Genomic DNA, 115,343 nt, shown 5'->3' with positions numbered 1-115,343 from the left:
GGTAAAACTCGAGGGTGTAGAATATAAAAATGGCCAGCTTGCCTTATTACTTTCTGGCATAGACTTACTCGATGGCACGCCGATTGTCGATATCAAGCCTTACTTACCCTACTCTGACGCCATGTTAGATGCCAGCGCTGGGTTTGCAGACACACGTCCAGAAACGCATATGACAGTCGATTTTAGCGAGCAGGCTGAAAACTTTGTCACGAAGCAAAAACAATATCCTAATCTGAAAGAGTTTATTAGCAACGTACTCAAACAAGATCCACGCCCAGCCTATAAAAAGCAACGCGAAGATACACAATTTTATGGCATGAGCTTATATGAATTTAATATTCGCTGGCAGGTGGACGGACAACACAACCATGTGATTGAAATAACCCACGAATAAAGGCTTTGTCTCGGCGCGTAGCACTGATAAACTACGCGTTATTATTACGAAGAACAACTAGATTACGAACGGAACCATTCATGCGTACCAGTCAATATATTTTGGCGACTCTAAAAGAAACGCCATCCGATGCTGAAATTATCAGTCACCAGTTAATGCTACGTGCGGGTATGATCCGCAAACTTGCCTCAGGTTTATACACTTGGCTGCCATCTGGATTAAAAGTGCTACGCAAAGTAGAACAAGTTGTACGTGAAGAAATGGATAAGGCAGGTGCAATTGAAATGCTAATGCCTGTGATCCAACCTGCCGACTTATGGCAAGAATCTGGCCGTTGGGAACAATTTGGCCCAGAGTTACTTCGCATTAACGACAGACACAACCGCCCGTTCGCACTTGGTCCAACTCACGAAGAAGTGATCACAGATTTTGTACGTAAAGAGATCAGCAGCTATAAACAACTGCCTTTAACTTTGTACCAAGTACAAACTAAGGTGCGTGACGAAGTTCGTCCACGTTTTGGTGTTATGCGAGCTCGTGAATTTACCATGAAAGATGCCTACTCTTTTCACTTGACTGAAGAGTGCTTAGCTGAAACATACCAGCGCATGCATAAAGCGTATTGCAATGTGTTTGAGCGCTTAGGGCTTGATTACCGTCCAGTTATCGCTGATACAGGTTCAATTGGTGGTAGTGTATCCCATGAATTCCACGTATTAGCTGAATCTGGTGAAGATGCTATCGCATTCAGTACTGAAAGTGATTACGCTGCAAACATCGAAAAAGCGGAGGCACTCGCCCCTACTGAAGCGCGTCCAGCGCCAAGCAAAGAACTTAATACTTTTGCAACGCCAGAAGCAAAAACAATCGCTGACTTAAAAGCAAAACACGGCGTTAAGCCTCATCGTGGTGTCAAAACACTTATCGTTTACGGCGCTCCTGATGAGAACGAACAACGTGGCTTAGTTGCGCTTATTCTGCGTGGCGATCACGAACTTAACGAGCTGAAGGCGGAAAAACATCCTCTGGTTGATTCTCCGCTTGAAATGGCCAAAGAAGAAGACATTTTCGCTGCAATTGGTGCACATCCTGGCTCATTGGGCCCTGTTGGCTTGAACATGCCAGTTATCGTTGACCGCAGTGCGGCTGTGATGGCTGACTTTGTCGCCGGTGCGAACAAAGATGGCCAACACTACAGCGGTATCAACTGGGACAGAGATGTTGCCGAGTATGAAGTATTTGATCTTCGTAATGTTGTTGAAGGCGACCCAAGCCCTTGTGGTAAAGGCACATTGCAAATCAAACGTGGTATTGAAGTTGGCCATATCTTCCAACTTGGCACTAAGTATTCACAAGCGATGAACGCGGGTGTACTAGGTGAAAACGGTAAAAACCAAGTAATGACCATGGGTTGTTACGGTATCGGCGTGTCACGTATTGTTGCTGCTGCGATTGAGCAAAACAATGATGATTATGGCATCAAGTGGACGACGGCGCTTGCACCGTTTAAGCTTGCTATTGTGCCAATGAACATGCACAAGTCTCATCGTATTCCTGAAATCGCAGAGCGTTTATACAGTGAATTCAAAGCAGCGGGTATAGACGTCTTATTCGATGATCGCAAAGAACGTCCGGGTGTGATGTTTAACGATATGGAATTACTGGGTGTACCTTACACATTAGTAATTGGTGAACGTAACCTAGATAACAACCAAGTTGAGCTTAAAAACCGTCGTACAGGTGAAAAATTAATGCTTGATATTGATCAAGCGGTTGCGGCTATTACAGCTCAGGTCAAAAGTTAACTCTTTGTGATACATTAATCTGTAAAAGAGCAGTAACTTATTACTCAGTTTGATGATAAACCCCACATTTTTAATGTGGGGTTTATTTTTTCCAGTTTTTCGCTAAGCATATATCTTACTATTATTTCGTTTTATCGCGTATAGAGTGACATTCACACCTAACTAGATAAATATGTCACTATCTAAAATTATAATAAGGAGGCAATCTATGCCTTTTTCACTCAAACGCGCTATGCCGTTTTCATTACTCGCATTGTCAACGTTGTCAGCATTTACACAAGCCAACACAGGCTTACAAGCAGAAGATATCTTTGAACTTGAATATGCCAGCGATCCTCAGATCTCACCTAGTGGTGAACAGATCATTTATGTTCGTAACAGCAATGATGTGATGAAAGACACCAAGAGGCAAAATTTATGGCTTGTAGAGGCCAAGTCAGGGAAGCAGTCGCCGCTCTTCTCTGATGAAAACCGTTACAATCAGCCAAGGTGGTCTCCCAAAGGAGATAAAATAGCCTTCGTCAGTAATGTATCGGGTAGCACGCAAATCCATGTTCATTACTTAGAGAAAAATCGCACTGCATTACTTACTCAGTTGCAAGGTTCGGTAAGCGATCTAACATGGTCTCCTGATGGGAAATGGCTTGCATTTAGTCAACTAGTAAAACAAAAACCATCAGTGTTGGCTAAAATGCCTGCCAAACCAAAAGGTGCAACATGGTCTGATCCAGCCATTATTATTGATAAAGCCTATTACCAAGCAGATGGACGTGGTTTAGTAAAACCCGGATACAGACAAATTTTTGTATTACCCAGCGAGGGCGGTACCCCACGTCAACTTACATCGGGTGAGTATCATCACAACGGCAAGTTAGCTTGGCGTTCAGACTCTAAAGCCCTTGTTTTTTCGGCAAACCGTATACCTGACTGGGAATACAAAGCACTAGAAGGTGACTTATTCGAGGTAAACTTTGAAGGCCAGATCACGCAGTTAACCTCTGCACCAGGTCGAGAGCACTCACCAAGCTTTTCACAAAATGGTAAACAATTAGCTTACCTAAGCGCATCGGGTGAGCTTAACCCCTACCGCAATCACAAGCTGAACATAATGGATTGGCAAACTAAAAAAAGCCAACTAATTGCTGAAGACTTTGATCGTTCAATACAAAACCCAGTGTGGATAGGCAAAACAAAACTCGCTATGTCATACGATGATCACGGCATGAAAAAGCTTGCAACGGTAACCACAAAGGGAAACATAACCGACCTAACAGACAACCTTTCTGGTACCACATTAGGTCGCCCATATTTAAGTGGCCAGTTTAGTGCTAACCATGATGGCGATATCGCATTTACTAAAGGCAGTAGTCTGCGCCCTGCCGATGTTGCTCTGACCAACAGTAAGGGCAAAGTGAGGCAGCTTACAAAGTTAAATGAAGATCTTCTGGCTCACAAGCAATTGGGTAAAGTACACGAAATTAACTATACCTCTTCTTTCGATGGCGAAAAAATTCAGGGCTGGTACATCACTCCGCCAGATTTTGACCCAGCGAAGAAATACCCCCTATTGCTTGAGATCCATGGTGGTCCACATCTAGCCTATGGCCCACACTTCTCTGCCGAACTACAGCGTTATGCGTCTCAAGGTTACGTGGTATTTTATGATAACCACAGGGGAAGTAGTTCCTATGGTGAGCGTTTTGCTATGTTATTGAAGTATAAATATAGCTCTAAGGAAGACTTTGCCGATCACAACTCTGGTGTGGACGCGATGTTGAAAAAAGGCTTTATCGACGAAAACAACTTATTTATTGCCGGTGGTTCGGCTGGCGGAATAGCCACAGCGTATGCGATTGGCTTAACAAACCGTTTCAATGCAGCGGTTGTCGTTAAGCCTGTTATTAATTGGCTAAGTAAAGTACTCACCGCCGATAGCGGATTAGTGCAGATCCCAACGCAATTCCCCGGTATGCCTTGGGAGCACGTAGACCATTACTGGCAGCGTTCACCGCTGTCACTGGTTGGTAATGTCACTACCCCTACCATGCTCATGACAGGTGAAGAAGACTTGCGCACCCCAATGGCAGAAACAGAGCAGTTTTATCAAGCGTTAAAGCATCGTAAAATTGACACCGTGCTGGTCAAAATTCCTGGTGCCCCACATGGTATTGCGGGGCGACCCTCACGTATGATCAGTAAAATCGAACACACATTGGCATGGTTGGAAAAATATAAAAAATAGCCGAAATCACCTGCAAAAAGCCGCCTTATGCGGCTTTTTCATAACTTTCCATGATTGATGAAAGGTGTCTAATCACGCATAAACTCACTTTCAATCAATGCCACGCAGCCCAAAAAAATCAAGCATTATCTGTTTAGAGAAATAACCCTACTGCATAGGCTGTAATCTTGCGTAATTGTTAAAGCTACGTTTATCGTTCATTCTTTTTGTGAAACTAATCACAAGTTCTTAAGCCCTTACAAGTTACGAATTCAAACCAATAAAGATTCGCGATGGCGAGTTTATTGAGGGCAGCAGCGCTAGCAAATAAGGAACATATCATGTCTAAAAGCACAGAAAAATCATCTGTAAGACCCTACCCAGAGTGGCAAGAACATGAACCTACCGATGCTCAATTTGGTGTTTTGAAAAAACTTCACGGTACTTGGGTAAACTGGAAAGGTGGTCCAACCGGATTACACACCACCTGTATGCCCTCACCTGGTACCTCATCAGAGACCATTTTCGGCGTATTTCACTTTAAATCGCAAGAATATCGTGAGCAACTCACTTTCACTCAGGTTAACGCCCCAATTCGAAACCGTGCAGGTTCAAACGAGCAATTTAATGGCCCTGTTAAATATGAAACAGCGATTATAGATAATGACGGCGAACTACAACACTTTGAAAATGGTATGTATCTTTGGCTTGGTGACAACACCATGCCGTGGAAAGATAATGGGCAGTACCAAAACCCGCATACTATGTTTAAACACCCTTCGAGTGTGAGCTCCGTAGAGGAAGACGGCGGCGCACCTGTCATTGGCCCAGGTGAGCTAGGTCCACAATTTGTACCACCGCATTCAATCTCTCGTTCAGGTGTGATCCCCCATGGGACAACTATTCACATAACTGGAGGCGTGACGGAAAGTAACACGGAACAAAGAGCGCCACAAATCGCTGAGCTTTGGGAACCACAATACCTTTCGATATCTCCGACGATGGGGCTAAACCCACAAAGAGATTTCAAGAATGCAACGCTGGAAAAAAAACCTGCGTGGACAAATGAAACACGCGAAGAACTTGGCCTCAATAGCGCCCAAGCCTATTTTTTGCGCATATTTAACTATAATAAGTTCGGTGCACAATACCCTTACACTGTGCAACCCAACCTAAAGCTAAGTGAGTTTAACAAAACCGTTAATTTTAAGTCGTACGACCTAATTGAATTAGATTCACGCCATGAAACTGGCGTTCAAGGCGCTACTGTCAACAACGTAATGATTGAGCGCTACTGCCGAGTAGTAAGAATGCGTTATCGTATGTGGCTTGAAGAAGTTGAAATCGACGATTGGGAAAAGGAAGGTAAGACCAAAACCATACAACAGTTACAGTATGAACAAATTGTCGACTTTGAATTTATGTTCGGCTCAAGTGGCGAAACGACGCTTTGGCCTCATATTCAGGTAAATACACTACGTCGCCTTGAAGATATAAAACCTGATGAGCGTCTTCCTGCAATTAAACTACCTGAAGAACCAGACAAAAAAGTCTCTGATAAGCCTAAGCCGAAAGTGTATAAAATGAATCATAAACGGGATTAACCCAATACTCATAATATAATGCCAGTCTCGGGGCGTCTTACAGACTGGCATTATATTGCTTTGTAAGTTCCGTATTATCTACACCGGAATAACTACAATCACACTTGCTCAATTGAAGTACTTAATTTAGCACTTGATACGCGGCTTTGCTTGCCGATATACCAAATACTATTTTGTTCGCCATAATATGCGCGTTGTTTCGTTTTATTTGCCATATGCCAAAAAACGATACCGATCATTAATGCAGCTGCCTCCAATACCCAAGAAGAAAACTCATTGGCTGGCCATATTGATAAACTTGGTAGGCATAATGCGAGTAAAGAAGTGATTGGTAAAGAGAAACACAACATTGCTATAAGTCGTTGTGATACTATGGCCGTTTGACTCATCCCGACCACAAATGAAGCGAACAGAGTCAAAATAAAGCAGCTATAGTACACCCACATATATACTTGGTTGACATTGAACTCGGTAAGCATAATCCACTTAGTGACCGCAAATGAGGTAGCAACCCCTAACACCGATCCCAAAGCAACACCAATGGTAAGTTTACCCATAAAGTGGCTTGATTTAGACTGCACTGGCAACTTTTTCTTACGACGTTTTTCAATCCAAATCAGGTTACCTGTATAAAACAACACAGCGCCCATAACCCCCATAATGAAATACGCCCAACGACCGAGCTCGCCACCGTAGCTACCAAAATGCAAACCAAATATAGTCGTGACTATATCAGCCCAGATCCCCTGATCCCCATTGGTGATACTACTTGTTGATACTTCAAACGTATACGGATTCATAAACAAGAAGTCTGATTTAGGACCTCGCATCATATGGTCATTGCTAACAAGCTGGATAGATGCCGAAGGCATTTTACTGTTCAATCGGCTTAGGCTAATCTCTTTAATTTGATGATCGGGTGCGTAAACCTTTGCTTTAGCCATGATCTCACTTAGGCTTGGCAAGTTCTCTACTTTAAATTCAATGGCAGCAGGTGCTTGTCTGGCAAACAGGGGCTTATCGCCATAGATTTTACTTAAGCCATCATAAAAAGCATCATGAAACGCAAATACAATGACGGTCACAGAAATGATAATGTGAAATGGCAGACTAGTTATACCAATTAGATTATGGGTATCAAGCCAAAACCGTGAAATCCCTTTGTTAGTTCTAAGCGCAAAAAAGCTCTTAACCAAACTTGGAAGTAAAAAAATCAACCCCGACACTAATGCTAGAAAATAAAGAACAGCAGCTACACCCAATACGTATACACCGACATGATCATGACCAATTTCACCTATCAAGCCAGCACTTCGGTGTAGGTAATCCACCAAAGACGATAGCTCATTAATCCCACTCGTGTGAGTGAGCAGTTCACCAGAACTATTAAAGCTAGCATGCCATAGCTGATCATCTAAGCGAAGACCTCGTGGGTTTCCTTGCTGATACCAAGTGACAGGGGATTCTCCCTGTTCAAAACTGATCTTAATACCATTTTGAGACTCTGGATATGCTGAAAATACGGCGTTGGTTAAAGCATCGTACTGTTCAATTTGCACTTGCGGTAGATTAACAGTTGGCGGCGTTGCCCATCTATCAATATAAGGAGCAAACATGGTGATAGCGCCGGCAAAAAAACCGATAAATAATAATAAGCCAGCTGTGATCCCGGTCCACGTATGAATGGTTTGATAAATTCTTAGTATGTCTGATCTAATTTTCATGCCATTCCCCTTATGATGATGAGCGCGATAAAAACGAATACATTTGCACCACCTAACCATAATGTCGCGCGTTTGGCACTACCGAACATGTATACAAAGCTAAAGATCAGTAACCAAATTGGCGTGATCATCCACATGCTAAACTGAGTCCGCCATAATAAACGCTCATCGCTCAACGGTTGGTTTAAACTATCAGCACCGAGCCATGAAAAAATGCCAACAAGTCCAAAACTGAGCGCTAAACCAAACACCACACCAATTATCGTTTTGCCCAACCAATCAGGCTTTATTTGCTGTTGCTTAACACTATCATTCATTGTGATTTACCAAACAGAAATAACATAGTGAACGGAACCAAAGCGGTTATTACCATTACAGATACTAACCACGAAAAGACTATCGCAGAGCCAATAAATAGTTTGAAGGCGCATACTGCCGCGAGTAACAGTAATGCGTAACCAACGCGATTAGCGCGTTTGGGTAAAGGCTTACTGAGTAAATACTGATGTTTGCTGGTGCAGTACAAAATCGTAATTGCTGCAACCAAGAAAATAATAAATAGCGACGCTAACACGGTAAAAACTCCATTTCTCAATAAACTACTGATTAAATATGCACTCACGATTATAACGAATGTTTTTCTTAGAGCAACATAAAACGAAACTTATACGAGAATCATTATCATTTATAAAACTTTTCTACACTGAAATAAACACACTGTTTAACTGACACATTTACCTTCTAAAAACATCTCAAATCTGTCGTATTTATGTCATGGCTTGGTCATTTTTTATCACTATTGTGGTTTTTATTACGCTTGAGACCATGGACTATGACTGCAACGTACTACCCTAGCATCTGGATCTCAGATGTTCACCTTGGCTATAAGGATTGTAAAGCCGAATATTTACTCGACTTTTTAAACAGTACCCGCTGTGATGTACTTTATTTAGTGGGCGATATTGTTGACCTATGGTCAATGAAGCGTCAGTTTTATTGGCACCCAACTCATTATCAAGTACTTGAATGTATTCAAGCTAAAGCGGAATCAGGTACTCGAGTTGTATATATCCCAGGGAACCACGATGAAACATTCCGTAGTTACGTGGGGAATAGCCTTTTTAACGTAGAAGTACATAAGACCTTTATTCACACCACCTCTCTTGGCAAGCGCTTTTTGTTACTGCATGGTGATGATTTCGATTCAGCAACACGTTACAACAAACTCATCAGTATTGTCGGTGATGCCGCGTATGATTTCTTATTGTTTTTAAATCGTTGGACTAACCGAATTCGCCGCATGTATGGAGGCCACTACTGGTCTTTGGCATCTTGGCTTAAAAACCGAGTTCACAAAGCACGCGAGGCAATTGAAGCATTTGAATCAGCCGCCATTCATGAAGCCAAAAAGCATGGTGTAGATGGCATTATTTGTGGTCATATCCACCAGCCAGCTATCAAAGTACAAGAAGGCATTGTGTATTGTAACGACGGTGACTGGATTGAAAACTGCACGGCGTTGGTTGAGGGTGAGAATGGCCGCATTGAGTTATTACATTGGTCAGACATTCAACATGTTATGAATGTAGTGGAACTGCAAGAAGTGAAAGAAACGAGTATTAAGGCGGCCTAAAAAACAAAGCGATGTAAATTACATCGCTTTGTCCTACACCGTTCTTACCTAAATAGTACTTCTTCTTTTGAGAACCATTTAACACAAAAGCCTAAAAGCACAGCGGCAAGTGCAGCTGAGGTCATCACTATCATAGTAAGTAATGAGAAGTCGACAGTACCTTTAACAATTTCTTTGATTGCCAGAGCAACGTTAGTAACTGGGATCATGGCCGTTTTGGTATTGAGTTCCATGTTTGGCATCAATGACACCACAATCGGTAAAAATACACCCATACTCAAAGGCGCCATATAATTTTGCGCTTCTTTGAATGTGCGTGCATAAATCGAGATCGCTAACACCAAAGATGAAAATATTGCCGCGATTGGTACAAGTAATAAAAAAATAAGCAAAAAGTCGAAACCGTTCACACTAGAAAAGGCTGACTTAATGGTATCTAGCTCCACGAAACTGGTCGCAATTGAAATCCAAATGGCCATACTCAGTACCGTTACCGTTGCACAAGCCAATGAACTTAATAGCACGGTAGCGAATTTTCCTAGTACAAGCTGAGTGCGTGTAACAGGGGTTAATAGCAAGGTTTCTAACGTGCCACGTTCTTTTTCACCCGCGCCTAAGTCAATGGCGGGATAGCTTGCCCCCATTAGAACAAGTGGGATCAACAAATAGGGAATAAATGCCCCGAGCTTTTCACCTAGGTTCTCTCGTTTATCCGCAGTATCAACTTTACTCACCTTAATCGGTTGTAACAGCGCTTGCTGCTTGTCTTCATCAACACCCAAAGATAACAGCGTTTGCGTTCTAATTTTGTTCGCGTAGTCACTGGCCAATTCGCGTAGTCTGTCATATATAAAATTGATACTACGTGCATCATTAAAAACCATCTGCCACTGTGCTTGTTCACCGGTTTTTATTGACGTTTCTGGGTCCTTATCAAGGTAAATGCCAACATCAATTTTCCCCGCTTTTACTGCCGCTTTTAGTTGCACAACGTCAGGGAATACCTCTTCACCTTCGTATTTCTTAAAACTCTTATGATAAAAAACCTGTTCAGAAAACTCAGGTGCCAGCTGCTCATTAGCAATATAATAAGTATGTACTTCCTGCTCCGCTTTTAGCGCTGCTTGAGAGCCTAAAAAAGCAACAAGTGCCATGATCACTGGGAAAATAAGTATGGGTAATGCTAGTACAAAAAACAGTGTTTTTTTGTCTCTTACCAGTTCGAGGAGTTCTTTCTTAAAAACTTCAAACACATTCTGCTCCTTGTAAAATATTTAAAAACGCTTGGTTTAGTTCTTCACTATTCCCCTGTTCTTTAAACGCATTTACAGTGTCATCAAAACAACTCATGCCTTTATCAATAACACAAATTCGATCACACAACAGCGCGACTTCATCTAAGTGATGTGTGGAGAAAATAACAGGCGTGCCCTGCTCTTTTAAGTCGCGAATAAAACGGATCACAGTTTGTGTTGTCATGATATCTAACCCCGTTGTTGGTTCATCAAGCACCACAACATCAGGTTTGTGAACCACGGCTCTGGCAATATTAGTTTTTTGCTTCATACCCGTAGACAAGTGCTCAGCACGTTTATCTAAAAATTCATCCATTTCCAGAAGAGCAAACAACTCATCACAACGCGCTTTTAAAGCTTTGCCTTTAAGCCCATGTAAACGCGCAAAATACTCAACATTCTCTTTCGCGCTTAAGCGGCCGTATAATCCAGTAGAGCCGGACAAAAACCCGATTGATTGACGTCCAACGATTGGTTTTTTTATTACATCTTGACCGTTGATGGTAATGTTGCCACTGTCGGGCTTCAACGCAGTCGACAACATTCTCAACGTGGTGGTTTTGCCTGCGCCGTTGGGGCCCAATAGCCCTAAAACTTCACCTTGCTTACAAGAAAAACTAACATCTCGCACGGAGTGAAAGTATCCGTCATGTTCTCTCACATCAATTGACTTTGCTTTTTGTTGATGTGCTTTGGTCAATTTAAAGCGCTTTTGTAGCGCCTTGACTTCTATCATGTGTGTTCCTTCGCTTCGGTCTAAAATAATTTGTGTTGTTATAAAATTCAGGGTCTTGGTTTGCTTCATACCACGACGGCACACCAAGTAAAGGTAAAGGTGAAAGCTGGGTGTTATCATTAAGCACACCTTGATGCTCGATCAGTTCCACCAACTTAGCGTCCAAATAGGCGTACTGTGCCTCTAATGTCATCGTGTAAAAGCTTTGCTCCACATGAATACACAGCGCCTTACCAGTTAATCCGATAAATGGGTGTGTTAGCATTTCATAATTAGCATGTCCGAAAATAAATGGTTTAATCTCACTCCCCCAGCACGCCCTTTTATCAACAAATACATCATGCCATTGGTGTGCCTTTAATTGTTCTGCAAACATCGGATCTGAAATCGCTAATACCACGCCACATTCATCAAATAATGTAAGCGCATTACGGTGTTTACTTCGCTGCTTAAGCCCATGTAACTCAATTTCATCAATATGGCGTTTATTTAACAAGGACTTAGTTTTTGGAAACAAACACCAAATTAAGGCGCCAAACAAGTCATGCCAGTTTTCTTCGCGCGTTGGTACTTGACCCGTTTCGAAAATAATTTGTTCGTAATAGCGAGTTTCGTCTTGTAGCAGAGCGTCCGGTTCAAACCGAATATTTTTATTGTCATAATTACGCGCATTAACATGGCTATTCAACCACGTAAAGCTCGGCCAATTTACTTGTTTATGTAAGCTCAAGCACACATTGAGATGCTCAAATGCACCTTGAGTAACTAGTTTCGGGTCAAATTGTTCTGGTGGCGTAAACTTTTTCATCAACTACTACTTTTTACAATGATTGTTGCAGTTTACCCCAACTCACTCCAAGCGCCAACGGCCGTAACCTGCTGTCGAGCGCACTCACTCGAAAATTAACGAATTTTATGTTTATACTTACGCGTCTTAAGTAATAATAAAGAATCATCATGAAACTAAAAATGACACTAAGTGCGTTAGCTATTGCGGTTATAAGCGGTTGTGCAACAACGGCAAGTAACACACAAGCAGACGTACGAAGCGCTTACAACAGCATTAATGCGAAACAGCTCGCTGAACACGTTAAAACATTGGCCTCTGACGAGTTTGGTGGGCGAGCTCCGTCATCAAAAGGTGAAGAATTAACTCTCGCTTATTTGACCAAGCAATTTAAAGCGCTGGGTTATGCTCCAGGTAATGGAGATAGCTTTTTACAAGAAGTCCCGCTGGTCTCAATTGAAGCGGACTCAAATATGACACTTGATATTGGTGGAAAATCTTACCAATACAAAAAAGATATGGTGATGGGCACAAGCCGTATCAGCCCATTTGAATCGATTAAAGACTCGGAATTGGTATTCGTCGGTTATGGTGTAAACGCGCCAGAATACGGCTGGAACGACTACGAAGGACTAGATGTTAAGGGCAAGACAGTAGTAATGCTCGTCAACGATCCAGGCTACGCAACCAAAGACAAATCCATGTTTACTGGTGAAGCGATGACGTATTATGGTCGCTGGACATATAAATATGAAGAAGCAAGCCGTCAAGGTGCAGCCGGTGCTATTATCATTCATGAAACAGCGCCAGCTTCTTACCCTTGGAGTGTCGTTGAAAACTCATGGAGCGGTGAGCAATTTGGCTTCCAAAAAGCGAATAACAATATGGACAGAGTTGCTGTTGAAGGTTGGGTAACCGTTGATGTGGCAAAAGAGCTGTTTGAAAAAGCGGGTCTTGATTTTGATACAGCAAAGGCCAATGCAGCCAAAGGCGCATATCATGTGGATATGGGTGATTTAACTGCGTCTGTTTCAATAAAGAGCAAAATAAAAACATCGACTTCTTACAACTTCATAGCCACATTGCCTGGTAGCAAAACACCTGATGAACATATCATCTACTCAGCACACTGGGATCACCTTGGCACAGACAAAAACCGTAAAGGCGATCAAATATACAACGGCGCACATGACAATGCGACTGGTACAGGCGGTATGATAGAAGTTGCCGAAGCGTTTGCAACTTTGCCTAACCGTCCTGACCGCTCTATCACCTTCTTAGCTGTAACCGCTGAAGAACAAGGCTTACTTGGTTCTAAATTTTACGCAGCTAACCCAGTCATTTCAGCCAACAAATCAGTTGCAAATATCAATATGGATAGCTTAAATCTTTTAGGTAAGGTTAAAGACATCAGCGTGGTTGGTATTGGAAAATCCTCTCTTGATGACATGCTAGCAAACGCAGCCAAGCAACAAGGCCGAACCGTTTCAGGTGATCCGAAACCTGCATCAGGTGGCTACTACCGCTCTGATCACTTCGCGTTTGCCAATATGGGTGTACCAGCAATGTATGCTGGTGGCGGTACCCAAGCGCTTGATGAAGAAACTGCGAACTATCGTAAGCGCATGAGCTTAGTGTTACGAGGCTGCTACCATCAACCTTGCGATCGCTTCCGCGATGAATGGGACCTAAGTGGTGCAGTACAAGATTTACAGCTGTTTTATCAAGTTGGTTATGATATTTCACAGCAATCAGATTGGCCAACTTGGAATGCAACGTCCGAGTTTCAGCGCAAATGATATTGATTATCATTTAGATTGATATATAGTGTGACTAAGTTTTTTAAATTTGGTCACACTTATGTTGCAGCTCGAGCGCTTAACTACATTTGGGCTTAATTCCCAAACACGCATCTCGTTTAACAGTAAACGATTAATTTTCCCTCTTCTACTCTGTTTGGCGTTAATGAGTGACTCGCTTGGAGCGTTAACTCGAGTGACATTAGCCGACGCATATTTTCAAGTGACCGTTTTTGTTGCAAGTACACTGTATGTCTATTTTATTTTTTCTAAAAAGTTTCCTAATTTTGAGCTGTCTCATATAAAACAAAAATCTCCTCTACTAGAAATGTGCTATGCGGCAGTTTTAGGTGCTCTTCCTGGCTGCGGTGGGGCAATTATCATTGTTACTCAATATACGAAACAACAAGCTAGCTTCGGCGCACTCGTCGCTGTGCTGACTGCCACCATGGGCGATGCCGCGTTTTTGTTACTGGCCAAACAACCCTTAACAGCTATCGCGATTATCGCCATTGGGGTTGTCGTTGGTATTTTAAGTGGCTTAATAGCCAATGCATTACCAACAAAATTTCAACCCACATTGTTTATAAAACGAGCTAACAATCCAATTGAAAGTGTTATTCAGGACAAAACCCCCTTCACTATTCGGTTTTCCCAATACTTGTTGTTGCCAAGTTTAATGATCGCCCTACTCATCGCATTCAACGTTGAGTTTGGACAATGGAGCATGTTGATTGAATATATCGGCTGTGCTTTTGCACTACTGGTGGTTTTCTCTTGGGCTGTGAACCCTACCAAACAAAAACTGAAAGCTGATTTAACTGCTCAATGCAATTACTTAGAGTGTGTAATAAAAGACACTCAGTTTGTGAGTGTTTGGGTTATTGCAAGCTTTATGCTCTATGAGGTAAGCGTGAGTATCTTTAAATTAGATATATCACTGTTATTCGGCCAAATTGGTCCATTTGCACCTTTGATTGCCATTCTCATCGGCTTTATTCCAGGCTGCGGACCTCAAATCGTTGTAACCAGCCTTTATCTTCAGGGCAGTATTCCATTTAGTGCATTAGTGGGGAATGCAATTTCTAACGATGGTGATGCGCTATTTCCAGCGATAGCCATTGCTCCATCTGCAGCTTTGATTGCTACTGCATATTCTGCCATCCCAGCTTTAATTGTCGCCTATATGTTTCATATATTGGTATAAAGGTGTAATGCTATGTAATTCACATTTACTCACTAGATGACTACATTTTGTTTGTCTTGGTGTGGCAAACCATCTTCAAAACAAAAAGGTGTGTAGTGTTTATCACAAACAGACAAAGATGAATGAACAAGTTACAAAGGAATATAATTATGTCTACACAAACAGTTGGCCTTTCAAGCCCAGTTTATCAATTTCAACGTGTCTTAGCATATACATTGGGTCAATCTGCATCAGTAATGGTTTCAGATTTAGACAGCTCAACAAACACGGTGAATGTTATTGCAAGCTCAGCAGCAACTGCGCAAGCCTTAGCACAAATCGTTAAACCAGAGCAAAGCTTTGGCAATCTAAAAGTGGCGATTACTGTCAAAGACATTAATGGCAACACGTATCAAGCTACACAGTCAAACAGCACAACCGACATGCTTGTTGAGTCTGCTAAAACAGCGCTTATCAACAACCCACTTATTTTTGATGTGCGTTCAGTATCCGATTTCAGCGGCAAGCTTGTTGCAGGGATCTCCGTGGTGCCAACAGCCATTCAATTTTGGAATGACAATTTGGCAAACCCATCTTCGTTTACAACATTACTCGCAGAAAGTGGATTTGAGCAGGTATTAGTAGAACAATTTAAAGTGTTCAGCGAAGGGAAGCATATTGGCAACAACTAAAACGGACTTGAATGCGTAACTAAAAAAACACATTCAAGATGCGACTTAGCACAAGGAGAGTACTTATGTGCTCTCCTATTACCATTCAAATATATACGCCATTTTACTAATTGTTTTAAGGGCAACACCATGAGTGTTACGTTTTGCGTAGAGATGTTGTAAGGACTTATCTTTCACTTCTCCTACAATCACCTCCTTAACCTGATAGCCCATTGCAACAGCGGCCGCACTATAAGCCACAAACTCCCATTTTTTTATATTCGTATTGTCTACAATGACTAAGGGAATACCTTCAGCTAAACCGTTAATAAAACGAGCAAGGTTTAAATTATGGTACTGAGGCAATTTGAATTTTTCAAAGTGATACTCACCCGCATCATTGTAAAAATAGTCATCCGTTGAGCAGATCAAACTTTGCGTTTCATCACCCGCAACCAACTCATCTACCAATGTTTGCGCATAGTGTGTTTTGCCACATCCTGGCAACCCTCGTAATATAAAAACCTGTTTCATCGACAATTAAAGTTACCTAAACCGTATGTATAAATTTATATCCAAACGCTTATGATGCCATATTTTTGAAATTTAATCATGAAATACGCATGTTTATTGTGTACTTTAAGCACTTTGGCTAGGTCAAAAGTAGTCATTCGCTCACATATCGATTAATAAAGCACATTAAGTTGTAAAAGAGTTGCAATTGAGTGTTTTTTTATTGGCGTATGAGAGGTAAGATACGGCCTACGTGTCTGTAAATATGTTACAGGTACATCGAATAATTATTAGGTAACTTATATCATTGGAGTGAAAATGAGCCACATAGCGATAACGGAGCTACTAAAGGGCACCGTTGCGGTAGACAGCCAGGTAACAGTTAAAGGTTGGATCCGTACACGCCGCGATTCAAAAGCAGGTATTTCTTTCTTAGCCGTTCATGACGGTTCTTGTTTTGACCCTATCCAAGCAGTTGTTCCTAATTCGCTCAATAATTATGAAGAAGTTACCCGCTTAACGGCTGGTTGCTCTGTAAAAGTAACAGGCGTGTTAGTTAAATCTGAAGGCCAAGGTCAAGCTTTTGAAATTCAAGCAAACTCAGTAGAAGTACTTGGTTGGGTAGAAAACCCAGACACCTACCCTATGGCGGCAAAACGCCACAGTATTGAATATTTACGTGAACACGCTCACCTACGTCCTCGTACCAACGTGATTGGCGCTGTAACGCGTGTTCGTAACTGTTTGTCACAAGCGATCCACCGCTTTTTCCACGAGCAGGGCTACATGTGGATCAGCACACCAATCATCACAGCCAGTGACTGTGAAGGTGCTGGTGAAATGTTCCGCGTGTCGACGCTAGATATGAACAACCTGCCACGCACAGATAAAGGTGACGTTGATTACTCTGAAGACTTTTTTGGTAAAGAGGCATTCTTAACAGTATCAGGCCAGTTAAATGGTGAGACATACGCAAGCGCCATGTCAAAAATTTACACATTTGGCCCTACTTTCCGTGCAGAGAACTCAAATACCTCTCGTCACTTAGCTGAATTTTGGATGGTAGAGCCTGAGGTCGCATTTGCGGACTTAGAAGACATCGCAAGCTTAGCCGAAAATATGCTTAAGTATGTATTCAAAGCGGTGTTAACTGAACGTCGTGACGATATGGAGTTCTTTGCACAGCGCATTGAAAAAACAGCAATTTCACGACTAGAAGAATTTGTTGAAAAAGATTTTGCACAAGTTGATTACACAGATGCAATCGAAATCTTGAAAGCGTGTGATAAGCAATTCGAATTTCCTGTTGAATGGGGTGTAGACTTGCAGTCTGAACATGAGCGTTATTTAGCTGAAGAGCACTTTAAAGCGCCAGTTGTAATTAAAAACTACCCTCGCGATATTAAAGCATTCTACATGCGCCAAAATGAAGATGGTAAAACTGTCGCTGCGATGGACGTTGTAGCACCAGGTATCGGTGAAATCATCGGTGGTTCACAACGTGAAGAGCGTTTAGACGTACTTGATCAACGTCTAGAAGAAATGGGCTTAAACAAAGAAGATTATAGCTGGTATAGAGATTTACGTCGTTACGGTACGGTACCACATTCTGGTTTTGGTCTCGGTTTTGAGCGTTTAGTAGCTTATGTTACAGGTATGGGCAACGTACGTGATGTAATTGCTTTCCCTCGTACAAAAGGCAGCGCTACTTACTGATTTTCATAAGTGATGAATTTAAAACCCAGCCGTTTGGCTGGGTTTTTGTTTCTAGAATTTAAAATCTAGCGGCTAAACTCAGGCCAAGTTTTAGATTTTTGATCTTATTCGTATCTATTGAATCGGAAGCGACATTTATCTTAAACCAATTTGATTCTATCTTTAATTCGGGTGTTTGGTGTAAAAAGTCATATGCACCTTCAAGCTTGAGATACCCAAAGTCGTATAACACACCTAAACTGGAGAACACTTCATCAGCCCTCTTACTCACGCTAGCTACAACGCCCCACTTTTCAGGCTGGTATCTAATTTCAGTGTTCAAATAGGCCGGTAAGTACACCGTTTCGTCAAAAGAGGTTTCCTTTCCTTTGAGTAGCGGCCTAAATGACTCAAAACCGTCGTTGTCAATAAAGCTTCCTTTTGTATCTATATTGGTTTCTGTATAGCCTACTTGCTTAATTGTGAAACGGTTGAATAGATCCGCAAGTTCAACTTCCATTGAAAAAGCATCATCTATTTTATATTGGAACGAAACATTTAGTGACAAACCTGTTCCTTGAGTTTGCCAATTGCCATTATATGGTCGCTTAAGGAAATTCTTTCCCGTATAGCTCTCAGTTAAGTCTAACTGACCCAACAGCTTATTTTTATCACCACCAATTACTTGACCGTTTAGTCTAGACTCTCTCATTGATTCTACTTGCCAAACAAACAGATCAAACTGCGCCGTAATATCACCCATATTTGTATCATAACCGAATGCCAGCCCCTTACTTTCAAGCTGTTGAAACTTCAGTTTAATGTCATAGGCAGAGTCATTCAAAAGCGCTTTTTTTTTGGAATTCTGATAATAGGCTAACGCTGTATCAGGATTAGAATCTATTACATAATCCAGCCTATATAAAGCTGAGATTCTGTAATTGTTAGCTTGGTAACTAACACCAGCGATTGATTGTGAGAATGCTTTATCTGCTGTTTTATTTGGAGCGCTGAGCCAATTATCGTCTATAACTTGCTTGATTGGAGCAAGACTACTGTAAGAATGGCTATACAAAAAAGGTTTTATCGAATGCTCATTAGCATACGCCGAAGCACTAGCAGCTAATGCAGTCATATATATAAATTTACACATGCGTTACTACGAAAATTAGAAGTGAAATTGCCGGGTATAAAGCTACCCGGCAGGATGGTATTACAATGTCTCTACGCTACCATCGTTGTATTTGATAAACGTTAGATTATCTCGCTTGACAATCTTGGCTTGTTCTTGCTCATTTATTCTGAGCACGCCTAACGTAACTTCGTTATTTAAACTTTGTGGCTTTTCAAACAACTCAAGCCATACGCCTTCCTCATTCACTGAAATTATGGAACCTGTTTTTGGATTATGTTGAATATCCAAAGTTCGCTTCGTCCCCAGTTGTGCGAGCTTATAAACTAACGCTAGGTAGTACGACTCTGTGTTGTTATTAAGCCTATCATGGTACAAAGCTATATCAATACTGTTGTTAGATATCATATAAGACAAATTCAAAATGGCGCTTAGATAAGCTAAACCCTGCTCATTACTCATCGTTGTAGTTAATAGTGCTTGAGTAGAACTACCTTCAGAGTCAGTAAAACGGCCATTTAAGATTAAGTTTTGAGGTACCAGTGAAACCTCCTGCTCGCCTATTAACTGAGCAAAATAAAGGCGTAGTGTTTCGTCTCCCTGAACCAACTTAGTCTCGATCTTTCCATCAAACTTAAGCTCACTTTCCAAAGTACTTTGCATCGATACTACTAAGTTCAATTCACCAGAGGTAATTGAATTATCATCGCTCTGTTCTAGGTTGGCATAACTGCCACTAGTTATTTCTAAACTTGTTTTTGCAGTTGCTAATTTACCTACTAAGGTAAGCTTATAGTTACTTGTTCCAGCATGCTGTTGCAGTGCAGCTGTTACTTGAATCACATGAGTACCAACTGCAGCATTGATGATAAATGTTCCGTTCAATTTATCCAGTTGCACTGTCCCAGTAATTCCATTCAAATTACTATAATGTGAGATGTTAAATAGTGTATTAGTTGAAATACCATTATTTATATCTGAATTGATACGAGATACGACAGAAGTAACTTCACTCAACAAAATAAAGTTGCTCATCTCTTCATTCACCAGCTCTGATGAACGCTCTAACAAGTTAATAAACTTTTTGCTTTGAGTATCTTGCTCAGACTGTTCTATCAGCCCAAAAAAGTTGGCGAACATACGAAAATCATTAACCATCGCTTTGGCTTTCTCGATATCAATGCCTGAAGTTTTCTCGCTCGCGACAGGTTCAATTCTCAACTCTTCTGATGATGCTAACTTTACTTGAAGGTCGTTATTTAGCTCGTTGGAGATTACATTTAGATGATTGCGCTTATGCGGCGTTACGTTTTCCGCTAAGTATTTTGCAGCCTCTAGTGCTTCGCCATATGTAGACTGAGCATTAAGTTCAAATTGCTCATCGCCATCATCTAAAGCCAGCATATGCCCATCAAAATTTGCTAAATCGTTCATAGCAAGTGTTAACTTGTCAGAAGGTAGTAGCTGATCATTTTGGACTTTATAAACATTGTTCATAATTCCCGTGTTTACTAGCGCATATTTAAGGGTCTGGGTGTCAGTCACAGACTCTAATTCAGATTTATCATGTATAGCGGTTGGTTTAATCGTAGTAATATCTGGATCTAATGAAAACAAGCTGGCTACTTTACTTGTAACTTCAAAAATAGATTCTTCATCAAATGCCCCTTTACTTTCAACTAACCCAGAAGCTAGGTAAGTAACTGGTGTAATGTTGGCACGAATCTCATTTTGTCCTTGACCTATATAAACAAAACTAGAAAGTGACAAATCTTTGTCCAGCTCAGCTAATTGTAGCTGTTCTGAAAAGTCGTATTCACCACATCCTACGGTTGCATCACAAATGGCAATCGTATCGTTGTCAGCAGTAACCTGGACTTTGAGCGCACCTTCATAATCTTTAATTGTGAACTCAAAATATCCATTTTCGTCAGTTTTTATATTAGTAACATTGAGTTTATCTGGGGCTACCTTAGCTATTGCTCCATTGTTTACACTAAATACATTGACATTTGCATTATAAAAGCTTCCATTGCCAGCGTACCCACTCACTTTTGTTTCGCTAACGGGTTCACTCGTACCACTTGAAGTTTCTCCACCGTTCAAGTTTTGTTCTTCATTATTAACTTGTTCACTCGAACCACCGCAAGCCGCAAGAGCGCCAGATAGCGCTAATATCAGTGCTGTTTTTTTAAATTCCATTAAAATTTTCCAAATCACAATTACCTAAAACTCCGCCATTGTACAAGTAAATCGTACAAATAGGTACATCCACTCGATTTGAATTATGGGAGTCTTTACAAGTTTTGGCTCAATAGCAAAAAGCCCGGTTAATTAACCGGGCTTTTATGATCACGCAGACATAATTAACTCATTGCCATCATCATTTTGGCAGAGTTTTCAAGGTACGCTTTCCATAGGTTATTGAATCGCGCAATGGTCCCTCCATCAATCACTCGGTGGTCACCTGACCAGCTCACCTGCATGATTGCTCGTGATACAACGTTCCCTTTATCATCAAAACGCGGCAAGTGTTGCAGCTTGCCTAACGCAACGATCGCAACTTCAGGTTTGTTGATGATAGGTGTCGCTGTGGTGCCTCCTATCGCGCCAATGTTAGAAATTGAAATTGTTCCGCCTTTTAAATCATCTGGCGATACGCGTCCCTCTCTAGCAGCCTCAGTCAAGCGTGTAACTTCGTTTGCCACTTCTACAATTGACTTGGTTTGGCACCCTTTAATATTGGGTACCAATAAACCAAGTTTTGAATCCACGGCCATGCCAATGTTATGGTCATCAAAATAAGTGATTTCTGTACAGTCGTCATTTACTTGTGAATTAACAATTGGATACTCTTTAATTGCTAGAGACAGCGCTTTTATAAAGAACGGCATCATTGTTAGCTTAATGCCCTCTTTTGCATATTGCTCTTTGAGTTCTTTACGCAAAGCAATTATCTCGGTCAGATCAATTTCATCACTAAAGGTAAAGTGTGGAATTGTCGACACAGACGCAACCATTTGCTTTGCCATCGCCGCTTTCATGCCACGAATGGGCTCTGTACGCTTACCAGCGCTAACCACCTGTGTGGTAGTGCTCGCTGAGGACACATTTGATGCCGATGCCACAGGTTGAGCTTGACCACCACCTTCAACAAAGCGCGTGATGTCTTCTTTGTAAATTCGACCATTTTTTCCTGAGCCCGGTACTTCATTAATATCAATATCGTGCTCACGCGCTAGTCGACGAACAGCTGGAGATGCTATTGCTTTAACATTGGCTGGCAGCTGAGTCTTTGGTTGTTGGCTTTTTGCAGCTTTGACTGTTTGTGCTGCCGCTTTCACTTCAACTTTTGCTTCTACTGGCGCATCATTTGCACCAGCCAAACGCATTTGGAAAAGCGCACTATGTACTTTTGCAATTTCACCTTTTTGATAATAAAGCTTCTCTACGATACCATCATGTTTCGCAGGAATTTGTACGAGGGCTTTATCGGTCATCACGTCACAAACAGCTTGGTCTTCTTTGATCTCATCACCTTCAGAAACAAGCCATTCTACAATTTCACACTCAACAATTCCCTCACCGATATCCGGCAAGATGAAGTCCTCTAATTGAGAACTTGCGCAAGCTTTATTGGACGAGTCAGCTACCGCACCGTCATTTGCTGGTGTCGCACCTGCTACTTCCATTGCAAAAAGCGGTTCATGGACTTTGGCAATTTCACCCTTTTCATAGTGTAATGTTGTGATCACGCCATCATGTACAGCCGGGATCTGAACCAGTGCTTTATCGGTCATTACGTCACAAATTGGCTGATCTTCTTTTACTTCATCACCAACAGCCACTAACCATTCAACGATTTCGCACTCTACAATGCCTTCGCCAATATCTGGTAAGATAAATTCTTTAGCCATGACTAATCCTTAAAACTCAACTGATTTCTTAATAGCCGCAAACACTTTTAATGCATCTGGCACATATTCTTTTTCTAGCGCTAAAGGATATGGAGTATCTAAACCACACACTCGCATAATGGGAGATTCAAGGTGCAAGAAACACTCTTGTTGAATAGTCGCCGCAATTTCAGCCCCAAAGCCATTGGTGATTGGGGCCTCATGGCTGATAATCAAACGACCCGTTTTCACTACCGATTTGGCAACCGTTTCCATATCCCAAGGTAAAATACTGCGCAAGTCAATCACTTCACAGCTCACGCCCGCCTCTTCTGCTTTCACGGCTGCTTGCTCAATGATCTCCATTTGTGCACCCCAAGCTAGTAATGTGACATCAGAGCCTTCTTTAACCACTTCCGCTTTACCTAGCTCAATGGTGTAATCCTCTTCGGGCACTTCGCCTACAGATGCACGATATAAGCGCTTGGGCTCAAAGAAAATAACCGGGTTATCGTCTTTGATACAAGCTCGTAATAGACCTTTTGCTTGATAAGGATTACGTGGCACAACCAACTTCAAACCTGGTGTGTGCGCGAAGTACGCTTCTGGTGATTGAGAGTGATATAAGCCGCCAGCAATTCCCCCACCGTATGGTGTACGGATGGTTAAATTACCCACGTTAAACTCATTACCACTGCGGTAACGGAATTTGGCAGACTCATTCACGATTTGGTCAAATGCTGGAAAAATATAATCAGCAAATTGGATCTCAGCCAACGCGGGCGCTCCAAATGCTGCAAGACCATTAGCAAACCCCAGAATACCTTGTTCCGTTAAAGGCGTGTTAAATACACGGTGCTTACCATACTTTTCTTGCAAACCAGATGTTGCGCGAAAAACACCACCAAAATACCCAACATCTTCTCCAAAAATACAAGCCTGTGGATGTTCGTTCATGGTAATGTCTAATGCCGAGTTAATGGCATGGAGCATATTCATTTTAGCCATTATTTTAATCTCCCTGCTGTCACTGGGTATGCGTCTGGGTGGCGCTTAATATGTTCTTTCAATTCTTCGTATTGTTTTTGCAAAGACGGGATCGGCGTGTCATATACATCCGAAACAAGCTCTTCAAGCGCTGGCTTTTGTACTTTTTCTGCCACTTTTACTGCCGCTAAAATATCTTCTCGGATCTTATCTTTGGCTTCTTCATCTTCTTTTTCGTCAAGCCAACCTTGCTTTAACATCCACTTTCTGAAGCGCTCTATTGGGCAGCTTGCTTTAAATTGTGCTTCTTCTTCTTTACTACGGTAGCCAGAAGGATCGTCAGATGTTGAGTGTGCACCTAAACGATAAGCGATTGACTCAATTAACACAGGCTCCCCACTTTTTGCGGCGATTTTACGCGCAGCCTGTGTTGCAGCGTATACAGCCAGCGCATCGGCACCATCTACACGAATTGTTTTAATTCCATAGCCCACACCGCGTGATGCGATACCATCTCCTTTGAATTGTTCGTCCGCAGGAGTTGAAATAGCGTAACCATTATTGCGAGCAAAGAAAATTACTGGCGCTTCATGAACTGCTGCCATATTTAGACCCGCATGGAAATCACCTTCAGACGCTGCTCCTTCCCCGAAATAACAAATAGTCACATTTTCAATTTCTGAAGACAGCTTGCCGCTTTCTTTATCAATGTGTTTGAGCTTTTGACCGTATGCATAACCTGTCGCTTGAGGAATTTGCGTACCGAGAGGAGAAGAGATTGTCATGTAATGCAATTCGCTTGAACCGTAATGAACGGGCATTTGTCTGCCTTTTCCTAAATCCTGCTCATTAGAAAACAACTGGTTCATAAACTGCTCAAGCGTAAAACCACGGTATGCTATGGCTGCTTGCTCGCGATACTGAGCCATGATCATATCATCTTGCTTTAACGCCGCTGTACTCGCTGTAATTGCCGCTTCTTCACCCAAACATTGCATGTAAAAGCTAACTCGCCCTTGACGTTGAGCGGCTTGCATTCGTTCATCTAATAAACGAATAAAGCGCATTGTCGAGTACAAACGTTGTGCGGTGTCTTTATCTATATCAGGCGCAGTCGCACCGTCCAATATTTCACCGTTATCACCTAAAATAGTGAGTGTTGGAATATCTAAGACATGGCTATCAGTAAACTTCAACGCATGGCTGATATTTAACGATATGTTATTGGGGTTAGTCATAACCTACCTTCTCTTGTTGTCATAACACATTTGCAGCACTTTTTTGCTTACACATAAAAGTTGTCGACACAGCGCCAATCTAATTGAATTTTTTAATTATTAATTAGCAGTAGTTTGTAAAAATAATCTGTTCGACAAATGCAAATTGATTAAATTAAAACTTGTGTCACTTTACGTTAACGTAAAGGGTTATTCAACTAATCCTAGGTGAATAACCCTAAATTTGCATAATTATGCTTGGAAAGATTTCGATACGGCAGGGTAAAATGTTTTAAAACAGTGATTTAGACAAACCTTTCATCCACTTCCATCGGAATAACTGTGAGTAAAGCACGCTGACCAATGGCAACATTGGCATTTGGAAAAATAATCGCCTCTCCCTCTACTTCCGCCAAGTACTGGGTTTCTCCGTCAGTTGCAAGCAACTCCCCTTTAGAAAAACCAGTAAAGTTTTCCGCACTTTCAGGAAACGGAAATGTAAAGTTTTCTTGAGTACGATTGATGGTTCTGTGCACTTGAAACAACTCAAACTGAGAAGAATTAAAATCACCAAAATTCAACTCATCTTGGCTAATTAATGCAGAAAGCGTGTATTTCGTTTTAGCAAATCGTGACATGTCATTTTCACCGAATGGCTTAACCTGACCTAATTCTACGGTGAATGAATCCGCATCAAATTGTTTCGATGAAAAATAACTAAATGTGGTCGCAGCTGAACGCATCATTAGCACGGTATTTACGCCGCACGCCAGTAAAAATTGTAACTGCTGCTTTTTCCAAGGCTTGCCGTGCAAGAACGGATAGACTGCAAACTTTTCATTTTTTGAGCCTCGAATAGCTGTGTGTAAATCATAGTGGCAACGATAACGACCTTCTTCAACTTGCGTAAAAAATTCCGTCACATAGTGCTCGAGATTCGCAGCGCGCTCACGTTCCTTATTAACCGTACCACCCTGTGCATGAGTACCATTAAATAAACGATTGAGGTTTTCTTCCACAAAACGCTCACCAATATTTATCGACTTAGGGTTACCAAAAATAAACAGAACACGATGTTTGAGCTCTAGTTCTCCCGTAATAATCGCTTTTATCAACTCATCACATATTTCGATTGGCGCGGTTTCGTTACCATGTACCGCACTTGAAAGCACAATATCTTTTCCACCGTAATTTTTTGGTGTGAACTGGATCACTCCGGTATCTTTCACGTCAGCTACCGTGCCATTGTCCAATACAAATTGTGAAGCAGTTAAATGAAATTCATTGTTACGAGTCAGGGTTAGAAAATCCCCAGATTTCTTGAGTTCTTCAAGATACATACGGTCACCTAGTGTTTGTGTGAGAGTCAGCACCTATAATTAATAGATGCAAAAAAGCCATGCAAATGCATGGCTTCAATCATAGTTACTAATCTAACTTATTACTGAATCAACTAGCTCTTTCGCCTCTTGCTCAAGTTGAGCAAGGTGCGCTTCGCCTTTAAATGATTCAAGATAAATCTTATAAATATCTTCTGTGCCCGAAGGTCTTGCTGCAAACCAGCCATTCTCAGTAACCACTTTCAAGCCGCCAATATCCGCATTATTGCCCGGCGCTTTGGTTAGTATTTGAGTGATTTTATCCCCAGCGAGTTCATCTGCTTTTACATCTTCGGCACTCAGCGCTTTTAAGCGCGACTTTTGCTCAGTTGTTGCTGGTGCATCAATACGTTTGTACATCGGCGCACCAAACTGAGCTTCAAGTTCTTTATAGCGTTCTGACGGAGTTTTTCCCGTAACAGCCAAGATCTCAGCGGCAAGCAAGCCTAAAATAAAACCATCTTTGTCGGTATTCCACACATCGCCATTCTTGCGCAGAAATGACGCGCCCGCACTTTCTTCGCCACCAAATGCAAGCCATTGCTTGTTTAAGCCTTTGACAAACCATTTAAATCCGACTGGCACTTCATATACTTCGTGATTATTTGCATTAACTACTTTATCAATCATAGCTGACGAAACCAGTGTTTTGCCGATTTTTACATCACTTGGCCATTGGCGATGATTCAATAAGTAGTCAATTGCAACTGCTAAAAAGTGATTTGGATTCATTAATCCGTCTCTTGTCACTATGCCGTGGCGGTCATAGTCAGGATCATTACCAATACCAATATCATAATCATCTTTCAGCGCGATTAAATTCGCCATCGCATAGGGTGATGAACAGTCCATGCGGATTTTTCCGTCTTTATCTAACGGCATGAATGCAAAACGAGGATCGACTTCGTTATTGACGACAGTCAAATTTAGGTTGTGCATCTTAGCAATGACCGGCCAAAAGTTAATACCTGAACCACCAAGAGGATCGACGCCAATTGATACGCCTGCTTTGGCTATTGCCTGTAAGTCAATAATATTTGTTAAGTCTTCGACATATGGCGTAATTAAATCTTCGTATTTAATAAAACCAGATCGGCTTGCCTTGGCAAATGGAAACAACTCCACCTCTACTAGGTCTTCTAGTAGTAGCTGATTTGCTCTGTCTTCTATCCACTTTGTAATGTCAGTATCTGCTGGGCCACCATTCGGCGGATTATACTTGAAGCCACCATCTTCAGGCGGATTATGTGAAGGCGTTACGACTATGCCATCAGCTAACTCATTCGGATTACGCTTATTGTGGCAAACTATCGCATGACTAATAACTGGCGTTGGTGTGTAATCATCGTTTTCTTGCGTAATAACTTGAACTTCGTTTGCGACTAACACTTCAATCGCAGAATTAAATGCGGCTTCCGATAGAGCATGTGTATCTTTACCTAAAAATAAAGGTCCAAAGATATCATTCGCTTTTCGATAATCACAAATTGCCTGAGTGATAGCTAAAATATGTGATTCATTAAACTTTACATTATATGAGCAACCTCGGTGTCCAGACGTGCCAAACGCCACGCACTGCTCTGGATTTTGTTCCAAATCGGGCTCGTTAAGATAATAGGCAGATACAAGTTTTGGTATGTTCGCCAATTGCGACTGCGCGGCTTTTTTACCTGCGCCAGGATGGAGTGCCATACGATGTCCTTATAGGTAGTCTCGGATAGTTTCAGCTTGCGCTTCAGTGTAGCCTAAGCATAATGCTACTTCATGAAGCATCATTTTTTTACGAGTCGTATTTGAGTTGGTCATAACCCAATATTCGCTATCTAGAATATTCTTTGGGTTCATACTACTACCACTTTCAAGTAACGCTTCTTTACTTTTTGCAAAATAAATTCGGTCTCTGCCCTTAATATCGAGCACTTTGTGAAAAGACTTTTTATGCGTTCTGTGTAAGGCACACAGAATAAACAAAAAGCGCCCTACCACACCTTTTTGCATCGCTAGCTCTTCTTTATTTAGTATGTTGAACACATTTTCATGAGTTTGCGTTGCAGTTTTTGTAGTCGGCTGCTGTTGTTCTTGTTCTGCTGTTTTGGCACTTTCATCACTTATTGGTGCTTGTGACGTACTGCTGTCAGTAGAAAGGTTTAATAAACGACGCAATATTTGTGAGGCACTTTCGCCAATACTTTGTGTATTGCTAGCGATGTATTGATAAAGTTCGTCATCTATTTCTATTTTCTTCATGCTTTTCCTGTCATTACTGAAATTTCGTGCATCTATTTTCGATTATATCGTGATTTGCTCTATTACTCTACGGCTTTGAATTTTCGCCCAACACTGGCACAATTGCGTTCATATATTTAGGAGAAAGCATGTTACTTAACTATTCCCAAACGGGCTCAGGCCCTCATGTTATCTTAATTCACGGTCTGTTTGGCTCTTTAGATAATCTCAACATTATTGCAAAAGCCTTATCTGAGCACTTCACTGTAACCAACGTAGATTTACGCAATCATGGCCAATCATTCCACGATAAAATCATGGACTACCCTACGATGGCCATCGATGTACTGTCACTCATGGATACGCTCAATATAGAGAAAGCTCACTTGGTAGGTCATTCTATGGGTGGAAAAGTTGCAATGCAACTGGCAATGGACGCACAAGTACGGATAGATCGTCTTGTCGTTCTTGATATCGCGCCGGTTAACTATCACTCAAGACACGATGAGATCATTAACGGGCTGAAGTCTGTTGCACAAAGCACAGTAACTAATCGCTCTGAGGCAGATAAATTGCTGGCAGCTTTTATCGACGAGTTAGGGGTTCGCCAGTTTTTACTTAAAAGTTTAGTTAAAAATGAATCAGGTACCTACTCTTGGCGCTTCAACCTACCCGATATATGTCACAACTATATAAAAATCATCTCAAATATAAATGCATCTCATTCTTGTTTGTGCGATACTCTGTTCGTTAAAGGAAACGACTCAGACTACATACTACCGGAACATAGAGAAGCCATCATGGCGCTTTTCCCAAATGCGAAAGCAAAAGTGATTCATGGTGCAGGTCATTGGCTACATGCACAAAAACCTGAATCGGTAAATCGCTCGATTCTAGATTTTCTTCAATAATCGAGCTGTTTTTAACGTGGAACTTAATTTATCTCAATTGATTATGTTATAGTACGCGCCGTTTGAGTTTTTAGTAGAGCGCACATGGTCAGTCAGTTTATAAATGAATTCGAAACTTTGGGGCTATATTTCGCGTTAGCTGGCATTCTCTTTTTTATTGGCATGGCAATTCAGGATGTACTAAAAAAAGGGGACGTACCAAAGTTTGGTAGATATATAGTCTGGTTAGTCTTATTTTTAGGCTGCTCAGGATTCATAGCAAAAGGGTTAATTCAAGTGTTCTGGCAAGGTGCAGGTGTTGGTTAACCATGGCAAAGTCTGAGGCAGATAGAACTACAATCGACTTATTTGATAATGAAAAACGCCCGGGACGACCTAAAACAAACCCACTTCCTCGCGAGGTTCAATTAAAGGTCAACAAGCGTAATCAAATAAAGCGAGACAAAGCACGCGGCTTAAAACGCGTAGAATTTAAAGTCTCTTCAGAGCTATATCAAGCTTTGAGTGACATGGCAGATGCTCAAAACATAAGCCGAAGCGCATTGATTGAGACCATCTTGCAAGAGAAATTAGCGAATAATAGATAGAAGGTAAGCACTAAATGGCAAGCGTAGGTATTTTTTTCGGTAGCGATACAGGCAACACAGAACACGTTGCCAAAATGATACAAAAAGAGTTAGGTAAAAAACTTGTCGATGTTAAGGATATTGCTAAAAGTAGCAAAGAAGAAATCGCTGAGTTTGACCTAATTTTATTCGGTATCCCAACGTGGTACTACGGTGAAGCGCAGTGCGATTGGGATGACTTCTTTCCCGAATTGGAAGAAGTTGATTTTGAAGGTAAGTTAGTTGCGATATTTGGCTGCGGCGACCAAGAAGACTATGCTGAGTATTTCTTAGACGCTATGGGTATGATCAATGATATCGTTACCGAACGTGGCGCAATCGTAGTTGGCCACTGGTCTACTGAAGGCTATGAGTTTGAAGCGTCTAAAGCGCTTGTTGATGATACTCATTTTGTGGGCCTTGGTATTGATGAAGACCGCCAACCAGAGCTAACTGAACAGCGCGTAAAAGCATGGTCCGCGCAAGTTTACGATGAAATGTGCTTAGCCGAATTAGAAGACTAAATTATTTCACGCTTTGCACTTAATTGCTTAGCACGTTATTCTTAAGTTTAGCGTCGTCGTGCATATGACTTAAGATAAATACACAAGACAGATTGAGACAGATTTAATGACTGATCACAACTTAGAACTAAAAAAAGCCGGTTTAAAGGTTACTTTGCCAAGAATTAAGATTCTTGAGATCCTACAATCACCCGACAACCAACACATTAGTGCAGAAGACGTGTATAAAATCTTATTAGACTTGGGTGAAGAGATTGGCTTAGCAACTGTCTATCGCGTTTTAAACCAGTTTGATGACGCTGGTATCGTTTCGCGTCACCATTTCGAAGGTGGTAAGTCAGTATTTGAGCTATCTGGTAGTACACACCATGATCACTTAGTTTGCTTGAAATGTGGCAAAGTTGTTGAGTTTGAAGACGAGGTTATCGAAAGCAGACAGGAAGAAATCGCTAAAGAAAATGGTATTCGTTTAACCAACCACTCGCTTTATCTTTATGGCGAATGTAGCGACACTGAAGCGTGTAAAAAGTACGCTGAAGAGAACGGTGGTTAATTCTAACCTTTCTCGTAACCGGCTTAGGCCGGTTTTTTTATGTCTGGCTTTCAACCATTTGAGCACTCCACCATCAAAACACTGGATATTTGTACAATAAAATATAGAATGTATTTCTTGCAGTTAAAGGATGAATAAGATGTATAAAATTTTCGAGCGTTTTACACAACCGTTTCCAGAATCAGATATCACTCAACCTCCCAATACGCTATACGCATTTTGCCGCTTTTATACCAAAGGTATGGAATGGCCATTGTTTTTTATGTCACTCAGTGCCGCAGTATTAGCCGTATTAGAAGTCACTTTATTTAGCTTTATGGGTGATCTCGTAGATTGGCTTTCACACTACACCCCACAAACACTGTTTAAAGAAAAATATGATGACTTACTTTATATGGGGGTAGTTACACTTTTCGTGCTGCCCATATTGGTGTTCTTCCATTCTACCGTGTTACATCAAAGCTTACTGGGTAACTATCCCATGTCTATTCGCTGGCAGGCTCATCGCTATTTACTAAAACAAAGCATGAGTTTCTACCAAGACGAATTCGCTGGGCGTATTGCAACCAAAGTAATGCAAACAGCGTTGGCAGTTAGGGAAAGTGTAATGAAACTGCTAGATGTATTGGTCTATATATTAGTCTATTTTGGTGCCATGCTCGCTCTGGTAGCACAAGCAGATATTAGACTCATGTTACCTATGTTAGCATGGCTAGCTCTGTATGTAAGTGTACAAGTTTATTTTGTGCCAAAGTTAAAACATGTTTCTGCAGCGCAAGCAGACGCCCGCTCCCAGATGACAGGCCGTATTGTGGATAGTTATGCAAATATTTCAACGGTGAAGCTATTTTCCTATACACAACGTGAAGAGCAATACGCCAAAGAAAGTATGGAATTATTCATTGATCCGGTTTACAAACAAATGCGCCTAGCGACAAGCCTCAATATCAGCGTGCAAGCTCTTAATTATCTCCTGGTATTTTCAGTTGCGGCATTATCACTCTATTTATGGTCATTTAGCGCAATAACCGCAGGGGCTATCGCTATCACGGTAAGCCTTGCGCTGCGTTTAAACGGTATGTCGCAATGGATCATGTGGGAAATAAGTGGATTATTTGAAAACATTGGTACAGTCAGTGACGGCATGGCTACTTTATCAAAAGCTATAGATATTAAGGACAGACCAGACGCGAACACATTTGACTTCAAAACGGGTTCTATCGAGTTTAAACACGTTAACTTCGCCTACAAGCGCCTTGATAAAAACACGCACAACAATGTGCTTAACGATCTTTGTTTATCGATTCAAGCCGGGCAAAAGATTGGCGTGGTTGGACGATCAGGTGCAGGCAAATCAACACTGGTTAATTTGTTACTAAGGTTTTATGACCTTGATTCTGGCAGTATTTGCATTGACGACACCGATATATCAAGCATCACTCAAGAGAGCTTGCGCCAACACATTGCCATGGTGACTCAAGACACTTCCCTATTACATCGCAGTGTACGAGATAATATTCTTTACGGACGACCGAACGCAACTGAAGAAGAACTCATTAATGCCACCAAAAAAGCGCAAGCTTATGAGTTTATACATACCCTCGAAGATAACGAAGGAAACACTGGATTTGACGCGCAAGTTGGTGAGCGTGGTGTTAAACTTTCTGGTGGTCAAAGACAACGTATAGCTATTGCACGTGTACTGCTAAAAGATGCGCCTATTCTGATATTAGATGAAGCGACATCAGCCCTAGACTCGGAAGTAGAAAGCGCTATCCAAGACAGTCTCGACTCACTTATGGCGGGGAAAACAGTCATCGCCATCGCGCATCGCTTGTCAACGATTGCTCAAATGGACAAATTAATTGTCATGGAAGAAGGACAGATTATCGAGCAAGGTACACACACAGATTTACTTTCTTTAGGTGGTGTTTACGCCAAACTGTGGGCACATCAAACAGGTGGCTTTATTGGCGTGGAATAACACCTAAACAAAACAGGTTACATACTTGCTCTATGAGCACATCAAGCGCTTCTTCATCTAGAGGCGCTTGCCATTTTATAGCTTGTTCCCAAAACGTAATTTTTTTGAGCCCTCCCCAAAAAAACGCAGCAGCGAAATTAGCATTAAATTGGCCTAGACAATTGGCTTTTTCAGCATCTTCAAACCATTGAAGCATCGCTTTTTCGCAGTTCATAAAGCGCTCATTTAAACTATCAGCCTGCTCTTTTGAGCGCATTGACTCTATCATAACGATTCGAGATAAGGTGAGATAGTCTTCATCATTAAGTAGCGCAACGGCACTCATTGCGAGGTGGCGTAGTTGAGTTTTAAAATCAAAGTTGGGAATAAATTGAATTGCAGTAAGTGGCGTTATACGACTGATCAACAAGTCGACAACTACGTCAAATAAAGCGTCTTTCGTAGCAAAATGCTTATATAGCGTACGCTTAGATACATTTGCAGTAGTGGCTACTTGCTCCATTGTCATAGCAGAAAGGCCATACTGCGCAAACAAGTCGATAGCAGCGCGGAGAATATCACTCTGCTTTTGGGAATACTGCGTCATAATTAGTTACATTGCTAATCAAATTAACGCTATTTTAACGAATATTTGAGAAATTAAAAGTACACGATATCGTTTACCCCCTAATAAAAAAAGTATACACTACCGTTTACCTGTTTAATTAACGCGCCATGAAAGTCAACTTTGGTATATGCTGTATAAAAACAGGCTGCTTTCGAGCCCTACTCGGTCGATAACGTTCACCACAACTCAAGGACCATTAGAGTGCTCATATTTTATTGCATCGATCGATGCTCGTTGGAATTGGAGTAAACATGAACCCACAAGTCGTCAGTCGCTTACTAACGTATACCGCTATTTCGAGTATGCTCGTATTGCTCTTTGGTTGTGAACAGGGAGAATCACAAAATAGCGCTCATGCCATGCCACCGGCTAGTGTTGAAACACTTGCCGTCATGCGAACAAGTGTCCCAATTACTATTGAGTTACCTGCAACATTAGCAGGTAATAAAGAAGTAGAAATTAGAGCCCGAGTTTCAGGAATTGTTGAATCGAGAAATTTTGAGGAAGGTCAGAAAATCGCAGCTGGTCACTCATTGTTCACCCTTGATTTAGAACCGTTTCAACTTGACCTTGCGCAAGCTCAGGCGCAATTAAATGCAGCCAAAGCAACTGTCGAGCAAAGCAAGCGAGAAAGGGACCGCTTAGAAGCGCTCAAAAACGAACGCTCAGTATCCAAACGCGACTTTGATAACGCAGCCTCTAACTATGATATCGCTTTAGCAAATTTGGAATCAGCCAAAGTTGCCCTACAAGAAGCCGAACTTAATTTAGAATATGCTCATGTTAAAGCTCCGGTATCAGGGATTATTGGTCGAGAATTGGTATCAGAAGGAAGTTATGTATCCGGTCCCGAGGTATTGCTCACTCAGTTAACGGAAACGAATACCATGCGTGTTCGTTTTGGTTTTTCCGAAAGAGAGCAGCTTAAGATGCGTCAAGACGTTGAAAGCGGAGGTTTAACTCTGCCCAAAAATAATGAATTTGATGTTAAGTTAATTCTTCAAGACGGTAGTACATACCCTCAAACAGGCCGAGTCGACTTTAGCGATGTTAGGGTTAATCGCTATACAGGAACCAGTGAACTTCAGGCCAAAGTAGCAAATCCTTCCTCACAGTTACGTCCTGGGCAGTTTGTTCGGGTGATACTTAATGGCGCAATTCGACACAATGCAATATTGCTTCCACAGCGCGCGGTCTTAGATAATGGCACGGGTAAATTTGTATACGTTTCCACCAAAAATGAGCAAGGAGCGTTGGTCGCGCTACCAGCTCCAGTCAAAGTTGGAGAGTGGGTTAAACAAGATGGTCAAAATCTTTGGATTATCCGCGAAGGCTTAAATGATGGACAAGAAGTAGTCGTTGAGGGAATGGCAAAAATATTCTTCCCTGGAATGCCTATTCAAAAAGTGCAACAAGGGAGCTAATTTATAATGTTTTCTCGTTATTTTATTGATAGACCAATATTTGCCTTTGTTGTGTCTATTGTCATAGTACTTGCAGGCCTTGCTGCAATGCGAAGCTTGCCCATTGCACAATACCCTGAGATTTCCCCTCCAGTAGTTCAAGTCACTGCTGTTTATCCTGGGGCTTCAGCTCAAGTAATGGAACAAACTGTCGCAGCACCTATCGAAAACGCCATCACAGGCGTTGAAGGCATGATGTACATGAGTTCCACCAGTAATAGCTCCGGTGTAACTACCATTGCTGTTACTTTCGAAATAGGTACCGATGTCGACCAAGCTGCAGTTAACGTCAATAACCGTGTTAAGCAAGTTGAGGCGCGCTTACCAGAAGAAACGCGCCGACAAGGTGTGGTCGTTGCGAAGGGGTCCTCGAGTTTTTTGCAGGTCCATGCTTTTTATTCTCCAGATAATTCTCGGACAAGTTTGTGGACATCAAACTATGTAACAATGAACGTACTGGATAGGATCAAACGCATTCCCGGTACCACCAATGTACAAATATTTGGTGCTAAAGACTACGCAATGAGGGTTTGGTTACGCCCTGACGTGATGAGTCAACTTGGTGTTACCGTAGAAGAAGTCTCTTCTGCGATTCGCGAGCAAAATTCACAATACGCAGCAGGACAAATCGGTGCAACGCCTACTTCAAGCTCTACGCAAGAATTAGTATACAGCGTAAGCGCGCAAGGACGTTTATCAACAGCAGAAGAATTTGAGAATATTCTAATTCGCGTTAACCCTGATGGTTCAAATCTAAGGTTAAAAGATATTGCGCGCGTTGAATTAGGTTCAAAAGATTACAACTTCGCAGGTACTGTAAACGGTAAACAAGCCGTGTTATTGGGTGTTTTCTTGCAGCCTGGTGCAAATGCGTTGGACGTCGCAGCTCAAGTCAATGCAACAATTGATGAACTAAAAGTTCAGTTCCCTATCGGGTTATCGCATTTGACCTCATATGACACAACTAGGTTTGTTGAGGTGTCTATAAGAGAGGTCTTGAAAACGCTTATTGAAGCCATGGTGCTCGTGTTTTTAGTCGTGTATCTATTTTTGCAAAACTGGCGCGCAACATTGATCCCAACGCTTGCTGTACCTGTGTCATTACTCGGTACGTTTGCTGGTATGTACATGTTAGGTTATTCGATTAACACTTTAACATTATTTGGCATGGTCTTGTCGATCGGCATCGTGGTCGATGACGCCATTGTTGTGCTTGAAAACGTTGAACGTATCATGCACGAAAAACACCTAAGTGCTCGAGAAGCGGCCATCCAAGCCATGCAAGAAGTAAGTGGTCCCGTTGTTGCGATTGTGCTAGTCCTATGTTCGGTGTTCGTCCCTATTGCCTTCTTGGGTGGACTTACCGGAGAACTGTTTAGACAATTTGCCATTACGATTTCTATTGCAGTGACATTATCAGGCGTAGTTGCATTGACCATGACACCCGCTCTGTGTGTGCTCATTTTAAAGCATGAACATAAGCAAACCGCAAAGTTTTTTGTGTGGTTTAATGATTTCTTTACGCGTATCACTGGTCGTTATGTGGGTGCGGTGAGCTTTATGGTCCGCCGCGGCCTATTAGGCTTAGTGCTGGTATCAGCGATGATTTTTGTGACTGGTTCGCTTTGGAAAAGTACGCCAAGCTCGCTCGTACCGGACGAAGATCAAGGTTACTACATTTCCGCCATATTCTTACCCGATGGCTCATCTTTAGAGCGCACCAGTAAGGTGGTAGACGAAGTGATCGACATTATCCGTTCAAACCCCGCGAACGAAAATGTGGTTGCGTTTACCGGTTTTGATTTCATTGGTAACGGCTATAAGAACAGTGCAGCAACCTTGTTTGTCACACAAAAACATTGGGATGAAAGAGAGATTGATGTTAAATCACTCGTTGGCGAGTTATACATGAAAACAGCGCATATCAATGAGGCCCTTGTGCTGGCATTTAACCCACCCCCAATTATGGGACTCGGTAACACCGGTGGTTTTGAAGTATACCTTCAAAACAAAGGCGCTGGAGGTCACGAGAAATTAAAACATGGTATGCAACTATTGATGGCTGAAGCACAAAAGAGCCCTATTTTAGCTAGTTTGCAAACACTATGGCGTCCGGATGCGCCGCAACTAAAAGTGCATATGGACCGTGAACAAGCTCGTGCAATGGGTGTAAATATAAACAGTGCGTTCAATGCGCTAGCAGCTAATTTGGGTACTTACTATGTTAATGACTTCAATAAATTTGGTCGTGCTTGGCAAGTACTTCTATCGGCTGAAGCCGAATTTAGAATGACACCAGAGGACGTAGGCCGTATTTATGTAAAAAATAATCAAGGCGAAATGGTACCAATTTCTGCATTTACAGACATTGAGTACAGCCGAGGCCCAGAGAGTTTAGAGCGTTACAACAACCTATCTGCAGTTAAACTATTAGGAGAAGCCGCTCCTGGTTACAGTTCTGGGCAAGCAATCGCAGAAATGGAAAGAATCGCACGCAGTGTATTGCCGCCAGATATGAGCTATGACTGGACAGGCTCAGCGTATCAAGAAAAGCAAAGTTCAGGAACAACCGGACTTGCTTTAGGGCTAGCAGTTGTATTGGTGTTCTTGGTGCTTGCTGCATTGTATGAGCGTTGGTCGTTACCAATATCTGTATTGTTGGCATTGCCGTTTGGGACATTCGGCGCGTTAGTATCAGTTTGGATTTTTGGCCTAACTAATGATGTTTACTTTCAAATCGGCTTAGTTACCTTGCTTGGATTAGCAAGCAAAAATGCCATTTTGATCGTAGAGTATGCGCTGATGAAACACCAACAAGGCTGGAGCGCAAGTGCTGCCGCATTAGAAGCGGCAAGATTGAGATTTAGGCCAATCATTATGACGTCGCTTGCATTTATTCTTGGTGTTGTGCCCTTGGTACTAAGTTCAGGTGCAGGCGCAGGTGCAAGACACAGTGTGGGTACTGGTGTAATGGGCGGGATGATGGCTGCTACTTTCCTCGCTGTATTTTTTGTTCCTCTATTTTTCTTCTGGTTAACTAATAGACGCTTAACAGAAAAACGTTCAAGACAAGAGCTAGCGAACGAAATATCAGAGCAGCATAGAAAGGAACATGTAGACACACAAGAGGGACTGGTGTAGTCATTTTATAAACTAAAAAAGGCGACACACTGTCGCCTTTTTTAGGTCTGTAAAATCTAAACGTTGAGATTAAGGTTGTACAACTGTTACATACGGGTCCCAGTTGATTTCTTTGATAAGCTCAGTACCTTTATATACTTTAACGTAGAAAGTATAAGCTTCAATTTGTGAAGTACCAGGATTTGGACGACCTGGTAATGTAGCATTAGCTTGTACAAATGGTTGATAAGCTGTTTGACAGCTCAATACCTACACATTGGTCTTGTCTCATTGGAATTGCGTCTCGCTCATAAACAAATACAGGTGCATTACCTTGATATGCTGTCCAGTCTTTTAACAAGGTGTTATTGTTCCAATCGTGTTCCGCATCAATGATCACAGAGTAGTTCTCAGTACTGCCCTCTGGTTGTACAACTTTAGCGAATGCACTCCATCTAATAATGTCATCGTTATCAACGCGAATAATTAGTTCAAAAGAACCTTGAGAATTGCTTAGTTACAATATCTTGTGACGCATACATGTTAACTGCACGGCTACCCGGTGCACCATTTTCAACGGCTTCACAATCAACAATAACTTCCACGCGATGTATAGTCACCTTATTATCCTTAAAATTCTAACATTCAAATTTACACAGATAGTAATCGCAGCATTAAGATAAAATGCCAAATTACAATCCGATATATTAGCTAATACCAAATAAAATATTCATTTGACAATACAGGTGATATACCAAACAACTTGCATGGCAACATTTTTTAAACATTGGGATTTACATCACAAAAGCTAAAAGGTTGACGTAAATCATTTAAAATCAAAAACCCTATTAACTTCAATACCATAGCAAACTTCTGCAAAAGGGAATTTATTCATCGTCATACCTAGCGCACTATCCAATTGAACCGCGCCGTGCTTTTCATAAAATCGCCTTGCTCGCGTGTTTTTTGCATAAATCCAAGTATATGCTCGCAGATAGCCTTGTTCGTATAGTTTCAGTAAGCGCATTTTTAACATGGCCTGCCCAAGACCTAAATTTTGATACTTGGGTAATACGTACCCTCGGTATAACTCACCCGCTTTATATAGCGCAACTTGATCACTATGTGGATTGTGCTCTCCCCGATATCCACCTGATGCACCGCAAGCTACGATAGAACTCCCTTTCACTATTACTTGAGACACGTGTTTTGTACGATCTTTTAGTATCGCGCGCCAAAGTTCTTCGAAGAATGCCTGTGTGCCTCTTTGCAGCACTTCATTAGGTAAAAAAGGAGCAAACGCCAACTGCCAGCTCTGCCTAGTGACACTGGCCATTTGCTCCAGGTCACTCAAAGTTGCTGTGCGTATTTTTAAGCCCTTTGGTAGGGATAAGGCTCTGGAAACCAAGTCTCCTTCACACTCTAGTACATCCATATGATTTTCCGTTAAAATATTAAATATTAGTAACAATTAGTTCATTATTGTTACAAATTGCAGTTTCCTCAAATCTTTATTTTTGCGAGTCAACCATGTAACTCTTTCTCCATATGGCATTTTTTAACGTAACCCGTTAATATTAAATAAAACGTCGTGTGGAAATTGGTAATGAGAAATGAGCTACAAGAAAACTTCAAACGTTACTTTCAAGTAGACGATGCAAATCAGGTTAATTTGAAAGAAGTTGATAAAAACGCTGTCCCGCAATCAGTAGCTGAACTTGAAACAAAAATTCCGGCGCTATTCAAGCTTGCTAATGAGATGAAAGAGCTGGATCACAAGATGCTCAGCCCACTGCGCAATCTTGGCGATTTAGCATCTGATCTCGCTGCGTTTTTACAAGCTCAGTCAAGAAAAATTGACCTTATAATGAGCCATATTTTGGCGACCGAGCAGCCCGATGAAGACAACATTTACTGTGATTCGTATGGCGGCGGTGGACTTAAATTTACTTCTCATATCGAACATCCATTGGGAACATGCTTCAGAACTAAACTATTTTTACGCCAAGAAGCTGCCGCTATTTATTGTTATAGCGAAGTCATAGGCACAGCACGACTATCTGACGAGAAGTATCAACATACCCTCGCCTTCATCAATATAAGAGATGAAGACCAAGAATTAGTCGTTCGAGCAAGTTTACATGCGCAAACACGCCAGCTAAAAAAACGTCAATCAGAGCAGAATAAAGAACAAAATAGCTGACAGCGACCAACACAATGATAAACTAACGGCTTAGTTATTTATTAGTGTTTAATCATGAGTTTTAGACTTTTACCTGAATGGGCGCCACAAGATGCAGTCATGCTGACGTGGCCGCATAAAAATACCGATTGGGCAGACATATTAAGCGACGTAGAACCCGTCTATGTTACACTTTGCAACGAGATAACAAAGCAACAAAGTGTTGTTATCGTTGCACACGATGAGCAACTAAAAGCACATATATCAACGTTGTTAATCAACGCCAATATTGCTCTTGATAAAATCCACTTTGTCATTGCACCTTGCAATGACACCTGGGCAAGAGACCACGGACCATTAACGACCACAGACGCAAATGGCAAAATTTGCATCAAAGATTTTATCTTCAATGGATGGGGCAATAAGTTTGAAGCACAGCTTGATAATCAAATTAACAAAGCACTCGTTGATTGCATTGCAAACAATAACAACCAGTATCGTGCCTTGGATTTTGTGCTTGAAGGCGGTGGTATTGAAATTAACGAACACGGTACGCTACTGACAACTTCAGAGTGTTTGCTCAATCCAAATCGTAATCCAACAATGAGCAAGTCAGATATTGAATCCGTGCTCAAGCAAGAGCTAGGCGCACAAGATTTTCTATGGGTTGACCATGGGTATTTAGCTGGTGATGATACGGATAGCCACATTGATACGCTGGTACGCTTTGCACCAGATAATACGCTAGTTTACGTTCAGTGCAACGATGAAAACGACGAACATTACCACGCGTTGACAGCCATGGAAGCACAGCTACAGCAGTTTAAAACAGGCGATGGTGATAAATATAATTTGCTGCCACTACCTTGGCCAAAAGCAGTATTTAATGATGAAGGCGACAGACTACCTGCAACATATGCTAACTACCTCATCATAAACTCGGCGGTACTAGTCCCTGTTTACAATGACGTGCAGGATGATAAAGCGCTTGAGCAAATAGCAAAAGCTTATCCTGAACATACCGTAATAGGCATAAACTGCCTTCCAATCATCCATCAGTTTGGAAGCTTGCACTGCATTACAATGCAGCTTCCACGTGGTTTTTTAAAATAGGATCCAATGATGAGCCCACAGCTTTTAAAAGTAGGACTTGTTCAACATGCCAATAGTGACAATATTGCGGATAACATAGAGCGCACTGAACAAGGAATTAGAGAGGCAGCCAAACAAGGTGCAAAACTCGTCGTATTACAGGAGCTACACCGCAGTTTGTATTTTTGCCAAGTAGAAGATACCGATTTGTTTGACTTAGCGGAACCAATTCCAGGCCCAAGCACTGACTCTTACGGTAAACTTGCCAAAGAGCTAGGCATAGTGATCGTCACTTCTCTTTTTGAAAAACGCGCAACTGGCCTGTATCACAATACCGCAGTGGTTATTGAATCTGACGGCTCCATTGCTGGCAAATACCGAAAAATGCATATTCCTGATGATCCAGGCTTTTACGAAAAGTTTTATTTTACCCCTGGCGATCTTGGTTTCGAGCCAATTCAAACATCAGTGGGCAAATTAGGCGTGCTCGTATGTTGGGATCAATGGTTTCCAGAGGCCGCTCGTTTAATGGCGATGGCGGGCGCCGAACTTCTGATTTACCCAACGGCTATCGGGTGGGACCCTCGTGATGATAAAGATGAACAAGTTCGTCAGCGAGATGCCTGGATAATTTCTCAGCGCGCTCACGCTGTGGCAAATGGTGTGCCTGTGATCAGTGTAAATCGTGTTGGCCACGAACAAGATCCAAGTGGTCAAAGCGAAGGGATTCAATTCTGGGGTAACTCTTTTGTCGCGGGTCCTCAAGGTGAAATGCTTATCCATGGTAGTGAAACAGAAGAGCAAACGCTCGTCGTTGATATTGATCAAGCGCGTAGCGAGTCCGTTCGTCGCATTTGGCCATACCTAAGAGATCGTCGAATCGACCATTATGACGACCTTTGCAAAATATATAGAGACTAAATAATAACAAAACAGGAGTGATCAATGGCATCTGCGCATTGGAGCGAATTACCGTGGGTTAAAGGCCCTACTGACAAAATTCATTGGGGCCAGTTAAGCGGTAGTGGCTTAAGTGTAGCGATAAGCACGGGCATATCACAACATGATGAACTGGTTGTCATCGTCACTCCAGATACTCCGTCTGCGCTACGTTTAGAGACAGAGTTAGAATACTTATTACCGCATCACTCGGTGATGGTGTTTCCAGATTGGGAGACACTGCCTTATGATCATTTCTCACCACACCAAGACATCATTTCTCAACGTTTAGCGACGCTCAATGCGCTCAAGCAACAGAGTCAAAGCGTATTAATCGTGCCAGTTTCGACCTTAATGCTCAGAACTGCACCACCAGCATTTATTTATGGTAATGCGCTCAAGTATAAAGTTGGTGACACTATAGATGCACAGCGTTTAAAAACCGCACTCAGTGAGTCTGGCTACCGTCATGTACAGCAAGTCATGGAGCACGGTGAATTTGCAGTAAGAGGCTCAATTGTCGATTTATATCCGATGGGCAGTAATACTCCATACCGATTTGATTTTTTCGATGATGAGTTAGATAGCATTCGCTTGTTTGATATCGAAACGCAGCGCTCTAGCGATAAAATTGAGGCGATTGATCTACTCCCTGCGCATGAATTTCCAACCAATGACGAAGACATTGAACGTTTCCGAGTTGCTTATAGGCAAGTGTTCGGTGCAAGCGCCGAGCAAGACTCAATTTACATGCAAGTCTCACGAGGTAACTGGCCAGCTGGTATCGAGTATTATCTACCACTGTTTTATGAATCATTAGCGACAATATTTGACTATTTACCAGAAAATGCAACCTTAATGCACCTTGGCGACATTGAGCATGCAGCTCATGATTTTTGGCAAGATGTTGAAAAAAGATATGAAAATAGGCGTGTTGATCCACTTCGACCACTACTAGAGCCAGCTAAGCTGTACCAACCGATTGAAGAGCTTTTTGCAAACTTTAATCGTTATGCTCGGATCAGACTAAGTCAGGCAAAGCTTGGCACTAAGGCAGGGCAAACAAACTTAGCTGCAAATGAGTTGCACGACATTCGTATTGACCATAAGCAAAGCAAGCCATACGCTAAATTACTCGACTATATAGCAGAGCAAAAAAAGCAAAAAGCGCGAGTACTTTTTAGTGTTGAGTCGGATGGACGTCGCGAATCATTACTCACTCTACTTAAACCAACTGGACTGAAACTTAAGGAATTCGATAACCTAAATGATTTTCTTACGCATAAGTCAGATGTGGGGTTAATTGTTAGCCCACTTGAGCAAAGTGTTTATTTAGCTGGTAAAACTCCACTGAGCATTGTAACTGAGCAAGAGTTGCTCGGCGTCAAGGTTTCACAACGTCGAAGACGCAAGCATAAATATGAGCAAGGCCAAGATGCCCTGATCAGAAACCTGGCAGAACTAAAAGAAGGACAGCCCATCGTACACCTTGATCATGGTGTTGGACGATATCTTGGGCTGCAAACAATCGACGCAGCGGGTGTGGCTACTGAGTTTGTGACCATCACCTATGCAAATGATGCCAAATTGTATGTGCCAGTTTCTGCTTTACACATGCTCAGTCGCTATTCCGGTGGTGAAGAAGCATCTGCACCACTGCACAAATTAGGTTCAGATGTTTGGGAAAAAGCCAAACGTCGAGCTGCTGAAAAAGTACGCGATGTTGCCGCTGAACTACTCGATATATACGCAAAGCGGCAAAGTAAGCCAGGTCATGGTTTTAAACTAGATGGCGCGTCATATCGTGACTTTTCTGCGAGCTTCCCATTTGAAGAAACCGATGACCAAAGAAATGCCATTGAGGCAGTGCTGGCTGATATGCAATCAAATCAGGCCATGGATAGATTAGTGTGTGGCGATGTTGGCTTTGGTAAAACGGAAGTCGCAATGCGCGCAGCGTTTGTTGCGATTAACGATAGCAAACAAGTCGCGGTGCTCGTGCCAACCACCCTGCTCGCTCAACAGCATTATGAAAACTTCAAAGATCGATTCGCCGACTTCCCGGTAGAAGTTGGCGTATTGTCACGTTTCAATAGTGCTAAAGAGCAAAAAGACACCTTAGATAAACTACAAAATGGCGCAATTGACATCGTCATTGGTACGCATAAGCTCATCCAAGAAAACATCAAGTTTGCAGATTTAGGGCTATTGATTGTCGATGAAGAACATCGCTTTGGTGTTAGGCAAAAAGAGAAAATAAAACAATTAAGAGCCAACGTAGACATATTAACCCTTACCGCGACACCTATCCCTCGGACTCTTAATATGGCAATGAGTGGCATGCGTGATTTATCAATTATTGCCACGCCACCTGCAAAACGCCTTGCGGTAAAAACCTTTGTAAAAGAACGTAACGATGAGCTTATACGAGAAGCTATCCTACGTGAAATAAAGCGTGGTGGTCAGGTTTATTTCTTACACAACGCTGTCGAGACTATCGATAAAACCGCTGCGGATATCGCAGCGTTGGTGCCAGAAGCAAACATCGCCATTGCGCACGGACAAATGCGAGAGCGAGAGCTCGAACAACTAATGAGTGATTTTTACCACCAAAAGCACAATGTGTTGGTATGTACCACAATTATTGAGACAGGTATTGATATTCCAACCGCTAATACCATTTTGATGGATAGAGCTGACAAACTTGGTCTCGCACAAATGCACCAATTACGTGGACGTGTTGGCCGAAGCCATCACCAAGCATATGCTTATTTACTCACTCGCAACGCAGCTTCTCTCACAAAGGATGCGGTTAAACGATTACAAGCCATCGAATCTTTGGAAGACCTTGGTGCAGGTTTTGCGCTCGCAACACACGATTTAGAGATCAGAGGGGCTGGTGAGCTCTTGGGCGATGATCAAAGTGGTCAAATCCAATCTGTTGGTTTCAATTTGTATATGGAAATGCTCGATCAAGCGGTTCAAGCACTCAAAGATGGTAAAGAGCCAACGCTTGAGAACTTGTTACAACAGCATAGTGATGTCGATCTGAAGCTCCCAGCGCTGTTACCTGATGACTACATTCCCGATGTTAATATGCGTCTTAGCATGTATAAACGCATCGCCAGCGCCAAGGATAATCAAGAGCTTGATGAGTTACAGGTTGAACTCATTGACCGCTTTGGCCTGCTGCCAGATGCGGCAAAAAACCTCTTTACTGTACAGCTACTTAAGCTCAAGGCAAGTGTCTTGGGTATCAGTAAAGTGGAAGCCAATATTAAAGGGGGGTATTTCGAGTTTAATGCCTCGACAAAAGTTAACCCAACGTTCATCATCGGTTTGATACAAAGTAACCCTTCAATCTACAAAATGGAAGGTGCGAACAAACTGCGTTTCGCCATCGAAGAAAAAAATGGCCAAGAGCGTTTGAAACTAATTAATGCCATGATGGAAGACTTTGAGAAAAAGGCTGTTGCATGAAGCACCATTTAACATCATTACTACTTGCACTCACCACGTTGACTTATTCCAATAGTGCGCTCGCGGTACGCTGGTTCGAGATCGAAATAATTGCTTTTGAACAACAGACTGCACCGCTGCTACGCGAAGACTTTACCTTAGAACATGAGGACATAGAGGGGAAAAATCAGTTAGATTTACTCACTAAAGGATTTAATGAGCAAGGACAACAATATTGTTTGCAAGGTGACTCAGATTTCGATTTTCGTACTCTTAGTGAGAAATTGAGTGATGTTGGCTCATCACGAGCTTGCCGACCTGATGAAGACTACATTAGCCGCTTTGATAGATTGCCTTTGTCTCCCTATGCCGAGCCTCAAGAGCATATGGAGCACATCTATCTACTGGCCAAAGAGCAGTATCAATTTGATAATGTGCTAAAAAAACTCAACCGTTTAGGATTAAGACCAATACTGCATACTGGATGGCGCTTTCCAGAACAAAGCAAACGTAGAGCGCCTTTTATTAAAATATTTGCAGGAAAAAAATATTCATCACCTGTAAGCCAAAGACTGTCAAACACGATACAAAGCGCGGGATATTCAGGACTTCTGTTTCAACCATTTGAGACAATCAAGGAGGCAGAGCCCGACCATTGGCAATTAGAAGGATTAATAAAGATCCATGTTAAACACTATTTATACGTGACAACAAATTTAGATATACGTTATGACAGCGAAGATACACAAATAAACAAAGCTCGTATGTCACAATTTACACGTGTATATAGTGGAGATATTCATTATCTAGATCACCCCAAATTCGGGATTATCTTCCAAATTAGAAAATACAAACACTAAGAACGGGCATATTATGAAAAAACTATTATTAGCTACTGCAATACTGACGTTAGCTGGTTGTTCTAAAGTTAACATGGAAAACTACAATAAAGTAAAAGTGGGTATGGATAAAGCAGAGATAGAAGCAATTTTAGGCTCTGCTGATCAATGCGAGGAAAAAACTTTACATACCAACTGCACTTGGGGTGACGAAGACAAACATATCAAGGTGACTTTGGTTTCAGATAAAGTGACGCTTTATACCAAGAAAGGTCTTGAATAAACCCTCACAAAAAAGAGCGCTAATTAGCGCTCTTTTCTATCATTTAACTCGTGATTAATGTGGTTCAGGGCACGTATGGCCTCTACCACATGTGAATGCCCAAAAGTCGGTCAAACGATTTGCTGTGCCACCGCCAACAGCCGGTGTTAGTTGCTGAGAAATTGCTTTGTCTTCCGATAACTGCTTCATGCTCTTTTTTTGTACTTTTAGTTTTAATTTCATGTCTAATCCTTATATTTGAATATTAAAGCTTATAATCTATAAGCAAATTCATCCTAACTGAATAATTAGCACTTCTCAAACAAAATCATCAAATATAGCAAAACATTATTTCAAATAAATTTAAATTACATAATTAATATATAAATTATATTAATATATTAATATTCTCGTTTGTGTTTTCTAACATGATTATTGAGAACACGCATGGTAATAATAACCAAAAATAACAAATTTTAATAATTTGGAATGATTAATTCTGACGTTTTATATGCTAAAAACTTTTCATTTATAACCACTAAATAACGAAGTTTTTGCCTTACCTATATGAATGTAGGTGCCTTGGAGATGGCAAGGCACGGTAGCGTTGCACCCGACATAGTTTGCTCACTTCAAAATAGGCCAATGAGTTGAGATGATAAGTATTAGAACAGAAAGGCTGCTTTACTTTTTGATCGTTGAATTATTTATAAAAGAAGATATGCTGTATAAACTTCAAATCTACCACTTTTTCTCGAAAAAAACGCCATTCAAATTAATGAATGACGTTCACTCTTTATAATATCAGATGATATTATTTAGTATATGCTTTGGGCATTTTAGAGTCTGTAGTGTAACGCTCACGTAACTTGTCGTGACGTGACTCAGTAGACACTTCTTCCCCGTTGATCCACATCTTGTTAACGTGTGTACTCAACTCAAATGGGTCTGAACTCCAAAGCACTAGATCAGCTCGCTCTCCAACAGCAATTTTACCGCCTTCAATACCAAACGCTTCAGCAACATTGCTGGTGACAGCTTTAATTGCGTAGTCGTGATCTAAACCATTTGAAACGGCAATACCTGCATCAAAGCGTAACTGATATAAGTTATGGCTTGCATCGCCAAATACGGATAGGATTACCTTCACGCCCGCTTTTTCAAGTTTGCCGGCATTTTCTAAACTCGCATGCATTGCATCGAAGTCTGAAGGCAAGTTAGCCACAGCACTGACGATCACTGGGATCTCTGCCTTAGCCAATTCATCCGCTAGCAGCACCGCATCAGAACCACCAAACATGATCACGTTAAGACCAAACTTCTCTTTCAATTTGATCACATTGAGAATATCCGAACCACGGTAAGTCTCAATCACAACAGGCATCTCACCTTTAAGCACAGACATAAGTACACGCTCTTCGCCACTTGGCTTTTCAGCGTCTTTTTTATCTTTGTCAGACTTTTTGTTCAGCTTAGCTTTTTGACCTTCCAGCTTTTCTATAAATTGTTGAAAGCTCAATGCTCTAGAACCTTTGCTCTTAGAGCCCAGTGACACAACCAACGCAGTGTGCTTATCAGTTACGCTATCAAAATCGCCACTTAAGTCCGCTGTAAACGCTAAACCGCTAAAGATACTTTCATAATTTACTGGTGCTGAGATATTTTGCGTTATACCGCCTTTTCTCGCATAAGGAATAAGTGAGCTGCGAGGATTAAAAGCATAACTAGGATCAAAGTCTAATCCAGCTTTATCGTCGGCCATATCACGAGAAGCGGCCACCGCCCCTACTTCGACTAAACCAAGTTGATTAATCGTGCCAATAAAGCCTGGCGTTAAGATAGCGCCATTTGCGTCAACTGTAACATCAGCAGTCACATTATTTGGGTTAATCGCTTTGACCTTACCATCTTCGATAACGACGGTTGCATTAGTTAAAACGCCTTGCTCAGTTGCCGTATGTACAGTCGCACCTGTAATCGCAGTAACTTGAGCAAATGTAGCCGAACTTGCAAGCAAAGCACCGGTGATAATAGATAATTTAAATTTCATCATGGGGTACTCTCCTTATCGTTGGCCTAACATGAAATCACTAACTGCTTGGTATTTCTCATCTGTACGGTCGTATACTTTCGCACCATCGATATAAACACGCTCGGCTTTGGCATAAACGCTAAATGGGTTTTGATCCCAAATAACAACATCAGCCTGCTTACCTTGCTCAATTGAGCCTGTTTTATCTTGTACACCAAGAGATTTCGCAGCATTAAATGTGATCCATTTAATGGCGTCTTGCTCTTTTAGGTTAAAGCCTTTTTGATTTGCTGTGTACATGATTTTGCCAGCTTCTTGGTTTAAACGCTGAATTGTGGTATCTGAATCTGAGTGAACAACAGCACAAGAGTTTTTAACCGCGTCGACGATAGCAACATTTTCTTGCACCATGTCGTACGCTTCCATCTTGAAGCCCCACCAATCGGGCCAAAGTGCCGCGCAGTTATTGTTTTGCGCAAGCAAGTCAGCAACCTTGTATGCCTCTATACCGTGATGGAAAGTACCTGAGTGATAATTAAACTCTTTACCCAAATCAATCATCATCGCCATTTCTTCTGCTTTATAGCAGTGGTTATGGATTAAGATTTCGCCATCTAGCACCCCTCGCAGAGTATCTAGCTTAATGTCTCGCTCAGGTGCATCAGGGTTCATGCCTGCAGCATATTCTTGCTCATAACGCTCCCAAGCACGCTTATATTCTGTCGCTTCTGCCCAGGCTTGGCGATAGCCAGCCATATTACCCATACGCGTGTAAGGCGCTTCACCTTTGGAGCCATAGACGCGTTTAGGGTTTTCGCCACAGGCCATTTTTAAGCCATATGGTGCTTGGGGGAATTTCATGCCTTGCATAGTATGCGCAGGTACGTTTTTAAGCGTGACGCTACGACCACCAAACAAGTTTGCCGAACCAGGTAAGATTTGAAGTGTAGTAATACCCCCCTCACGAGCTCGGTTAAAGCCTGGATCTTGTGGCCATACTGAGTGCTCTACCCAAACTTGCGCAGTATTGGGGCTGATCATTTCATTACCATCTTGGTGGGATTCCACTTGAGGGCTCGGGTAAGCACCTAAATGAGAGTGCACATCAATGATACCCGGTGTGATCCATTTACCTTGTGCATCAACCGTGTTGTCGGCAGACACGCTTAAGTCTTTACCTACTTGGCTAATTTTGCCATCAACGATAAACACATCCGCATCATTAATACGCTCACCTGTACCAGTGAGCACCGTAGCGTTTGTGATCAGGGTAGATCCTGACTTCATCGGTTGATATGTGCTTGGATAGGGATTCTTGTTTATTGTTACTTTCTCTTTTTGCGGGCCCTTATCTTGGCAACCCGTTAGCGCAGCAGCCATTGCCAGCACCAATATGGAGGGAGCAAATTTTTGCATTGTTTTATCTCTATTGTTTTTATTTCACATTAACTGTATCGAAACTTACCACATATTGCGATGTAAAACGTCAAAATCGCAATTATATACGATGAATCTCTCACACTATATCTCATGCTCATCTTTCGATGTAATCCCGATATAGCTTAGCAAGTGCGCCGTCTATGTCTAACTTTGCATCTCGTTTCATGAGACTTTCGGTCGCACGGGCCACGAAGTCAGAGTTCTGCTTGTGCTCTTTAGCAAACAGAAGGATTTTGTTCTTCGCAACATCCAAGGTCTTTGGTTTACTGTGGCGATGATGATACTGACTCAATGCCTTATCAAAATCACCATTGCATTCTTGAACTAATAAATCGTAAAAGTCGCTTTTGTTAAGCTGAAACTCCTCTACGCTATAAGCCAATGCCGTCTGAAATGACGAAAACTCAATATTATTCACATAAAAGCGAGTTTGACGAACAGGCTGGGATAACTGTGCATCGTCACATTCAAGTGTGAACGGCACATGAGCTAGCCTTTGGCTCGCTTCCTCTCCTAATCTCATACCAGCCTCAATACTTTGCCTAAACTCAGGGCTCATTTCATCAAGCTCATCATCCCGCCACATATGAAACACCTTAAGTGCCTTAGCATATTTTTTTGCAAGCTTTTGTTTGAGCTTTGCCACTCTGTCTTGCAAAAGCAAAGTGCGCTCGTTATGAATCAGTGCAAAACACTCATAACAACAGGGGACGGATATAAAGTCAGTTGTCTCGTTCAGCTCTAATACAAGCTCTGCACTATCTAATGGCGGGCAATAATCTGTATGGGTTGCTTCGCAGCCACAGTAATAGCAACTTTTTGCGTCTGCCCAGTGCTTTGCAACGCCACTTTTATAATAATGCTTCAATTTTGTGTTTTTGATTGTCATTTCACTCTTTCAATTGTTCAGCATAAGTAATTGTTGATAACTGTGCTTTGCAGCTGTGATACGAACTTGTAAACAGACGATTTTGATGAAAATTTATTCTGAAAACTGTGTCAAAAAATCTATTCATTTTTTATATTTTTCATAAGCTTAGATAATCAATGTTACACTCACATACTTGCTTACATTCTTGCTGCGTTGCTTTACAACTTCAATTTTTATTTGGGCAATACTTACTCTCGACCCCTAACAAAAGTAACGGAGAAATATCATGAACAAGTTAACAATGTTATGTGCAGCATCAATTTTAACTGGTCTAAGCGCTGTTCCAGCTCATGCAACTGAGTTTATCGCAGCAGACAATTCGATAGAAACTACATTATGCATGGCTGTTGCCAACGATCGTTCTTTAAATTTAAGAAAGACAATGGCAAAAAACCGCATCACACATAAAGTAATGAACGATGTACTTGAATGTAATGGCCATACAGTCGCCGAGTTTGTTTCAATCTACAAACTAAACAATACAGCCGGCTTGTTAGGTATTGACGTTAATGCCCATACCCATATCCGCGATTTATCCGCACAAGTTGATAATGACACTACTACTTTGGTTGTTTCAGGCTCTAAATAATGGTTGCTATAAACGAACACTGGTCAAACTCTAGGAGTAGTCCAGTGTTTTTTATTTTGCGCTAATTCAAAAGTGCAGCAACAAGTCCAAATAAACCACCAAATACTCCGCCCCAAACCACTAACCAGCCTAAGTGGGTTTTAATCATGTTTTGCACTATATCCTTGACCATATCTGGCGTTAATTCCTCAAGGCGATGCTCAACCGCTTTTTCTATCGTGCTGAAGACAACATCCGCACTGTGACCACTGCTCAATTCATCTTTGAGTAGCTGCTTAAATTTTTCTTCCTCAGTGATATCGATAAGTGCATCCTGCATTTTGTCTACAAAAGAGTCTTTCATTGGCACCAGCGCTTCATTGCCACCAAACATCGCTAGCATTGGGCCAAATTGTGAAGATTCAATAACATGTATCAACTTGTCAAAGGCTGGAGACAAATCGACTTTTTTTATCACAGGCGTTAAATTTATTGAGTTTTGCTGCTTTTCCAAAAGCTTTGCTACCTTTTCTTGGCTAAAAAACTCTTGCAAAATAAGCACACTGATCGACTCCTTAAACTCTTTAAACTTTAATTTGATCACGCCTGAACCATATAAAAATGGTACCTTTTCAAAAAGCATATGAATCGCAAGTAAGTTCGTCATTGCACCAGATAAAGCGAAGATCCCAACTGAAAAGACAATTGGCAACGATGCGAAGTAGCCAACTAAAACGGCGACAAGTGCCAACGAATTCGTTATGAAACTTTTATTCACTCCAACCTCCTAAAAAATTCAATGGCGCATTTTATACTTTAAGTTTTGCTAAATATAGCGTTGTGTATTGCAAAACAGGCGCAAATAGCAAATATATTGAATGCTTTAGTTGAGATCCCTGATTTTTGAACCATAGTTTGAATTAGGTTTCGATTGTCTAGGGTTTTCACAATGTGGAATGTCGTCAACCAGTACATTTCTGATGCGTTACATCAACCATTCTCTTTTAACTACAAAGAGCAATTACGTAGCAGTGATACAGAAAAACGCTTTCATATTGCCAACGATGAACATCAATACCTAGTGAAAGTTGATTTGCTTGGCTCGCTAGAGAGATTTGAAACAGAGTCACATGCTCGTGACCTACTTATCAGAGATAGCGACTTTTTAGTTGCTGATACCATCACGATTGGCACCACACTAGAGTTTAGCTTTATAGTGCTAGAGTGTATTCCCCATACACAAGGGATTGAAAATTGGCAAGATTGCGCACGCTTACTTGCCAAAATGCATCATCGATTTGAACAAGAGATGTTTGGGTTAGAAGAAGATGGCTACATACAACATCTTATTCAACCAAATCAATGGCATAAAAAATGGGAGACGTTCTTTGCTGAAGAGCGAATTGGCTGGCAGCTACAGTTGCTCAAAGAAAAAGGCATTGAGCTGGTCAACATCGACGATTTCGTGATCACCATCAAGTCACTATTGTCTCATCCATGTCGCCCTTCCTTACTGCATGGCAATTTTTGGAAAGGCAATATCTATTTCAATGAGGGTAAGCCCTGTTTAGATAACCCTGCATGCTATTATGGAGATCGTGAAGTTGATATCGCGATGAGCGAGCTATTCGCCCCTCTCCCCACAACTTTTTACGATACCTATAGCGCTGAGCTTGAACTTCATACAGGTTACGAGCTAAGAAAGTCTATCTATCAGCTCTATCCCATTTTGCTATATGCAAATCTATATGCTGGAGACTATCTCAATCAAGCACAAAAAAGGGTTAATGAAATATTAAAGTAGTTGTAATACAGCTTTCATAATTGCAGATACTGCTATAATAAAGTAAGTGCAATCGCTAAGGGTGTTGGCCCTTTTGGAGAGCAATATGAAAGCGCTGTATGATCAAAGAATTACATGCCCTCATTGTGGACATCATATTTACGTAAGCCTAGATGCAAGCGAAGGTGATCAAGACTTTTATGAGGACTGCGCTGCTTGTTGTAACGCCATTCATTTCAATATGCATATAGACCAGGCTAGGAATAAACTTGAGCTTCATATTGATAGCGACGACGAGCAGATCTTTTAGTTGGTGAGCTTGCAACATTTGCAAGCTCACCGAGTTTTATTAACTGTGATTTTGTTTTCTTAGGTAATTTTCAACGGTATTGATGATTGTATAAGTTTGCTGATCAACTTCGATATTAATCCAATCACCTTCTTGCAACCTACCAATGTTGGTTATGTTCAATGTTTCAGGGATAAGGTGAAGCCAAAACCCGCCTTGCTCAATTTGACCAACTGTTAAGCTCGCGCCATTAACGCAAATAAACCCTTTATACATAACAAACTTGAGCCAATATTCAGGTAGTTTGATATGAATTCGACAGTTGTCTTCTTCTTTGATTATGGTTGTAACTTGGGCTGCGCAATGAATATGACCTGAAACAATATGCCCACCCAATTCAGTACCAATTGTTACAGATCGTTCAAAGTTGACTTTGCTTCCTCGCACCAACAAGCCTAGGTTAGTTAGCTGTAGTGTTTCGTCTATTACATCAAAATAAACTTGACCAACAACATCATGACGATTAACTTCATACTTAACCACCGTTAAGCAACAACCGTTGATTGCAATACTAGCACCAATATCAAGGTGGTTTAAATACTCAATTCCGACCGATATACCCAGTCGAAGTACACCATCAACTTGTGAAACGCCTATCACCGTCGCTTGGGTTTGAACAATTCCAGTAAACATGGTTTCCCTTTACAGTTTTAACTAGGCGCATCATACAACAAACTTGTTCACGTCAGAAGTCTCGTTAGTATGACTTTATGATTTGTTTTTGGGTTGAGCTTTTACTCGCTATCATGGTCAGACCTCGGTTATAATTGTCTTTTTTATCAGGCGTTAGCAGTATGAAATTTAGTCACTGGGAAGCAAAGCGTCTGCTGCAACTTGCAACCCCTGTTTTCTTTGCGCAAATAACATTAGTACTTATGTCAGTGGTTGATACCATTATGGCAGGCCAAGTCAGTGCGAATGATCTAGCCGCTCTATCCATTGCTACGGGACTTTGGAACCCACTTGTTTTTTCACTACAAGGTATATTACTCGCTCTAACTGGCATTGTGGCACATTGCCATGGAGCAAAAGACAACATCAATATTCGTTACTACTTCCAGCAAAGCCTCTATCTGGCGCTTGTGTTAACCCTAGTTAGTTTAATGCTTGCTATGTTAACTCCGTTCGTTTTTGAACGGCTCGGTACAACAAAGCAAATCACTTCACTCTCTTATCAATACATCGACTTTGTTAAATGGGGCGTGCTTGGTTTTTTACTATTTTCCATATTTAGGAATGTGACTGAGGGTGTAGGCCTGACTAAACCTGCCTTTTATATCAGTTTAATTGGCCTTATCGTTAACGTGGTAGCAAACTATGTTTTTATTTATGGCAAATTAGGGGTACCCGCATATGGTAGCGCTGGCTGTGGATTAGCCACCGCACTGGTATTTTGGGCTATGGCAATCGCACAATGGGTTTACTGCTCCAAAAGTAAAATCATGCGCTCATTCAATCTCATGTCGGGTTTTGTAAAACCGCAATTTTCAGGAATAATCTACGTCGCTAAACTTGGCCTGCCCATTTGCTTAGCCACATTTTTTGAGGTAACGCTTTTTGCGTGCATTCCTTTATTTATTGCTGATCTTGGCCCGATTGCTGTTTCAGGTCACCAAGTCGCAGCAAGTGTAACCACGATTTTGTTTATGATGCCTCTGAGCTTATCGATGGCTATTGCTATTCGAATAGGCAACCTGTCTGGGCAAGCCGCTTATGACCAGTTAAAGACCGCTATCTCAACCAGCTTTTACTTAGCGGCTTTAATCGCACTGTTTGTTGCATTCATCACATTTTTAGGAAGAAATAGCATAGCTTGGCTTTACACAAACAACGCCGAAGTAGCTGCTCTCGCATCGAGTATTATTGTATTAGCTTGTATATATCAACTTCCCGACGCATTGCAAGTCGCCGCAAACGGCGTTTTACGAGGATTAAAATATACTAAGCCAATTTCCTACATAACTTTTTTATCATATTGGGTGATTGGTTTTACCTTAGGCTTTATACTGGCAAAAACAAACTTAATTGTTAGCGCACTTGGACCCACAGGTTTTTGGATAGGCATCATTGTTGGCCTCTCATGCGCAGCAATTATGCTTTTATTAAGCGTGAGGTCTCGTCTTGAGGTTATGTTATCTTCTACTTCTAATTAGCGCCCTCATTGTATTGAGCGGCTGCAGCCCCGCACCAAGCGATGTGTATATCGACTATCAGCATCGCTTGGCAAATGTATTAGACAGCGAAAATATCAACTTTGTGCAGCCCAGCCCATTAACGCTTTACAATGCCCAGAAACCAACTTCAACTGTCTCTATTTCTGTATTAGAGCTGGCAAGCTTAGAACACTGCGCTCTGATGAACACAGTTGCCAACAACAATAATCAGCTTGGCAAGGTAAGAAAGCCCAGTGAGCAGCTCAAATACGCGCTTTACTTTATCAAACACGCTTCACTTTGTATTCATCACCCAGCAACCGATAACGAAACGGTTCGCACTAAGCTCGCACTCGCTTTAAAAGAAAAACACAGCAACTTAGACAAATACTTTGAGTACATGGTATTTAACGAACGAGAGCTGGCCAAAATGTCCCGCCTTTCCAGTCAAGAAGTACAACTTGAAGATCACAAAGAAGGCGAAAACCGCGCCTTAGAAGCACTTCAGCAGCTAGCACAAGTATATCAAAGTATTAACCAACAACATGGTGACAGTATCGACCCTGCGCTCATCACGCCGTCTCTTGAAAAACTCAATAAAAACCACTTCGTCGCCAGCCTGATCACTTCAGCTCGAAAGCAGATAACGTTAAACAAGCAAACAACACAATGGTTAAACACGCTCAGTGTCAGTAAAGATATTTGTAAACCCAATGAAAATAAACAACGGGCCGAGTTTCTAAGTAATATTTTCCAGCGCTTTTATTTAGAGCAATTACAAGCCTATCAATCAAAATTAGTGGTTATGTTACAACGAGTCTCTCCATTACTTGCTGAGCTATGGCAAACTCAAAGTGAATTAAGCGGCAAGTTTAATATAGAAAGCCACGATTCTTATTATCAGCAATTAAAACAAAGTGCTGTTGAGCACGTAACATGGTGGCAAGGCTTTTATAAAACGTGCAAAATACGACCTTGATGTGCAAAAAAACTGCAAACAAACAAAAATTTAGCAAACTCGCTTGATCCATACCGCGACTCGCTATATATTGTCCGCCGTTGCCAAGCAACATTGTACGACCGTAGCTCAGTTGGTTAGAGCACCACCTTGACATGGTGGGGGTCGGTGGTTCGAATCCACTCGGTCGTACCAAATTTTAAAAAACCTCAATACAACCGTAGCTCAGTTGGTTAGAGCACTACCTTGACATGGTAGGGGTCGGTGGTTCGAATCCACTCGGTTGTACCAAAACTCGCATTTTAAGAAAGCGTATGAAGAATGTATTAGCACCCTTCACACGCAACTATCTAGATTACTTATTCATTGTTAAACGATAATCACCAGCGCCTGAATACGAATACACAATCACACGATAATAACCACTAGCTGCATTGTAAGTGATTGATTCGTTAGATGTGGGAGACTCAGAAATAGCAACTTGAGTCCAACTGCCGTTCCATTTTTCCAATTTTAAGTCAAAGTCAGCATTTGTGGGGCCTTCCAACACCAGTTTGATTGTACCGCCATTGTACTGGAACCAACTGCCATCGGGCTCAGTCGCTTGTTGTCCATTTGATAGGTAACCCGTATAAACATCACCTGGATCCGGTGGCGTTACATCGCCCGAGACTGTAAATGACATGGTTTGAGCCGGATCGCTAATATTGCTGATTGATAAACCTGAATCGCTACCATTCCACCAAAGCGCGTTAGTACCACGGCTACTTAAACTATTGGGTAAAGTCGCGGAGAATTCGCCTGCAACATCGTATAAATCCGATGCATCTCCCCTATTCACTTTGTTTTCTGGGTCGCGATTGCCATCGGCATGTTCCATTTGAATGTACGGGTGCCATTCGTCGGAATTGTTACCAGCATTGTCCACGTGCCAAATTGCTAAACCTTGATCAAGTTGCTCTGAGTTTTGCCCCGACTTGTGAATCGCCTCAATATAGAAAGCCTCATTACGATTACTTGGGTTGGTCCACTTATATGACGTGTTTGAGCCCGACGTGTGCGTTAGTTTACCTTTGGGTGCATTGGCGTTTACTGCGGGGTTGAGCTCGGTAACAGTATCCCAACCGGCAATATTTCTAAAGTGCGCAACGGGCGGTGTTGGTTTGTATTTGTTTGTCTGTCCTATCGCGCCAAAGCCCATAACACCAAAACTTGCTACAGAACCTTGCGAGCTGCCATCGTAGTCATATAAATCGGGCCAATTGGTGATCAAGTGCCCAGATTCATGTACAAACGTACCGATGGCTAAGCTTTCACGCATATCCGTGATCTGGTATCTGTCTGTACACACACCATCTGCGCAAAAACGCGGGCTCAAACCCGCCATATGCGGCCAAAGCCCTTTAGACCAACTGCTATCTGAATTTCCTGCATAAAAAATATTTAGGCCTTTAATTTGACGGTTTGAATTCACAGATAGAGACGAAAAATCAAAGCCCTGCTCATATTCGAGCCAGTTTAATGCTTCTTTAATTAACTCTTGAGAGCGCACCGTTGCGCTATATCTGTCATCGGCATAATACGCTTTATTATTCTTTGCCGTGTAATAGGCGGTAACAGTATTTGTGTAATCAAGTTTGCCAGCTGACACACTTCGGAAATAGCCTCGCACGGATTGTGCGTTACCAAACTCATTATAATTAAGATCATTCAAAAACGATTCAACTTGCGATTTTGTGATGGTGCCATGCTCATCAGGGAAATCGATAATAATCGTTAAGCCTTTAATTTGCCCAACACTTTGAGTATCAATGTCACTTTGAATCGTTGCTTGCCTATTCATTTGCAATATAGTCGATTGCTCACCCAACATTCTGCGCTTTGCCTGTGCTACCTTGTTGGCAATTGCTTCTTGAGATAGGGTTCTAGCAGCTTTCTTTAAACGCACTCTACTTTGTTGACGATTACTCGCCAAAACACCCGTAGACACAAAGTCGCTGCCATCTTCCGATACTGTTGCATAAGCAAGACCGTTTACTTTTTCATCAAAGATGACATATTGGCCATCTTGGGTTGTTTGCACAGCAAAATAATCATTACCCTCAAGATTGATGGTGATCACATCACCATTTGGCTGAGTATATTGGTATTGATGGTCTTTGTATGGAATGGCTGCGTGACTAATCGCAGATATGAACGCCAAAGGCGCCAATGCTAATTTCGTAAACCTATACATGTTGTGTTCCTATTTCTCATTTGAAAAGAAACATATTATTAACATTTTAAAAAGAAGACAGCAACAAAAGCATGTTGTATAACTTTTGTTCTATTATAATGCTTTGCTATATGGTGGATGAAAAAAATTAATCGATTATTGATAATGCCTCCTTGCTGTAACAATCGGTTTCTGAGCCCACGGCACACCTTGCAATATATTTAAATCACAATACCGCCCAATCAACATCTAACTTCTCAGTCTTTACACTTTAAAAAGTGCCCGTAATATAAATCTTTTTCAACTAGCTGTTGAAACGCTTTAGTGCTTGGATATGAGGGCCATTTCGATGTGACTTGTTTGGCTGTATCTTCATCAACCCACTCTATATGCCAACATAGAACATTTGCATTTTCTGTGTTTGCTAACACGGTAGATGAAAGCATCACAGCCTTATTCTGATTCATCTCTTGGAAGATCTTGTTACTTAAATCTATCGCGCTTTCAATATCCGCTTCTTTTACCTCAAAAATAGCAAATTCACTACATGTATCTGTCATCATTAACCTTTTTCAAGTTTATTATTGGTGCATGCAAATAGCATTATCACATTTTCTCAGGTGAATCTATTTCACAAGTAATAAAAAAGGCCGCTTTAAGCGGCCCTTGTTTAAGGTTAATTAATAAATTATTGCAAGTTAGCAGTTACGTTTAGCGTAATACCGCTAGATGCTCTGTAACCGTAGATGTCGATGTACCAAGTACCTGACTGCGGGTTAGTGAATGAGCATGACTCGTTGTTGCTGCTGCTTTCTGATTTACAGTCATAGCTAGACGTTGTTGACTGTGCGCCGCGAGTAACAAATAGATCCGCATCACCAGTACCGCCAGAAATCGCCACATTTAGGTCTGAATAACCGTCAGCTAGGTCGATTGTATAGCGTGTCCAACCGCGACGAGAAACACTGATATCAGTCTTAACTTCGTTAATTGGTTGTGCACCTGGGTTTGTTGTATCGCCATCTGTGTAGCTAGCCACTAAAGAAACACCAGAGAATGCACTGTAGCCTTTCACCATCACATGGTAAGTACCACCTGATTTAGTTAGGTTACATGACTCGTTGTTACCACCAGCATATGGGCGACATTCGAAGTTTGAGTCACTAGGCTTAGAACCAAATTGAGCGTATAGGTCAGCATCACCAGTACCGCCACTCATACTTACTTTAACGTCTGTTGCGCCAGCAGGTACTTCAAAAGTGAATAGAAGTTCTTCATCTTTTGCACCAGAAAGACCAGTTTGTGCTACACCATTCTCTAGCACGCCACCTACTGGAGGCTCAACAGGACCGCCTGTGCCATCACAGCCTTTTTCAGCAATAAAGTCGATTGCGTCTTTAGTTTGCACTAAACCGTAACCAAATTTAACATCACGACCAGCTGCACCTAAATCTTGTGCTGTTGCAGTCAATACTGCACGGATCTGCTCAGCAGTACAGCTTGGGTGGTGACTCCATACAAGTGCCGCTACACCAGCAACGTGAGGCGATGCCATTGAAGTACCGCTCATCAAGCCATAGTTGCTTGGGTCAAGGTTAACAGATGCAGACATACCAATGTTGTTTAACATTTGTGCGCCGTCTGTGTCGCTTACAGTCACAGCTGGAATCGTTGTTTGGTTTGTATCACCTAAAGTACCACCGAATGAACCTGCTGCGTTGTTGTAGATGATTGCGCCTACACCACCACTGTCTTCACAGTTTTTAACTTTGTCATGGAAAGAGATGTTACCACGTTGGATCAAACATACTTTACCGCTTGCACCACCGTCCACTGATTCACCTGTCGCGAAGTCATACAAAGGTGCATTGGCATTACCTTGGTTTTCCATGCCGTTTGAATCATAAGACTGACCAGCTACAGACAAAGAAACAATTGTACCTAAGCCTTCTGGATATGCAGAGTTCACATCAACACCTGGTGCTGCAATCTCAACTTGGCTGTTTTTCTGTGAGAAGTCAGCAAGCGCTTTATTACTATCGATGGCTGCAACAGACATCACTGAATCGTAAGATGCTGGGTAGCTTTCAACATCTGTAGTATTTGTAGGCACACCGTCATTACCGGCAGCAGCAATTAGTAACATACCTGAATCAGCCGCAGCTTGAATCGCGTTACGCTCACTAATGCTTGAACCTTCACCACCCAAGCTCATGTTAACAACATCAGAGCCAGCAGATTGACACTTGTTAATTGCGTCAACTAGCTCAGAAGAGTAACCCCAACCATCAGCGTTAAATACCTTGATGATGTGCATTGAAGGATCAGTACCAATAACGCCGCGTACACCGATACCGTTGTTAAGTGCAGCAATAGTACCCGCTACGTGCGTACCGTGAGGACCACCATGCTCATACCAGTTACCAGTGCCTGAATCATTTGTACCAGAAATAGTCGCACCACGTGCACCCATGTCTTCATGCGGAAGGTCTAAACCTGAATCGATAACACAGATTTTCTTACCACCATTTGCAGCTGATGCTACAGAATCATCCACTAAATCAGCTTGGACCATTGCGATACCGTATGGCTGAGACTGAGACATCAAACGACGAGGTAAGTCTTCTTCAACGTACTCAACTTGGCTATCATTGCGTAGTGCTTGAAGTTGAGATTCGCTTAGCTGAGCCACTACCGCATTCATGCTTGCTTTATATTGTGCATTTTGAATGCCTAGCGTTGCCATACGATTTGCTGCTGTTTGTGGCATACGGCTTTGTACTGACATGCCCATCATTGCTGCGTCATTGTTTTTATACTTAACAATATAGCGTTTTGGAAGTGGTGACTCTACTTTCTCTGCAGCTAGTTTAAGAGGTGCCGCCTGTAATGATGCTGATACCGCTAGCGATAAAATAGTAGTAGCGAACAGCGCTTTATTATTAGTTACTTTCTTCATAGGAATAATCCATGTTTGTTATTATTTTCGTAATGAAATGTATCAAAAAATAAAATAATTAACACAAACAGTTTCACCTCTTTGTAAAGAATTGTTAATGAAGCCGTCACAAAAATAAAATCACCCTCTAATAATCAACAACTTAACTATTTTTTCATTATATTTTTTCGTTAAGAGCTATTACTCCAAGTCATTATAATTGCACAACAATGTACCCATTAAATTAACAATTAACTTGTCAAATTTGTCTATTTCTCAGACTGCAGATGTGTGATATTTATACTTGGTAAGAATAAAGTTAAAACAAAAATGATAACTTTATTCCTCATGGAATAGTTATGACGATACTTTGCGCCATTGACGTAAAAAGTTCCTACCTTGGCGTAAACCAAGCAAATAGTCATATTGCAGCATAGTGGTCGATGATCCCAATACCATGCTTTGTAGCGGCCTATTTGGAGCTATTTGCATAATTGTTACATCAGTTGGTGGATTATTAATAAACTCTAGCGATTCAGCATAGCGCGCCTGGTGATAATGATATAATTCAAGCATTTTTTGCGACTGTTTTAATCTGCTCATTAAGGGTTTTAGCCTATCCAATAAAGGCATGTTGCCATTGTGATGCGCTTCAAATGTTCTCACTATCAGAATTTTTTTAGCGCCTTGCTGATATGCCCACTGCACAGGTAAGGGATCTGCCACTCCTCCATCCATGTAAGTCGTATCACCCACCCTTACGCCGCCTTGATACAAAAACGGAATAGCACTTGATGCTTTTAGATGATCGAGCATATTGTCACACCAAGTATGCAAATACCGCGCTTGCAACGTTTTTGCATCAGTAGCAACTGCGTAAAAATCACTCTCTTTGCGCAAATTGCTAGGATCGGTGATTATGCTTAATTGAGGATTATGATGAACCTGCGAAAAATACCAATCTAGATCGATGACTTTACCATCAGTAAAGAATTTGCTTGGTTTAAGAAATGCATCTTGCGTTGTTAACTGCACAATAGCTTTATGCGCAAATTGGTGGGCGCGAGCGGAAAATGCCGCCAAGTTTTGTGCGCCCGCAGATACACCTACTTTAAGATCAAATGGCCAAAACCTAGCTTCCAAAAAGGCATCAAGTATTCCAGCCGTAAAAATTCCCTTTTGTCCGCCTCCCTCTGCGACCAAAGCATATTTTTCAGGCTTCGCACTCAGCCCAAACTCACTCTTACACTCCTGTCCAGCCTGCATTAGTTTAACCCCCAAATGGATAACACCTAAAGCTCATAAAAGGGCTTTGATAGTCTTTATCATGTAAATAAATTCTTTATGGCTTTACCCTTAAAACCCTCAGTATATAACTGGGACTTTTAGCCAAGATTTAAACCTCTGACTACACTTTAATTGGTAATTTTTCTTGGAATAAATATGCAGATATTTTCCCGTTACATCACAGCCTTCATAATGATCACGCTATCAAGTGTGGTCTATTCGAACACACAAATCAAAGCCGTAACTGAGCATTTCCCGCCATATCAAATAGTTAAAAATAATGAAGTTATATCAGGTAAAGGCTATCAAGTGGTAAATAGTGCATTGGCACAGACAGACTTTGACTATGACATTGAAGTCATGCCATGGGCTAGAGCATATGAATTAGCGCTTAAAGAGCCCAACGTCGTGATCTTTTCAATTGCACGCACACAGCCCCGCGAACATTTGTTTCATTGGCTGCGAAAACTAGGCGACTTACAGTTTTACTTCTACTCACCAAATGATAAACATGACATAAAAATTAATAGCATCCATGATGCTCGAAAGTACATTCAGGTCGCCGTAAGAGGTAGCTACGAAGCGGATAAGTTAAGAGAGCTAGGGTTCAGGCTAGATTCTAACTTAGTACTGGTGAATGATTTTGAACATGCATGGTTAATGGTAAACAAAGGTAGAGCACAGGCTATATATGCCTCCATTGTCCCCCCCAAAATTCTTCATGCTAGTTTGCATGGTTTTAAACGCCACCCGCTAGTAATTGATGAATTAGAGTTATACGTCGCTGTCGGGATCAAAACCGATCAAGCCACGGTTGATAAACTGGCGAATGCTTTGAACAAAGTAAGCAATTTAAGTAACGTGAGATCTTCGCAATGATGTGAGACTGTTACTAACCTTTGGCCGAATGAATTGTGTTTTGCCGATCAACACAATGAAGTTATCAAAAATAACGTGTTCAAGAATTAAATCTAAGCAATACTCTGATTTTTAATTCAAAGCACAAAAAAGCCAGCAAAAACTTGCTGGCTTTTTGAATTTGTGACTTTGGTTAACCTTTCGCTTTTTGTGCTCTTGCGGCATGTAGCTTATTATAGCTATCAATTAAACGTAAATGTTTGTCTAACCCTTCAAGGTTCATATTGGTTTCGGTTAATCCATAGAAACGCGTTTCACCTGTAACAGATCCGACTACATTCTCCATGACTTCCACACCAAACATGCGCTCAAAATTAGCGATATAGTCGTCAAGCTCCAACTCTTCATCTAAAGTTACTTCCAGCACTGCATGAACAGCTTGGTAAAATAAACCACGCTCAACGGTGTTATCGTTGTACTGTAAGAAGCTTTCAACTAATTCAATTGCCTCGTCCAATTCACCTAATGCAAGGTAAATTAAAATCTTAAGCTCAAGAATGGTGAGTTGACCCCAAACTGTATTTTCATCAAACTCAACACCAATTAAAGTAATGATATCAATGTAGTTATCAAGTTGGCTCTCTTCTAAACGCTCTACCAAACTTGCCAGCTGGTCATCATCTAAACGGTGTAAGTTCAAAATATCTTCGCGGTACTGAAGCGCTTTGTTTGTGTTATCCCAAATTAAATCTTCCACTGGGTACACTTCGGAATAATCCGGCACCAAAATACGACACGCAGTACCTAGATCTGAAAACTCAGCAACATAACACTCTTTGCCTAAGTCTTTTAAAATACCGAATAAAGTGTCACATTCTTCTTCATTTGTGCCAGAAAAGTCCCATTCTACAAATTCATAATCATATTTAGCACTGAAAAAACGCCATGAAATAACACCCGTTGAATCAATAAAATGTTCAACAAAGTTTTCAGGTTCAGACACCGCCATACTATTGAATGTTGGTTTAGGAACATCATTTAGGCCTTCAAAGCTTCGACCTTGCAGTAATTCAGTTAAACTACGCTCCAATGCCACTTCAAAACTGGGGTGCGCGCCAAATGAGGCAAATACACCTCCCGTTTTCGGGTTCATAAGGGTGACACACATAACTGGAAACTGACCGCCCAGAGAGGCGTCTTTCACAACCACTGGGAAACCTTGCGCTTCAAGCCCTTCAATACCAGCAACAATACTCGGATATTTGTTAAGCACCTCTTGTGGTACGTCTGGCAACACAATTTCTTGTTCGATGATTTGACGTTTTACCGCACGCTCAAAAATCTCCGACAAACACTGTACTTTTGCTTCGTTAAAATTATTTCCTGCGCTCATGCCGTTGCTTAAGAACAAGTTTTCAATCAAGTTTGAAGGGAAGTAAACCGTTTCACCATCAGACTGACGCACATATGGAATTGAACAAATACCACGCTCTGAGTTTCCTGAATTGGTATCGATTAAGTGCGAACCGCATAACTCTCCCTCAGGATCGTAAATTTCGCGACAATACGCGTCTAAAATACCTTCCGGTAACGCATCATCGGCGCCAGGCTTGAACCACTTTTCATTTGGGTAATGAACGAACTCGCTGTTCGCGATTTCTTGACCCAAAAACTGATCGTTGTAGAAGAAATTGCAGTTTAAACGCTCAATAAACTCACCGAGTGCCGAGCACAAAGCGCTTTCTTTAGTTGCGCCTTTACCATTGGTAAAACACATCGGTGAGGCAGCATCGCGAATGTGTAATGACCAAACGTTTGGCACTATGTTTCGCCAAGACGATATCTCAATCTTCATGCCCAGCTCAGCAAGAATTGTGGTCATGTCAGCAATGGTCTGCTCAAGGGGTAAATCTTTTCCCTCGATAAAGGTGTTTGATGAGCCATCCGGTGTGGTCATCAACATCGCCTGTGCGTCTTCGTCTAAATTTTCAACTGTTTCAATCTTGAACTCGGGACCTGTTTGCACCACTTTTTTAACCGTACAACGGTCAATTGAGCGCAAAATACCTTCGCGATCTTTGTCTGAAATACTCTCTGGTAACTCAACCTGAATTTGGAAAATTTGGTTGTAGCGATTTTCTGGATCAACTATGTTGTTTTGTGATAATCGAATGCCTTCTGTTGGGATCTCACGCGCATTACAGTACACCTTTACAAAGTAAGCTGCACACAACGCTGATGACGCTAAAAAGTAATCGAATGGACTGGGTGCGGAACCATCTCCCTTGTATCGGATCGGCTGATCGGCAATCACCGAAAAGTCGTCAAACTTCGCTTCTAATCTTAAGTTGTCTAGAAAATTAACTTTAATTTCCATCGTAAAATCCCATATTGCGCTAACCAAAAACCTCAAAGTAAAGGTCTTTTATTGGTAAAAAGTCATAATGACTAATTATCGGCTTTTTCAGTCGCAGTGTCTTGGGTAAATTGAAAAAAGCGTCATTTAAATCGTTATTTGAGCGTAACAGAGCATTATTTGTACACAATCAGTTTAAAAGCTAATGGTCCGTTTTGTTCATGAGTTTTAATAGCTCATCATCAAAGCTTGATAAAAACACATCATTAATATCTGCCGATACCTTAGTGAAAATAAAATGTACGGGCTCATCGTAAATTTTATAAGGGTATATATGAAGTACATTTTTATGTGCTTCTTTCATATATAAACGCATCGTAATGGGGTCGCCAACAACAGCATCAACACGCTCAGCTACCAGCATGTCTAACCTATTTTTTAACCCATGAATATGAAAAATCTGTTCCGCTTTGGCTGCTTTTAAATATTCTTCAAACTCCTTGCCATACCAAGTATGCTTGTCAGTTGCGACCACAATGTTTTGTTTATTCAAATCCGCAAGTTGGTTAACCGACCACTTGTGCGCATTTTTTGCTAATACTGCAATTCGTACAGCCTCGATGCGATACGGTTTTGAAAAATGGAACCCCTTCCTATTTTTGGTTTTGTATGCATACATACCAATATCAATGTGCCCTCGTTCCACTTCGACTAAGGTGCGCTGCCAAGTCATTTGTACAAACTCATATTCACATTTCATGTTATTAAGAATGGAGCTAATCAGCGCAATATCTTTGCCAACCAGTTGCTCGTTTTCGTAAGCCAAGTAGGAAAATGGTTTATAAGGATGCCAAGCAATTGACAGCTTTTTGGAAGAGCAAGGTTTGGCTGAGTTTAATGGGTTAGCTTGACCAACTACAGTCATTAGCAAATAGGCTACCAAAGACAAAACAACGCCCTTTAACATTCGTGCATTACCAAAAGTCTAAATTACTCAATATATTAGTGTAGTTTAAAGTACAAGCTTTGCTATCAATCAAACACCTATTATGGGTAAATGCGCCCTTCTTGCGCTATGACTTCAAAGGCCGCTTTAAGTGCATTCACCGTTTTATCAGGTGTTGCCAAACTTGCTACCACGAATAGCTCATGACGATCTTCGATTGATTTGTGCCTTTTATAGGTGTGCTTTTTCCCAGTTGTATTTCTTTGCTCAGGAACGTGAGATGCAAATATAGTCTGAACTCTTCTTTTGTTTAACATCTGCCACGCGCTTTCCATATTTGCCACCAGCACCAAATTATCTCCTGACTTAAACCCTAGACTAAGCAATTTACTTTCCTCATAGCTGCCTCGGATCGCGACAGTTGAATAGCTGAGCGCGTCATCAATACGTGAGATCGTCACTCGAGTGTCAGGTAACGAGTAGAAGTCATATTTAAGTGTGGTTATTTTATAAAGCCAATGAAAACGCGCAGCACGCTGCTGCGTTTTTGCCATCGAAAACAGCAACACATTGGGCTTCACCAACACCATTTCGTAGGCCCGCGCCCATGGAATAACCTCAATTTTTGACTCAAAACCAGCTAAAGTCAAAGCTTGCTTTACGTGGGATATAGCTCTGCCAGTCAACCTGCCATCCTTTTCAACCACAGTATAAGGTGGGAAATGCTCTGTAAATACTTGTAATTGGCTACTATTGCTATTGGCTATACTCGAGATACACAACATACCAAAACAAGCCAAATGGCATAAGAAACGTGACATAAATGAAGGCTGTAAAATAATCCTTTCTAAGTTTAGTAATGAGTCTTCGTTTTTGCACATTCGGGCGGGGTTATCAAGATCTCAGAAAGACGACACCGTGCGATGTTGGTATTCAGACATGCGTCGTTATCCTAACTGTCACCATTAAATAGCAAGTAACGATGTCACTAATGATAACACTATTCACCCTCGGCTCAAGAAACTAAGCAGCTCAAAAATCACTGCGTTTTAGCGGATTTAATCATTACGTTCAAAATTCTTCTATTCGGCTCACTTTATAGCGCTCAATTAATTCATCCATATCCATCGCTGACTCCGCGATACTTGATGCAGCCGTTGCGATCTGCTCGGTACCAACCACATTTTCAGTCGCTTTTTGGAATATATCCGCAATATTCTTACTCACTTCTTCTATTGCATCACTTTGCTGCTGCGTACTGATTGACACCGATTCTGTCACAGACTCAACTTGCCTTGCTTGCTCTACAATTTTGCTCAATGCAATGGTGATCTCTTCCGCTTGAGCGGCACCTTCAATCGCATTGTCTTTACCCTGAGTGATCACATTAGAAGCATGCTTTGAACTCGTTTGCAGCTCAGTAACCAATGCTGAAATTTCTTCTGTTGACTGTTGAGTTCGACTCGCTAAGCTCCTGACCTCATCAGCAACCACGGCAAAACCTCGCCCCTGCTCTCCGGCTCTGGCAGCTTCGATTGCGGCATTTAACGCAAGCAAGTTGGTTTGCTCTGCAATGCTTTTGATCATTTCAACCATACCTGAAATACTACCAACCCGCTCGTTTAAGTCATCGACAGTTTCAGCTGACTTAGCCATATCTTCTGACGCTTTTTTGATCACTGATACCGCATTAGCCACCACTTGCTGTCCGGCAACTGATTCTTGCACAACCCCCCTCGCATATTCGGCATTCTCACTCATAGCACTTGCTATACCTTGCACATTTGCACTCATTTGCTCCGCTGCTGAGGCAATTGTTTGAATACCCGACTGCTGTTCGATTAAGTTAGTTTGGCTTTGGCTTATTGCAACAGCGGTTTCATGAGTAGATACAGATATCTTCTTTGAAGTGCGGCTAAACTCCATTAAGTCTTCTTCAATTTCACGAGTTAACTGGTTAATTTGTTTGGCTGATTCACCTAACTCATCTAAGCTAACAACCCCAATCTCATGCATCAAATCTCGCTTCTGAATAGCAATGGTAATGCCTTCGGCTATCATTTTTGATTGAGTATGGCGAACGCGAATAGCTAAATATAAGCCCAGTGTAATCAGTATACCGATGACCAAAATGATGATTTCAACGCTTAGCACAAAAGCAGCATCTTTTTGTATTTTAATCGCTGTCTTATCTATCAAAGTTAAGGCCTGTTCCTCAGCATCTTTTAGCTCATTGATCCGATTTGTTGCAGCGCTAAACCAACTTTCAGGATCAGTGTCAAATCCTGAGTTTCTAGACAAGGCCAGTGTGCGAAATCGCTCAACTTCTCTTGTTGAGTTCGAATTCAAAACACCTTCAAATTTATTGCGTATTTGCTCAGGTGCAGCCGCAAGAGCTTCATCTAAATAAACATGTTGTTTCGTATTGAGTTCAACAAATTTAGCTTTAAGTTCGCTACTGAAACTATCGCGACCAAATACGTTTGCGAGTACCGCTCGTTCAATGCCCGCTGACTCTTTTGCGCTGGTAAAGTTATACAAAGCCATTAGCTCTGCTGAGATTATTTGGTTTTTACTGGTACGTGCCGCAGCCATGACCAAGTTAAGCCCCGCATTATTAATGTTAGTATAAAACTTAAGTACATCCTCCATTTTCACAGACAAGTTACTCACGCTGTCTCGCATATTGGGCAACCTTGAGAACATATCTACAAATGCGTTAAAATCACGCTGCATTGACTCACTTAAATGCCACTTCTTTGACTCATCTTTAAGTTTAATAAGACCCTGATCTGTTAAACTGCGTTGCCGTATTAAGTTGCTTTGAAACTCACTCCCCTTTGAGCCGAGATAACCTGCAGAGTTTCCTCTCTCCTTTTGCGTTTCATGCACAAGCCCTAAGACGGCGTGGCTCATAAAAGCGTTGTATTCAGAGCCATATGCATCTTCCATATTCTCAATTGCAACTGTCACGTCGTAAATTACAATACCAGCCAGTAAAACACATGGAAAAAGTACCGCGACCGTAAGGTGCTTAGAAATAAAGCGAGAGAGTGAATTCTGCATATAATTGGCCCAATTTATTTATTATTTAACCAAAACATTTTACGTTACATAGTTAAAAATAGTTTAGATTCGCCGAAAATAACACGCTCGTGCTGAGGGACATTATTTGCTTCCTAATTGCAGTTTTAAAAATCAGCTAATAACACTCATTAGCCGTCCAAGATTCATAGCAATCATTTCATGAGTACTGCACAACGCCCCTAAAATCTACATTGCGTTTTACCCACTCCCTCATATTATGCGACAATAACCATTAATGTTTTTGCATATGTGGTCACCCTATAAGCATTAATAGCTGACTTAACATAATGAATAAGAAAGGTTTATCCCCCTAAATGGCAATACAAGAACAAAACGCAAACGGCCCCACAATTTTCTGGCACGATTACGAAACATGGGGGGCATCACCACAAAAAGACCGCCCTAGCCAATTTGCGGGCATTCGCACCGATCTTGATCTCAATATTATTGGTGAGCCATTAATTGAGTATTGCAAGCCTGCACCAGATTACTTACCTCATCCACAAGCTTGCTTGATCACAGGAATAACACCACAGCATGCGCTGAAGCATGGCCTCACCGAGGCTGAGTTTATGGCAAAAATTCATGCCGAATTTAGTCACCCAGATACCTGTGTTGCTGGTTATAATAGTATCCGTTTTGATGATGAAGTAACCCGTTATAGTCTTTATCGCAATTTTTATGACCCCTACGAGCGTGAATGGCAAAACGGCAATAGTCGTTGGGATATTATTGACTTGGTTCGAGCCTGTTATGCCCTGCGCCCTGAAGGCATTGAATGGCCGCTCAAAGAAGATGGTACACCGAGCTTTAAACTTGAACATTTAACGGTTGCCAATGGCATTGAACACGCCGCCGCACACGACGCACTGAGCGACGTAACTGCAACTATTGCATTAGCAAAGCTCATTAAAGAAAAACAACCCAAGTTGTATCAATTTTTCTTTGGTTTGCGTCATAAAAAAGCGCTTCTTGATTTGATTGATGTGTACAATATGCAACCTTTGGTGCATACCTCGTCACGTATTCCAGCAAGCCAAGGGTGTACTACCTGGGTTGCGCCGATGAGTTTTCACCCTATCAATAAAAATGCCGTGGTATGCTTTAACCTTACGCATGACCCTAAAGTGCTGTTAGATTTATCTGTAGAGGAACTTCGCGAGCGCCTTTACACTAAACACAGTGACTTGGCTGAAGGCGAATTGCCCGCAGGTTTAAAGTTGGTGCATGTAAACAAGTGTCCGATACTCGCGCCAGCCAAAACTTTGCTTCCAGAAAATGCGGAGCGTTTAGGCATTGATCGTGAACAATGTTTAGCGCATTTAAAAACACTCAAAGCTCATCCGGACTTGCGTGATAAAGTCGCGCAAGTATTTGCTGAACAGGGAGACTTTAGTGGTACCACCAACCCTGACTATCAACTTTACAATGGCTTCACGAGTAAGGCCGACAAAGCCAAATTTGCGATTATCCGTGATGCAGAGCCTCACGCTTTAAATACGTTAAATTTGCAGTTTGAAGACCCTAAGTTTTCAACCATGCTGTTTCGCTATCGTGCTAGAAACTGGCCCGAAACACTGAGTCCACATGAACTTGACGTATGGCGAAAGTATTGCCAAAACAAGCTTATGCATGGAGAAGATAGCCCATCAATCAGTGCTGAAGACTTTATGCTGACATTAGAGAACCTAGTACACGAAAATGAAGGGAACGAGAAAAACCTTAGTATTTTAAAAGCGCTGTATCATTACGCGCAGAGCCTATAAATTTTCATTTTACCAAAAAGCCGAATACTCGTTCGGCTTTGTTGTATTATCTGTAAGTTATATTATTTCTTGTCGTGTATCGCGTCTAATCGAGCCAACAAGCTAGAAGTATCGAAACGACCACCACCAAGCGCCTGAACGTCAGCGTAGTACTGGTCAACCATTGCGGTCAATGGAATTGATGCGCCGTTGTTACGTGCTTCATCAAGGGCAATACCTAAATCTTTTCGCATCCAATCTACCGCAAATCCGAAATCGTATTCGCCAACTAACATAGTTTTGTAACGATTTTCCATTTGCCACGAACCAGCAGCACCTTTTGAGATAGTTTCAATCACTTTTTCGCCATCCAGGCCGGCTTTTTTTGCAAAGTGCAAACCTTCAGCTAAGCCCTGTACTACGCCTGCAATACAGATTTGATTAACCATTTTACAAGTTTGCCCTGCGCCTACACCACCAAGCAATTGCGCAAATCGGCTGTAAGAGGCCATCACTGGTTGTACTTTGTCAAATATTGCTTGTTCACCACCAGCCATAATTGTCAGTACACCATTTTCAGCGCCGGCCTGACCGCCTGAGACTGGCGCATCGACAAATTCTACGCCCTGTTGAGCCGCTTTTTCAGCGATTTCAACCGCCACTTTTGCAGATGTCGTCGTATGGTCAACAATAATGGTTCCCGCTCTCACGCCCGCTAACACACCCGACTCGCCATAAACAACCGAGCGTAAATCATCGTCGTTACCGACGCATATAAATACGATATCAGCGCTTTTAGCTGCTTCAGCTGGTGTTATTGCATAATCACCAGCGTATTGCTCAGCCCAACTTTTTGCTTTTTCCACTGTTCGGTTATAAACCGTCACCTTCTGCCCGCTCTTTGCTAAATGGCCTGCCATCGGAAAGCCCATTACACCTAAGCCGATGAAAGTTACGTTCATTGACATAATTCTGTCCTATTTCGCTGTTATGGTATCAAGAATGGAGTTTTTATACCCAAGTCACACGGGTATAGCAAATGAAAAACAATAAACATTTTATGAAATATCTGAATATTAGAATTAGCGAGCAAGGAGTCTGAGGCGCTATGGAAACAATACACCGCTACAGTGTCAAACTTATAAACGGCGAAACGCTCGCGCTAAAACAATTACAGGGTAAAACAGTTTTAATTGTTAACATAGCCAGTAAATGTAGCTTTGCGGCGCAGTTAAGTGCACTCGAAAAGCTCTATCGCCAATATAATCCCTATGGACTGGAGATACTTGCCTTTCCATGTAATCAGTTTGGTCGCAACGAGCCTCTCGAAGGTGCCATGCTTAACGAATTTTATAAAAGCCATTTTGGTTTAAGCTTTACCGTGTGTGATAAAATTCAGGTGAATGGACCGGATGCGCATCCCTTGTTTAACTATTTGAAATCTAACACAAGAGGGATAGCACAAAACCGCGCAATTAAATGGAACTTTACCAAGTTTTTAGTAAACTCTGAGGGAGAGCTGGTTTCTCGCTACGCGCCACGGACAAAACCAGACACGCTAAAACCTGTCATTGAGAGTCAATTAAATAATGAAAGTAGCCCTATTCAGTTCGCAAAACTATGAGAAGCCTTTTTTTTCAGAGGCGCTAAAGGAATACAACAACATTGAACTGTGTTATTTCACTGAATCATTGAACGAACAAACAACCCTACTTTGTGAAGGCTTTGACGCCGTATGTGCATTTGTTAACGACAAGCTGGATGCCGTAGTGTTATCTCAGCTTGCTGAGTTAGGCATACATACAATCGCATTAAGGTGTGCGGGGTTCAACAATGTTGATATTCAAGCAGCTAATGCGCTAGACATTAGAGTCGTCAGAGTACCCGCCTACAGCCCAGAAGCAGTAGCTGAACATTGCATTGCTTTAATGCTTACATTAAGTCGCAAAACACACAAGGCTTATAACCGAGTCCGAGAAGATAACTTTGATTTAAATGGCTTGCTCGGGTTTAATTTACACAATAAGACGATTGGTGTTATTGGTGCTGGTAAAATCGGCCAGGCGTTAATCTCGATATTAAACGGCTTTGGCGCAAATGTACTGGTTTACGATCCAAACGTTGGTGAAGGCCCTTACATTCTGTCTTCTTTAGATATGCTGCTTGAACAAAGTGATATTATTTCTCTTCACTGCCCGCTTACTGAAACAACGCATCATATGATCAATGACGCAGCCTTTGCTAAGATGAAGCCGGGCGTAATGTTGATCAATACGAGCCGAGGTGCGCTGATTGATAGTAAAGCATGTATTTCGGCACTTAAAAATCACACGTTAGGCTATTTAGGTTTAGATGTGTATGAACAAGAGTCAGAGCTGTTTTTTAAAAACCGCAGCGATGAGATTATTCAAGATGACATCTTCTCGCGTCTAGTCAGTTTTCCAAATGTGTTGATCACTGGCCACCAGGGCTTTTTTACTCAAGAAGCGCTAGAGCAGATTGCATCGGTCACCGTTAGCAACTTAAATGAGATTGACCAAGGCATGGAAACATTAACCAATCAAGTGACTTAATGGCTGGTTATGGACTCTGTAACTAAATCTGTGTAACTGCCTATTATTAATCCTTAAAAAGGGTTTAGGATAGGCAATGATGAATAAGAAAGAACTGGAAGCGTTTGCTAAGCAAGCTGCTAAATCAATTAAGTCAGAAGCAGATTTAACTGACTTTCGTAAAATGTTAACCAAGGTGACGGTTGAAGCAGCACTCAATGCTGAATTAGACGAACACCTTGGTTATGCTCGTCATGAACAGTCTGAGCAACAAAATTCCCGAAACGGTTATTCAGCTAAAACCATTCGAACCGAAGATGGCGAAGTTGAATTAGATACACCTCGTGACCGAGATGCTAGCTTTGAGCCGCAACTCGTTAAAAAGAACCAAACTCGCTTCACGTCAATGGATGACAAGATTTTATACCTCTACTCCAAAGGCATGACGACCCGTGAAATCGTTTCTACGTTCAAAGAAATGTATGATGCTGATGTATCACCAACACTGATTTCTCGTGTTACAGATGCCGTTATCGCTCAAGTCGTAAAATGGCAAGCTAGGCCACTTGATGCTGTTTACCCTATCGTCTATCTTGACTGTTTAGTTGTTAAGGTTCGCCAAGATAAGCAAGTCATCAATAAGGCCATTTACTTAGCCTTAGGCGTTAATATCGAAGGCCACAAGGAACTGCTTGGCATGTGGATATCAGAAAACGAAGGCGCTAAGTTCTGGCTAAACGTGCTAACAGAGCTTCAAAACCGTGGCGTTAAAGATATCCTTATTGCCTGTGTCGATGGCCTTAAAGGCTTCCCTGATGCAATTAATACCGTTTATCCTGATACGCAAATTCAGCTCTGTATTGTACATATGGTACGTAACTCATTAAAGTTCGTGCCGTGGAAGGACTACAAGGCCATCACGGCTGATTTAAAGCGCATATACCAATCAGTAACTGAAGACGAAGCCTTAATGGCTTTAGAACAGTTCGAGCAACGTTGGGATAGCAAATACCCTAATATATCTCGCTCATGGCGCAATAACTGGCAAAACGTCAGCACTTTATTTAATTACCCCGAAGATATTAGAAAAGCTATTTACACTACAAATGCCATTGAATCGCTGAACTCAGTTATCCGCAAAGCCATCAAAAAGCGTAAGCTGTTCCCACATGATGACTCGGCTAAAAAGGTAGTTTACTTGGCTATTGAGCAGGCATCTAAAAAATGGACGATGCCGATAAGAAATTGGAAATCGGCCTTAAATCGATTCATGTTCGAATTCGAAGACCGATTAAAAGATGTTATTTAAAACTGGCAGTTACACAAAATGTGTTACAGGTTCTAGTTATGTGCACGACAATAATGCGGCTCTGTTTGCCGCATTATTGTCGCTCAATTATCCAAGCAGTAATAGCGCAACACCACATAACGCAACCAGCCCCCCCAATAGCATATTCGATGTCAAAGGTTCTTTTTTAATGTACCCAACCGTCATCACCATCAACGGAGCCGTCGCAAAAATAGTCTGAGCGATTGCAGGATCTGTGTATTTCACCGAGAGTAATTGCAACCATAATCCTATAAATGTACCAGAAAACACAGCGATTAGTAGCCAAGATTTATTACTAACTCTCTTCAACATGAGTGCTTGCATTAAACTTTGCTCTTTTACACAAGCAACCACTAATGCAACGCAAAGCGTACCGCTCGCAAGGCGAATAAATGCAGCCCATAAACTACTCGTTTCTTGTACATTCATAGCCCCTTTTGACATAACCATTCCAGCAGCTTGACAAGCAGCCGCCAATAAAGCAAATGCAAGCCCTTTGTAATAAGTACCTTTTTCGATATTAGGTAGAAGCTGCCTTGGCTTTACTGCGACCAATACACCCACAATTGTCACTACTATCCCTAACCATGCAGTAAATGATAGATAAGTCCCCAGTACAAATATATTCAAGAGTCCCGCAATTGCTGGTGCAAAAGATTCCACTATCAAAGTTCTTGCTGCGCCTATGTTACGTAATGCGGCAAAATAGGCACTATCACCAATGGCAATACCTACGATTCCACTGGCAATAAGCCAGTACCATACAGCGACATCACGTGGTATTTGCCAGTCTTTTGTTACAGCAAAAGCGACTATCATCATCAAGCACGCCAAAACCCCCTTAGAAACATTAAGCTGCAATGCTGAAAGGTGATGGCTAAAGTGCTTGTAAAGTAAAGTCGAGCATGCCCATACAAAAGCAGCACTGATAGCCGCTATTTCCCCAACTCCCATCTGGATCATTTTTATTTACTCTTTTTTAACTGGTTGGCTTGTGAAAATATTGAAAACATATATCAAATACAATCATGTTCTTGTTGGTACCGCTATATCATATTGAATTCATGAACTAAACTGAATGGTGGATGCAAATATCATTGGAGAAAACTACATGCAACGAGTCAAACTTGCATCTCTTCTTGTTCTATTCTTTTGTTTTTCAACCCAAGCAGTATCAAGTTGTGAGAGAACTTTAAAACTTGGATATGTCGCTAATTGGCCCCCGTTAACTTACCATGAAGATGGTCGTGCTGAAGGCTTAGATATAGAAATAGCAAGACTCATTTTATCCGATCTCGATATCTGTATTACTTATGTTACCTTGCCTTCGAGTGCTCGCACGTTAAAACGCATGGAAAAAGGTGACATAGATTTGGCCGTTATGGTGAGCTATACCGATGAAAGAGCAAAGTACGGCTTCTTCTCAACTCCCTACAGAAGTGAACAAATGCGCCTGTTTAGTGTAAAGAAACCAAGGAAAATAAAGAGCCTACGTTCTCTGCTGGATGACTCCAAAACGATAGGTTTGAGTATTGGTTCATATTATGGAGAAGAAATAGAAAAATTAACGAATATCCCTCGTTACCATAATTTAATGGTCAGTGTTTCTAGCGCACAACAAAGAGCTGAAATGCTTGTCAAAAACCGAGTTAACTTTATCATTGAGGATTTGATCACGGGCCTCTATATCAAAAGCCTTGCAGGGAATAATAGCATTCAACCTTGGCCATACATAGTCCATGATAATCAAGTACATTTTTTACTTCGTCGCACGGCTGAACATAAACTACTAATCGGTGAGATTAATACTTCAATAGCAAAGTTACGCCCTCAAATAGATAAGTTAGTAAGCTATTATTCTCGATTAAATTAGGGCTATAAAAGGTCTGCTCAGCCCACTTCTTTATTATACTCCGCCCGCTTGATAGCGTGCTCTAGGGCTAGAATTAACTCACTCACTAAATGCACTATTTCTGACTCTTCGCACTTTGACTTGATTTTTTCGTCTAGCTTAGTGGCCCATTTCTGAATGTCAGTGCAACCAAACATACCAGCTGTACCTTTTATTGCATGTACTGAACGACCAAGGCCTTCAATATCGTGATACTTCATTTGATTTTGTAGCTGCACTTTTTGCTCATATAGACCAGACAAGTACTTTTGTTTTAATAGTTCAAACTCTTCGTTCGGAATATCAATATCATCTTGAAGCGAAATATTAAGATAGTGGCTCACCTTCTTATTAAACTCATCCCTATCAATCGGTTTAGCTAAATGATCGGTAAAGCCAAGTTTGATATATCGATCTATCTCGTGCTGCATCGTATTTGCAGTAAGCGCCAAAATAGGCGCAGAGCAACCGGTAGCCTGAATAAAATTATGTGCTTGCTCGCCATCCATGACGGGCATTTGTATATCCATAAGAATTAAATCATAGTCGTTTTCCAAAACGGCTTGCACTGCAAGCTGGCCGTTTTCAACTGCTGTTACATTTAACCCCATACGCTCAAGTATACGTTGAATTAACCGGCTATTATCGAGGTGATCTTCAGCTAATAGAACATCACCTTTAAGATCTGATTGAGGCTCAGAATGGGGGCTTTCCTGAGGTGGCTTAGCCTTAGTTACCTCGTCAATTGAATCAAGCCAGCTGGTGTTGTCCGTGGTGAACAAACCAAGCGTCAATGTAAACTCAGTACCTGAGCCAACCTCACTGGTCACCGAAATGTCTCCGTTCAGTTTGTTCGCTAGGCTTTTTGAAATATTTAGGCCTAGTCCGGTACCACCGTACTTACGAGATGTAGAAGAATCAGCTTGATAAAATGCGCTAAACAATTCTTGTTGCTCACTAGACGTCATACCTATGCCTGTGTCTGTAACAGCAATTATTAAAACATCTTCAGAACAAGAGACATCAATGGTGATTTTACCAACTGACGTAAACTTCAGAGCGTTCGACGTTAAATTGAGCAAAATTTGCCTAAGTCGCGTAGGGTCAATCATAATAAAATCAGGCAGCGGAAAGTGATACTTTAATTCAAACTCAAGACCTTTATCTCGAATTTGTTTACCCAATAACGATTCAACATGCGCTATAGACTTAAATAGGTTTGCTTCCATTAATTCTATTTCTAGCCTATTTGCTTCTATTTTTGACATATCTAAAATGTCGTTAATCAGTCCCAGTACGTGCCTTGAATTTTGTAGGATAATGCTAATCGCATGGTTGCGTTCATTCGGTTTAATGTCACCCAACATGATCCCATCAGCATAACCAATAATAGAAGTCATTGGCGTTCTAATCTCGTGACTCATATTTGCCAAAAACCGGCTTTTTGACTCGCTAGCATCTCTCAATTGAGAAGCAAGTTGTTCAAGCTCGTAGGTACGTTTTAATACTTTCGTTTCAAGATTACGGTTAAGCTCAACGTTTTCTTCATTAGTAAGTCTGAATTTATCTGCTACTGCAAATGCAAGTAATAAGGCATCTAATGCAGTACCAATTAGGCCGAGCAAATATAAATTAAACGTGGAAGCGGGCAAAACGCCCAGGTTGGTCAAATTCCCAATCATATTGGGTACCATCATCGCAATATATGCAAGCACAAAATACCTAGCTGGTTTAAAGCCATCTATCAGCCTTAGAAATCCAATATACATTCCCAAACATAGCGCACTGCCCGTCATGACAGTCGCCCATAAAAAACCGAAGCCAGGAAATAATATACAAAATGGCATACCCAGTGCAGAGATAATACCAAGCCAAATAGATGCTACAGACAAACTCGGATATGTTTCCTTCAGCTTGAGTAGGCTATTGTAAAATAGAATATTTGTTATGGGTGCGATAGAGAAACCAAGCCAATGTAGGTGCGCTGAATAAAAACCAAATAGTTGATCAGAAATATGGAAAAAGTGGCTCCAACTAAAAACCCAAACACCTGCAAATAGCGAAAAATACAGATGTGTCATATCTTTTGAACCAATGTAAATCAATAAATTGTACAAACCGAGTACAATGCCAACACTAAAACATAGGGTCATTATTAGGTTTTCTTTAATGACTAACCCGTTAAATTCTTTGACCGGCTTTATTACAAGTTTGGTTGGTGTATAGAAAAAATCGCTCGAAAACGCAGTTACTAAAAAGTATTTAACATTCGGTTTGAGTTTAATCGTGTTGCCATAGTGAAACGCAAATTCATTTGGATTATTCCCCCCTGAAAAGTAACGTTGTACTTCACCGTGTTCGCTGTAAATTTTTGTCTCAATGCTGGAAAGCACCGTGTTATATGGATATAACACCAACTCGTCAAGCCCCGACATGTTGGTTATTGGAATAACTAACCAATATTTTCCTGAAAATAATGCTCTTGAGGGCAGCGGGTCAAGCGTTCGACCCCACTGTTCGATATCATAATAACTCTTGGGAAAGCTTGTATTGTCTTTGGAAATATAAAGGCGCGCATGATCATGAAGGTTTGTATCACTTTGCTCCAACGTATATTCAAAAGCAACTGCACTCCCCCAACATGAACAGAGCACTATAACGAGCGTTAACCATGTTTTTAGTAGACGCATATATTGCCTTGATCCATGCTGCACCTCACTAAACTGAATATGAATCCCATGTTACTTTTCATCATATACAATTCATCAGAAACGATAACTCACATCAAGCCCCAACCTTCGCCCTTCCCCTTTAAAGTCTTCCAACATACCTAAAAAGTTGCGTAGATCGAATTTCAAATTACTGTATTCTTCATCAAACAAGTTTTTGGCCCATAAGCTAACCATCCATTTATCCGCATCGTACTGCGTACTTAAGTGCCATAACACAAAACTGTCCTGTTTCGCATAATCAGTTTGTTGTTGGTCAAAATAGTATTCAGATTGATAGTCAAAGCCTAACCGCGTAGTTATATCGGCCGATCCCATCGAAATCACGTATACCACTTCACCATTAATATTCCATTCGGAGGTAAATGGCAGTTGCTTATCTGTTAGAGAAAAACCCGTTGGATCAACATACTCTTTGAATTGTGCATGGGGAATGTATCCAACCCCTAATTGCGTCGATAGATGTGTATTTAGATCAAATTTAATGTCTGTTTCTAATCCATAAATGGTTGAGTCAGCGACATTCTTTAACAGTTGCACTGGAACCGATCCAGCAATGTTCGAGGGTTGATTCATAAACACTTGCTGATCCCGATAATCGTAATAAAACACGGATGAGTTAACACTCAAACTTTGCTTGGGATAAAACAACTTAGCGCCAAGTTCGTGAGCATGTAATGATTCAGCTCCATAATGTGCTTCTCGTGCTTGCTCCGGACTTGATAAGAGCCCGCCATTATAGCCACCACTTTTCTTGCCGTTAGCGAAGCTATAATAAAGTAAACCGTTATTTGATAACGTATGATTAATACTGACTTTCCCGGATATACCGTCATCATCAATACGTCCAGCAACATCATAAAAAGGCCTAATCACGCCATCTAAATTGTTGATATCCTCAACAACGTTTGTTGTGGAAATAGAGTCATAATCTACGGCTTCATCACTGTAACGTAGACCGAATGTGACGGAGGTCGATTCCAACCATTGCCACTCATACTGCGCAAAAGCAGCGTATACTTTGCTTATGATTTCATTGTCGTAGAAATAGGTTTTGGTGTTACCCCAATACAAAGGAACAACCCGTAAATCACGTAGAATATCATTGTAGTTGTCTTGATAAATTCGCTCTTGAAGCTGGAATAAGCCCGCTGTCAAATAACCGCTGTCAACATCAAGATGATGGCGTAATTCATTCGTTAATAACTCAGCCTTGAGGCCAAGGTTACCTTCACACAAGTCAGCTGGCGAACCATCGCAGTTAAATGCATGTCTTCTGTCTAACCGGCTAAAGGCATTTATCCAAACAACATCCTCTTTTTCTGATGGGCTGTATGTAACCTCAGCTGTCCAACCCTTTCCAATACTTAGGTGTGGAGAATCATTGTTAACGTTTACAGCCCAAAAGTCATCACTGCCATCATTAAAACCGAAATTATCAGTACATTGACCCGCAGCAGCTTTCTCGGCAGAACACACCACACCATTCACAAGATCAGCAACACCGATATTACCAACAGGTTGAACAATGCCATCCCAATGACTGTAATTCGCTTTTAAATAAATACTTAAGTTGTCCCATTCACCTAAATAGCTCAAGCGTAGGTCTGACTGCTTCATATTCGCTTCTGGTGCAGTAGGATGTAAGTTGTATGAGGTGTATTCATAATCTACTTGGCTCGCTGCCAGGCGTATTGCTGAGTTTTCATTCAAACTAGCGTTGAAATATCCTTGCACTTTGCTCCAATCATCGCTACCAATACCAACAGTTACAGCGCCGTAAGTGCCAGAATCTGGACGCTTACTTCTAATCAGAACAGCGCCTCCTGTACTGTTTCTACCAAAAAGAGTGCCTTGTGGCCCTTTCAAAACCTCAACTTGTTCAATATCGAAAAAATTGACTAATTGATTGTTTGCAGAGCCAACCGACGCACCATCTATATATGTGGCAACAGGCGACGTATTAGCGGTGTTATAATCAAGAAGACCGACCCCTCTGATATTGACAGCCGGCGGGGTCCCCTCAGCTGCATTTTGACTTACTTTCATATTAGTAACAAAGCGACCAAGCTCCGTTGTATCTTTAATGCCAGAACGACTCATCGTTTCAGCATCGATGGGTGTCACCGCAATACTGACTTCATTCAGCGATTGAGCACGTTTTTGTGCATAAACTTCTATAACCTCGATATTGTTGCCATCTTGTGCGATAGCGGGATAAGCTAACGCATTTAGCACAACCGTATATAATAAGCGCTTTGAGAGAGACTGTTGCATATCCTTACTCTTTTTTTACAATTCATCAGGTTAGTGAAAAAAGTATAGTTCATGTACAGATCTCCCCCAAAAATAAAAACAGATTAATCATTATGCGCCATCAGGCTCAAAACCAGTTTCTCCACTTATCTGTTGTGGCAAGCCACAAATTGCTCTTGAGGTTTGCATACCAGCCATAACCGCAGCCTCAACGCAGCCAGCATTCACCCCTGTTTTGATCCAGTCCCCAGTCAAATACAGGTTGCTAAATAAGCTGCCATCTGTCTCGAGCCTATATTGACTGCTGCCAGTCACTGAAAGCACATAACGTTCACTTGGATCCACATTTACACGCCAGTATTGGCTATCAAATCGCGCGTCACCTTGCTGCTGTACGGGCGCGTAAAGTACCGACCAATCAAACTGATTGTTATCATATGCGCTGGCCCATAAAGGCTCCATTTGACTGCTCAGTTTAGCGATCGCATTTGCCTTAACCTTTGCTGTTTGTTCCGCAGTAAAGCCATGCGCAGTTCTAGGCGGATAGTCAGAGCAACCAAAAGCACTGCAGAAATAAGCGATATTTATTGGTCCATTTTGTGGCCAGTCTTCAACTCCTATTAAGTTCGACATAGCAGCCCAGGTATCGAAAGGCTGAGAAAAAGCACTTAATATAGGCCTTTCTTCACTAGGTACTGTATAGCTAAAACCGAGTTGCTCATCTGTCTTATTCAACCAAACTTGGAAAGCTTGTGTTGCCACAGTTTTTACTTTTGTTGCTTGGTCGCGTAATTTTGCGTCTATCTGCAATAGCTCAGGACATAAATGTTCGAGCGCTGCGACTGATATCCCAAAAATAACCTTGTCGAAATCTACGCCTTTGCGCAGCGTTTTAACTGGTAATGGTTGACCGAATGCATTTTGATAAACCTCGGGCCAATCTGTCCAAAATGACTCCAAGTTAATATTGTTATCTTTGATTAATTGGGCTTGCTCTGGCACAACTTGATCTAACAGTGGCTTTGCAGGCCAGCAAGGCAAACCTTTTACGAAAACAAACGGCTGATATTCTTCATCAACTAAAGTAACTTGTTGTGTTATCTTGATCTCCTCAACCACATCCTGACCCAATGAATCGGTACTTGGTGACAATGACTCAACCTGATTAAAAAATTCAAACTTAACACCACGGTTTTTTAGCAGTTCATAGATAGGCGCAAAAATCACGTCTCCCATCCCTGCTTGCATTTTCCACATCACACCGCCTTTGTAACATAGCATGATGCGCATCATCGCGAGCGTTGCAACACCCGCCTCTACATCGCCTTTGCCAAAGTCACCATCAACATAACCAAAAACGAGATCGTAAAAACCCCGAACTGGCGCTGATTCAACCGTGTATTCTGGGTTTGCGCCATTTTTGGCAAGCCAAGCCTTAAAGTCTATGTCATTTATTGTGCCAAAGCCTTTTGAAAACACTTTGTCTTTAATAAGGCCCGTAATAACCGCAATGCCCAAATCGGCGCATACATAGAGTCGTCTAATATTTGGATTATCATCAAGCAACTCCACCGCTTCTTGATTCAACCAACGCTTCAACTTACGAACAATATACCAAACGACAAGCCTATCTCTGGCATCACTTAGGTTTTTATCCGATGAGCGTAAACTAACAAGACGTTGTAATTGCTGACTTAAAATAGAGGGGGTCGACCAAATTTCTCGCAACTCATCATGTGCACTTGTGAAGAAATCTTCTACGTCATCTTCGATATCATCAAAAGCTTGACTAACTTGCGACGCTAAGTGTTGAAGTAAGCTTCTATCTCGACGTTTAGTTGTTTGTAACTTGGTTTGTTTATGATGAAGTGCAACTTCTTGTTCTAAACCGCCAATAAACTTTTTCAACCACGCAACGACCAATTCAATTAGCTGCCAAAAATGCAAATCTAATGTGCCATCTGCCGGATTGCCTTCAATTAACGGAAAATCGATTGGCCATGTTTCCCACTCATTCTCAATATATTCTTGCAAAACAACGAAACTATGGGGTTTAAATGCTTGTTGCCACGTATTCAAGGGCATATCTGATGGTCGATTTAATTTGTTATAAACATTTTCGATGGCTCGAAATGAGTTAACATATGCGCCAAACCAAACATGTAAGCCATGCTCTTCAATCCGCTCACCTAAGAGCGCGTTTCTACCACTCGCCCCTTTACCACCTAATCTCCAACCCAGTTGGTAAACTGTAATGTCATAGTTTTGCTGCCAATCTGGGTTTTCAGTTAAATAAACCGCAGCAGTCATTGCTGATACACCACCACCGAGTATCGCGATTTTCTCTTGACTCATATTAATTTCCTTCTAGGTAAACTACTTGCCGCTCACAATTTCGTATGCGCCATCTTGATCAAAATCCATGCATACATAATAAGGAAGCATCGCCTGCTGCTCACCGATATCGATGCCAAACATATCGTTTAATGGAAATGAATCAACACGGTTGATCACCACATTGAATTCGTCTTTTAAAAAGCCCATTTTGTGGATCTTTTTGATTTCAGATGGTGAATGAACCACAGCTTTATAAACCGCTTTATCGGCAAAGCCATCAGGAAATTGTTTAAACAAAATTTGGTCCATTTGCGGATGAGTAAAACCTGAAAGGAATTGTTTCATAAGCTCTGCGCTGATATTTATATCATCGCAGCTAGAATGTAATAACTTGGCAACTTCGTGCCCTATTTCAAATAGTTCTTCAAACCAATTGTCGTGATCAACCACTCGGTCAATAGTTAATAATTCATGCCATGTCATTTTTGTGTCAGGGCTGTAAGGGTTAAAAGTTTCTAGACTTAAAGAAAAGTGATCAGGCTGCTGATTGGGCTCTGGCATTTGGTATTGACATTGGTATTTGTTATAACCCCATGTTTCTCGGCCATTCACCAAAGCATTAATATTGTTAACTGTGATAAAGGCTGGATACCAATAAAGGTGAGTCATTTTTTGAGTCGAGCTGTCTACTTGTGCTATTGGCAGCCAAATAATGATGTCTGTTTCTTGCATCCAACCATAACTTCTAAACGGTTCAACTTTGGATGCAATATTTTCTATATCTGTAAACGTTAACAAGCAATACGACGACAGCGCTTTAAAACTAAACTCAGTACTAGCAACATTATTGAGTGTTTTATCAACATAATTTTGTATGGATACGTAAGTGCCTTTAATAAAAAAGCCATACATCATCGCATTAAGCATTCTACAGGGAGGTTTCGCTATCGGGTTACCATTGAAGTGTTGATATGCTCCGTATTGCTCTTCGCTCATCGTTAATTTCCTTCATTTATATCATAGATTTACCTCCAGGCTTTCCTGTACTAGCGACTCCTGAAGTGTTTGAATTTCTTGTTCACACCAATGAGTATAGTGAAGGTATGCATATTTGTTGAATTGCTTTGAAAGCGCATTCATAAATCCATGATTGTATCTTGTACGAATGCAATTAACGCCAGGCACTTTTTTCAAAGTATTAATAACGGGGGTGATTTCAAAGTGAGACTCGCTATGAGGAAATAACAATTCCACGTGGCATCTTGGGTAAAGATTTAAATAGTTTCGGATCTGACCTGGGTAAAACCCAATAAGCTTTTTCGGAGTAAAACAACTCATATTTGACACAGCACGCCAAGCAGCAGATGCCCCCGCACTAAAAGCAATAATCAGATCAGGCTGAGTCGACTTAATCGCTCTTTGTACCTTAGACAAGTAAACATCATGTCCAACGGTATTTATAAACTGCTTGTAGGCATCATCTTCTCTTTGCTGCGCAAAAAGTTGCTTCATCTCGTAAGGTGAGCAGATCACAACATCACCACTGAGCTCACTGGCGAATGCGTCTAAATTGGCGGTATGACCGAAAATATCACTGACTATTAGCGTTACCATATGAGTTTCCTTGTTATATTAGGCATTGCTTAGGAGTTAATAGCCAACCTTCAATTGTATCTAATTTTCTGTTTCGATGTACAGCTCGTACAAGCTCTAACTTAAGTTCATATCCGTTGATAGATAGAGTTTCACGTTTGCTATGTAACATCAGGCTGGTCTATAAAATTTAGCAGAGCTACACACTTTGTAAACATGTAAAAACCAAAAATTTTACACTAATGCAAATTCATGCTTAATTGTATTTGCTAAACTCTTAATTATTATAAGCAGGTGGGATATGCAGATGAGAAAAATTTGGATCCCTACAATGCTTTTGTGGGCTTCTATTTTACAAGCTAAGTCAATAACTTGGATTTACGTTGATTTCTCTCCGTATTATATCTTAGATGGTATTCAAAAAGGCTTGGGTCGAGATGAAAATGTTGTACAAATGCTGGCTCAGGTAATGCCAGAATACAAGTTTAACCATATCGTTTTCCCCGCCAGCCGTGCGATTAAAGAATTGTCTGACCCATCAAATATCTATTGCATGGTATCACTGTATAAAACTGTTGATAGGCAGAAACACATTGCATATACCAACGAAGTATCAACCATTGGACTTTCCCCTTCTATGGCGATCAGAAAGTCTTCTCTTCAAACGCTAAATCTTGAGCCTGGTCAACAAGCATCATTAAAAGAATTATTAAAAAAGCACAAGCTAACACTCGGCATTGCATACAAACGTTCTTTTGGTACTGAAATTGATAAGATCATTAAAAATACCGACGAAGACCAAATTATTATTAGGCCGGGAAAAGATCCACTGGTGGGTCTGACAGGTATGCTCATCAAAAGTCGCATTGATATAGCCTTAGGCTACCCGAGTGAACATTTTCACTTACAACAAATACTCGACCATAACTATGAGCTCTCGCAGCTCACCATCAAAGAAACCAACAACTTTGCACATGGATATATTGGTTGTACCAAACGTGATGAAACTCATGAATTACTGAATGATCTAGACATCGCACTGAAGCAAATCAAGACTTCAAGGAAGTATAATGACACCATGTTGTATTGGTTACCGACAGAGTTGCAGCCAACTTTGACCAGCAAACTCTTTCGGCAACCGACTAATACACCACCGGATAGCTAGGGCGTCATGCGCTACTCACACAATACAGTGTGCCATAGCGCATTTGGGGTATTGAAAGCCTTTAATGTGAACAGAAGTTATTCTCCTAAGAGCAACACGCCCTAATTTTTGTAAAAATAACTTTCTTTCTCTAGCATGATGCTAGCATCTTCAACCGCGCTGACCGTAAAGGTAATTTTTTGTGCTTTTGATTTGATATCATATCCATCTGCACTCACCGTCACCGATACCAACTCCATGTCACCAGGACCAATTGCAATTTGTTCAGGAACTGAAAGCTGCGCGCCCTCTATACCTTGTAATGAGATGTTATAGTGCATTACTTGCTGCGTTTTGTTAATAATGTTAAAAGTATACGGATTCTCGACAATTCCCTCGTAATTGACACGGTACAAGGCATTTCTATCTCGAATAATAGAGACTTCAAGTGGTGTGCGACCTAACAACCAAACAACCATTGTAGCAACGACTAAGGCCGTTAAAGTTGCATAACCAACCAGCTTTAACCTGAATGGGTTAGTGGTTTTACCTGCCAGTTGATTCTCACTCTTGTAGCTAATTAAACCTTTTTGATAGCCAAACTTATCCATCGTCTCATCACATGCATCGATACACAATCCACAGTTGATACATTCGTATTGCAAACCATTTCGTATATCAATACCAGCCGGACATACATCAACACACAAGTTACAGTCTACACAATCACCAAGCCCGAGCTTTTTAGGGTCGTCTTTGCGCTTTCTCTTGCCTCTGCTTTCACCTCTCACGTCATCATAACTGACAAGCAAAGTGTCTTTATCAAACATCACAGATTGAAATCTAGAATACGGACACGCTACCGTGCACATTTTTTCTCGTAAAAACCCTGCATTTCCGTAGGTACATAGCGCAAAAAGAAATACCCAAAAAGACACCAACCCAGACCATTCAAAATATATCATATTGATATAAAGCTCTTTTGCCGGGATGAAATAGCTCATAAATGACGTTGCCGTCATGACTGATATAACCAGCCATATACTGTGCTTAGTGAATTTATTAGTGACTTTTTTCAAAGTCCATGGGGCCTTATCTTGTTTAATACGCTGATTTCGCGATCCTTCAATTCGATGTTCAACCCATGTAAACAAGAGCATCCAAACTGTTTGAGGGCACATAAACCCACACCACACTCTCCCCAACCAATTAGTCACAAAAAACAATGCAAATGCACCCGCCATAAACAACCAAGCCAATATCATGAAATCTTGGGGTAAGAACGTCAGTCCAAAAATGCGAAAATGTTGATGCGCGACGTCAAGTAAAATAGCCTGCTGACCTTCGTAGCTTATCCAAGGCAGACCAACAAACGTTAGCATCAACAACCAACTTAAAGAGCGACGGATTTTCTGAAAATAACCTTTTTGTTCACGGATATAAATTGGGCCTTCGTGTTTATAAGGCTTAATGATGAGATCTTCTTCTTTAATATCAAACTTCATAACAAATCTACTTGCTTGTGTAATGGACACAAGTACATTTGCAACTTTCAGACCAAACTGAAAGTTCATCTATTCAATTGAATTTATTGATTTTAATTTATGTTGCAATAACGAGAATCGTGATATATCACGATTTTCATTATTATTCACGAGCGACTGATTCCCAGCTTTTTCATTTTTGAACGCAATGTGCTTTCATTCAAGCCGAGCTTAACAGCAGCGCCCTGCTCGCCAGCTACACGCCAATGGCATAATTCCAGTATCGTTAAAATATGTTTACGCTGCGCTTCGTCAAGTGACAAATCATCCATGTCTTGTGCGTTAGTATCGGGCTGCGCAGCAGCATTGAGGGGTTGAGAAAGTTGAATCAAACGCGCGTTAGTTAAAATAGCTTCACGCTCTAGCACATTTTGCAATTCGCGAATATTACCCGGCCAATCATAGCGCTGTAGTTTATTGAGTGCCGATTTTGATACACCTTGAAAGCGCTTACCTAAGCGCTTGTTTAGCTGTGCAATGATATTGGCACTCAATAAAGGGATGTCTTCTTTGCGCTCTCTTAATGCAGGCACTTTTAGAGGAAACACATTTAATCTGTAGTATAGGTCCATACGAAACGTTCCTTGCTCTACCATTTGCCATAAATTGCGATTTGTCGCAGTGATCAAACGAATATCAACGGAAAGCGTTTTGCTGCCTCCGACTCGTTCAAACTCTTGTTCTTGTAATACCCTCAGTAATTTACTCTGCGCTTCAAGCGACAACTCGCCAATTTCATCTAAAAACAAAGTTCCCTTATTAGCTAACTCAAACCGCCCTTTACGCAATTCGTTAGCGCCAGTAAAGGCCCCTTTTTCATGCCCAAATAGTTCTGATTCCAGTAAGCTTGGTGTGAATGCGGCACAGTTTACTTTTACAAAAGGTAACGATTTGCGCTCGCTCAGCCTGTGTAAGTTACGTGCAACGAGCTCTTTCCCTGTGCCATTCTCGCCTAAAATCAATACGGTACTACTGGTTTGACTTACAAGTTCAATTTGCGCAAGCATCGTTTTAAAGATATGGCTGCTACCCACTAGGCCAGAATCCTGCCAGTCTTCGTTCAACTCTGAAAGTAAGTAAGCGTTTTCATCTTTGAGTTGTTCGCTTAACGTTTGCACTTGCTCTAACGCATCACGAAGTGCCGTCTCAGTTTCTCGTTGCTTTGAAATGTCACGAAATATCGCGACAGCACCAATTAACATGCCGTCTCGATAAACGGGTGTCGATGTGTACTCTACGGGGAAGCAAGTGCCATCTTTGCGCCAAAACACTTCGTCTTTTACATGACGGTGTTTACCATCAAACATGGTGCAATAAATTTGACATTGATCGGCTGGATAAGGTGTCCCATCTGCATGGCTATGATGGTGATATTGGTGGATTTTTTTGCCTAGTAATTCATCAGCGCGCCACCCTGTCATACGCTCCGCTGCTGGATTAATAAACACGGCGTTTCCGGAAAGATCAAATCCATAAATTCCCTCCCCAACTGCATTCAACAACAACTCAGTATCACCCAAAAATTCTTTAACCATGTAAACACACTCAAATCGTGAAATATCACGACAAGCGTATCACAGTTTGCAGTAACGTTATTGAAAAAATTTTGCCGCGTTGATCTTTTCTATATGTCATCGCTCAGTTGTGGTACTTAACCGTTTTGAGTGGAAAAAAGTCATACCGTAGAGTCAACACAGCCTAGTAAGCTTGGCGGTAGTCGGATAAGCTCTTTCCATACTGCGCTTTAAACACCTTGTTAAGCGAGCTTAGGTCTTGATAACCTACTTGCCATAATATTTCATCAACGCTCAAACGGGTCGTTCTAAGCAACTGTTTCGCACGCTCCAATCTTGCAAGTCGCACATAACTGGATGGTGATAAACCAACCTGCTTTTGAAAGCGCCGAATTAATGTACGCTCGCTCGTGCTCAATCTATTGGCCAAAGTCGGCAAAGTTAAATCTGCAGATAAGTTTTCTTTGATATAATTTTGTAACGCTAAAAGTTTGCTGTCTTTGTGCAGCTCAAATGCGCCAATACGCATGTAAGGTTGTTGGCTTTCAATTGCTTCGGGTAATGCCAGCCACGAACGCACATCTTCCGCAATTTTTTCACCACAGGTTTGCTCTACAAAGTAGAGCATCATTGAAAAGTAGCACTGTGCAGCACCTGAGGTAAGCACTTTCCCTTGCTGTAGAAATACTTTTTCTTGGCTCACTTTTAGGCCGGGAAAATAACGTTGATAGAATGACTTCAACCACCAACTACTCGTGACATGAACACCATCTAAAAATCCACTGGTCGCCAAATAACTCACCGAAGTACACGTCGCTATAACGTATTCAGCTTGATGAGCAATTACATGGATATGCTGGCTATGCTTAGTCAACTTTTGACACGCTTGCCAAAGTGGATGCTGACCTTGAAATTGTGAACCAACCCAAAGCATCACATCCGCCTTTCGCAGCTCCTCAAGTGTTAGGTCACAATTTATGATTAATCCCTGACTCGTTCTAACCTGTAATTGTTCAATGCCTACTAATTGCCATGAAAACAGGTTTCGCTGTGCAACGATATTAGTCACATTGAGTATATCAATGATCCCTGTCAATCCACTGGCAAGCGCATTATCTGGGCAAATAATCGCTACGTTCAACATTGTCACTTTTAGCCTTTTTTTTGTCATTAATGCCAATTTAGCTTTTACGCTCACTTTCGTAAAGTATCTTTCAATCTATTATCAAAAGGTGTTTACTTATGTGGGTTCACTATCCAATTTTTTTTCTAATCTCACTTGTCTGCTTTTTATGGCTACTAACCACCAACTTGCGTATAAATGCAATACGGCATAAACAGGCTTCAGCTGCTGATATCAAGTTCGTCAGAAAGAAAAACCTGCCTCTGACTACTGCACTTGCAGGCAATAGCTATGACAATCAATTTCAGCAGTCAACGCTTTTCATTGTGTTACTTACCCTTTTGGAACAACAGCAAATGAGCGGACATTTTTGGTATGTGCTAAGTACCTTTTTTGTTGTCGCCCGCTACTGGCATTGCTTTGAACATGTAGTTGGTAGAAATCTATTGCTGCGCACAATCGCATTTGCGCTGGCAACGAGTTGTTTTTTCATTGCCTGGTTTGCATACTTGTATGTCAACTTGTTTGCATAACCGTACTATCCCCCTTTTAGCGCTCGTTCGGCGATGATAAAATGGCGTTTTGCACAAATAATGGCAGGCGCCACTTTTGAATACTTCGACTTATATTCCAGACACTTTTTTAGACGATGTAAAAAGCTATATACCAAGCAACTTATCAATCGACGATTTCATTAAGGCATGCCAAAGCCCCCTAAGGCGATCGATACGAGTCAACACATTAAAGATGTCAGTGGCAGATTTCATTGCTTATTGTGAGAAACACGACTGGAACATTAAACCAGTCCCTTGGTGTGATACTGGCTTTTGGCTTAGTCGACCTGAACAAGAAGAGCAAAACCTGCCAATTGGTAACACTGAATTACATCTTAGTGGCTGCATCTACGTGCAAGAAGCAAGTTCGATGCTACCACCTATGGCGCTTAAAGATACACTTGAAGAAAGTCCATTTGTGCTTGATATGGCAGCCGCACCGGGTTCAAAAACATCACAACTTGCAGCCATCATGAATAATGAAGGTGTGTTAGTAGCCAATGAATTATCTTCATCTCGCGTTAAAGTATTAGCCGCCAATATGAAACGCATGGGAGTGGCCAACTGTGCTTTGTCCCATTTTGATGGCGTCATCTTCGGCGACTACATGTTTGAATGCTTTGATAGTATTTTGCTTGATGCACCATGCTCTGGAGAGGGCACGGTTAGAAAGGATCCCGACGCCTTAAAAAACTGGTCAATTGACTCGAATATCAACATCGCTCAAGTACAAAAACAACTCATCACAAGCGCCTTTTACGCGCTGAAACCCGGTGGTACGCTAGTTTATTCAACCTGCACTTTAACACCATTAGAAAACCAAGAAGTTTGTTCATATCTACTTGAACAGTTTCCAGATCAAATTGAGATAGAGCCGTTAGATACATTATTTGAAGGCGCAGACAAAGCCACTACGGAACAAGGCTATTTGCATGTTTGGCCACAAATATACGATAGCGAAGGCTTTTTTATCGCGCGTTTCAAAAAGCGAGGTTCAGTTGACAATGCCAACCAAAAATTCAAAAAGGGGGCGTTTCCATTTGTGCCCGCGGATAAAAAACTAGCGCAGAATTTCCAAAGCCATATCAAAAAACAATTTGCGATAAAACAGTTTCCCGGCACGCTAATGAGCAGAGACAAAGAGTTGTGGTTATTTCCTGAGCACTTTGAACTTATCCAAGATAAAATTAAGTACGCACGCCTTGGAATTCAAGTTGGTACAACGCATAAAAATGGTGTGCGTTTAGAGCATGAACTCGCTACATCACTAGGGTCATTTGCCGAGCAAAATACATTTGAAATGACGCAACAACAAGCCATTGATTACTTTCAAGGTAAGGATATACGTCTTGCGCAAGCATCAACAAATGTCGGTGAAGTAATTTTAACTTTATGTGGCGCGCCCGTAGGTTTGGGCAAGTGGCAAAAGTCTAAAATTAAAAACAGTTTACCGAGAGATTTAGTGAGCAACAGCCAGTTGATAACTTGGGAATAACTTGAATATATCTTGGATATATCTTTTGTGTTTTTTTAGATTAATTTGTCATATGAGGTATAACTCAATGTTTTTAAATGATTTAAAAAACATTTCAGACGTTTGTAATTTTTATAAATAGTTAACTACACTTAAGTTTACTTTCTACTTCTCCCTGATGTATAGAAGGTGTTTTTAAGTAACGCATTGGCTCTCTAGAGCCATCCCCTAAGCCCAGAGCATCCCTTTGCTCTGGGTCTTTTTTTGCTTAACATTTGTCAATAATTAGTTGCTTCGTTGGCGGCAGATTGGTCTTAAAAATCGCAACATTGCATTCAACCCGACAGAAGTACTTCTTACATCTGTACTTGACGGGAATGGACCACCATGGTTCATAGATGCACATACTTCAACACCAGTAGGCATTTGGTTTTCAATCAAACGACCTACTTTGTACTGCAATGCTTCAATGATTTCAGCATGAGATTCAAAGTCGCCTTGTGTACCGTGTATTGATGCAGTTAACTGCCCTTCTAAGCCTTCAATCAATTGCTTTAATTCATTATCGCTGTCATATTTCACCATCATAATTGATGGGCCAAAGACCTCTTCATGTAACAATGAGTTATTGAGGTACGTTTGTGCATCTGTACTAAACAAATGCGCATTTGCATGGAAGTCTTCTTGCAACTGACCTTGAGCTAACAACGCCACTCCATCAGCCAACTTCAACCTTTCAATACTTTGTTTGAAACCACTAACAATGTTAGGAGACAGCAAAGTGTCAGAAGTACTTTGTGATAGTTGTCTAATGGCTTCTTCAACCAATTGACTCGCACCATTTGGAACAAACCACAACCCAGGACTCGTACAAAATTGACCGTTGCCCATCAACACAGATTGACACAGTGTCTGAGCGAGATCTTTGCCTTGCCCGATTGCTTGTTGCGCAAATATAACTTGGGGGTTGACGCTGCCCAATTCGCCGTAAAATGGAATAGACTCTTTTCTTGTCGCAATTGTCTCCATGAGTTTTTGCGCAACACCAAAACTTCCAGTGAAACCAACCGCTTTCACGTCATCAGCAGCCACTAGCTGGTGAGAGATCCCATAGCCTTTCGCTTGGATCATTGAAAACACCCCTTTAGGCATGCCAGTTCTTGCAATTGCTTTATCTATTGCATGCGTCATCAACTCACTGGTTGCAGGGTGCGCTGTGTGACTTTTCATAACCACAGGGCAACCTGCTGCGAGTGCCGCAGCAGTATCACCACCCAAGGTTGAAAAAGCATAAGGGAAATTTGACGCCCCAAACACGGCAACCACACCCACGGGTAAATGACTTAAACGCGTATAAGGTTTTGGCAAAGGCTGACGACTCGGATCAGCAAGCTCCTCAACATCGAGGTCCAACAGTCCATTTCTGCTGTGCTCTAAACTTTGAGCGAATGTGCGTAATTGATTAACGGTACGACCTCGCTCACCCTGCAAGCGAACAAGTGGTAAATTCGTTTCTTGGTGTGTTACTTCAAACAATTGCTCACCAAGCGCCTCTATTTCGTCAGCAATTGCGTACAGAAAAGTGGCTCTCTGTGCTGGGCTAGTCTGGCGGTACTGTGCAAACGCCTGCTGAGCCGCATTCACTGCTTGTTCTAGCATCAGTGCTGTTGCTTCGTAAATAGGGGTGGTCAAAGGCTGGTTCAATTTCGGTGAAAAGCCAAAAAACGGCGCTGCGCCTTCGGCAATACACCACTGCCCTGCGATGTAACTTGCTCCACTGATCTCCATAACTTACTCCTGTTGTGTATTAATTAAATAACTTGAAAACCGAGTGCATACGGATCATCGTCATCGACTGTAATGTTGCTCGTACCTGTCACCCTCGACCAGCCACGTACACTTGGCAAAATGGCCACTTTGCCCGCCACTTCGGTCACACCCTCAACACAGCCAGCAAACTGACTACCTATGTAGCTTTCGTGTACAAATTCTTCGCCAACTTTAAGCAGCCCTTTTGCAAACAATTGCGCCATTCTCGCACTGGTTCCTGTTCCACAGGGTGAACGGTCAATTGCTTTATCACCATAAAAAACGGCATTAGCTGCGCTGGAGTTCTGCTGCTTAGGTTGTCCTGTCCAAAGGACGTGAGAAGCACCTTTGACCGTTGCATCGAGTGGATGAACACACTCTAGTTGTTGATTTATGATTTGACGTACGATTGGGCTGTACTTGAGAATTTCACTCGCACTCCACTTATCTATGCCAGGAAAGTTCTCTTGTGGCTCTACTATGATGTAAAAATTACCGCCGTAGGAAATGTCTACCTTGAGTTGTCCAAGTTCAGGCACATCGATTAGTATGTTTTCGTAGGCTAAAAACGCAGGCACATTAAACAGCTTAACCCATTCAACTTTGCCATTTTCCATTAAGTAATTAACATCAACTCGGCCAGCTGGCGTATCTAGTTTTAGTTCACCTTGCTCGTTAGGCTGGATCAAACCATGCTCTAGTGCAAAGGTAATCGTACCAATCGTGCCGTGACCACACATTGGAAGGCAGCCCGATGTTTCAACAAATAAAATACTCGCATCACCATCAGTGGTTGTTGGCGGGTAAATAAATGAGCCTGACATCATGTCATGACCCCGAGGTTCAAACATCAGTGCTTGTCTGATCCAATCATACTCAGCCATAAAGTGCTGTCGCTTTTCACTCATTGTGTCACCCCGTAAATTGGGGTGACCACTCGTGATTAAGCGCACAGGGTTGCCACAGGTGTGGCCATCAATACATGAAAAGGTCCCTTTGCGCATAAACTTAATCCAAATTAAATTTACTTAAATCAACGCGGTTGCTCATTGCTTCATCGTATAGACGCGCGACCATCGCTTTTTGATCTTCAGGAAGGCTTAAGCGTGGTGCTCGCGTTACTTCTGAACCTCGTCCCGCTAGCTGCTCAGCATACTTAATACACTGTACAAGCGTAGGGATTGTGTCTAAACGCAGTAATGGTAAAAACCAGCGCCAGATCTCTTTTGCTTCTTCATAACGTCCTTGGCGTGCTAACTGATAAATTGCCACAGACTCTTTTGGAAAAACATTCGTCAAACCTGAGATCCAGCCAGTTGCTCCTAACATTAAGCTTTCTAGAGCAATGTCATCGACACCGCCAAAAATGGTGAATCGATCGCCAAATGCACTCTGCAATTCAGTAATACGACGTGTGTCTTCTGTGGCCTCTTTAATCGCCACAATATTTTCCTCATTCGCCAGTACCTTCATACCCTCGATAGATACGTCAACGCCATAAGTGATTGGGTTATTATAAATCATAACAGGCAAAGACATGCTACGCGCGACCTGCTGGTAGTGATAAATCGCTTCACGCTCAGTTGAGCGGTACACCATCCCTGGAAGTACCATCAATCCGTCGATACCAATTTCTTCCGCATCCTGACAAAACTCGATGGCAAATTGTGTAGTTGTCTCAGCAACACCCGTTAGCAATGGCACTCTGCCTGCTACAATCTTTTTTGCAGCTTTTAGCACTTCACGTTTTTCTTCTACTCGTAATGAGCAGTTTTCACCTACAGTGCCCAAAACGATAATACCGTGCACACCTTCATTAATAAGCGCATCAATCATGCTTGTTGTTGTTTCAAAGTTAATGCTGCCATCATCGTTAAATTGGGTTGTAACTGCTGGGTAAACCCCTTGCCAATCGATCATCTTATTTTTTCCTCATTGGTTTTTGTGTTTACCATCTTAGGTATATTGTATACAATAATCAATATCCGATTGGTGATTTTATTTTATAATTATTAACAAATGATGAAATGCACGGCTTAAAGCTATGATAAAAAATAAAAATATAAGATCTGCTTTCAACTAAATAATTATCAAATGACGGGACTTTAAAGAAATACAATTCAACAAAAATGCGCTAAAACTCGTTTGAACGACTGCGACAAGAGGAAACTGCATGTATAAAAATAAGCAAAAAATTGCCGTTATTGGCGCCGGCGTTATTGGCATATGTAACGCCAAAAAACTACAAGATTTAGGTTTCGAAGTAACCTTATTTGACGAACATGGTGTTGCCGAGCGTTGCTCCAAAGGCAATGCTGGGCACTTTGCGACTGAACAGGTGTTTCCTCTTGCGTGCACTTCTTTATTACCAAAACTACCCACCATGCTACTCAACCCAAACAGTGCGCTGCGAATTGACTGGTGTTATATACACAAAATCCTGCCATGGTTTTTTAGATTTATTTGCAACATGCGCAGCAGCACATATCGCGCTAACACCCAAGCGCTCAGAGCTTTAAATGAATCAGCCCTTGATGCTTTTGAAGAGCTATTAAGCCAAGAGGAATTAGATACTTTAATCACGAAAAATGGCTCTTTGCTCACCTTCGAGACAACGAAAGAACATGATATTGCTGCTACTTATCGAGCTTTCAAAGCTCAAGGCGTTGCTGTGCAATGGCTAAAGGGCGATAAATTATTTGAGCTTGAACCCAGACTAAACAAATCGATTAAAAACGCGCTGCTGTTTAATGACGTTGGGCACACGGCGAACCCACATAAACTGTGTCTACATATTTTTAATCAATTTATGCACAATGAAGGCGCATTCATTAAAAAAGCGGTTAAAAGCATCACACCTTCTGAGCAAAGCGTTGAACTCATTACCTGTGATAATCAAAAGTATGAATACGACAAAATCGTGATCAGCACGGGTGCATGGAGCAAACCGCTGGCAACTCAACTTGGCTATAACATTCCTTTGGATACCGAGCGTGGTTATCACGCAATGCTCGATGAACACAACGTTCTATCGCGTCCGGTTGCATCGGCTGAAAGACAGTTTATCATCACGCCAATGCAAAAAGGTTTACGCTTAGCTGGCACGGTGGAATTTGCAGGTATTGATGCACCAGAACGCACGCAACGTGCAACCATGCTCGTTAAACATGCCAAGCATCTCATTAATAACTTAAAAACACAGACTATCAATGAAACTTGGATGGGCTGCCGCCCTTCACTTCCTGATTCATTGCCTGTTATCGGTCAAGCCCCAAAGAATAAAAACGTATTTTTTGCTTTTGGCCACCAGCACTTAGGCTTAACTCAATCGGCAATTACTGCCAAATTGATAGGCCAACTTTGTCAAGGTGAAAAGCCTTGTCTTGATTTAACCCCTTACAGAATCGACAGATTTTAGGAGCAACTATGACTACACTCGGCATTGGTACACAATCACAACAACAAGCCCTTGATGCACTTAGTGATATGACACAGGGGGTCACCGCCATCCAGCCTGCAGAATACATGCAGCGCATTGAAAAAGCACAAACATATATGCGGCAGCACAACATTGATGCCATTTACCTAAACGCGGGCACTAACTTAAAGTATTTTACAGGTATGCAATGGTACGCAAGCGAACGTATGGTCGGTGCAATCCTGCCGGCATCTGGTCAACTTGAATTTATCGCGCCAACCTTTGAAATTGGATCTTTGCTCGATTATCAAGTTATTGAGGGACCAATTAACGATTGGCAAGAGCACCAAAGCCCATACGCTCTATTCGCCAAGGTATTGAGAAAAATGGGGATTGGAGAGCAAGCAACCATTGGTATTGATGAGAGTACCGCTTTTTTTGTTGCCGATGGTATTGCAAAAGCAGCGCCCAATTTAAAACTCATTAATGCTAAAGAGGTGACCGCACACTGTAGAATGCATAAATCAAGCAATGAGCTTGCGCTAATCCAGCGTGCAATGGACATGACACTGGAAGTGCACAAAGCCACCGCAAGCATCTTGTATGAAGGGATCACAACAACAGAAGTTGAAGCTTTCATTAACCAGGCCCATAAAAAGGTCGGAGCGCCGGGTAACTACTTTTGTATCGTGCTATTTGGTAAAGCCAGCTCTTTCCCTCATGGTGTGAAAGAGCCTCAGGTACTCAAAAAAAGCGATGTGGTATTGGTAGACACAGGCTGTAAGCTCGAAGGTTACTTATCTGACATCACCCGAACTTATGTATTCGGTGAAGCAAACGAACGACAACGTACCATGTGGCAACACGAGAAAAATGCGCAGCTCGCCGCTTTTGAGGCTGCAAAAATTGGCCAACCATGTGGGGCTGTTGATGCTGCTGCTCGTGGTTATCTTGCCTCTGCTGGCCTTGGCCCTGATTATGATCTCCCAGGTTGTCCACACCGAACGGGCCATGGCATCGGCTTAGATATTCACGAATGGCCCTATTTGGTTAAAGACAACCCAGAGCCTCTAGCGACGGGTATGTGCTTTAGCAATGAGCCAATGTTGGTTGTGCCTGATGAATTTGGTATTCGCTTAGAAGATCATTTTTACATGACGGATAGCGGGCCAAAATGGTTTACACAACCCAGTCACAGCATTGACGACCCTTTTGGATTGGCTAAATAAGGCTATTGCTTTTCAAATCCCAAAATATACAATGCATATACATTTCATATATAGGATGTATATTTTGGGTATTGTTAAAATCTCCGATGATTTGCACGAAGAATTACGCACAACTTCACAAGTCATGTCTCGCTCTATTAATTCTCAGGCAGAATTTTGGATAAAAATGGGTCGCTTGGCCGAGTTAAATCCAGATAAAACTTTTACGCAACTCATCCAAGCTGAGTTAACTCAACACATTCAACAGAGCAAACCCAATGAATGATGTGACTATCAAAACGCCCGAACAAATTGAGCTGATGCGTGAGTCTGGCCGTTTGCTTGCACAAGTATTTGTAATGCTTGATGAACTTGTAAAGCCAGGTGTTTCAACCATGGCGGTAAATGACGCCGTGGAAACTTACATTACTCATGAGCTAAATGCCCGCCCCGCTTCTAAAGGGCAATATGGTTATCAGTATGTACTCAATAGCTCGATTAATGAGGTTGTTTGCCATGGCATGCCAAGTGAGCAACACATATTAAGTGACACAGACATTGTTAACTTTGATATAACGCTTGAAAAAAACGGGTTTATCACCGACTCAAGTAAAATGTATGTAATGCCAAATGCCACAGAAGACGCTAAAAAGTTAGTGCACACGACACAAGATGCTATGTGGCAAGCGATCAAACTTGTTAAACCTGGCTCTCGACTCGGTGATATTGGCCATATCATCGCAAAACTAGCACACCAACAAGGCTACAGCGTGGTAAGAGAATACTGTGGTCACGGCATTGGAGAGCAAATGCACGAAGCGCCTAATGTACTTCACTACGGAAAACCGAACACGGGTCTAAAGTTACAAGCGGGCATGACCTTTACTATTGAGCCGATGATCAACCAAGGCACAGCCAAAATAAAAACAAAAAAAGATGGTTGGACTGTGATCACTAAGGACAAAAAGCTCTCGGCACAAACTGAGCATACTATTTTAGTCACACAAACTGGATTTGAAGTGCTCACGCTGCGCCCAGAAGAAGTACATTTGCTTACAAATTAATGCGTTGTTTGGCAGGACGCCATGCTAATGTAGCTAGGTCAACCACTAACTAATTGAGATATATCATGAACCTTTGGTTACTATGTGCCGCTATTGGTACAAGCATGGCGGCAATAATGCACTTATATTGTATTTATTGGGGACCTGACGGTTATCGCTTTTTTGGTGCAGGAGAGCAATTTGCACAACTTGCGGAACGAGGAAGTTCTACCCCCACCCTAATAACATTGGCGATCACGGCAGTTTTATCCTGTTGGGCAGTGATGGCGTTTTATGGTGCTAAAGCGATGTCAATTATACCAATAACTCGGTATTTATTGCTTGCAGTTACCAGTATTTTTCTGCTGCGAGGCACTGTTGGATTGGCGTTTATCTTTAACCCGCAAGGTCGTAGTGAACTGTTTTGGTTAGTCAGTTCACTCATTTGTTTGGCACTTGGGATGTGTTATGCCATTGGCCTGAGGCAACAGTGGCAAAATTTATAAGATAAAAAAGCCCAGCTTATGAGCCGGGCTTTGTTCGAACATACATTGCAATTAAATTAGAACTTATAGTCAAACTTCAAATAAGCTTGACGACCTAACGCGCCATGCGTTTTGTTATCAATACCCATTGATTCTGAAGGCGCAAGTGGTGCTTCCTCATTAAACAAGTTTGCCGCACCTAACGTCAGCGTTAAATCTTTGAAGCCAATATAGCTGACAGTAACGTCATATGTCGTCCACGAATCAATTTCATATTTATTGCCATCGCTGTCTTCAAGATCTTTATACGAGTCAATAAAGTTAACGTTTAGTGTTGCTAACCAATCATCTTTTGCCCAATCAACTCCAGCCGTCCAGCGATATTGTGGATGTTGATATTCGCCGTTTAAGTCTTCATTAACATTGCGAGTATTGCCTGCATCATCACTTTCAAATGATTGCTCATCAAAGTTAAGTGCATAGGTTAGATTATAGTTAAACCTAAATTCACCCATACTTTGTGTTGCTAACTCATAAGCTAAGTTAACGTCAAAACCATCTGTTTCACGACCACCGATGTTCACGAAAGTATCATTGATTCTTAGGATGCGGCCCAGCGTACTACCTTGGCTAGGTGCACGAAGAACTAGGTTTGGATCAGTTCCACAACAATCAACTAGCTTTTGTGCACCAATTTTTTTAATGAGATCTTTTTGATCATAGTTCCAGTAATCTACACCCACGCTAAACGCATCTGTCGCTTGCCATACAACCCCTAAGTTATAGTTTTCTGATTCTTCAGGTTGTAGATTCTTGTTACCCGCAACAACCGCTGTGTATTCTGTTGGTTCACAATCGACCTCAGCACCCGTTTGACGGCAGCGCTCTTTATCAATAACAGACGGAGATTCATCAGTACGACCTAGGTGAAGCTGTACGAGAGAAGGTGCTCTAAATGCAGTACCCCATGAGCCACGTACAACAAGTGAATCTACGGGTGCCCATCTGAATGCCACTTTTGGATCGGTGGTTGTACCAAAATCACTGTAATCTTCATAACGCACAGCAAGTTGTAATTCTAACGTATCTAACACTGGCACACTGAATTCTGCGAATACTGCCGTATTGTCTCGATCACCATTGGCCTGCGTTGCTTCTGTACCAAAGATTTCACCTCGGATATATTGGCTATCTGGGTTATCTTCAATTTTTTCACGGCGTGTTTCAAAACCAAATGCTGCTGATACATAACCTGAACCTAGCTCGAATAGTTCGCCAGACACAGTACCATCCACAGATTGCATTGTTGATGAACCATAACGTGTTGTTGTGGTCTCAAAATACGCGAGGCCTGCTGCGGTATTTGTGCTTGGCTCAAACGGGTTCCATAAACCCATATCGATTGCTTGCTGGGCCCGGATCTTGTTAGGGAAACCATCAAAGCCTTTCTCAACCGCACTTGAACGAATTGATGAATATGCCACTTCCCAATCCCAATCATTAAAGTTACCGCGAGCACCTAATACTGCACGATAGTACTCTGAATCAACATCTTTTTTACGGTTACCAATATCGACTGTACGGCGGCGCATTGAAATATCAACGCCGTGTAAGAAATGATCTGGATTGTTTGCCAACGGATGATTAGGGTTATCACCACTCATGGTTAATTCTGTAAAACTTGGGCTTGCCGCACCTTGGATAAATGTAGAAGCATGTTGCGCTGAAAATTCAGCAAAACCTTCAACGCCATCAGTAATTTCTTGAACACCGTTGTAATTAAAACTAACACGCTCAGTTGAAGGCACAAGGCTCATATGTGGCGCATAGTCATAACGACAAATGTCACCAATAATCATATTTTCAGGGCAAGTATCGTTACCCCATACGTCAGCAAAAATGGTTTGACGAATAGGTGTGCCATCATCAGCGGTGCCAGTTACTGGCAATCTGTTCCACTGCTCGTCTGTCAACATACCACGCACCACTTCAATGCTACCAGGGAAGCCTGAAGAACTTAACGAGTTATTACCACCTCTGAAACGCTGATCGGCCGTAGCTGTGTAATCTCGATCGCCATAAAAGACATCGCCACGCTTAAAGTAATCCAATGCGAAGTTATGCTGGCCTTTGTCTGTTGAAGTACCCCAAAGAACCGTGAAGTTTTGCTCGTCACCGCCGCCATCTGCGGTGTCTGACACTTTGCCTGATACTTCAAAACCATCGATATCATTTCGTAAAATAATATTGATTACACCTGCAACAGCATCAGAGCCATAGGTCGCTGATGCGCCATCTTTCAAGATATCAATGCGCTTCACCGATGAAACAGGGATAGTGTTTAAATCAACGAATGACGTTTCAATGTCTTTTGCAAATGGGCTAACAGCAACACGACGACCATTGATCAGCACTAACGTTGAAGACGCGCCTAAACCTCTTAATGCAACGCTCGAACCACCATTTGCAGTATCATCGCTTGAGTTACCTTGAGTACTAAAGGTACCCGTACCCGCCACTGGTAACTTCTGTAACGCACCGATTAAGTCAGTTGAACCTGTAGATGCTAAGTCCCCTGCTGAAATTGATTGAATTGGAGATGGGCCTTCCATGTCCGTGCGTTTAATGTGTGAACCTGTAACTTCAATGCGCTCAACTTTGCGTTCATCCGCTGCATTGGCGACCTGAGATTGACCAAGTAACATTGCTGCAGACAATGCACTTAATGTAAATATTGGCTTCATTGTTTCCTTTCCCCTGTTTTTATGTAAGTTATTGTTTTAATTAACCACCCTTTTTCTATCACATATTTTCTCAACAGACAATTAGACAAATTTTAACATTTATCCTTAAATAATTTCTGTTTTCACAGCAAAATAGAATCAAATTAAAATTTAAAATCAATAACTTATTTACTTTAAATTAGCAAAAATCACCACCCGACATGCAATTCTTGATTACGGAAGTGCGCAAAAATGTTACGGCTAAAATGTTACATTTAGTTTCAATAGCGTGAAATGAAAGATACTTTAAGTGCCTGTTTAACGAACAAATTTATGCCGTGGGGTCATGTTGAGAAAAAAAGGTTAACTTTTTCACAACAATAAATGCTAATGAAACTCTCTGGAATTAGGTTTTAAAGTCGCTAGCAAGTCAGTGCGATCTAACAGTCTGCCCGCGATAATGTGAATAACATTTTCAGCACGTTCTATTGTGCCCTTAATCTCTAATATTTTGGCACTCAGATAAGCCTGTTTTTGTGCTCGTGCGGTACCTGCCCAAACAATCACATTGATGTTCCCTGTATCATCTTCTAAGGTAAAAAATGTCACCCCAGCCGCAGTACTGGGCGCTTGCTTACCTGTGACTAAGCCAACGACAGTCACTAACTGTTTATCTTTAAGTTGCTCTAGTTGTGCCATACGAGTAAAACGGCCAAGCCGACCTGCCTCATCAAGCAATGTAATAGGGTGTTTATTTAGCGTAAGCCCTGTTGCTGCGTAGTCTTCTAATACATTATCTAATTCGTTGCCCTCGCCAATAGGCGCAGTCAAATCATCACTTGGCAGCACTTGCAGGCCTTGGAAAAGTGGTAACTCGCTTTCTTTGTCCATTAATTGCCAACGAGCGCCATACCTTCCTTGAGAGAAGCAAGCGAGTGCATTCGCAGAGGCTAAGCGCTCAATACATGACGCGCTTAAACCCACGGCTTTTAACTCTTCACAACTGTTATAGCCTAGTTCTGGTCGATGTTTTAACAACATATTAGATGCTGGACGACTCAGCCCTTTCACAATGCTAAGCCCTAAGCGGATAGCAAAGTACGACTGATAGGTAACTACTTGATGTTCATATTCAGAGTGATTGACGCAAACTGGTAAAACTGTCACACCATGACGTTGGGCGTCTTGACAAAGTTGTGAAGCACTATAGAAGCCCATTGGCATGCTATTGAGTAAAGCAGAATAAAAAAATGCAGGGAAGTACCGCTTAAGCCAAGCAGAGCTATACGCCAATACTGCAAAGGAAGCAGAATGACTTTCAGGAAATCCGTACTCCCCAAACCCACAGATCTGTGCAAATATTTGCTCTGCGTAGTCTTGCGAATAACCCCTATGTAGCATGCCTTTAAGCAGTTTATCTTTAAATTGCAAAAGCTCCCCTGTTTTCTTCCAGGAGGCCATAGCGCGACGAAGCTTATCCGCCTCACCACCACTAAACCCTGCTGCTACCATGGCAAGCTTAATCACCTGCTCTTGGAAAATTGGCACACCTAGCGTACGAGAAAGTACGGCTTTTACTGCTTCTGAAGGGTAACTAATAATTTGTTCGCCACTACGGCACCTTAAGAAAGGATGCACCATCCCACCTTGAATTGGGCCTGGGCGTACGATAGCTATTTGGATCACCAAGTCATAATAACAAGCAGGCTTTAACCTAGGTAACATGCTCATTTGCGCGCGAGATTCAATCTGAAATACCCCTACCGTATCGGCCTGTTGGATCATTTCATAAACCTGTGGATCATCACCTAAACGTGTGATCTCAGCGATACTAAAACGATAGTTAAAATGCGCTTCAATATAGTCAAACGACTTTCTTATCGCGCTCAGCATACCCAAAGCTAAAATATCCACTTTTAATAAAGACAAACTCTCCAAATCATCTTTGTCCCACTGGATCACAGTACGCTCAGCCATAGCCGCATTTTCCATAGGCACCAACTCGTATAAGGGCCCAGCAGAAATAACAAAACCACCAACATGCTGGGATAAATGCCTAGGAAAACCTAGAATTTCTTCCACAAGCTCAATAAATAACTGGCCCTGATATGAATTAGGCTCAACCCCTAACTCAATCAACTGTGATTGCCATGACAGCACTTTATCTCTGCGATTTACCTGCTTGATAAAATAGTCTAATTGGCTTGAGTCCATGCCAAGCGCTTTACCTACATCTCGCACTGCACTTTTAAAGCGGTATGTGATCACCGTTGCAGCCAAAGCAGCTCTCTTTCGACCATATTTTTGATAAATATATTGAATGACTTCTTCACGGCGGTGATGCTCAAAGTCAACATCAATATCTGGAGGTTCGGCGCGCTCTTGGCTTATAAAACGCTCAAAAAGTACGGAGATCTGACGAGGGTCAACTGCTGTGATCTCTAAGCAATAACACACCACAGAGTTTGCAGCTGATCCTCGGCCTTGATACAAAATCCCCTGACGCTTTGCAAACATCACCACGTCATGAATCGTCAAAAAGAAGTAAGGATAATTAAGCGATTCAATTAGCGACAGTTCCTTTTCGATGAGCGCATTAATATCATCCGGTACGCCACTGGAGAAGCGCAATTTTTTACCCTGCTCCACCAACAAGCGCAAGTAACTCATCGCACAATGACCTTTAGGCACCAACTCACTGGGGTATTCGTATTGCAAACTATCCAGATCAAAAGTACAACGCTGCGCTACTTCACAGGCCGTATTTAACCATTGTGGCTTATACAGCTTACTTAACTTCTCTTTGCTACGAAGTGCGCGTTCAGCATTAGGTAACAAATGTTCACCAGCTTCGTAAATGGAGCAATTTAAACGAATTGCGCTGAGCACATGTTGCAACCTTTGCCTATTGGCTACATGCATTAATACGCCACCGCAAGCCATAATGGCAATATCATGCAGCTGAGCTAGCGCACTACAGTGCAATATGTATTCTCTGTCATCATGTAATAAGTGCCGCTGCAGGCCAAGCCAGAGTCGTCCTTCATGGTGCTGATTTAGCCAAGAGGCCCAATGCGCATCTTGCTCATCAAATGCGGGTAACCAAATAACATAACAATGTTTAACTGACATCAAATCCCACAAAGCCAGCTCATATTTACCTTTATCAGCGCGCTTTCTAGCATTGCTGATCACTCGGCAAAGCTCCGCGTAAGCTAAGCGATTAGGGCAAATCAATACAAATTTCAAAGATTGGTGCTGAAACACGCTTCCTACAATTAACTTTAACGACAGGTTATGGTCTTTAATCGCACGATGTGCTCTCACAACTCCAGCAACAGAGCACTCATCACAAATCGCCAATGCATCGTAAGCCAAAAAGTCAGCTTGTTTGACCAATTCCTCTGGATGGGAAGCACCTTGCAAAAAAGAAAAGTTACTTTGACAAAATAATTCGGCGTAACGCATAACAAACAACAAAATACTGTATATAAAAACAGTATTGCTCATTCGTTTTCAAAGATCAATGCATGCCTTTTCAATAAGCCTTTTCACGCCCTAACCTCAAATCATTAATTTTTAACAAAATAATTGTACTGTATCGTTTTTTATGCCAAGTTGCCTCACAAGCAAATAAGAAAGTAACAATCAACAGAGTAGTAAATTATGACAGGAACAATAAAACTCTCCCCTATTGCCCTTGCATTGTTAGCAAGTACCTCAGCCATTGCACAGCAAACAGGTGAAGAAAAGATAGAAACCATCTCCGTACTCGGATCAAAGGTATCTAACCGAACGGCGACTGAGTCGACCTCTCCTATTGATATTTTGGATACCGAACAGCTAAACAAAGGCGGCTTTACCGAGCTTGGTCAAAGCTTACAATCTATTGCCCCTTCTTTTAACTTTAGCCGCACGCAGGTTTCCGATGGTTCAGATCTATTTCGCCCAGCAACATTAAGGGGCTTGCAACCGGACCAAACACTGGTGTTGATCAATGGTAAACGTCGTCATACACAAGCCATTTTTGGCTTATCTGGTACCGTTGGTGCGGGTGCTGCTGGTACAGACATGAACTCCATACCTTTAATGGCATTGAAGAACGTTGAGATTTTGAGAGATGGTGCTGCAGCGCGCTATGGTTCAGATGCTATTGCCGGGGTTATTAACTTATCTTTAAATGACAGCACAGGTGTCACAACCGGCTTTTTCCAAGCAGGCTCAACGGGTGAAGGAGATGGCGATACTTATTCATTTGGCCTAAACCGTGGTTTTGATATTGGCAATGAAGGTGGCTTCATTAACTTCTCGATGGAATACCGCGATGCAGACGGTACTAATAGAGCCGAGCGCGATACAGGCGGTTCATCAACCATCGAGCCCGGTCAATTATCAGATACAGTGCGCTGGCGTCAGGGTAATTCAGACAGTGAATTTATCTCAGTTTTTTATAATGCTGCACTACCTATAGGTAACAAAGAACTATATTCATTTGCTGGTTTTTCAAATCGCACAGCGCTTGGTAACGGCTTTTATCGTGACTTTAATCGCGCAGAGCGAAACGTACCTCAGGTATACGCAGATGGCTTTCTACCACGTATCGATAACGAGGCAGAGGATATTTCGTTTGCTGTGGGCTTCAAAGGTGAACTAAACCCTGATTGGAGCTTTGATTTGTCAACCGTTTATGGTGAAAACCAATACGACTATTCATCATCAAACACAATTAACGCCTCTTATGCAGCACAATATGTCGCAGAGAACCCAAATGCAACTGCGCAAGACATTGCCGACAATGCAGGTCCTCGTGGCGGTTACTCAGGTGGCTTTAGATTTGACCAATGGACGACTAATTTAGATATTAACGGAGTCATTGACGTTGCAGGTTCGGAACCCGTTTATCTATCGATTGGCGCTGAATATCGCAAAGAAAACTACGAAATTGTACCGGGTGAAGTTGCTTCTTATGCGTGTGGTACAGCCAATGCGAACAGTTCATTCCCTTCTGTTATCAACCCAGAAGTATTTGCCGATTGTGGCTTCCAAGCATACCAAGGTTTAAGACCTGATGCGGCCAACAAAGCAGACCGTTCAAGCCATGCTATTTATGTTGAAGCAGAAACACTCCTTAACGAAGACTGGCTGGTAAGCGCTGCCGTTCGTTATGAAGACGTGTCTAATGCAAACGATGACACTATCTGGAAGCTAGCAACTCGCTATGAGGTCACTGAAGATTTAGCTCTACGCGCTGCCGCTTCTACTGGCTTTAGAGCGCCCTCATTACAACAATCAGGTTATACGGCTTTTACAACCACTTTAGGTGACGATGGCTCGTTAGCAACCTCTTACACCGCGACCGCTGGTTCACCTTTCCCGGCCGCCCTAGGAATAGACGGACTTAAACTTGAGTCGTCAGACAACTACAACTTGGGCTTAGCTTGGGATGTCAGCAATGACCTATCGGTGACATTAGACTTCTATCAAATCAAAATTTACGATCGCATCAACTTAGGTAGTTTTATCGGTTTAAATAGTGATGAGCTAGAAAACTTCCCTGCTGCCAATACCGCGCTTAATGCAACGGGTGCGGTGCAAGGTAACTTTTTCTCTAACTCTTTAGATTCAACAACTAAAGGCGTTGATTTCATCGCATCTTACAGCTTGGAGCTGAGTGGTGGAGACCTTGATGTCACTTTTGCTGCAAACAAGAATAAAACTGAAATCGATAGAGTCAATGCACCTGCGGGTATTCCTGAAAATATTGTATTAGATGAGCAGCGCCGTTCATTCCTAACCCACGGTCAGCCTCAAGAACGTGCAACATTGACCTTCGACTATCAACGTGGAGATTGGAGTTCACTACTAAGATTTAATTATTTCGGCAAAACCGAAGTCAGCTATTTTGCTGCTAAGCACATTGAATTACCTGACTTCCTATCTCCAACCAACGATTGGCGTGACACCAGTGTGGTTGAGTCTGCTGTATTGGTGGATGTTAATGTAGGTTATCAGCTCAGTGACAATGTGAATCTTTCAATGGGCATCGATAACTTATTTGACGAAACACCTGATGAGCTAGGTGCAGATGAAGTGCTCAACTTTATCACCAACGGTGCAATGCGCTACCCACTTCGCGCCTTACCCTACGGTTTTGATGGTATGACCTACTACGCAAAGGTCACATTTAGTTTTTAACGAAACAACATTATACGGTGAAACATACGTTTCACCGTTTTTTCTTCCATTCAAAAGCCTGTAAGCTTCTGATTGAAAAATGATTGATACTCGCTTCTATCCGCGCTTCTTCAACAAATCAAATTTTCATACTTCTTTGCAACACGCATATCAGTATTGCGCCGCCAACAACATTACAAATTTGTAATTATGAGACAAGCTATGTGTCACCTATACTCTTGTCTGTTAACTTGACCATCGACAACAGGAGCAAAAAGCTTATTGTTTCGAACCAATAAGCCAAGTCATTAAAATGAAAAGTATAACTAAAAAAGCAATATTGCTCAGTTCACTGAGCTTATTTACATGTTCTTCACTCGCTAAAACGCCATTGCAAGTTGCTGGAGAAGCGACGATAGCTGCACAGTCAAACGGAAATTGGAGTGACCCTTCCATCTGGGGTGGAAAACTACCAACCGACGATGCCAGAGTACTTATTCCAGACGGCGTTACCGTGATCGTCGATGGCAAAATAAATCAAGAGTTTAAATCGATCAAAATCGATAATGGTGGAAAAATTTCCTTTGCTACCAATACAGACACTGAGCTCAGAACTGAGTATCTATTTAGCGCCAAGCACGGCATTTTAGAAATTGGCACAGCTCTCAATAAAGTGAGTGAAGCGGTCACAGCCAGCCTCGTGTTTGCAGAACGTGGCGGCACAACCAGTGAACAAGATCCACATCGTTTCGCGCCAGGCGCTGTACTGATGGGTAAAACAACCATGCATGGTGCTGACAAATCAAGTTGGCATGCACTTGCTGTACATCCTCGCACGGGCGACATGGCGCTCACGCTCAAAGCTGTGCCAGTAGGTTGGCGAGTGGGCGACAAAATTGTCATCGCTGGCACTGACCCAATCACGGATATCAGTAATACATCTCAATTTGAGAAAGATGAAGTTGTTGAGATCACACAAGTAAACGGTGATACTATTCACTTCACTCCTGCACTTGTCAGAGATCACAAAGCGCCAATAGAAGCACCGGATCTTGACGTACACGTCGCTAACTTGACCCGAAATATCATTGTCTCATCTGAAAATACCAGCGTTGAATCAATTAGTGGAGAGTTTAGAAAGCCACGTGGACACATGATGTTTATGCACACATTGGATGTGGACTTACGCTACATTGAAGCAAACAACCTAGGCCGCACTGATAAAAGTATTATCTTAGATGACTGGGATTTCTCAGACCTAGATGCAAAACAAAATACAGGCCAACCTGTTGCAAATGGATTACGCAACCCAAGAGGTCGCTATTCAATTCACTTTCATAGAGGTGGTTTAGATACCTCAGTATTCCCTGCTAGACCTATTACCCCGCTGCCAACAGCTGCACATGTTGAAGGAGCTGTAGTTAATAATGACCCCGGTTGGGCTTATGTTAACCACTCTGCCAGAGTCAACTTTGTCAAAAACGTCAGCTATGACGTTGTAGGTAGTGCATTTAGCACTGAGTCAGGTAATGAGACAGGCTCATTCATCGAAAATATTGCCATTAGAACCATTAATCCAAGTAACCCGATTATGAAAGCACCTCGGCCCCGAGAGTCTTACATAGATGGCGGCCCAACTCAGTCACTCGTTGATTTACGTGAAAATCGCCAAGATTTCGCATGGCAAGGAGATGGATTTTGGTTTCATAGCACCGGAGTGACCGTTGAAGGCAATGTCGTATCAGGCAGTACTGGGCATGCCTATGTGTACTGGACAGAGGGACTCGTGGAAAAGGGTCTTGGCATGGCCCGTGGAGATATTGATGCGCATGTTCCCGCCAGCGATTTTCCAGCACAAAACAAAGTGCTGAAAGAGTGGAAACAAACACACCCTAATTTTGTGTTAGACATTTGGTACTTGCAGCCCCGTCCTTTTAAAAATAATACGGCCTATAATTTTGCCAGAGGCGTGCAAACATACTACACCCATACCGAGTTTCACCGTAAGACCGACCCGTTAGAAACAGACCCAAACATGTGGATGAATGATTTACCAGCCAGCTACAAAGATCAGTTAAATATGGTTTTTGATGGCACCACCTTGTGGAATATTGGTCGCGTTGGATTTGAGCACAACCACAGTACCAATATCACGATACAAAACTCACGTATTGTTGGCTATGGTGCGAGAACAGGATACGAGAATTACGGAACTAATCCCTCACCCCAACATGTCAACGACGAGCCTGAAGTGGTCGGAATCGACATGGATTATTACTATAATACTCACCGCTGGTTACTTAAAGACAACATCATCGAAGGTTTTTCGGGTAAAGCGGTAGGCATGTCTCTGCCTAAAAATGCGCAAGTAACCGTTGATGGTGGCACATTTAACAACGCAGGAACAGATATTTTAATCAATGCTGCAAGTGAACATCTGGTCAATGAAGAGGGACAAGGCTTTGGAGTCGGTATGTTATCAACCGCGCCCACCAAATCAGAAGTCATGCTTAAAGGTAATTTTACTTTCAATAACCCAGCCAACAATGTTGTAATGAATGCTGAAATTATCTACGATGAAATACCGCAAAAAGCCTTTCCGATGATTGCTGGTGCCAAGATGGACCCACTCTATTTTTTTGCTCCTCAATCAGTGACCTTTGATTTCGGCCCATTTCAGCAGAGCAGTGTTTACTTTAATGAGCAAGATAGCAGCTATACCCCTATAACATCAGGGCGTACCGGCAATATGTGTGCGATTAGTGAAATGGAAGAGTGTGTTGGCAGTGAGTATGCGGATAAAACCAATCTACAACTTAAACAAGAATTTTCCCGTTCTTTTCTAGGTAGTATTACACCCGACGATGCCATGACTCACCCCATAATTTCTGGTGGTAAAATCGTCATAACCGCTGAAACAGAAAGCAACTCTAATTCGAGCAATAGTGCCAACGCTTTAAATAGTAATTCGAATGACTCGGCGTCTTCAAACCCAGCTAACGACACTGATAACCCAAGTAACGGTGGTAGCTTTAACTACTGGTTTTTGTCTTTAATGTTGCTTTATTCCACATATAAATATAGGCATTTATTTATGAGTCGCTAGCTAAATTTATTATTCACCAAAACCCGCCCTTTTAAAAAAGTTCGTGGCGGGTTCTACATATCACCAACGGTGCAATGCGCTACCCACTTCGCGCCTTAGCATACGGTTTTGACGGTATGACCTACTACGCAAAGGTCACATTTAGTTTTTAACCTAAAACTGATCTGCTTAATTTAAGTGATGTTTTTTCGGCAAGAAAACCTAACAAAGCAAACGTTAGGTTTTGCCCTTAAAAAGGATTATGTATTAT

At 41.7% G+C, this 115,343-nt stretch carries 92 protein-coding genes and 2 tRNA genes (1 of these 94 only partly in view); 46 read left to right on the top strand and 48 right to left on the bottom strand.

Annotated elements, in window-relative coordinates; all coding sequences use genetic code 11:
* The 4 genes from tsaA to ACW689_RS11135 form a co-directional block, all read left to right on the top strand.
* Positions 1–394, top strand: the 3' portion of a protein-coding gene (gene tsaA / locus ACW689_RS11150) for a tRNA (N6-threonylcarbamoyladenosine(37)-N6)-methyltransferase TrmO (protein WP_476291308.1). It extends 311 nt beyond the left edge of the window; 394 of the gene's 705 nt are visible here — the last part of the coding sequence; its start codon lies off the left edge, out of view; it ends in the stop codon at positions 392–394.
* Between the two features lie 80 nt (positions 395–474).
* Positions 475–2,199 (top strand): proline--tRNA ligase, encoded by a 1,725-nt coding sequence (locus tag ACW689_RS11145; protein ID WP_476291306.1) that lies wholly within the window; start codon positions 475–477, stop codon positions 2,197–2,199.
* A 208-nt stretch (positions 2,200–2,407) separates the two neighbouring features.
* Positions 2,408–4,441, top strand: a complete 2,034-nt coding sequence (locus ACW689_RS11140; RefSeq protein WP_476291304.1) for a S9 family peptidase — start codon at positions 2,408–2,410, stop codon at positions 4,439–4,441.
* 320 nt (positions 4,442–4,761) lie between these two features.
* Positions 4,762–6,024 (top strand): peroxidase, FMP-type, encoded by a 1,263-nt coding sequence (locus ACW689_RS11135; protein ID WP_476291302.1) that lies wholly within the window; start codon positions 4,762–4,764, stop codon positions 6,022–6,024.
* A 98-nt stretch (positions 6,025–6,122) separates the two neighbouring features.
* Here the strand turns inward: ACW689_RS11135 and ACW689_RS11130 are convergent, their stop codons facing one another.
* From ACW689_RS11130 to ACW689_RS11120, 3 genes are read right to left on the bottom strand one after another with little or no spacing between them, the layout of a single operon-like run.
* Positions 6,123–7,748, bottom strand: coding sequence for a PepSY-associated TM helix domain-containing protein (locus ACW689_RS11130; RefSeq protein ID WP_476291300.1), 1,626 nt, complete (start codon positions 7,746–7,748; stop codon positions 6,123–6,125).
* The gene (locus tag ACW689_RS11125; protein ID WP_476291298.1) at positions 7,745–8,065 is read right to left on the bottom strand and encodes a hypothetical protein; all 321 of its coding nucleotides are present in this window, start codon (positions 8,063–8,065) and stop codon (positions 7,745–7,747) included. Before ACW689_RS11125 ends, ACW689_RS11130 begins: the two co-directional genes overlap by 4 nt.
* Complete coding sequence (locus ACW689_RS11120) at positions 8,062–8,322, bottom strand: hypothetical protein (protein WP_476291296.1); 261 nt, start codon at positions 8,320–8,322, stop codon at positions 8,062–8,064. Before ACW689_RS11120 ends, ACW689_RS11125 begins: the two co-directional genes overlap by 4 nt.
* Positions 8,323–8,580: 258 nt before the next feature.
* Here ACW689_RS11120 and ACW689_RS11115 point away from each other — a divergent pair, with 258 nt between their 5' ends.
* Positions 8,581–9,381 (top strand): UDP-2,3-diacylglucosamine diphosphatase, encoded by an 801-nt coding sequence (locus ACW689_RS11115; RefSeq protein ID WP_476291294.1) that lies wholly within the window; start codon positions 8,581–8,583, stop codon positions 9,379–9,381.
* Positions 9,382–9,425: 44 nt separating this feature from the next.
* Here ACW689_RS11115 and ACW689_RS11110 read toward each other — a convergent pair whose 3' ends face one another.
* The 3 genes from ACW689_RS11110 to ACW689_RS11100 are packed head-to-tail and all read right to left on the bottom strand — an operon-like array spanning position 9,426 to position 12,220.
* A complete protein-coding gene (locus ACW689_RS11110; RefSeq protein ID WP_476291292.1) occupies positions 9,426–10,634 on the bottom strand; it encodes an ABC transporter permease in 1,209 nt (402 codons plus the stop codon).
* Positions 10,627–11,412 (bottom strand): ABC transporter ATP-binding protein, encoded by a 786-nt coding sequence (locus ACW689_RS11105; RefSeq protein ID WP_476291290.1) that lies wholly within the window; start codon positions 11,410–11,412, stop codon positions 10,627–10,629. Before ACW689_RS11105 ends, ACW689_RS11110 begins: the two co-directional genes overlap by 8 nt.
* Entirely contained in the window at positions 11,378–12,220 is an 843-nt protein-coding gene (locus ACW689_RS11100; RefSeq protein WP_476291288.1) for a DUF3025 domain-containing protein, read from the bottom strand. Before ACW689_RS11100 ends, ACW689_RS11105 begins: the two co-directional genes overlap by 35 nt.
* 149 nt (positions 12,221–12,369) lie before the next feature.
* Here ACW689_RS11100 and ACW689_RS11095 point away from each other — a divergent pair, with 149 nt between their 5' ends.
* From ACW689_RS11095 to ACW689_RS11085, 3 genes are all read left to right on the top strand, one after another.
* Positions 12,370–13,998 carry a M28 family metallopeptidase gene (locus tag ACW689_RS11095; RefSeq protein WP_476291286.1) on the top strand — a complete coding sequence of 543 codons (1,629 nt, stop codon included), beginning with the start codon at positions 12,370–12,372 and terminating at the stop codon, positions 13,996–13,998.
* 166 nt (positions 13,999–14,164) lie between these two features.
* Positions 14,165–15,205 (top strand): putative manganese transporter, encoded by a 1,041-nt coding sequence (locus ACW689_RS11090; RefSeq protein WP_476291284.1) that lies wholly within the window; start codon positions 14,165–14,167, stop codon positions 15,203–15,205.
* 149 nt (positions 15,206–15,354) lie between these two features.
* Positions 15,355–15,876 carry a hypothetical protein gene (locus tag ACW689_RS11085; RefSeq protein ID WP_476291282.1) on the top strand — a complete coding sequence of 174 codons (522 nt, stop codon included), beginning with the start codon at positions 15,355–15,357 and terminating at the stop codon, positions 15,874–15,876.
* 78 nt (positions 15,877–15,954) lie between these two features.
* Here ACW689_RS11085 and ACW689_RS11080 read toward each other — a convergent pair whose 3' ends face one another.
* Positions 15,955–16,389, bottom strand: a complete 435-nt coding sequence (locus tag ACW689_RS11080) for an AAA family ATPase (RefSeq protein WP_476291280.1) — start codon at positions 16,387–16,389, stop codon at positions 15,955–15,957.
* 297 nt (positions 16,390–16,686) lie between these two features.
* Here ACW689_RS11080 and asnS point away from each other — a divergent pair, with 297 nt between their 5' ends.
* Positions 16,687–18,084 carry an asparagine--tRNA ligase gene (gene asnS / locus ACW689_RS11075; RefSeq protein WP_476291278.1) on the top strand — a complete coding sequence of 466 codons (1,398 nt, stop codon included), beginning with the start codon at positions 16,687–16,689 and terminating at the stop codon, positions 18,082–18,084.
* A 58-nt stretch (positions 18,085–18,142) separates the two neighbouring features.
* Here the strand turns inward: asnS and ACW689_RS11070 are convergent, their stop codons facing one another.
* The 8 genes from ACW689_RS11070 to seqA all read right to left on the bottom strand — a co-directional run bounded on the left by ACW689_RS11070 (position 18,143) and on the right by seqA (position 28,921).
* Positions 18,143–19,198 carry a hypothetical protein gene (locus ACW689_RS11070; protein ID WP_476291276.1) on the bottom strand — a complete coding sequence of 352 codons (1,056 nt, stop codon included), beginning with the start codon at positions 19,196–19,198 and terminating at the stop codon, positions 18,143–18,145.
* 78 nt (positions 19,199–19,276) lie between these two features.
* Positions 19,277–21,397: a hypothetical protein gene (locus tag ACW689_RS11065; RefSeq protein ID WP_476291274.1), complete on the bottom strand. Its 2,121-nt coding sequence runs from the start codon at positions 21,395–21,397 to the stop codon at positions 19,277–19,279.
* A 164-nt stretch (positions 21,398–21,561) separates the two neighbouring features.
* Entirely contained in the window at positions 21,562–23,112 is a 1,551-nt protein-coding gene (locus ACW689_RS11060) for a dihydrolipoyllysine-residue acetyltransferase (protein WP_476291272.1), read from the bottom strand.
* A gap of 9 nt (positions 23,113–23,121) precedes the next feature.
* Positions 23,122–24,099 (bottom strand): alpha-ketoacid dehydrogenase subunit beta, encoded by a 978-nt coding sequence (locus tag ACW689_RS11055; protein WP_476291270.1) that lies wholly within the window; start codon positions 24,097–24,099, stop codon positions 23,122–23,124.
* A complete protein-coding gene (locus ACW689_RS11050; RefSeq protein WP_476291268.1) occupies positions 24,099–25,316 on the bottom strand; it encodes a thiamine pyrophosphate-dependent dehydrogenase E1 component subunit alpha in 1,218 nt (405 codons plus the stop codon). Before ACW689_RS11050 ends, ACW689_RS11055 begins: the two co-directional genes overlap by 1 nt.
* A 284-nt stretch (positions 25,317–25,600) precedes the next feature.
* A complete protein-coding gene (gene astE, locus ACW689_RS11045; protein ID WP_476291266.1) occupies positions 25,601–26,635 on the bottom strand; it encodes a succinylglutamate desuccinylase in 1,035 nt (344 codons plus the stop codon).
* A 93-nt stretch (positions 26,636–26,728) separates the two neighbouring features.
* Positions 26,729–28,366: a phosphoglucomutase (alpha-D-glucose-1,6-bisphosphate-dependent) gene (gene pgm / locus ACW689_RS11040; RefSeq protein WP_476291264.1), complete on the bottom strand. Its 1,638-nt coding sequence runs from the start codon at positions 28,364–28,366 to the stop codon at positions 26,729–26,731.
* Positions 28,367–28,375: 9 nt separating this feature from the next.
* Positions 28,376–28,921, bottom strand: a complete 546-nt coding sequence (gene seqA / locus ACW689_RS11035; RefSeq protein WP_476291262.1) for a replication initiation negative regulator SeqA — start codon at positions 28,919–28,921, stop codon at positions 28,376–28,378.
* Between the two features lie 128 nt (positions 28,922–29,049).
* Between seqA and ACW689_RS11030 the strand changes: the two genes are divergently transcribed.
* The 6 genes from ACW689_RS11030 (at position 29,050) to ACW689_RS11005 (ending at position 33,477) form a co-directional block, all read left to right on the top strand.
* A complete protein-coding gene (locus ACW689_RS11030; RefSeq protein WP_476291260.1) occupies positions 29,050–29,811 on the top strand; it encodes an alpha/beta fold hydrolase in 762 nt (253 codons plus the stop codon).
* A gap of 84 nt (positions 29,812–29,895) precedes the next feature.
* A complete protein-coding gene (locus tag ACW689_RS11025; protein ID WP_476291258.1) occupies positions 29,896–30,117 on the top strand; it encodes a DUF2788 domain-containing protein in 222 nt (73 codons plus the stop codon).
* A 2-nt stretch (positions 30,118–30,119) separates the two neighbouring features.
* Positions 30,120–30,398, top strand: coding sequence for a LexA regulated protein (ybfE, locus tag ACW689_RS11020; protein ID WP_476291256.1), 279 nt, complete (start codon positions 30,120–30,122; stop codon positions 30,396–30,398).
* A 14-nt stretch (positions 30,399–30,412) separates the two neighbouring features.
* Positions 30,413–30,940 carry a flavodoxin FldA gene (gene fldA, locus ACW689_RS11015; protein ID WP_476291254.1) on the top strand — a complete coding sequence of 176 codons (528 nt, stop codon included), beginning with the start codon at positions 30,413–30,415 and terminating at the stop codon, positions 30,938–30,940.
* A 106-nt stretch (positions 30,941–31,046) separates the two neighbouring features.
* Positions 31,047–31,493, top strand: a complete 447-nt coding sequence (fur, locus tag ACW689_RS11010) for a ferric iron uptake transcriptional regulator (RefSeq protein WP_476291252.1) — start codon at positions 31,047–31,049, stop codon at positions 31,491–31,493.
* A gap of 139 nt (positions 31,494–31,632) precedes the next feature.
* A complete protein-coding gene (locus ACW689_RS11005) occupies positions 31,633–33,477 on the top strand; it encodes an ABC transporter ATP-binding protein (protein WP_476291250.1) in 1,845 nt (614 codons plus the stop codon).
* Here the strand turns inward: ACW689_RS11005 and ACW689_RS11000 are convergent.
* Positions 33,461–34,063, bottom strand: coding sequence for a TetR/AcrR family transcriptional regulator (locus tag ACW689_RS11000; RefSeq protein WP_476291248.1), 603 nt, complete (start codon positions 34,061–34,063; stop codon positions 33,461–33,463). The two genes, ACW689_RS11005 and ACW689_RS11000, sit on opposite strands and share 17 nt — an antisense overlap.
* 323 nt (positions 34,064–34,386) lie before the next feature.
* Here ACW689_RS11000 and ACW689_RS10995 point away from each other — a divergent pair, with 323 nt between their 5' ends.
* Complete coding sequence (locus ACW689_RS10995) at positions 34,387–35,508, top strand: efflux RND transporter periplasmic adaptor subunit (protein ID WP_476291334.1); 1,122 nt, start codon at positions 34,387–34,389, stop codon at positions 35,506–35,508.
* A 6-nt stretch (positions 35,509–35,514) separates the two neighbouring features.
* On the top strand, positions 35,515–38,688 hold the full coding sequence (locus ACW689_RS10990) for an efflux RND transporter permease subunit (protein WP_476291246.1): 3,174 nt from the start codon (positions 35,515–35,517) through the stop codon (positions 38,686–38,688).
* A 69-nt stretch (positions 38,689–38,757) separates the two neighbouring features.
* On the opposite strand, the gene ACW689_RS10985 is transcribed toward ACW689_RS10990, so the two are convergent.
* The 3 genes from ACW689_RS10985 to ACW689_RS10975 form a co-directional block, all read right to left on the bottom strand.
* Positions 38,758–38,934: a hypothetical protein gene (locus ACW689_RS10985; RefSeq protein ID WP_476291244.1), complete on the bottom strand. Its 177-nt coding sequence runs from the start codon at positions 38,932–38,934 to the stop codon at positions 38,758–38,760.
* Between the two features lie 224 nt (positions 38,935–39,158).
* Positions 39,159–39,287 (bottom strand): hypothetical protein, encoded by a 129-nt coding sequence (locus tag ACW689_RS10980; RefSeq protein ID WP_476291242.1) that lies wholly within the window; start codon positions 39,285–39,287, stop codon positions 39,159–39,161.
* 206 nt (positions 39,288–39,493) lie between these two features.
* Positions 39,494–40,102 carry an N-acetyltransferase family protein gene (locus tag ACW689_RS10975; protein ID WP_476291240.1) on the bottom strand — a complete coding sequence of 203 codons (609 nt, stop codon included), beginning with the start codon at positions 40,100–40,102 and terminating at the stop codon, positions 39,494–39,496.
* A gap of 171 nt (positions 40,103–40,273) precedes the next feature.
* Here ACW689_RS10975 and ACW689_RS10970 point away from each other — a divergent pair, with 171 nt between their 5' ends.
* From ACW689_RS10970 to ACW689_RS10945, 6 genes are read left to right on the top strand one after another with little or no spacing between them, the layout of a single operon-like run.
* Positions 40,274–40,870 (top strand): PilZ domain-containing protein, encoded by a 597-nt coding sequence (locus ACW689_RS10970; RefSeq protein WP_476291238.1) that lies wholly within the window; start codon positions 40,274–40,276, stop codon positions 40,868–40,870.
* A 54-nt stretch (positions 40,871–40,924) separates the two neighbouring features.
* Complete coding sequence (locus ACW689_RS10965; RefSeq protein ID WP_476291236.1) at positions 40,925–41,962, top strand: agmatine deiminase family protein; 1,038 nt, start codon at positions 40,925–40,927, stop codon at positions 41,960–41,962.
* Between the two features lie 6 nt (positions 41,963–41,968).
* A complete protein-coding gene (locus tag ACW689_RS10960) occupies positions 41,969–42,862 on the top strand; it encodes a carbon-nitrogen hydrolase (protein WP_476291234.1) in 894 nt (297 codons plus the stop codon).
* A gap of 24 nt (positions 42,863–42,886) precedes the next feature.
* Positions 42,887–46,360: a transcription-repair coupling factor gene (mfd, locus tag ACW689_RS10955; RefSeq protein ID WP_476291232.1), complete on the top strand. Its 3,474-nt coding sequence runs from the start codon at positions 42,887–42,889 to the stop codon at positions 46,358–46,360.
* Positions 46,357–47,199 (top strand): CsiV family protein, encoded by an 843-nt coding sequence (locus tag ACW689_RS10950; RefSeq protein ID WP_476291230.1) that lies wholly within the window; start codon positions 46,357–46,359, stop codon positions 47,197–47,199. Before mfd ends, ACW689_RS10950 begins: the two co-directional genes overlap by 4 nt.
* A gap of 13 nt (positions 47,200–47,212) precedes the next feature.
* On the top strand, positions 47,213–47,461 hold the full coding sequence (locus tag ACW689_RS10945; protein ID WP_476291228.1) for a DUF3862 domain-containing protein: 249 nt from the start codon (positions 47,213–47,215) through the stop codon (positions 47,459–47,461).
* A 54-nt stretch (positions 47,462–47,515) separates the two neighbouring features.
* On the opposite strand, the gene ACW689_RS10940 is transcribed toward ACW689_RS10945, so the two are convergent.
* The 4 genes from ACW689_RS10940 to ACW689_RS10925 all read right to left on the bottom strand — a co-directional run bounded on the left by ACW689_RS10940 (position 47,516) and on the right by ACW689_RS10925 (position 51,801).
* Positions 47,516–47,683, bottom strand: a complete 168-nt coding sequence (locus tag ACW689_RS10940; RefSeq protein ID WP_476291226.1) for a hypothetical protein — start codon at positions 47,681–47,683, stop codon at positions 47,516–47,518.
* Between the two features lie 571 nt (positions 47,684–48,254).
* A complete protein-coding gene (locus ACW689_RS10935) occupies positions 48,255–49,493 on the bottom strand; it encodes an amidohydrolase family protein (protein ID WP_476291224.1) in 1,239 nt (412 codons plus the stop codon).
* A 12-nt stretch (positions 49,494–49,505) separates the two neighbouring features.
* Entirely contained in the window at positions 49,506–50,888 is a 1,383-nt protein-coding gene (locus tag ACW689_RS10930) for an amidohydrolase (RefSeq protein ID WP_476291222.1), read from the bottom strand.
* A gap of 118 nt (positions 50,889–51,006) precedes the next feature.
* A complete protein-coding gene (locus ACW689_RS10925; protein WP_476291220.1) occupies positions 51,007–51,801 on the bottom strand; it encodes a hypothetical protein in 795 nt (264 codons plus the stop codon).
* Positions 51,802–52,069: 268 nt separating this feature from the next.
* On the opposite strand from ACW689_RS10925, the gene ACW689_RS10920 reads away from it, so the two are divergent.
* Positions 52,070–52,432 carry a DUF3718 domain-containing protein gene (locus ACW689_RS10920; RefSeq protein ID WP_476291218.1) on the top strand — a complete coding sequence of 121 codons (363 nt, stop codon included), beginning with the start codon at positions 52,070–52,072 and terminating at the stop codon, positions 52,430–52,432.
* 61 nt (positions 52,433–52,493) lie between these two features.
* On the opposite strand, the gene ACW689_RS10915 is transcribed toward ACW689_RS10920, so the two are convergent.
* On the bottom strand, positions 52,494–53,189 hold the full coding sequence (locus ACW689_RS10915; protein ID WP_476291216.1) for a DUF445 domain-containing protein: 696 nt from the start codon (positions 53,187–53,189) through the stop codon (positions 52,494–52,496).
* 171 nt (positions 53,190–53,360) lie between these two features.
* On the opposite strand from ACW689_RS10915, the gene ACW689_RS10910 reads away from it, so the two are divergent.
* On the top strand, positions 53,361–54,215 hold the full coding sequence (locus ACW689_RS10910) for a fructosamine kinase family protein (protein WP_476291214.1): 855 nt from the start codon (positions 53,361–53,363) through the stop codon (positions 54,213–54,215).
* Between the two features lie 85 nt (positions 54,216–54,300).
* Positions 54,301–54,504 carry a CPXCG motif-containing cysteine-rich protein gene (locus ACW689_RS10905; RefSeq protein ID WP_476291212.1) on the top strand — a complete coding sequence of 68 codons (204 nt, stop codon included), beginning with the start codon at positions 54,301–54,303 and terminating at the stop codon, positions 54,502–54,504.
* A 39-nt stretch (positions 54,505–54,543) separates the two neighbouring features.
* On the opposite strand, the gene ACW689_RS10900 is transcribed toward ACW689_RS10905, so the two are convergent.
* Positions 54,544–55,176 (bottom strand): riboflavin synthase subunit alpha, encoded by a 633-nt coding sequence (locus tag ACW689_RS10900; RefSeq protein WP_476291210.1) that lies wholly within the window; start codon positions 55,174–55,176, stop codon positions 54,544–54,546.
* A gap of 161 nt (positions 55,177–55,337) precedes the next feature.
* On the opposite strand from ACW689_RS10900, the gene ACW689_RS10895 reads away from it, so the two are divergent.
* From ACW689_RS10895 to ACW689_RS10880, 4 genes are all read left to right on the top strand, one after another.
* A complete protein-coding gene (locus ACW689_RS10895; protein ID WP_476291208.1) occupies positions 55,338–56,696 on the top strand; it encodes an MATE family efflux transporter in 1,359 nt (452 codons plus the stop codon).
* The gene (locus tag ACW689_RS10890; RefSeq protein ID WP_476291206.1) at positions 56,665–57,675 is read left to right on the top strand and encodes a DUF3080 family protein; all 1,011 of its coding nucleotides are present in this window, start codon (positions 56,665–56,667) and stop codon (positions 57,673–57,675) included. Before ACW689_RS10895 ends, ACW689_RS10890 begins: the two co-directional genes overlap by 32 nt.
* Positions 57,676–57,772: 97 nt before the next feature.
* A tRNA-Val gene (locus ACW689_RS10885) sits at positions 57,773–57,849 on the top strand.
* A 19-nt stretch (positions 57,850–57,868) separates the two neighbouring features.
* A tRNA-Val gene (locus tag ACW689_RS10880) sits at positions 57,869–57,945 on the top strand.
* 64 nt (positions 57,946–58,009) lie between these two features.
* Here ACW689_RS10880 and ACW689_RS10875 read toward each other — a convergent pair.
* The 4 genes from ACW689_RS10875 to ACW689_RS10860 form a co-directional block, all read right to left on the bottom strand.
* Positions 58,010–59,890, bottom strand: coding sequence for a M6 family metalloprotease domain-containing protein (locus ACW689_RS10875; RefSeq protein WP_476291204.1), 1,881 nt, complete (start codon positions 59,888–59,890; stop codon positions 58,010–58,012).
* Positions 59,891–60,126: 236 nt separating this feature from the next.
* Entirely contained in the window at positions 60,127–60,432 is a 306-nt protein-coding gene (locus tag ACW689_RS10870) for a hypothetical protein (RefSeq protein WP_476291202.1), read from the bottom strand.
* Between the two features lie 125 nt (positions 60,433–60,557).
* On the bottom strand, positions 60,558–62,828 hold the full coding sequence (locus ACW689_RS10865; protein ID WP_476291200.1) for a S8 family serine peptidase: 2,271 nt from the start codon (positions 62,826–62,828) through the stop codon (positions 60,558–60,560).
* A gap of 336 nt (positions 62,829–63,164) precedes the next feature.
* Positions 63,165–64,088: a patatin-like phospholipase family protein gene (locus ACW689_RS10860; RefSeq protein ID WP_476291198.1), complete on the bottom strand. Its 924-nt coding sequence runs from the start codon at positions 64,086–64,088 to the stop codon at positions 63,165–63,167.
* A gap of 162 nt (positions 64,089–64,250) precedes the next feature.
* Between ACW689_RS10860 and ACW689_RS10855 the strand changes: the two genes are divergently transcribed.
* A complete protein-coding gene (locus tag ACW689_RS10855) occupies positions 64,251–64,973 on the top strand; it encodes a substrate-binding periplasmic protein (RefSeq protein ID WP_476291196.1) in 723 nt (240 codons plus the stop codon).
* Between the two features lie 172 nt (positions 64,974–65,145).
* Here ACW689_RS10855 and ACW689_RS10850 read toward each other — a convergent pair whose 3' ends face one another.
* The 4 genes from ACW689_RS10850 to ACW689_RS10835 all read right to left on the bottom strand — a co-directional run bounded on the left by ACW689_RS10850 (position 65,146) and on the right by ACW689_RS10835 (position 71,320).
* Positions 65,146–67,329 (bottom strand): OsmC domain/YcaO domain-containing protein, encoded by a 2,184-nt coding sequence (locus ACW689_RS10850; protein ID WP_476291194.1) that lies wholly within the window; start codon positions 67,327–67,329, stop codon positions 65,146–65,148.
* Positions 67,330–67,510: 181 nt separating this feature from the next.
* Positions 67,511–68,275 carry a substrate-binding periplasmic protein gene (locus ACW689_RS10845; protein WP_476291192.1) on the bottom strand — a complete coding sequence of 255 codons (765 nt, stop codon included), beginning with the start codon at positions 68,273–68,275 and terminating at the stop codon, positions 67,511–67,513.
* Between the two features lie 80 nt (positions 68,276–68,355).
* Positions 68,356–69,075, bottom strand: coding sequence for a substrate-binding periplasmic protein (locus ACW689_RS10840; protein ID WP_476291190.1), 720 nt, complete (start codon positions 69,073–69,075; stop codon positions 68,356–68,358).
* 250 nt (positions 69,076–69,325) lie between these two features.
* Positions 69,326–71,320, bottom strand: a complete 1,995-nt coding sequence (locus ACW689_RS10835; RefSeq protein ID WP_476291188.1) for a methyl-accepting chemotaxis protein — start codon at positions 71,318–71,320, stop codon at positions 69,326–69,328.
* 335 nt (positions 71,321–71,655) lie between these two features.
* Here ACW689_RS10835 and sbcB point away from each other — a divergent pair, with 335 nt between their 5' ends.
* Positions 71,656–73,107, top strand: a complete 1,452-nt coding sequence (gene sbcB, locus ACW689_RS10830; RefSeq protein WP_476291186.1) for an exodeoxyribonuclease I — start codon at positions 71,656–71,658, stop codon at positions 73,105–73,107.
* A 62-nt stretch (positions 73,108–73,169) separates the two neighbouring features.
* On the opposite strand, the gene ACW689_RS10825 is transcribed toward sbcB, so the two are convergent.
* Positions 73,170–74,054, bottom strand: a complete 885-nt coding sequence (locus ACW689_RS10825; protein WP_476291184.1) for an NAD(P)-dependent oxidoreductase — start codon at positions 74,052–74,054, stop codon at positions 73,170–73,172.
* 140 nt (positions 74,055–74,194) lie between these two features.
* Here ACW689_RS10825 and ACW689_RS10820 point away from each other — a divergent pair, with 140 nt between their 5' ends.
* The 3 genes from ACW689_RS10820 to ACW689_RS10810 all read left to right on the top strand — a co-directional run bounded on the left by ACW689_RS10820 (position 74,195) and on the right by ACW689_RS10810 (position 76,947).
* The gene (locus ACW689_RS10820) at positions 74,195–74,710 is read left to right on the top strand and encodes a glutathione peroxidase (RefSeq protein WP_476291182.1); all 516 of its coding nucleotides are present in this window, start codon (positions 74,195–74,197) and stop codon (positions 74,708–74,710) included.
* Complete coding sequence (locus tag ACW689_RS10815; RefSeq protein WP_476291180.1) at positions 74,676–75,659, top strand: 2-hydroxyacid dehydrogenase; 984 nt, start codon at positions 74,676–74,678, stop codon at positions 75,657–75,659. Before ACW689_RS10820 ends, ACW689_RS10815 begins: the two co-directional genes overlap by 35 nt.
* A 79-nt stretch (positions 75,660–75,738) precedes the next feature.
* Complete coding sequence (locus ACW689_RS10810; RefSeq protein ID WP_476291332.1) at positions 75,739–76,947, top strand: IS256 family transposase; 1,209 nt, start codon at positions 75,739–75,741, stop codon at positions 76,945–76,947.
* 87 nt (positions 76,948–77,034) lie between these two features.
* Here ACW689_RS10810 and ACW689_RS10805 read toward each other — a convergent pair whose 3' ends face one another.
* Positions 77,035–77,931: a DMT family transporter gene (locus tag ACW689_RS10805; RefSeq protein ID WP_476291178.1), complete on the bottom strand. Its 897-nt coding sequence runs from the start codon at positions 77,929–77,931 to the stop codon at positions 77,035–77,037.
* 148 nt (positions 77,932–78,079) lie between these two features.
* On the opposite strand from ACW689_RS10805, the gene ACW689_RS10800 reads away from it, so the two are divergent.
* Positions 78,080–78,841, top strand: a complete 762-nt coding sequence (locus ACW689_RS10800; RefSeq protein WP_476291176.1) for a substrate-binding periplasmic protein — start codon at positions 78,080–78,082, stop codon at positions 78,839–78,841.
* 17 nt (positions 78,842–78,858) lie between these two features.
* On the opposite strand, the gene ACW689_RS10795 is transcribed toward ACW689_RS10800, so the two are convergent.
* From ACW689_RS10795 to ACW689_RS10775, 5 genes are all read right to left on the bottom strand, one after another.
* A complete protein-coding gene (locus tag ACW689_RS10795; protein WP_476291174.1) occupies positions 78,859–81,549 on the bottom strand; it encodes an ATP-binding protein in 2,691 nt (896 codons plus the stop codon).
* 75 nt (positions 81,550–81,624) lie between these two features.
* Positions 81,625–83,865, bottom strand: coding sequence for a TonB-dependent receptor (locus ACW689_RS10790; RefSeq protein ID WP_476291172.1), 2,241 nt, complete (start codon positions 83,863–83,865; stop codon positions 81,625–81,627).
* Between the two features lie 90 nt (positions 83,866–83,955).
* Complete coding sequence (locus ACW689_RS10785; protein ID WP_476291170.1) at positions 83,956–86,199, bottom strand: NAD(P)-binding protein; 2,244 nt, start codon at positions 86,197–86,199, stop codon at positions 83,956–83,958.
* 21 nt (positions 86,200–86,220) lie between these two features.
* Positions 86,221–87,177 (bottom strand): acetoacetate decarboxylase, encoded by a 957-nt coding sequence (locus tag ACW689_RS10780; RefSeq protein WP_476291168.1) that lies wholly within the window; start codon positions 87,175–87,177, stop codon positions 86,221–86,223.
* Positions 87,178–87,198: 21 nt separating this feature from the next.
* A complete protein-coding gene (locus ACW689_RS10775) occupies positions 87,199–87,795 on the bottom strand; it encodes a dienelactone hydrolase family protein (RefSeq protein ID WP_476291166.1) in 597 nt (198 codons plus the stop codon).
* 280 nt (positions 87,796–88,075) lie between these two features.
* On the opposite strand from ACW689_RS10775, the gene ACW689_RS10770 reads away from it, so the two are divergent.
* Positions 88,076–88,939, top strand: a complete 864-nt coding sequence (locus ACW689_RS10770) for a TIGR02285 family protein (protein ID WP_476291164.1) — start codon at positions 88,076–88,078, stop codon at positions 88,937–88,939.
* A 101-nt stretch (positions 88,940–89,040) separates the two neighbouring features.
* Here the strand turns inward: ACW689_RS10770 and ccoG are convergent, their stop codons facing one another.
* From ccoG to ACW689_RS10755, 3 genes are all read right to left on the bottom strand, one after another.
* Positions 89,041–90,423 carry a cytochrome c oxidase accessory protein CcoG gene (ccoG, locus tag ACW689_RS10765; RefSeq protein WP_476291162.1) on the bottom strand — a complete coding sequence of 461 codons (1,383 nt, stop codon included), beginning with the start codon at positions 90,421–90,423 and terminating at the stop codon, positions 89,041–89,043.
* 146 nt (positions 90,424–90,569) lie between these two features.
* Positions 90,570–91,997: a sigma-54 interaction domain-containing protein gene (locus tag ACW689_RS10760; protein WP_476291160.1), complete on the bottom strand. Its 1,428-nt coding sequence runs from the start codon at positions 91,995–91,997 to the stop codon at positions 90,570–90,572.
* Positions 91,998–92,160: 163 nt separating this feature from the next.
* Positions 92,161–93,120, bottom strand: a complete 960-nt coding sequence (locus ACW689_RS10755) for a GlxA family transcriptional regulator (protein ID WP_476291158.1) — start codon at positions 93,118–93,120, stop codon at positions 92,161–92,163.
* 98 nt (positions 93,121–93,218) lie between these two features.
* Between ACW689_RS10755 and ACW689_RS10750 the strand changes: the two genes are divergently transcribed.
* Both ACW689_RS10750 and rsmF read left to right on the top strand, forming a co-directional pair.
* Positions 93,219–93,632, top strand: coding sequence for an MAPEG family protein (locus ACW689_RS10750; RefSeq protein WP_476291156.1), 414 nt, complete (start codon positions 93,219–93,221; stop codon positions 93,630–93,632).
* Between the two features lie 76 nt (positions 93,633–93,708).
* Positions 93,709–95,148 (top strand): 16S rRNA (cytosine(1407)-C(5))-methyltransferase RsmF, encoded by a 1,440-nt coding sequence (rsmF, locus tag ACW689_RS10745; protein WP_476291154.1) that lies wholly within the window; start codon positions 93,709–93,711, stop codon positions 95,146–95,148.
* A 264-nt stretch (positions 95,149–95,412) separates the two neighbouring features.
* Here rsmF and ACW689_RS10740 read toward each other — a convergent pair whose 3' ends face one another.
* The 3 genes from ACW689_RS10740 to ACW689_RS10730 are packed head-to-tail and all read right to left on the bottom strand — an operon-like array spanning position 95,413 to position 98,856.
* Positions 95,413–96,915 carry an aldehyde dehydrogenase (NADP(+)) gene (locus ACW689_RS10740; RefSeq protein WP_476291152.1) on the bottom strand — a complete coding sequence of 501 codons (1,503 nt, stop codon included), beginning with the start codon at positions 96,913–96,915 and terminating at the stop codon, positions 95,413–95,415.
* Positions 96,916–96,938: 23 nt separating this feature from the next.
* Positions 96,939–97,940 carry a 4-hydroxyproline epimerase gene (locus ACW689_RS10735; protein ID WP_476291150.1) on the bottom strand — a complete coding sequence of 334 codons (1,002 nt, stop codon included), beginning with the start codon at positions 97,938–97,940 and terminating at the stop codon, positions 96,939–96,941.
* A gap of 4 nt (positions 97,941–97,944) precedes the next feature.
* Positions 97,945–98,856, bottom strand: coding sequence for a dihydrodipicolinate synthase family protein (locus ACW689_RS10730; protein ID WP_476291148.1), 912 nt, complete (start codon positions 98,854–98,856; stop codon positions 97,945–97,947).
* A gap of 253 nt (positions 98,857–99,109) precedes the next feature.
* Here ACW689_RS10730 and ACW689_RS10725 point away from each other — a divergent pair, with 253 nt between their 5' ends.
* The 5 genes from ACW689_RS10725 (at position 99,110) to ACW689_RS10705 (ending at position 103,111) form a co-directional block, all read left to right on the top strand.
* Positions 99,110–100,354, top strand: coding sequence for an NAD(P)/FAD-dependent oxidoreductase (locus ACW689_RS10725; RefSeq protein WP_476291146.1), 1,245 nt, complete (start codon positions 99,110–99,112; stop codon positions 100,352–100,354).
* A gap of 8 nt (positions 100,355–100,362) precedes the next feature.
* A complete protein-coding gene (locus tag ACW689_RS10720; protein WP_476291144.1) occupies positions 100,363–101,583 on the top strand; it encodes a M24 family metallopeptidase in 1,221 nt (406 codons plus the stop codon).
* Positions 101,584–101,647: 64 nt separating this feature from the next.
* Positions 101,648–101,848: a ParD-like family protein gene (locus ACW689_RS10715; protein ID WP_476291142.1), complete on the top strand. Its 201-nt coding sequence runs from the start codon at positions 101,648–101,650 to the stop codon at positions 101,846–101,848.
* Positions 101,841–102,626, top strand: a complete 786-nt coding sequence (gene map, locus ACW689_RS10710; protein WP_476291140.1) for a type I methionyl aminopeptidase — start codon at positions 101,841–101,843, stop codon at positions 102,624–102,626. Before ACW689_RS10715 ends, map begins: the two co-directional genes overlap by 8 nt.
* 65 nt (positions 102,627–102,691) lie before the next feature.
* Complete coding sequence (locus tag ACW689_RS10705; RefSeq protein WP_476291138.1) at positions 102,692–103,111, top strand: hypothetical protein; 420 nt, start codon at positions 102,692–102,694, stop codon at positions 103,109–103,111.
* Between the two features lie 56 nt (positions 103,112–103,167).
* Here the strand turns inward: ACW689_RS10705 and ACW689_RS10700 are convergent, their stop codons facing one another.
* The gene (locus ACW689_RS10700; RefSeq protein ID WP_476291136.1) at positions 103,168–105,834 is read right to left on the bottom strand and encodes a TonB-dependent receptor plug domain-containing protein; all 2,667 of its coding nucleotides are present in this window, start codon (positions 105,832–105,834) and stop codon (positions 103,168–103,170) included.
* Positions 105,835–106,200: 366 nt separating this feature from the next.
* A complete protein-coding gene (locus ACW689_RS10695) occupies positions 106,201–109,281 on the bottom strand; it encodes an error-prone DNA polymerase (protein ID WP_476291330.1) in 3,081 nt (1,026 codons plus the stop codon).
* Positions 109,282–109,479: 198 nt separating this feature from the next.
* On the opposite strand from ACW689_RS10695, the gene ACW689_RS10690 reads away from it, so the two are divergent.
* Positions 109,480–112,008, top strand: coding sequence for a TonB-dependent receptor plug domain-containing protein (locus ACW689_RS10690; protein WP_476291134.1), 2,529 nt, complete (start codon positions 109,480–109,482; stop codon positions 112,006–112,008).
* A gap of 292 nt (positions 112,009–112,300) precedes the next feature.
* Positions 112,301–115,093, top strand: coding sequence for a G8 domain-containing protein (locus tag ACW689_RS10685; protein WP_476291132.1), 2,793 nt, complete (start codon positions 112,301–112,303; stop codon positions 115,091–115,093).
* Positions 115,094–115,343 lie beyond the last annotated feature (250 nt).

It is taken from the genome of Pseudoalteromonas sp. ABE4_541, assembly GCF_056312285.1.
Note: the sequence above shows the minus strand (reverse complement) of the source record. Positions and strands in the feature narration are given on the sequence as shown.

Coding starts and splice junctions, on each gene's coding strand:
- ACW689_RS10945 (WP_476291228.1), top strand. CDS start 47,213: ATGAAAAAACTATTATTAGCTACTGCAATACTGACGTTAGCTGGTTGT.
- ACW689_RS10825 (WP_476291184.1), bottom strand. CDS start 74,054: ATGTCAATGAACGTAACTTTCATCGGCTTAGGTGTAATGGGCTTTCCG.
- ACW689_RS11060 (WP_476291272.1), bottom strand. CDS start 23,112: ATGGCTAAAGAATTTATCTTACCAGATATTGGCGAAGGCATTGTAGAG.
- ACW689_RS10935 (WP_476291224.1), bottom strand. CDS start 49,493: ATGATGAAATTTAAATTATCTATTATCACCGGTGCTTTGCTTGCAAGT.
- ACW689_RS10875 (WP_476291204.1), bottom strand. CDS start 59,890: ATGTATAGGTTTACGAAATTAGCATTGGCGCCTTTGGCGTTCATATCT.
- ACW689_RS10925 (WP_476291220.1), bottom strand. CDS start 51,801: ATGACAATCAAAAACACAAAATTGAAGCATTATTATAAAAGTGGCGTT.
- ACW689_RS10775 (WP_476291166.1), bottom strand. CDS start 87,795: ATGGTAACGCTAATAGTCAGTGATATTTTCGGTCATACCGCCAATTTA.
- asnS (WP_476291278.1), top strand. CDS start 16,687: ATGAGCCACATAGCGATAACGGAGCTACTAAAGGGCACCGTTGCGGTA.
- ACW689_RS10755 (WP_476291158.1), bottom strand. CDS start 93,120: ATGTTGAACGTAGCGATTATTTGCCCAGATAATGCGCTTGCCAGTGGA.
- ACW689_RS10690 (WP_476291134.1), top strand. CDS start 109,480: ATGACAGGAACAATAAAACTCTCCCCTATTGCCCTTGCATTGTTAGCA.
- ACW689_RS10785 (WP_476291170.1), bottom strand. CDS start 86,199: ATGAGTCAAGAGAAAATCGCGATACTCGGTGGTGGTGTATCAGCAATG.
- ACW689_RS10820 (WP_476291182.1), top strand. CDS start 74,195: ATGGAAACAATACACCGCTACAGTGTCAAACTTATAAACGGCGAAACG.
- ACW689_RS10705 (WP_476291138.1), top strand. CDS start 102,692: ATGAACCTTTGGTTACTATGTGCCGCTATTGGTACAAGCATGGCGGCA.
- ACW689_RS10790 (WP_476291172.1), bottom strand. CDS start 83,865: ATGCAACAGTCTCTCTCAAAGCGCTTATTATATACGGTTGTGCTAAAT.
- ACW689_RS10770 (WP_476291164.1), top strand. CDS start 88,076: ATGCAGATGAGAAAAATTTGGATCCCTACAATGCTTTTGTGGGCTTCT.
- ACW689_RS10835 (WP_476291188.1), bottom strand. CDS start 71,320: ATGCAGAATTCACTCTCTCGCTTTATTTCTAAGCACCTTACGGTCGCG.
- ACW689_RS10795 (WP_476291174.1), bottom strand. CDS start 81,549: ATGCGTCTACTAAAAACATGGTTAACGCTCGTTATAGTGCTCTGTTCA.
- ACW689_RS11090 (WP_476291284.1), top strand. CDS start 14,165: ATGAGTGACTCGCTTGGAGCGTTAACTCGAGTGACATTAGCCGACGCA.
- seqA (WP_476291262.1), bottom strand. CDS start 28,921: ATGAAGAAAATAGAAATAGATGACGAACTTTATCAATACATCGCTAGC.
- ACW689_RS11095 (WP_476291286.1), top strand. CDS start 12,370: ATGAAACTAAAAATGACACTAAGTGCGTTAGCTATTGCGGTTATAAGC.
- ACW689_RS10725 (WP_476291146.1), top strand. CDS start 99,110: ATGTATAAAAATAAGCAAAAAATTGCCGTTATTGGCGCCGGCGTTATT.
- ACW689_RS11030 (WP_476291260.1), top strand. CDS start 29,050: ATGTTACTTAACTATTCCCAAACGGGCTCAGGCCCTCATGTTATCTTA.
- ACW689_RS11080 (WP_476291280.1), bottom strand. CDS start 16,389: ATGAAACAGGTTTTTATATTACGAGGGTTGCCAGGATGTGGCAAAACA.
- ACW689_RS10900 (WP_476291210.1), bottom strand. CDS start 55,176: ATGTTTACTGGAATTGTTCAAACCCAAGCGACGGTGATAGGCGTTTCA.
- ACW689_RS10700 (WP_476291136.1), bottom strand. CDS start 105,834: ATGAAGCCAATATTTACATTAAGTGCATTGTCTGCAGCAATGTTACTT.
- ACW689_RS10805 (WP_476291178.1), bottom strand. CDS start 77,931: ATGATCCAGATGGGAGTTGGGGAAATAGCGGCTATCAGTGCTGCTTTT.
- ACW689_RS10895 (WP_476291208.1), top strand. CDS start 55,338: ATGAAATTTAGTCACTGGGAAGCAAAGCGTCTGCTGCAACTTGCAACC.
- astE (WP_476291266.1), bottom strand. CDS start 26,635: ATGTATCTTGAAGAACTCAAGAAATCTGGGGATTTTCTAACCCTGACT.
- fur (WP_476291252.1), top strand. CDS start 31,047: ATGACTGATCACAACTTAGAACTAAAAAAAGCCGGTTTAAAGGTTACT.
- ACW689_RS11025 (WP_476291258.1), top strand. CDS start 29,896: ATGGTCAGTCAGTTTATAAATGAATTCGAAACTTTGGGGCTATATTTC.
- ACW689_RS10845 (WP_476291192.1), bottom strand. CDS start 68,275: ATGTTAAAGGGCGTTGTTTTGTCTTTGGTAGCCTATTTGCTAATGACT.
- mfd (WP_476291232.1), top strand. CDS start 42,887: ATGGCATCTGCGCATTGGAGCGAATTACCGTGGGTTAAAGGCCCTACT.
- ACW689_RS10905 (WP_476291212.1), top strand. CDS start 54,301: ATGAAAGCGCTGTATGATCAAAGAATTACATGCCCTCATTGTGGACAT.
- fldA (WP_476291254.1), top strand. CDS start 30,413: ATGGCAAGCGTAGGTATTTTTTTCGGTAGCGATACAGGCAACACAGAA.
- ACW689_RS11005 (WP_476291250.1), top strand. CDS start 31,633: ATGTATAAAATTTTCGAGCGTTTTACACAACCGTTTCCAGAATCAGAT.
- ACW689_RS10695 (WP_476291330.1), bottom strand. CDS start 109,281: ATGCGTTACGCCGAATTATTTTGTCAAAGTAACTTTTCTTTTTTGCAA.
- ACW689_RS10950 (WP_476291230.1), top strand. CDS start 46,357: ATGAAGCACCATTTAACATCATTACTACTTGCACTCACCACGTTGACT.
- ACW689_RS10685 (WP_476291132.1), top strand. CDS start 112,301: ATGAAAAGTATAACTAAAAAAGCAATATTGCTCAGTTCACTGAGCTTA.
- ACW689_RS11055 (WP_476291270.1), bottom strand. CDS start 24,099: ATGGCTAAAATGAATATGCTCCATGCCATTAACTCGGCATTAGACATT.
- ACW689_RS10730 (WP_476291148.1), bottom strand. CDS start 98,856: ATGATCGATTGGCAAGGGGTTTACCCAGCAGTTACAACCCAATTTAAC.
- ACW689_RS11145 (WP_476291306.1), top strand. CDS start 475: ATGCGTACCAGTCAATATATTTTGGCGACTCTAAAAGAAACGCCATCC.
- sbcB (WP_476291186.1), top strand. CDS start 71,656: ATGGCAATACAAGAACAAAACGCAAACGGCCCCACAATTTTCTGGCAC.
- ACW689_RS10855 (WP_476291196.1), top strand. CDS start 64,251: ATGCAGATATTTTCCCGTTACATCACAGCCTTCATAATGATCACGCTA.
- ACW689_RS11140 (WP_476291304.1), top strand. CDS start 2,408: ATGCCTTTTTCACTCAAACGCGCTATGCCGTTTTCATTACTCGCATTG.
- ACW689_RS10760 (WP_476291160.1), bottom strand. CDS start 91,997: ATGGTTAAAGAATTTTTGGGTGATACTGAGTTGTTGTTGAATGCAGTT.
- ACW689_RS11135 (WP_476291302.1), top strand. CDS start 4,762: ATGTCTAAAAGCACAGAAAAATCATCTGTAAGACCCTACCCAGAGTGG.
- ACW689_RS10940 (WP_476291226.1), bottom strand. CDS start 47,683: ATGAAATTAAAACTAAAAGTACAAAAAAAGAGCATGAAGCAGTTATCG.
- ACW689_RS11125 (WP_476291298.1), bottom strand. CDS start 8,065: ATGAATGATAGTGTTAAGCAACAGCAAATAAAGCCTGATTGGTTGGGC.
- ACW689_RS11105 (WP_476291290.1), bottom strand. CDS start 11,412: ATGATAGAAGTCAAGGCGCTACAAAAGCGCTTTAAATTGACCAAAGCA.
- ACW689_RS10965 (WP_476291236.1), top strand. CDS start 40,925: ATGAGTTTTAGACTTTTACCTGAATGGGCGCCACAAGATGCAGTCATG.
- ACW689_RS10810 (WP_476291332.1), top strand. CDS start 75,739: ATGAATAAGAAAGAACTGGAAGCGTTTGCTAAGCAAGCTGCTAAATCA.
- ACW689_RS10990 (WP_476291246.1), top strand. CDS start 35,515: ATGTTTTCTCGTTATTTTATTGATAGACCAATATTTGCCTTTGTTGTG.
- ACW689_RS10960 (WP_476291234.1), top strand. CDS start 41,969: ATGATGAGCCCACAGCTTTTAAAAGTAGGACTTGTTCAACATGCCAAT.
- ACW689_RS10720 (WP_476291144.1), top strand. CDS start 100,363: ATGACTACACTCGGCATTGGTACACAATCACAACAACAAGCCCTTGAT.
- ACW689_RS10865 (WP_476291200.1), bottom strand. CDS start 62,828: ATGAAGAAAGTAACTAATAATAAAGCGCTGTTCGCTACTACTATTTTA.
- ACW689_RS11085 (WP_476291282.1), top strand. CDS start 15,355: ATGTCTACACAAACAGTTGGCCTTTCAAGCCCAGTTTATCAATTTCAA.
- ACW689_RS10780 (WP_476291168.1), bottom strand. CDS start 87,177: ATGAGCGAAGAGCAATACGGAGCATATCAACACTTCAATGGTAACCCG.
- map (WP_476291140.1), top strand. CDS start 101,841: ATGAATGATGTGACTATCAAAACGCCCGAACAAATTGAGCTGATGCGT.
- ACW689_RS10800 (WP_476291176.1), top strand. CDS start 78,080: ATGCAACGAGTCAAACTTGCATCTCTTCTTGTTCTATTCTTTTGTTTT.
- ACW689_RS10910 (WP_476291214.1), top strand. CDS start 53,361: ATGTGGAATGTCGTCAACCAGTACATTTCTGATGCGTTACATCAACCA.
- ACW689_RS11065 (WP_476291274.1), bottom strand. CDS start 21,397: ATGGAATTTAAAAAAACAGCACTGATATTAGCGCTATCTGGCGCTCTT.
- ACW689_RS10840 (WP_476291190.1), bottom strand. CDS start 69,075: ATGTCACGTTTCTTATGCCATTTGGCTTGTTTTGGTATGTTGTGTATC.
- ACW689_RS11115 (WP_476291294.1), top strand. CDS start 8,581: ATGACTGCAACGTACTACCCTAGCATCTGGATCTCAGATGTTCACCTT.
- ACW689_RS11070 (WP_476291276.1), bottom strand. CDS start 19,198: ATGACTGCATTAGCTGCTAGTGCTTCGGCGTATGCTAATGAGCATTCG.
- ACW689_RS10995 (WP_476291334.1), top strand. CDS start 34,387: ATGCTCGTATTGCTCTTTGGTTGTGAACAGGGAGAATCACAAAATAGC.
- ACW689_RS11050 (WP_476291268.1), bottom strand. CDS start 25,316: ATGACTAACCCCAATAACATATCGTTAAATATCAGCCATGCGTTGAAG.
- ybfE (WP_476291256.1), top strand. CDS start 30,120: ATGGCAAAGTCTGAGGCAGATAGAACTACAATCGACTTATTTGATAAT.
- ACW689_RS10975 (WP_476291240.1), bottom strand. CDS start 40,102: ATGGATGTACTAGAGTGTGAAGGAGACTTGGTTTCCAGAGCCTTATCC.
- ACW689_RS10735 (WP_476291150.1), bottom strand. CDS start 97,940: ATGCGCAAAGGGACCTTTTCATGTATTGATGGCCACACCTGTGGCAAC.
- ACW689_RS10930 (WP_476291222.1), bottom strand. CDS start 50,888: ATGCAAAAATTTGCTCCCTCCATATTGGTGCTGGCAATGGCTGCTGCG.
- ACW689_RS10970 (WP_476291238.1), top strand. CDS start 40,274: ATGAGAAATGAGCTACAAGAAAACTTCAAACGTTACTTTCAAGTAGAC.
- ACW689_RS10750 (WP_476291156.1), top strand. CDS start 93,219: ATGTGGGTTCACTATCCAATTTTTTTTCTAATCTCACTTGTCTGCTTT.
- ACW689_RS11130 (WP_476291300.1), bottom strand. CDS start 7,748: ATGAAAATTAGATCAGACATACTAAGAATTTATCAAACCATTCATACG.
- ACW689_RS10920 (WP_476291218.1), top strand. CDS start 52,070: ATGAACAAGTTAACAATGTTATGTGCAGCATCAATTTTAACTGGTCTA.
- pgm (WP_476291264.1), bottom strand. CDS start 28,366: ATGGCACTCCATCCTGGCGCAGGTAAAAAAGCCGCGCAGTCGCAATTG.
- ACW689_RS10870 (WP_476291202.1), bottom strand. CDS start 60,432: ATGATGACAGATACATGTAGTGAATTTGCTATTTTTGAGGTAAAAGAA.
- ACW689_RS10815 (WP_476291180.1), top strand. CDS start 74,676: ATGAAAGTAGCCCTATTCAGTTCGCAAAACTATGAGAAGCCTTTTTTT.
- ACW689_RS10740 (WP_476291152.1), bottom strand. CDS start 96,915: ATGGAGATCAGTGGAGCAAGTTACATCGCAGGGCAGTGGTGTATTGCC.
- ccoG (WP_476291162.1), bottom strand. CDS start 90,423: ATGAAGTTTGATATTAAAGAAGAAGATCTCATCATTAAGCCTTATAAA.
- ACW689_RS10850 (WP_476291194.1), bottom strand. CDS start 67,329: ATGGAAATTAAAGTTAATTTTCTAGACAACTTAAGATTAGAAGCGAAG.
- ACW689_RS11000 (WP_476291248.1), bottom strand. CDS start 34,063: ATGACGCAGTATTCCCAAAAGCAGAGTGATATTCTCCGCGCTGCTATC.
- ACW689_RS11100 (WP_476291288.1), bottom strand. CDS start 12,220: ATGAAAAAGTTTACGCCACCAGAACAATTTGACCCGAAACTAGTTACT.